Annotated in this window: 95 protein-coding genes, 1 tRNA gene, 3 pseudogenes and 1 riboswitch; of the genes and pseudogenes, 52 read left to right on the top strand and 47 right to left on the bottom strand. The window is 70.4% G+C overall.

The window, feature by feature from the left end:
- Positions 1–141: 141 nt before the first annotated feature.
- Positions 142–225, top strand: a tRNA-Leu gene (locus tag FCH28_RS22860).
- Between the two features lie 416 nt (positions 226–641).
- Here the strand turns inward: FCH28_RS22860 and FCH28_RS22855 are convergent.
- Positions 642–1,292, bottom strand: a complete 651-nt coding sequence (locus FCH28_RS22855) for an FMN-dependent NADH-azoreductase (RefSeq protein WP_136741978.1) — start codon at positions 1,290–1,292, stop codon at positions 642–644.
- A gap of 125 nt (positions 1,293–1,417) precedes the next feature.
- On the opposite strand from FCH28_RS22855, the gene FCH28_RS22850 reads away from it, so the two are divergent.
- A complete protein-coding gene (locus FCH28_RS22850; RefSeq protein WP_136741977.1) occupies positions 1,418–1,780 on the top strand; it encodes a winged helix-turn-helix transcriptional regulator in 363 nt (120 codons plus the stop codon).
- 72 nt (positions 1,781–1,852) lie between these two features.
- Here the strand turns inward: FCH28_RS22850 and FCH28_RS22845 are convergent, their stop codons facing one another.
- The gene (locus FCH28_RS22845) at positions 1,853–2,287 is read right to left on the bottom strand and encodes a MarR family winged helix-turn-helix transcriptional regulator (RefSeq protein ID WP_136742210.1); all 435 of its coding nucleotides are present in this window, start codon (positions 2,285–2,287) and stop codon (positions 1,853–1,855) included.
- A 404-nt stretch (positions 2,288–2,691) separates the two neighbouring features.
- Here FCH28_RS22845 and FCH28_RS22840 point away from each other — a divergent pair, with 404 nt between their 5' ends.
- The 4 genes from FCH28_RS22840 to FCH28_RS22825 all read left to right on the top strand — a co-directional run bounded on the left by FCH28_RS22840 (position 2,692) and on the right by FCH28_RS22825 (position 7,276).
- Positions 2,692–3,873: an ABC transporter permease gene (locus tag FCH28_RS22840; protein WP_187363899.1), complete on the top strand. Its 1,182-nt coding sequence runs from the start codon at positions 2,692–2,694 to the stop codon at positions 3,871–3,873.
- A gap of 300 nt (positions 3,874–4,173) precedes the next feature.
- Positions 4,174–5,616 (top strand): DUF2252 domain-containing protein, encoded by a 1,443-nt coding sequence (locus FCH28_RS22835; protein ID WP_136741976.1) that lies wholly within the window; start codon positions 4,174–4,176, stop codon positions 5,614–5,616.
- A gap of 234 nt (positions 5,617–5,850) precedes the next feature.
- Entirely contained in the window at positions 5,851–6,921 is a 1,071-nt protein-coding gene (locus FCH28_RS22830) for a J domain-containing protein (RefSeq protein WP_169314224.1), read from the top strand.
- Positions 6,922–6,931: 10 nt separating this feature from the next.
- Positions 6,932–7,276, top strand: coding sequence for a rhodanese-like domain-containing protein (locus tag FCH28_RS22825; protein WP_169314223.1), 345 nt, complete (start codon positions 6,932–6,934; stop codon positions 7,274–7,276).
- A gap of 111 nt (positions 7,277–7,387) precedes the next feature.
- Here FCH28_RS22825 and FCH28_RS22820 read toward each other — a convergent pair whose 3' ends face one another.
- From FCH28_RS22820 to paaA, 6 genes are all read right to left on the bottom strand, one after another.
- Positions 7,388–8,521 (bottom strand): acyl-CoA dehydrogenase family protein, encoded by a 1,134-nt coding sequence (locus FCH28_RS22820; protein WP_136741975.1) that lies wholly within the window; start codon positions 8,519–8,521, stop codon positions 7,388–7,390.
- A 136-nt stretch (positions 8,522–8,657) separates the two neighbouring features.
- Positions 8,658–9,707: a 1,2-phenylacetyl-CoA epoxidase subunit PaaE gene (gene paaE, locus FCH28_RS22815; RefSeq protein WP_136741974.1), complete on the bottom strand. Its 1,050-nt coding sequence runs from the start codon at positions 9,705–9,707 to the stop codon at positions 8,658–8,660.
- Positions 9,707–10,204 (bottom strand): 1,2-phenylacetyl-CoA epoxidase subunit PaaD, encoded by a 498-nt coding sequence (gene paaD, locus FCH28_RS22810; RefSeq protein WP_136741973.1) that lies wholly within the window; start codon positions 10,202–10,204, stop codon positions 9,707–9,709. The genes paaE and paaD overlap by 1 nt, the downstream gene beginning before the upstream one ends.
- Positions 10,198–10,911 (bottom strand): 1,2-phenylacetyl-CoA epoxidase subunit PaaC, encoded by a 714-nt coding sequence (paaC, locus tag FCH28_RS22805; protein WP_136741972.1) that lies wholly within the window; start codon positions 10,909–10,911, stop codon positions 10,198–10,200. The genes paaD and paaC overlap by 7 nt, the downstream gene beginning before the upstream one ends.
- Positions 10,911–11,276, bottom strand: a complete 366-nt coding sequence (paaB, locus tag FCH28_RS22800; protein WP_136741971.1) for a 1,2-phenylacetyl-CoA epoxidase subunit PaaB — start codon at positions 11,274–11,276, stop codon at positions 10,911–10,913. Before paaB ends, paaC begins: the two co-directional genes overlap by 1 nt.
- Positions 11,273–12,223, bottom strand: coding sequence for a 1,2-phenylacetyl-CoA epoxidase subunit PaaA (paaA, locus tag FCH28_RS22795; RefSeq protein WP_136741970.1), 951 nt, complete (start codon positions 12,221–12,223; stop codon positions 11,273–11,275). The genes paaB and paaA overlap by 4 nt, the downstream gene beginning before the upstream one ends.
- A gap of 167 nt (positions 12,224–12,390) precedes the next feature.
- Between paaA and FCH28_RS22790 the strand changes: the two genes are divergently transcribed.
- The 3 genes from FCH28_RS22790 to FCH28_RS22780 all read left to right on the top strand — a co-directional run bounded on the left by FCH28_RS22790 (position 12,391) and on the right by FCH28_RS22780 (position 15,199).
- Entirely contained in the window at positions 12,391–13,062 is a 672-nt protein-coding gene (locus FCH28_RS22790; protein WP_136741969.1) for a DUF5819 family protein, read from the top strand.
- Positions 13,059–14,450: an HTTM domain-containing protein gene (locus FCH28_RS22785; protein WP_136741968.1), complete on the top strand. Its 1,392-nt coding sequence runs from the start codon at positions 13,059–13,061 to the stop codon at positions 14,448–14,450. The genes FCH28_RS22790 and FCH28_RS22785 overlap by 4 nt, the downstream gene beginning before the upstream one ends.
- Positions 14,451–14,527: 77 nt before the next feature.
- Positions 14,528–15,199: a TrmH family RNA methyltransferase gene (locus tag FCH28_RS22780; protein ID WP_136742206.1), complete on the top strand. Its 672-nt coding sequence runs from the start codon at positions 14,528–14,530 to the stop codon at positions 15,197–15,199.
- A 68-nt stretch (positions 15,200–15,267) separates the two neighbouring features.
- Here the strand turns inward: FCH28_RS22780 and paaN are convergent, their stop codons facing one another.
- Positions 15,268–16,950, bottom strand: coding sequence for a phenylacetic acid degradation protein PaaN (paaN, locus tag FCH28_RS22775; RefSeq protein ID WP_136741967.1), 1,683 nt, complete (start codon positions 16,948–16,950; stop codon positions 15,268–15,270).
- Between the two features lie 201 nt (positions 16,951–17,151).
- Here paaN and FCH28_RS22770 point away from each other — a divergent pair, with 201 nt between their 5' ends.
- The gene (locus FCH28_RS22770) at positions 17,152–18,663 is read left to right on the top strand and encodes a 3-hydroxyacyl-CoA dehydrogenase (protein ID WP_136741966.1); all 1,512 of its coding nucleotides are present in this window, start codon (positions 17,152–17,154) and stop codon (positions 18,661–18,663) included.
- 11 nt (positions 18,664–18,674) lie between these two features.
- Complete coding sequence (locus FCH28_RS22765; RefSeq protein ID WP_136741965.1) at positions 18,675–19,265, top strand: TetR/AcrR family transcriptional regulator; 591 nt, start codon at positions 18,675–18,677, stop codon at positions 19,263–19,265.
- Between the two features lie 38 nt (positions 19,266–19,303).
- Here FCH28_RS22765 and FCH28_RS22760 read toward each other — a convergent pair whose 3' ends face one another.
- On the bottom strand, positions 19,304–19,822 hold the full coding sequence (locus tag FCH28_RS22760; protein WP_136741964.1) for an Lrp/AsnC family transcriptional regulator: 519 nt from the start codon (positions 19,820–19,822) through the stop codon (positions 19,304–19,306).
- 224 nt (positions 19,823–20,046) lie between these two features.
- On the opposite strand from FCH28_RS22760, the gene pdhA (FCH28_RS22755) reads away from it, so the two are divergent.
- The 9 genes from pdhA (FCH28_RS22755) (at position 20,047) to FCH28_RS22715 (ending at position 30,548) form a co-directional block, all read left to right on the top strand.
- Entirely contained in the window at positions 20,047–21,240 is a 1,194-nt protein-coding gene (gene pdhA, locus FCH28_RS22755) for a pyruvate dehydrogenase (acetyl-transferring) E1 component subunit alpha (protein WP_136741963.1), read from the top strand.
- Positions 21,237–22,271 carry an alpha-ketoacid dehydrogenase subunit beta gene (locus FCH28_RS22750; protein ID WP_136741962.1) on the top strand — a complete coding sequence of 345 codons (1,035 nt, stop codon included), beginning with the start codon at positions 21,237–21,239 and terminating at the stop codon, positions 22,269–22,271. Before pdhA (FCH28_RS22755) ends, FCH28_RS22750 begins: the two co-directional genes overlap by 4 nt.
- Positions 22,271–23,785 (top strand): dihydrolipoamide acetyltransferase family protein, encoded by a 1,515-nt coding sequence (locus FCH28_RS22745; RefSeq protein WP_136741961.1) that lies wholly within the window; start codon positions 22,271–22,273, stop codon positions 23,783–23,785. Before FCH28_RS22750 ends, FCH28_RS22745 begins: the two co-directional genes overlap by 1 nt.
- Positions 23,786–23,893: 108 nt before the next feature.
- On the top strand, positions 23,894–24,823 hold the full coding sequence (locus tag FCH28_RS22740) for an NTP transferase domain-containing protein (RefSeq protein ID WP_136741960.1): 930 nt from the start codon (positions 23,894–23,896) through the stop codon (positions 24,821–24,823).
- Positions 24,820–26,598 carry a molybdopterin-binding protein gene (locus tag FCH28_RS22735; RefSeq protein WP_246103093.1) on the top strand — a complete coding sequence of 593 codons (1,779 nt, stop codon included), beginning with the start codon at positions 24,820–24,822 and terminating at the stop codon, positions 26,596–26,598. The genes FCH28_RS22740 and FCH28_RS22735 overlap by 4 nt, the downstream gene beginning before the upstream one ends.
- Positions 26,595–27,731 carry a potassium channel family protein gene (locus FCH28_RS22730; RefSeq protein ID WP_136741959.1) on the top strand — a complete coding sequence of 379 codons (1,137 nt, stop codon included), beginning with the start codon at positions 26,595–26,597 and terminating at the stop codon, positions 27,729–27,731. The genes FCH28_RS22735 and FCH28_RS22730 overlap by 4 nt, the downstream gene beginning before the upstream one ends.
- A 129-nt stretch (positions 27,732–27,860) precedes the next feature.
- Positions 27,861–28,838 (top strand): NAD(P)H-quinone oxidoreductase, encoded by a 978-nt coding sequence (locus FCH28_RS22725; RefSeq protein ID WP_136741958.1) that lies wholly within the window; start codon positions 27,861–27,863, stop codon positions 28,836–28,838.
- 117 nt (positions 28,839–28,955) lie between these two features.
- Positions 28,956–29,816 carry a hypothetical protein gene (locus FCH28_RS22720; protein WP_136741957.1) on the top strand — a complete coding sequence of 287 codons (861 nt, stop codon included), beginning with the start codon at positions 28,956–28,958 and terminating at the stop codon, positions 29,814–29,816.
- A gap of 174 nt (positions 29,817–29,990) precedes the next feature.
- Positions 29,991–30,548, top strand: coding sequence for a bacterial proteasome activator family protein (locus FCH28_RS22715; RefSeq protein ID WP_187363898.1), 558 nt, complete (start codon positions 29,991–29,993; stop codon positions 30,546–30,548).
- A 140-nt stretch (positions 30,549–30,688) separates the two neighbouring features.
- On the opposite strand, the gene FCH28_RS22710 is transcribed toward FCH28_RS22715, so the two are convergent.
- Positions 30,689–32,326 (bottom strand): protein kinase domain-containing protein, encoded by a 1,638-nt coding sequence (locus tag FCH28_RS22710; RefSeq protein WP_136741956.1) that lies wholly within the window; start codon positions 32,324–32,326, stop codon positions 30,689–30,691.
- Positions 32,327–32,639: 313 nt separating this feature from the next.
- Here FCH28_RS22710 and FCH28_RS22705 point away from each other — a divergent pair, with 313 nt between their 5' ends.
- Positions 32,640–34,250: a protein kinase domain-containing protein gene (locus tag FCH28_RS22705; RefSeq protein WP_187363897.1), complete on the top strand. Its 1,611-nt coding sequence runs from the start codon at positions 32,640–32,642 to the stop codon at positions 34,248–34,250.
- 65 nt (positions 34,251–34,315) lie between these two features.
- On the opposite strand, the gene FCH28_RS22700 is transcribed toward FCH28_RS22705, so the two are convergent.
- The 3 genes from FCH28_RS22700 to FCH28_RS22690 all read right to left on the bottom strand — a co-directional run bounded on the left by FCH28_RS22700 (position 34,316) and on the right by FCH28_RS22690 (position 36,692).
- On the bottom strand, positions 34,316–35,371 hold the full coding sequence (locus FCH28_RS22700; RefSeq protein WP_136741955.1) for a phosphotransferase: 1,056 nt from the start codon (positions 35,369–35,371) through the stop codon (positions 34,316–34,318).
- Between the two features lie 92 nt (positions 35,372–35,463).
- A complete protein-coding gene (locus FCH28_RS22695; protein ID WP_136741954.1) occupies positions 35,464–35,880 on the bottom strand; it encodes a pyridoxamine 5'-phosphate oxidase family protein in 417 nt (138 codons plus the stop codon).
- 152 nt (positions 35,881–36,032) lie between these two features.
- Entirely contained in the window at positions 36,033–36,692 is a 660-nt protein-coding gene (locus FCH28_RS22690) for a response regulator (RefSeq protein WP_136741953.1), read from the bottom strand.
- A gap of 329 nt (positions 36,693–37,021) precedes the next feature.
- On the opposite strand from FCH28_RS22690, the gene pdhA (FCH28_RS22685) reads away from it, so the two are divergent.
- From pdhA (FCH28_RS22685) to FCH28_RS22675, 3 genes are read left to right on the top strand one after another with little or no spacing between them, the layout of a single operon-like run.
- A complete protein-coding gene (gene pdhA, locus FCH28_RS22685; protein ID WP_136741952.1) occupies positions 37,022–38,239 on the top strand; it encodes a pyruvate dehydrogenase (acetyl-transferring) E1 component subunit alpha in 1,218 nt (405 codons plus the stop codon).
- A gap of 2 nt (positions 38,240–38,241) precedes the next feature.
- A complete protein-coding gene (locus FCH28_RS22680; protein ID WP_136741951.1) occupies positions 38,242–39,225 on the top strand; it encodes an alpha-ketoacid dehydrogenase subunit beta in 984 nt (327 codons plus the stop codon).
- 22 nt (positions 39,226–39,247) lie between these two features.
- A complete protein-coding gene (locus FCH28_RS22675; protein ID WP_136741950.1) occupies positions 39,248–40,717 on the top strand; it encodes a dihydrolipoamide acetyltransferase family protein in 1,470 nt (489 codons plus the stop codon).
- Positions 40,718–40,792: 75 nt separating this feature from the next.
- On the opposite strand, the gene FCH28_RS38235 is transcribed toward FCH28_RS22675, so the two are convergent.
- A complete protein-coding gene (locus tag FCH28_RS38235) occupies positions 40,793–40,969 on the bottom strand; it encodes a hypothetical protein (protein WP_169314222.1) in 177 nt (58 codons plus the stop codon).
- A 215-nt stretch (positions 40,970–41,184) separates the two neighbouring features.
- Here FCH28_RS38235 and FCH28_RS39350 point away from each other — a divergent pair, with 215 nt between their 5' ends.
- From FCH28_RS39350 to FCH28_RS22660, 4 genes are all read left to right on the top strand, one after another.
- The gene (locus tag FCH28_RS39350; RefSeq protein ID WP_169314221.1) at positions 41,185–41,550 is read left to right on the top strand and encodes a GNAT family N-acetyltransferase; all 366 of its coding nucleotides are present in this window, start codon (positions 41,185–41,187) and stop codon (positions 41,548–41,550) included.
- Between the two features lie 49 nt (positions 41,551–41,599).
- The gene (locus FCH28_RS39345) at positions 41,600–42,046 is read left to right on the top strand and encodes an NUDIX hydrolase (protein ID WP_342781660.1); all 447 of its coding nucleotides are present in this window, start codon (positions 41,600–41,602) and stop codon (positions 42,044–42,046) included.
- A 103-nt stretch (positions 42,047–42,149) separates the two neighbouring features.
- Positions 42,150–42,824: a GntR family transcriptional regulator gene (locus FCH28_RS22665; protein WP_136741949.1), complete on the top strand. Its 675-nt coding sequence runs from the start codon at positions 42,150–42,152 to the stop codon at positions 42,822–42,824.
- A 71-nt stretch (positions 42,825–42,895) separates the two neighbouring features.
- On the top strand, positions 42,896–44,149 hold the full coding sequence (locus tag FCH28_RS22660) for an MFS transporter (protein WP_169314231.1): 1,254 nt from the start codon (positions 42,896–42,898) through the stop codon (positions 44,147–44,149).
- A gap of 260 nt (positions 44,150–44,409) precedes the next feature.
- Here FCH28_RS22660 and FCH28_RS22655 read toward each other — a convergent pair whose 3' ends face one another.
- A complete protein-coding gene (locus FCH28_RS22655) occupies positions 44,410–45,234 on the bottom strand; it encodes a maleylpyruvate isomerase family mycothiol-dependent enzyme (protein ID WP_136741947.1) in 825 nt (274 codons plus the stop codon).
- Positions 45,235–45,379: 145 nt separating this feature from the next.
- Here FCH28_RS22655 and FCH28_RS22650 point away from each other — a divergent pair, with 145 nt between their 5' ends.
- Together FCH28_RS22650 and FCH28_RS22645 are read left to right on the top strand one after the other, a co-directional pair.
- Positions 45,380–46,168 carry a carbon-nitrogen family hydrolase gene (locus FCH28_RS22650; RefSeq protein WP_136741946.1) on the top strand — a complete coding sequence of 263 codons (789 nt, stop codon included), beginning with the start codon at positions 45,380–45,382 and terminating at the stop codon, positions 46,166–46,168.
- A 165-nt stretch (positions 46,169–46,333) separates the two neighbouring features.
- A complete protein-coding gene (locus FCH28_RS22645; protein ID WP_136741945.1) occupies positions 46,334–48,142 on the top strand; it encodes an NHL domain-containing thioredoxin family protein in 1,809 nt (602 codons plus the stop codon).
- Between the two features lie 19 nt (positions 48,143–48,161).
- Here FCH28_RS22645 and FCH28_RS22640 read toward each other — a convergent pair whose 3' ends face one another.
- The 7 genes from FCH28_RS22640 to FCH28_RS22610 form a co-directional block, all read right to left on the bottom strand.
- Positions 48,162–48,830 carry a DUF4232 domain-containing protein gene (locus FCH28_RS22640; protein ID WP_136741944.1) on the bottom strand — a complete coding sequence of 223 codons (669 nt, stop codon included), beginning with the start codon at positions 48,828–48,830 and terminating at the stop codon, positions 48,162–48,164.
- A gap of 144 nt (positions 48,831–48,974) precedes the next feature.
- Positions 48,975–49,934, bottom strand: coding sequence for a helix-turn-helix domain-containing protein (locus FCH28_RS22635; protein WP_136741943.1), 960 nt, complete (start codon positions 49,932–49,934; stop codon positions 48,975–48,977).
- 154 nt (positions 49,935–50,088) lie between these two features.
- The gene (locus FCH28_RS22630) at positions 50,089–51,120 is read right to left on the bottom strand and encodes an NlpC/P60 family protein (protein ID WP_246103091.1); all 1,032 of its coding nucleotides are present in this window, start codon (positions 51,118–51,120) and stop codon (positions 50,089–50,091) included.
- Between the two features lie 352 nt (positions 51,121–51,472).
- On the bottom strand, positions 51,473–52,207 hold the full coding sequence (locus FCH28_RS22625; protein ID WP_136741942.1) for a DUF4232 domain-containing protein: 735 nt from the start codon (positions 52,205–52,207) through the stop codon (positions 51,473–51,475).
- A gap of 204 nt (positions 52,208–52,411) precedes the next feature.
- On the bottom strand, positions 52,412–54,457 hold the full coding sequence (locus tag FCH28_RS22620) for an AfsR/SARP family transcriptional regulator (RefSeq protein ID WP_136741941.1): 2,046 nt from the start codon (positions 54,455–54,457) through the stop codon (positions 52,412–52,414).
- Position 54,458: 1 nt separating this feature from the next.
- The gene (locus FCH28_RS22615; protein ID WP_136741940.1) at positions 54,459–55,754 is read right to left on the bottom strand and encodes a M18 family aminopeptidase; all 1,296 of its coding nucleotides are present in this window, start codon (positions 55,752–55,754) and stop codon (positions 54,459–54,461) included.
- A gap of 295 nt (positions 55,755–56,049) precedes the next feature.
- Positions 56,050–57,876: an acyl-CoA dehydrogenase gene (locus FCH28_RS22610; RefSeq protein WP_136741939.1), complete on the bottom strand. Its 1,827-nt coding sequence runs from the start codon at positions 57,874–57,876 to the stop codon at positions 56,050–56,052.
- A gap of 178 nt (positions 57,877–58,054) precedes the next feature.
- Between FCH28_RS22610 and FCH28_RS22605 the strand changes: the two genes are divergently transcribed.
- The 3 genes from FCH28_RS22605 (at position 58,055) to FCH28_RS22595 (ending at position 60,896) form a co-directional block, all read left to right on the top strand.
- Positions 58,055–58,528, top strand: a complete 474-nt coding sequence (locus FCH28_RS22605; protein WP_136741938.1) for an SseB family protein — start codon at positions 58,055–58,057, stop codon at positions 58,526–58,528.
- A gap of 122 nt (positions 58,529–58,650) precedes the next feature.
- Positions 58,651–59,607, top strand: a complete 957-nt coding sequence (locus tag FCH28_RS22600; RefSeq protein ID WP_136741937.1) for a pirin family protein — start codon at positions 58,651–58,653, stop codon at positions 59,605–59,607.
- 155 nt (positions 59,608–59,762) lie between these two features.
- Complete coding sequence (locus FCH28_RS22595) at positions 59,763–60,896, top strand: AI-2E family transporter (protein ID WP_136741936.1); 1,134 nt, start codon at positions 59,763–59,765, stop codon at positions 60,894–60,896.
- Here the strand turns inward: FCH28_RS22595 and FCH28_RS22590 are convergent.
- Positions 60,824–62,989, bottom strand: a complete 2,166-nt coding sequence (locus FCH28_RS22590; protein WP_136741935.1) for an ATP-binding SpoIIE family protein phosphatase — start codon at positions 62,987–62,989, stop codon at positions 60,824–60,826. The genes FCH28_RS22595 and FCH28_RS22590 overlap by 73 nt on opposite strands.
- A 333-nt stretch (positions 62,990–63,322) precedes the next feature.
- Between FCH28_RS22590 and aspS the strand changes: the two genes are divergently transcribed.
- A complete protein-coding gene (gene aspS, locus FCH28_RS22585; protein ID WP_136741934.1) occupies positions 63,323–65,110 on the top strand; it encodes an aspartate--tRNA ligase in 1,788 nt (595 codons plus the stop codon).
- 199 nt (positions 65,111–65,309) lie between these two features.
- Here the strand turns inward: aspS and FCH28_RS22580 are convergent, their stop codons facing one another.
- Positions 65,310–65,828, bottom strand: a complete 519-nt coding sequence (locus tag FCH28_RS22580) for a DinB family protein (protein ID WP_246103089.1) — start codon at positions 65,826–65,828, stop codon at positions 65,310–65,312.
- Between the two features lie 274 nt (positions 65,829–66,102).
- A complete protein-coding gene (gene metG, locus FCH28_RS22575; RefSeq protein WP_136741933.1) occupies positions 66,103–67,830 on the bottom strand; it encodes a methionine--tRNA ligase in 1,728 nt (575 codons plus the stop codon).
- Between the two features lie 251 nt (positions 67,831–68,081).
- Between metG and FCH28_RS22570 the strand changes: the two genes are divergently transcribed.
- On the top strand, positions 68,082–68,894 hold the full coding sequence (locus tag FCH28_RS22570) for a helix-turn-helix domain-containing protein (protein ID WP_136741932.1): 813 nt from the start codon (positions 68,082–68,084) through the stop codon (positions 68,892–68,894).
- Positions 68,891–69,139: a DUF397 domain-containing protein gene (locus FCH28_RS22565; RefSeq protein WP_136741931.1), complete on the top strand. Its 249-nt coding sequence runs from the start codon at positions 68,891–68,893 to the stop codon at positions 69,137–69,139. Before FCH28_RS22570 ends, FCH28_RS22565 begins: the two co-directional genes overlap by 4 nt.
- On the opposite strand, the gene FCH28_RS22560 is transcribed toward FCH28_RS22565, so the two are convergent.
- On the bottom strand, positions 69,117–70,592 hold the full coding sequence (locus FCH28_RS22560; protein WP_136741930.1) for an MFS transporter: 1,476 nt from the start codon (positions 70,590–70,592) through the stop codon (positions 69,117–69,119). The genes FCH28_RS22565 and FCH28_RS22560 overlap by 23 nt on opposite strands.
- A 633-nt stretch (positions 70,593–71,225) precedes the next feature.
- On the opposite strand from FCH28_RS22560, the gene FCH28_RS22555 reads away from it, so the two are divergent.
- Both FCH28_RS22555 and FCH28_RS22550 read left to right on the top strand, forming a co-directional pair.
- Positions 71,226–72,128, top strand: coding sequence for a MarR family transcriptional regulator (locus tag FCH28_RS22555; protein ID WP_136741929.1), 903 nt, complete (start codon positions 71,226–71,228; stop codon positions 72,126–72,128).
- Positions 72,129–72,299: 171 nt separating this feature from the next.
- Positions 72,300–72,806, top strand: a complete 507-nt coding sequence (locus FCH28_RS22550) for a hypothetical protein (protein WP_136741928.1) — start codon at positions 72,300–72,302, stop codon at positions 72,804–72,806.
- Between the two features lie 132 nt (positions 72,807–72,938).
- On the opposite strand, the gene FCH28_RS22545 is transcribed toward FCH28_RS22550, so the two are convergent.
- From FCH28_RS22545 to FCH28_RS39750, 7 genes are all read right to left on the bottom strand, one after another.
- The gene (locus FCH28_RS22545; protein WP_169314220.1) at positions 72,939–73,505 is read right to left on the bottom strand and encodes a hypothetical protein; all 567 of its coding nucleotides are present in this window, start codon (positions 73,503–73,505) and stop codon (positions 72,939–72,941) included.
- A 616-nt stretch (positions 73,506–74,121) separates the two neighbouring features.
- Positions 74,122–74,598 (bottom strand): barstar family protein, encoded by a 477-nt coding sequence (locus tag FCH28_RS22540; protein WP_136741926.1) that lies wholly within the window; start codon positions 74,596–74,598, stop codon positions 74,122–74,124.
- A gap of 191 nt (positions 74,599–74,789) precedes the next feature.
- Positions 74,790–75,140: a hypothetical protein gene (locus FCH28_RS22535; RefSeq protein ID WP_136741925.1), complete on the bottom strand. Its 351-nt coding sequence runs from the start codon at positions 75,138–75,140 to the stop codon at positions 74,790–74,792.
- Between the two features lie 36 nt (positions 75,141–75,176).
- Positions 75,177–79,907, bottom strand: coding sequence for a putative T7SS-secreted protein (locus FCH28_RS22530; RefSeq protein ID WP_136741924.1), 4,731 nt, complete (start codon positions 79,905–79,907; stop codon positions 75,177–75,179).
- A complete protein-coding gene (locus FCH28_RS22525) occupies positions 79,904–80,521 on the bottom strand; it encodes a hypothetical protein (RefSeq protein ID WP_136741923.1) in 618 nt (205 codons plus the stop codon). The genes FCH28_RS22530 and FCH28_RS22525 overlap by 4 nt, the downstream gene beginning before the upstream one ends.
- Complete coding sequence (locus FCH28_RS22520) at positions 80,522–80,923, bottom strand: SseB family protein (RefSeq protein ID WP_136741922.1); 402 nt, start codon at positions 80,921–80,923, stop codon at positions 80,522–80,524.
- 295 nt (positions 80,924–81,218) lie between these two features.
- Complete coding sequence (locus FCH28_RS39750) at positions 81,219–82,724, bottom strand: vWA domain-containing protein (protein ID WP_136741921.1); 1,506 nt, start codon at positions 82,722–82,724, stop codon at positions 81,219–81,221.
- Positions 82,725–83,300: 576 nt separating this feature from the next.
- Here FCH28_RS39750 and FCH28_RS22510 point away from each other — a divergent pair.
- Positions 83,301–84,599, top strand: a complete 1,299-nt coding sequence (locus FCH28_RS22510) for an alpha/beta hydrolase (RefSeq protein ID WP_136741920.1) — start codon at positions 83,301–83,303, stop codon at positions 84,597–84,599.
- 68 nt (positions 84,600–84,667) lie between these two features.
- On the opposite strand, the gene FCH28_RS22505 is transcribed toward FCH28_RS22510, so the two are convergent.
- From FCH28_RS22505 to FCH28_RS39745, 3 genes and pseudogenes are all read right to left on the bottom strand, one after another.
- Positions 84,668–85,531: a polysaccharide deacetylase family protein gene (locus tag FCH28_RS22505; RefSeq protein WP_136741919.1), complete on the bottom strand. Its 864-nt coding sequence runs from the start codon at positions 85,529–85,531 to the stop codon at positions 84,668–84,670.
- 79 nt (positions 85,532–85,610) lie between these two features.
- Positions 85,611–86,918: a sensor histidine kinase gene (locus FCH28_RS22500; protein WP_136741918.1), complete on the bottom strand. Its 1,308-nt coding sequence runs from the start codon at positions 86,916–86,918 to the stop codon at positions 85,611–85,613.
- A 152-nt stretch (positions 86,919–87,070) separates the two neighbouring features.
- Positions 87,071–87,742: pseudogene (locus FCH28_RS39745) on the bottom strand (response regulator transcription factor); the annotation flags it as partial.
- Positions 87,743–87,963: 221 nt separating this feature from the next.
- Here FCH28_RS39745 and FCH28_RS22490 point away from each other — a divergent pair.
- The 6 genes from FCH28_RS22490 (at position 87,964) to FCH28_RS22465 (ending at position 93,474) form a co-directional block, all read left to right on the top strand.
- Positions 87,964–88,500 carry a hypothetical protein gene (locus FCH28_RS22490; RefSeq protein WP_136741916.1) on the top strand — a complete coding sequence of 179 codons (537 nt, stop codon included), beginning with the start codon at positions 87,964–87,966 and terminating at the stop codon, positions 88,498–88,500.
- Positions 88,490–89,650 carry a peptidoglycan-binding protein gene (locus FCH28_RS22485; protein WP_136741915.1) on the top strand — a complete coding sequence of 387 codons (1,161 nt, stop codon included), beginning with the start codon at positions 88,490–88,492 and terminating at the stop codon, positions 89,648–89,650. The genes FCH28_RS22490 and FCH28_RS22485 overlap by 11 nt, the downstream gene beginning before the upstream one ends.
- Positions 89,647–90,432, top strand: coding sequence for an ABC transporter ATP-binding protein (locus FCH28_RS22480; protein WP_136741914.1), 786 nt, complete (start codon positions 89,647–89,649; stop codon positions 90,430–90,432). Before FCH28_RS22485 ends, FCH28_RS22480 begins: the two co-directional genes overlap by 4 nt.
- Positions 90,429–91,625: an ABC transporter permease gene (locus FCH28_RS22475; RefSeq protein WP_136741913.1), complete on the top strand. Its 1,197-nt coding sequence runs from the start codon at positions 90,429–90,431 to the stop codon at positions 91,623–91,625. Before FCH28_RS22480 ends, FCH28_RS22475 begins: the two co-directional genes overlap by 4 nt.
- Before the next feature lie 263 nt (positions 91,626–91,888).
- Entirely contained in the window at positions 91,889–92,830 is a 942-nt protein-coding gene (locus FCH28_RS22470; RefSeq protein WP_246103087.1) for an NADP-dependent oxidoreductase, read from the top strand.
- A 74-nt stretch (positions 92,831–92,904) separates the two neighbouring features.
- Complete coding sequence (locus FCH28_RS22465; RefSeq protein WP_136741912.1) at positions 92,905–93,474, top strand: DUF4291 domain-containing protein; 570 nt, start codon at positions 92,905–92,907, stop codon at positions 93,472–93,474.
- 14 nt (positions 93,475–93,488) lie between these two features.
- Here FCH28_RS22465 and FCH28_RS22460 read toward each other — a convergent pair whose 3' ends face one another.
- The 3 genes from FCH28_RS22460 to tsaD all read right to left on the bottom strand — a co-directional run bounded on the left by FCH28_RS22460 (position 93,489) and on the right by tsaD (position 96,951).
- Positions 93,489–94,475 carry a hypothetical protein gene (locus FCH28_RS22460; protein WP_136741911.1) on the bottom strand — a complete coding sequence of 329 codons (987 nt, stop codon included), beginning with the start codon at positions 94,473–94,475 and terminating at the stop codon, positions 93,489–93,491.
- Between the two features lie 139 nt (positions 94,476–94,614).
- A complete protein-coding gene (locus FCH28_RS22455) occupies positions 94,615–95,697 on the bottom strand; it encodes a cation diffusion facilitator family transporter (RefSeq protein WP_136741910.1) in 1,083 nt (360 codons plus the stop codon).
- Positions 95,698–95,892: 195 nt separating this feature from the next.
- Entirely contained in the window at positions 95,893–96,951 is a 1,059-nt protein-coding gene (tsaD, locus tag FCH28_RS22450) for a tRNA (adenosine(37)-N6)-threonylcarbamoyltransferase complex transferase subunit TsaD (protein WP_136741909.1), read from the bottom strand.
- Between the two features lie 208 nt (positions 96,952–97,159).
- Between tsaD and cbiE the strand changes: the two genes are divergently transcribed.
- Both cbiE and cobM read left to right on the top strand, forming a co-directional pair.
- Complete coding sequence (gene cbiE, locus FCH28_RS22445; RefSeq protein ID WP_136741908.1) at positions 97,160–98,530, top strand: precorrin-6y C5,15-methyltransferase (decarboxylating) subunit CbiE; 1,371 nt, start codon at positions 97,160–97,162, stop codon at positions 98,528–98,530.
- Complete coding sequence (gene cobM, locus FCH28_RS22440) at positions 98,527–99,318, top strand: precorrin-4 C(11)-methyltransferase (RefSeq protein ID WP_136741907.1); 792 nt, start codon at positions 98,527–98,529, stop codon at positions 99,316–99,318. The genes cbiE and cobM overlap by 4 nt, the downstream gene beginning before the upstream one ends.
- A gap of 201 nt (positions 99,319–99,519) precedes the next feature.
- On the opposite strand, the gene FCH28_RS22435 is transcribed toward cobM, so the two are convergent.
- Together FCH28_RS22435 and FCH28_RS22430 are read right to left on the bottom strand one after the other, a co-directional pair.
- A complete protein-coding gene (locus FCH28_RS22435) occupies positions 99,520–99,954 on the bottom strand; it encodes an ester cyclase (RefSeq protein WP_136741906.1) in 435 nt (144 codons plus the stop codon).
- A gap of 137 nt (positions 99,955–100,091) precedes the next feature.
- Positions 100,092–101,282, bottom strand: coding sequence for a cobalt-precorrin-5B (C(1))-methyltransferase (locus FCH28_RS22430; RefSeq protein WP_136741905.1), 1,191 nt, complete (start codon positions 101,280–101,282; stop codon positions 100,092–100,094).
- Between the two features lie 17 nt (positions 101,283–101,299).
- On the opposite strand from FCH28_RS22430, the gene FCH28_RS22425 reads away from it, so the two are divergent.
- Together FCH28_RS22425 and FCH28_RS22420 are read left to right on the top strand one after the other, a co-directional pair.
- Positions 101,300–102,091: a cobalt-precorrin-6A reductase gene (locus FCH28_RS22425; RefSeq protein ID WP_136741904.1), complete on the top strand. Its 792-nt coding sequence runs from the start codon at positions 101,300–101,302 to the stop codon at positions 102,089–102,091.
- Positions 102,092–102,196: 105 nt separating this feature from the next.
- On the top strand, positions 102,197–103,255 hold the full coding sequence (locus tag FCH28_RS22420; protein ID WP_136741903.1) for an aldo/keto reductase: 1,059 nt from the start codon (positions 102,197–102,199) through the stop codon (positions 103,253–103,255).
- 70 nt (positions 103,256–103,325) lie between these two features.
- Here FCH28_RS22420 and FCH28_RS22415 read toward each other — a convergent pair whose 3' ends face one another.
- The 3 genes from FCH28_RS22415 to FCH28_RS22405 form a co-directional block, all read right to left on the bottom strand.
- Positions 103,326–103,553: a hypothetical protein gene (locus FCH28_RS22415; RefSeq protein ID WP_136741902.1), complete on the bottom strand. Its 228-nt coding sequence runs from the start codon at positions 103,551–103,553 to the stop codon at positions 103,326–103,328.
- Positions 103,554–103,847: 294 nt separating this feature from the next.
- On the bottom strand, positions 103,848–105,362 hold the full coding sequence (locus tag FCH28_RS22410) for a precorrin-2 C(20)-methyltransferase (RefSeq protein WP_136741901.1): 1,515 nt from the start codon (positions 105,360–105,362) through the stop codon (positions 103,848–103,850).
- Positions 105,363–105,364: 2 nt separating this feature from the next.
- Positions 105,365–105,997 (bottom strand): precorrin-8X methylmutase, encoded by a 633-nt coding sequence (locus FCH28_RS22405; RefSeq protein ID WP_136741900.1) that lies wholly within the window; start codon positions 105,995–105,997, stop codon positions 105,365–105,367.
- A gap of 179 nt (positions 105,998–106,176) precedes the next feature.
- Here FCH28_RS22405 and FCH28_RS22400 point away from each other — a divergent pair, with 179 nt between their 5' ends.
- Positions 106,177–107,406, top strand: a complete 1,230-nt coding sequence (locus FCH28_RS22400; RefSeq protein ID WP_136741899.1) for an RNA-guided endonuclease InsQ/TnpB family protein — start codon at positions 106,177–106,179, stop codon at positions 107,404–107,406.
- Positions 107,407–107,468: 62 nt separating this feature from the next.
- Here FCH28_RS22400 and cobG read toward each other — a convergent pair whose 3' ends face one another.
- On the bottom strand, positions 107,469–108,854 hold the full coding sequence (cobG, locus tag FCH28_RS22395; protein WP_136742199.1) for a precorrin-3B synthase: 1,386 nt from the start codon (positions 108,852–108,854) through the stop codon (positions 107,469–107,471).
- Positions 108,855–109,056: 202 nt separating this feature from the next.
- Positions 109,057–109,129: riboswitch (cobalamin riboswitch) on the top strand.
- Positions 109,130–109,185: 56 nt separating this feature from the next.
- Between cobG and cobN the strand changes: the two genes are divergently transcribed.
- On the top strand, positions 109,186–112,800 hold the full coding sequence (gene cobN / locus FCH28_RS22390) for a cobaltochelatase subunit CobN (protein WP_136741898.1): 3,615 nt from the start codon (positions 109,186–109,188) through the stop codon (positions 112,798–112,800).
- A 513-nt stretch (positions 112,801–113,313) separates the two neighbouring features.
- Here cobN and FCH28_RS39320 read toward each other — a convergent pair.
- Positions 113,314–113,676, bottom strand: a pseudogene (locus FCH28_RS39320) (methyltransferase domain-containing protein); the annotation flags it as partial.
- Between the two features lie 494 nt (positions 113,677–114,170).
- Between FCH28_RS39320 and FCH28_RS22380 the strand changes: the two are divergent.
- Positions 114,171–114,762: pseudogene (locus FCH28_RS22380) on the top strand (IS200/IS605 family accessory protein TnpB-related protein); the annotation flags it as partial.

Below are 114,762 nucleotides of genomic sequence, written 5' to 3'. Positions count from 1 at the left end.
GGCCGCAGGGCGGGGACCGGGGGAAAGGCGTGTGAAGGCACCCTCGACACCGTGCTAATCTTCTGGATGTCGGCAGGCGCTCGCACAAGACCCGGACGGAACAGCCCGGATCCTGTGAGAGAATCCATCGGCAACACCCATGCGCGGGTGGCGGAATAGGCAGACGCGCTGGATTCAGGTTCCAGTGCCCGAAAGGGCGTGGGGGTTCAACTCCCCCCTCGCGCACTGAGAAGCACCCAGGTGCTTCTGAGTAACGAAGAAAAGGTCCTCACCGGATGACGGTGGGGACCTTTTCCTTTTGGCGTTCCGGCTTGGCGTTTCGGCTTGGTGATTCGGCGTGATCTGCTGGGGTTTCCGGCGATCTCCCCGGCTACGTCGGGAAGTTGGGGACGCGCTGCGCCCGGTCCGGCGGCGGATCTGCCTGCGGGGGGGTGAGGGCTACCTCACATCCGGGCCGTGCCCTCACATCCGGGCCGTGCCGTTACATCTGGGCTGTGCCCTTATATCCGGATATCCGGGCTGTGCCCGCGATCTCCGTCACGTGGGGCACCGGGTCGTGGATCGTGGCCGCGGTGCCCCTTGAGTGCGAACGGGCTGGTGCGGGTGATGCGGGCGTCGCCGGTGGTGCGGGTGATGTGGCGTCAGGCCGCGAGGCGCTCGGCGAGAGCCTTGGCCTTGGCCGTCGCGTCCTCGTGGGCCTTGTCGCGGGAGGCCTCAAACTTCGGGATGAGCTCGGACATCGCCGGGTTGGCGGGGGCCATGGTCAGCTCGGGGACGATGAAGTCGACATCGAAGCCGAAACCCTCGCCCAGGATGGCCTGAAGGTAGGTCTGGACGTACTCGAAGCCCTCGCGGGGAGTGCCCGGCGCGTACGAACCGCCGCGGCTGGCGACGACGGTGACCGGCGTGCCCTTGGCCGACGGCTCGGGGCCGATCGTGCGGCCCATGATGATCGCCTGGTCGAGCCACGCCTTGAGCGTGGAGGGGATCGTGAAGTTGTACATCGGGGCGCCTATGACGATCGCGTCGGCCTGCTCGACCTCCTCGGCGAGCTCGACCCGCAGCGCGAAGGCGGCCTGCTGCTCGGGGGTGTGCGTGGCGGGGTCGGAGAAGCCGGCGGAGGCGGCGACGCCGTCGAGGTGCGGCAGCGGGTCGGCGGCCAGGTCGCGGTAGATGACGGTGCCGTCGGGGTGCTGCTCCTCCCAGGCCTTGCGGAAGGCCGCGGTCACCGAGCGGGAGGCGGAGCCGCCCTCGGGGGAGACGGAGGAGTCGAGGTGCAGAAGCGTGGCCATGGGGATCGTCCTTCGGTTCGCGGCCGGAGGGCGCCCGGCAGCTGGTTGAAATCTGTACGTCACTATTAATAACACAGGTACTTACTTTTTTGCAGTCCCCAACGCGAGGGCGGTACTCTGGCTTCATGGCGGATCATGGCGAGGCGGTGTGCAGGCAGGTCGACGGCGGTATGACGCGCGTCTTCGAGCTGTTCGGAAAGCGCTGGACGGGCCTGATCGTCGCCACGCTGATGCCGGGGCCGGTGCACTTCGCCGATCTTCGGCGGGCGATCCCGGGGATCAGTGAGCGCATGCTGTCCGACCGCCTCGCCGAGCTGGCGGCGACCGGCCTGGTCGTACGCGAGGTGGACGCGGGACCGCCGCTGCGCGTCTCCTACCGCCTCTCGGAGGCGGGGCGGGCGATGGAGCCCTCGCTCAAGGAGCTGGGGCGCTGGGCCGAGACGTATCTCGCCGATGGCGGGCAGTGCCCGGAGCGGTTCCGGAAGTAGCCGGCCGGTGGGCGCCGGCTCGCCCCGGCGTGGTTGCGGACTCGGGGGCGCGGGCGTGCTGGGGGCGTCGCGTCAGTCGCGGCTCTCCTGGGTGGCGTTGTAGCGCGCCAGGTAGGAAGCGAAACGGTCGAGGTCGGCCTCGTCCCAGTCGGCCAGCCGCTCCTGGAAGGCCTGTCGGCGGCTCGCGGTGACATTGGCGAGCGTCTGGGCGCCCTTCTCGGTGGGGTGCAGCACCTGGACGCGGTGATCGTCCGGGTCGACGCGGCGCTCGACGAAGCCGAGCTTCTCCAGGGCGGCGATCTGCCGGCTCACCGTGGACTTGTCCAGGCAGTAGTGCGCCGCGAGGTCCGTTGCGCGGCATCCCTGCTGGTCATCGAGGTGTGCGAGCAGGGTGTAGGAGACCAGCGACAGCTCGGGATGCATACGGGCGGCGGTGGCGCGGGCGCGCCGGGCGAACGCGGTGAGCTCCTGGTGGATGGTCTCGACGGAGTCGTCGCGGTGGGGCACGGGGTTGCCTTTCGTCAAAGTAGTTGTATAGTACAACGCAGTTTGAGAGTTGTAATTGCCAACTGTGGGGAGGGGTGGGTGGCTGGGTGTGGGCGTCGTCGATGCACTGGATGCACTGGACGTCCTGGGCCCCGTCAGCACCGCCCATCACTCCCTGGCGACAGCCGAGCCGACCAGCTGAGAAGGACTGCCCCATGAGTCCGGTCCGTCCCGACCACCGAAGCGACCCCCGAAGAGACCACGCAGGAAACCCGGGAAGAGATCGTCGGTACGACGAGCGAAACGGGCCGAATGCTTCGCATCCCGGCGACCGCTTGGGCGCGCATCACGGCGCGCATCAGGGCACGCATCAGGGCACGCACTCGGCTGCGCACCGATCCGCCCGCTCCTCCGGGCTGGGCCACGTGCTGACGCACCTGATCACCCCGCTGCTGATGTGCGTCGGCATGGGCCTGGCCTACCTGGGAGCGTTCGCCCACCCCGCGCCGCACGACCTGCCCGTCGCGGTCGTCGGATCGGGCCAGAGCGCGCAGCTGCTCGCTCAGTCGATCAATGACAAGGCGGGCGGCGACCTGGAGGTACGGACCGTCGCCGACCGGTCCGAGGCGGTGGACCAGCTCAAACAGCAGAAGATCTTCGGTGCTTACGTCATGAACCCGGCGCAGGTGAAGGGCCCGGGCCACGGTGGGAACAGGGACGGTGAGACCAGGGGCGCGTCTCCGGATGCCGAGCCGAGTGCCCCGTCGGCGCCCGAACTGATCGTGGCGACCGCCGGGTCCGACACCAGCGCGTCCGTCGTGCAGAAGGTCTTCACACCGATCGCAGCGAAGCAGGGCTTCCCGCTGAAGGTCACCGATGCGGCGCCACCCGTCGAGGACGACCCGACCGGGCAGGGCATCTTCTTCCTGCTGGTCGCGATCAGCATCGGCTCGTACGCCTCGGTCGCGGTGATCGGCGGGGCCGGCGCCGTGCTGCCGCTCTGGTTGCGCGCGGTGCTCGCCACCGGCACCTCCTTCGTGGTCGGCATCATCGGGACGCTCTTCGCCGGGCCGGTCTTCCACCTTGTGGACAACGGGCTGTGGGGCCTGTGGGGCATGGCCTGGCTGTACTCCGCCGGCATCCTCCTGATCGGCACCGGCCTGCACACCTTCCTCAAGCGTTGGACCACGCTCGGCGTGATGGCGCTGTTCGTGATGCTCAACTTCACGTCCTCCGGGGGGATTTTCCGCCCCGAGCTGCAGAACGGCTTCTTCGCGGCGCTGCACTCCTTCTGGAACGGCGCGGGCTTTGTGGAAGGCACCCGCAGCCACGTCTACTTCGACGATTACGGCCTGGCCGGGCATGTCTGGACGCTGGCGTTGTGGCTGGTCGCGGGCCTGCTGATGGTCGGCGTCGCGGCGCTGGCCGAGCGGCGGCGACGTACCGCCGAAGCGAACGCGGCGGCCAACGCCGCGGCGGTGGCGGCGGCCGCGGTGGCGGCGACGGTGCCCGAGCCGGAGACGAAGCGGAAGCGGCGGTACGAAGCGTCGGAGGCGGAGGCGGAGCAGGCGGCGGAGCAGGAAATGGAGGAGGCGGTGGGGGTGTAGACGGGGGCGGTGGCGAGGAGGCGAGGTTGGCCGTGTGCGTGGCGTGCGAGTGGCGTGCGGGTGAGGAAGCCTGTGGACAGAGGGCCTCCTCCCCGCCACCCACCTCCCACTTCTTCCTTCTTCTCCCCCTCCTCTCCCCTCTCCTCGGCCCTTCCTCCATGCTCCTCCCGGTATCCCCCGCGGGGAGTTGTCCACAGGCTGTGACGGATGGCGGAGGCGGTCGGTAACGTCGTCGCAGTCGAGTCGAAGTCGGCCGACTGGCCGGACAAGTGCAGGTCGTGAAGGGGGAGGTGGCCCGCGATGTCGCGTGTGCCGTACGTACCGGGGTTCGCGCAAGCGGATGTGGAGGGGCCGTCGCCCAAGGGCGTGGGACGGGCGCTGCGGGAGCGGGTCTCCCGGAGCGAGCAGGCCGCGCTGGAGATCACGGCCGGGCGGCCGGACGCGGTCGCCGCGGTAGAGGAGTCCAACGCGGGCCGGCTGCCGGAGCTGACGCCGATACGGGTCGGACGGATGGCCGCCAGCCCCTTCGCCTTCCTCCGCGGATCCGCGGGCCTGATGGCGTACGACCTGGTGGCCAGCCCGGTGACCGGTATCGGCGCGCAGATCTGCGGAGACGCCCACGCCGCCAACTTCGGTCTTTACGGGGACGCACGCGGCGGCCTGGTCATAGATCTGAACGACTTCGACGAGACGCTGCACGGCCCGTGGGAGTGGGACGTGAAGCGACTGGTGACATCGCTGGTGCTGGCAGGCCGGGAGGCGGGCGTCGGTGAGGACCAGTGCCGCAATGCGGCGCAGGATGCAGCGGGGGCGTACCGGCGCACGATGCGGCTGCTGGCGAAGCTGCCGGTGACCGAGGCATGGAACGCGATCGCGGACGAGGAACTGGTCTCGCACACCGACGCCCGGGATCTGCTGGGGACGCTGGAGCGGGTCGCAGCCAAGGCGCGCAAGAACACCAGCGCCCGGTTCGCGGCCAAGGCGACCGAGCGGACTTCGGAGGGCGGCCGCCGGTTCGTGGACGCGCCGCCGGTGCTGCGGCAGGTGCCGGACGAGGAGGCGGCGGCCGTGGCTGCGTCACTCGCCGACTACCTGGACACGCTCCCGGAGGACCGGCTGCCCCTGCTGGCCAGGTACGCCGTGCACGATGTGGCCTTCCGGGTGGTCGGGACGGGCAGCGTGGGCCTGCGCTCGTACGTGGTGCTGCTGCTGGACCACCGGGGCGAGCCGCTGGTGCTGCAGGTGAAGGAGGCGCGGGGCTCGGTGCTGGCGCCGTTTGTGGAGAAGGCCGGCTTCGAGTTGCCGTCGGTGGCGCACGAGGGGCGCCGGGTGGTGCTGGGGCAGCGGCGGATGCAGGTTGTCAGCGACATGCTGCTGGGCTGGACAACCGTGCAGGACGTCGCGGCGCGCGGCGCGCGCGGCATAGGCGCGGCGAACGGCCGCCGGGAGGGGCTGCCGTTCCAGGTTCGCCAGTTCAGGAACCGCAAGGGCAGCGTGGACCCCACCGAGCTGTCCGGTGACCAGATGGACGACTACGCACGGATGACTGGTGCGCTCCTGGCGCGGGCACACGCACACAGCGCCGACCCGAGGATCGTGGCTGGCTACTGCGGCAAGGGGGAGGAGCTGGACGAGGCAATGGCCGAGTTCGCCGTCGCGTACGCGGACCGCACGGAAGCAGATCATGCGGTGCTGGTCGCAGCGGTGAAGAGCGGCCGGATAGCGGCGGAGATGGGGGTCTGACGGCGTCTGGCCGCCGGTCTGGCGGCGTCTGGCCGCCTGGGCTGGCCTGGCCGCCTGGCGCTGGCCTGGGCGGCTGTGGGGGCGCGGGCCGGGTGCGTGGGTGCGTGTGGGTGGGGGCGGGGTGTGGGCGTGAGTGGGTGTGGCGGGTGGTGGGGAGGGGGCGGGGGGGGGGAGGGCCCCCAGGGGCGGAGTGGTTGGCGAGAGCGGGGCCCGTATGGGTCGTACGCTGACCGGGTGACGAACTCGCGCGCGGAGAACCCGCAGGACGGCCAGGACCGACCGGACGCCCCGGGCACGCCGGACGCCCCGGTCGACCCGCAGGCACCGGACGCCAGCGGCGGCCAGGAGAGCCCGGTCGGCGGGCAGGAAGGCCCGCTCGGCGGCCAGGATCATCCGGGCGCCAGCCACGACGGCAGCCAAGAAGGCACCCAGGAGGGTCAGCCGCACGCTCAGGACGCATCGGCCGACCACGCTGCCGAGCCCACGGCGGACGACCACACTGCCGCCGGGGCGGGGGACCAGGCGGCGCAGGATGCGGCGACCCGTCGGCTGGCGACGGCCGTGCTCGCGGCCGAGCAGGCGCTGATCGAGTTTGAGATCGCGGTGGAGACCTTCCGGGTGGAGGTGGAGAACTTCTCCCGTCTGCACCACCAGCGGCTGGGCCCGATGTACGCGCGGCTGGATGAGCTGGACGCGCAGATCGCCGAGGCCGTCGCGGCGCGTACCGGGGAACCCGACGACATTCGTAAGGCCAAGGAGGCGCGGGCCTCGGTGCTCCCGATGCCGGATGTGGAGGAGCTGTTCCACGGCTGGATCGGGTCGGAGGGGCTGTTCCCGGAGGCGCAGGCCATGCTCACCGAGCAGCCGGTGCGCCCGCCGCAGAAGGTGCGGCCCAGTGAGGAGGCCCGCAAGGTCTACCGCGACCTGGTGCGCCAGGCCCACCCTGACCTGGCGCGGGACGACGCGGAGCGGGCGCGGCGCGACGCGTTCATCGCGCGGGTCAATATGGCCTACGCCCAGGGCGACGAGGCCGCGCTGCGGGAGCTGACCCGGGAGTGGGCGGCCGGTCCCGCGCCTGCCGAGGCGCGGCTCACGGAGAGCGAGGAGCTCTATGCCCGGCTGGAGTGGCTGGCCGAGCGCAAGGAGCTGCTGGCGGCGGTCGCGGCCGAGCTGGAGGGCAGCGCCATCGGCGCGATGATCAAGATGGCGCCGCAGGACCCGGACGGGCTTCTCGACGAGATCGCCGAGAAGCTGCTCGCGGATGTGGCGGAACGCGAGGCCTATCTCGCGCAGCTGGTCGGGTAGCGTCGGAGTCATGCAATTTGGTTCTGTGCCCACGGTCGGTGTCGACGCTCTGACGTCCGAGGACTTCCTCCTCGACGTGCGGGAGGACGACGAGTGGGAGGCGGGGCACGCCGAGGGTGCGCTGCACATCCCGATGAGCGAATTCGTCGCCCGTTACGGGGAGTTGACCGAGGCGGCGCCCGCTGACGGCAAGGTGTATGTGCTGTGCCGGGTCGGCGGCCGGTCGGCGCAGGTGGCGCAGTATCTGATCCAGCAGGGCGTCGACGCGGTGAACGTCGCCGGCGGTATGCAGGCGTGGGAGGCGGCCGGCCGTCCCGTGTCGGACGGCAAGGGCGGCTCGGGGACGGTCGTCTAGGTCGGCGGGTCAGCTGGATCCAGGACTCGCCAGCCCTCGCCCTCAGCCTCACCCCCACCCCCACCCTCGCCCTCAGCCCCGCGCCGGGGCCCGGATTCCAGCCCCGGCCGCTCACCCCAGTGGATGGGCCGCCAGCAGGTCCCCCAGGGCCTCTTCGTGTGCGGCGGCCGGGCCGAGGGAGAGTTCGAGTTGTTTGGCCCAGGCGTGGTAGCGGTGCAGGGGGTAGTCGGTGTCGGCGCCGAAGCCGCCGTGCAGGTGCTGGGCGGTCTGTACGACGCGGCGTACGCCCTCGGAGGCCCAGATCTTGGCGACCGCGATATCTCCCGCGGGCGGTAGCGGGCCGGCGGCGTCGGTGGTGATGCGCCAGGCGGCCTGCCAGAGCGTGGCTTCCATGGCGCGCAGGTCGATGAAGCGGTCGGCGGTCTGGACGGCGACGGCTTGGAAGGTGGCCACGGGGAAGCCGAACTGTTCGCGTTTGCTGGTGTAGTCGCTGGTCATGGCGAGGACGCGGTCGCCGAGGCCCAGGGCGAGTGCGCAGGTGCCCGTGGTGAGGAGGTTGCGCAGGAGCTCCCAGGCGCTGGGGGCGGTGATCGTTTCCCGGGCATTGAGGCGTACGGCGTCCAGCCTGACCTCGGCGTGGCGTTCTCCGCTGGTGGAGATCTGGTCGTCGAGTGTGATGCCGGGGTGGGTGCGGGGGACGAGGGCGAGGACGGCGTGGCCGTCGGGGGTGTGGGCGGGGAGCAGGATCCGGTCGGCGGTCTGGGCCCAGGGAACGGCGGTCTGGGTGCCGTCGAGGATCCAGTCGGTGCCTTGCTGTCGGGCGGTCACGGCGAGTTCGGCCGGGTCGTGTCCGGTGCGGCCGCAGGAGGCGACGGTCACGGTGAGGTCGCCGGTGGCGATGCTGGGCAGTACGTCGGCTCGTAGTGCGTTGGTCGCGTGGCGCTGGATGGTGAGTGCGGCGGCGCTGGTCTCCAGGAGTGGGATGCGCGCCAGTACCTTGGCGGATTCGCGCAGCACAAGGCAGAGTGCGATGGGGTCCAGGCCCGCGCCGCCGTGTTCGGGGGCGATCAACAGGCTCAGCAGGTCGGCGTCGGCGAGCTTGCGCCACAGGGGGCGGTCGAAGTCGTCGGCGACGGCTCCGGGGGTGAGCGCTGGGCTGGGCACGCTGTCGGGGGTGACGCCCGAGAAGACGGCTCGGGCTGCTTCGACGGCGGCCTGCTGCTCCTCGGTGAAGGTGAAGTCCACTGGTCTGTCCTCCCGCGCGGCGCGTCGATCTGACGAAGCGTCAAGGTAGAACAGGTTGCAGGAATTGGGAATGGGGGCGCCGGGGGAACCCGGTGAGCCCGGTGAGGCCGTGCGGGTGTCGCGCCCGGGTGCCGGGTCAGCGGTCGAAGTCCAGCTCGACCTTCTCGGTGAGCGGGTGCGACTGGCAGGCCAGCACATATCCGGTGTCGACCTCGTCGGCCTCCAGCGCGAAGTTGCGGTCCATGCGTATCTCGCCCGAGACCAGGAACGCCCGGCAGGTGCCGCAGACGCCGCCCTTGCAGGCGTACGGAGCGTCCGCGCGGTTGCGCAGCACGGCGTCCAGCAGCGATTCGCCGTCGTGGACGGGCGAGTTGCCGGAGCGTCCGTGGAGGGTCGCGGTCACGGTGCTGTGGGCGGGTGCGGAGGCGGCGGGGACCGGTGGCCCGGCGGCGCCGTTGTCGATGTGGAAGATCTCTTCGTGGATGCGGGAGCGCGGCACCTTAAGGGCGCGTAGTGCACGTTCGGCGCCCTGGACCAGGCCGAACGGGCCGCACAGGTACCAGCCGTCCACCGACTCGACCGTGAGCAGCGCGGGCAGCAGCGATCGCAGTCGTTCTTCGTCGAGCCGGCCGGATGGCAGGCCGGCCTGCTGTTCTTCGCGGGAGAGGGCGTGGAGGAGCTGGAAGCGCTGTGGATAGCGGTCTTTGAGGTCGGCGACTTCCTCGAGGAACATCGTCGAGGCGGTGGTGCGGTCGCTGCGTATGAGGCAGAAGCGGGCGTCCGGCTGCCGGGCGAGCAGGGTGGCGGCGATGGAGAGTACGGGGGTGATTCCGCTGCCGCCGACGATGCCGACGAAGTGGCCGGGGCGTGGTTCCAGGGTGAATCGTCCGGCCGGGGCCATGACGTCCACGGTGTGGCCGACCGCCAGTTCCTTGAGTGCGTACGTCGAGAATGCGCCGTCCTCGACCAGGCGGATGCCCACCTTCAGCACCGGCTCGTCGGTTGCCGGGGTGCAGATGGAGTAGGTCCGGCGGATCTCCTGGCCGTCGACCGTTCTGCGGAGTGCGATGTGCTGCCCGGGGGAGTAGCGGAAGGCCGCGCGCAGCTCGGGCGGCACGTCGAAGGTGACGGCCACCGCGTCGTCCGTGAGCCGTTCGACTTCGCGGACCTGGAGCGGGTGGAACATCACAACTCCTTGAAGTGGTCGAAGGGTTCGCGGCAGGACTCACAGCGGCGCAGTGCCTTGCATGCCGTGGAGGAGAACCGGCTCAGCAGGGTGGTGTCGGTCGATCCGCAGTTCGGGCAGCGGATCGCGAGGTCGACGGCCACGGGTCCGCTCGCCGGGCCTGTGGGGCGCGGTGGCGCTATCCCGAATTCGGCCAGCTTCCGGCGGCCCTCGGCGGTGATCGCGTCGGTGGTCCAGGGTGGGCTGAGGACCGTTTGGACCTCGACTTCGGCTATGCCGTGGTCGTGGAGTACGCGCTCGATGTCGGCGGACATGGCCTCGATGGCGGGGCAGCCGGTGTAGGTGGGGGTGAGCCGCACTTCCACGCGGTCGGGGGCGGTCACCCGCAGGTCGCGGAGTACGCCGAGCTCGGCGAGGGTGAGCACGGGCAGCTCGGGGTCGGGAACGGAGCCGGCCAGCGCGCGCAGTTCCTCTTCGAGGGCGGTGGTGGTCACCATGTCGCTCCCGGGTGGCTGCGGTGGAGGTGCTGCATTTCGGCGAGCATCCGCCCGAACGGTTCGGTGTGCAGTCCCTGGCGCCCTGCGCCCGCGGTCCATGCGCTGTGCTGGGGGCCTTCGGGGACGGTGAGGGTGGCGCGGTCCAGGATGGTGGTGATGCTCGCGGTCCAGTCGCTGCGCAGTGCGGACCAGGGCACGTCCAGCCCCGCCACCGGCTCGAACAGCTCGCCGGTGAAGCGCCACAGGGCGTCCAGTGCGCGCTGCATCCGGGCATGGCTCTCGTCGGTGCCGTCGCCCAGGCGCAGCGTCCACTGTTCGGCGTGGTCGCGGTGGTAGGCGACCTCCTTGACGGCTTTTGCGGCCAGTGGGGTCAACTCGCTCTCGTCTGCGGCGAGTTGGTTGAACAGCAGCTCCTGGTAGGTGGAGAAGTAGAGCTGGCGGGCGATGGTGTGCGCGAAGTCGCCGTTGGGCTGTTCCACGAGCTGGAGGTTGCGGAACTGCCGCTCCTCGCGCAGATAGGCCAGTTCGTCCTCGTCGCCGGCCATGGAGAGCAGGATGCGGGCCTGGCCGAGCAAATCCAGCGCGATGTTGGCGAGTGCGACCTCTTCCTCCAGGACGGGCGCATGCCCGGCCCACTCGCCCAGGCGGTGGGAGAGGATCAGGGCGTCGTCCCCGAGGGGCAGGGCCGGGGTGACCGTGGCGTTCATCAAAGGTGATGCACCCCGTCCGGGATTTCGTAGAAGGTCGGGTGGCGGTAGGGCTTGTCGCCGGCCGGCTCGAAGAAGGCGTCCTTCTCGTCCGGGGAGGAGGCGGTGATCTGGGCGGAGGGCACCACCCATATCGAGACGCCCTCGGAGCGGCGGGTGTACAGATCGCGGGCGTTGCGCAGCGCCATCTCGGCGTCCGGTGCGTGCAGGCTGCCGGCGTGGGAGTGCGACAGGCCGCGGCGGCTGCGGACGAACACCTCCCACAGCGGCCATTCGGTGGGCCGCGCGGTCGTCCCCGGGGTGGTCTCGGGGGTCGTCCCCGAGGTTGTCCCGGTGGTGTTCCCGGCCGGTCGTGAGGTGGTCATCGGGTCGCCTCCCGCTGCTTGGCCGCGTGTGCGGCGGCCGCTTCGCGCACCCAGGCGCCGTCTTCGTGAGCCCGCCGACGGCGGGTGATCCGCTCTTCGTTGCAGGGGCCGTTGCCCTTGAGCACTTCGCGGAACTCGGCCCAGTCGATCGGCCCGAAGTCCCAGTGGCCCCGCTCCTCGTTCCAGGTCAGATCGGGGTCGGGGAGCGTGAGGCCGAGCGCTTCGGCCTGGGGGACGCAGATGTCCACGAAGCGCTGCCGCAGTTCGTCGTTGGAGTGCCGCTTGATCTTCCAGGCCATGGACTGGGCGGAGTGCGCCGATTCGTCGTCGGGCGGGCCGAACATCATCAGCGACGGCCACCACCAGCGGTCCACCGCGTCCTGCGCCATGGCGTGCTGCGCTTCGGTGCCGCGGCTGAGCGTCAGCAGGAGTTCGTATCCCTGGCGCTGGTGGAAGGACTCCTCCTTGCAGACCCGGACCATGGCGCGGGCGTACGGGCCGTAGGAGCACCGGCACAGCGGGACCTGGTTGGTGATCGCCGCGCCGTCCACGAGCCAGCCGATGGCGCCGACGTCGGCCCAGGTCAGGGTCGGGTAGTTGAAGATCGACGAGTACTTCTGGCGGCCGGAGTGCAGCTTGTCGAGGAGTTCGTCGCGGCTGGTGCCGAGGGTTTCTGCGGCGCTGTAGAGGTACAGGCCGTGACCCGCCTCGTCCTGGACCTTGGCCATCAGGATCGCTTTGCGGCGCAGTGACGGCGCTCGGGTGATCCAGTTGGCTTCCGGCTGCATGCCGATGATCTCGGAGTGGGCGTGCTGCGCTATCTGCCGCACCAGCGAGGAGCGGTAGGCGTCCGGCATCCAGTCCCGCGGTTCGATGCGCTCGTCCGCGGCCACGGTGGCGTCGAAGACGGCTTCCAGAGCCGTGTCTTCCGGCGCGATCGTCGTCATGTGGTGCCCCCTCGCTCCCTACCGACCGATCGTTCGGTTCAATGGTGAGTGGGCGGACCTGCGGTGTCAACCCTGTGGATAACTCGGGGGAGGGTGTGCCGGGTGGTGCCGCATAGGTACCGTTCCGTGGCGGAGTCATCCGAGTGGATTCTGGGAACGGGGCGGGAATGCAGTCATACGGGGACGAAACGCGGCCTTTGGCCGCGCTGTCGCTACCCTCGCGGATCGTCATAGGCGTGGCGGCCTGCGCCGTCGCCGTAGTCGTCGCGATGCATCTGGCGATGATGTTTCTGCACGTCGCGCCGTCGAACACGCTCAGCAAGCAGCAGGGCAGCCTGATCAGCGACTACGTCTATCCCGAGTACGAGCAGAACTGGAAGCTGTTCGCGCCCAATCCCCTCCAGCAGAACATCGCGGTGCAGGCCCGCGCGCAGCTGCGTACCGAGGACGGCACCACCCGGACCACCGGCTGGACCGACGTGACCGCCCGCGACGGCCAGGACATCCGGCACAACCCGATGCCCAGCCACACCCAGCAGAACCAGCTGCGCCGCGGCTGGGAGTTCCTCGTCAACTCCCACAACGCGCAGAACCAGGCCACGGGGCTGCGCGGCGAGCTGTCCGAGCGCTACATCAAGCGCATCATGATGCTCCGGCTGGACGGTGAGTGGACCGCGGACGGCGGCCGGGTCGAGCGGATCCAGGTCCGCTCGATGACGACGCCCGTCAGCCCGCCGCCGTGGAGCTCCGAGAAGATCAGCGTCAAGCCCGTGTACCGCGTGCTGCCCTGGTGGCAGGTCACCGCAGACGACCTGCCCAAGGGGGCGACCAACCAGTGACTTCACCGACGCCGCAGCAGCCGGCGGAAGCGTCCCAGCAGACGCAGCCGTCCCAGGCATCCTCTCAGTCGCCTTCCGAGGCACCCTCGTCCGGCCGGCCGGACGAGAACCGTCATGCCCCGTACGAAGAGACCCGCATCGAGCGGGCCATAGGCCGCGGCTTCGCGCGGGTCACCGGCCGGGCGATGGCTCCGTACCAGACCGCCGTCATACGGATCGGCTTCGCCACGACCTGGCTGCTGTTCCTGGTGCGGGAATGGCCCAACCGCCATGTCCTCTACGGGCCGGACAGCCCGTGGAGCCTGGACATGGCCCGCCAGCTCCTCGACGCCAACCACGCCTTCTCCGTGCTGCCCTGGGCGAACAGCAGCGGCTGGTTCGAGCTCGTCTACCTGCTGGCCATCGTGTCCAGCGCGCTGCTGATGCTCGGCTGGCGCACCCGCACCATGTCGGTGCTCTTCATGATCGGCGTGCTCTCGCTGCAGAACCGCAGCGTCTTCATCGGGGACGGCGGTGACAACGTCATCCACCTGATGGCGCTGTATCTCGTGCTGACCCGGTGCGGGCAGGTCTGGTCACTGGACGCGCGCCGCGCGAAGCGGGCGGCCTCCGGTGCCACGGACGAGGCGCCGGCCCTCGGCCGGGACCTGGTCGGCATCGTCCTGTGGAGCGTGCTGGGCCTGGCCCTGGCCGTGGCCCAGCTGCTCGGCCCCTACGGTCTCACCTGGTTCGAGCACGGCCCGTTCCCGCACATCGGCTGGAGCCTGGTGTTCTGGGGCCTGTGGGCGACGCACGGCCTGTGGTGGGCGGTGCAGCGGTACGCACCGGGGGAGCCGCGGATCGTCCTGGACACGCTCGCCAAGCTGGCCCACAACGGCGCCCTGCTGGTGATCATGGTCGAGGTCTGCCTGATCTACGCCACCGCCGGCTGGTACAAGATCCAGGGGTCGCGCTGGCAGGACGGCACCGCCGTCTTCTACCCGATGCACCTGGACTACTTCTCCCCCTGGCCGGCGCTGTCCGAGGCGCTGGGCAGCAACGGGCTGATGGTCATGCTGATCACCTACGGGACGGTGATCGTGCAGGTGGCCTTCCCTTTCACCCTATTCAACCGGCGCCTGAAGAACGTGCTGCTGGTCGTGATGATCTGCGAGCACCTCTCGATCGCGTTCCTGCTGGGGCTGCCGTTCTTCTCGCTCGCGATGATCGCGGCGGACGCGGTCTTCCTGCCGACGAACTTCCTGACCTGGCTCTCCGCACGGATTTCCGGCCTCCGCAAGCGGCTGGTCGGCGGCGCCGGCGACCCCGGCCCGGCGGGCCCTCCCGAGGGCGGCGAGCCGGAGGCCCGTACGCAAACCGGCGGCGGTGGCCATACGCTCGTGGGGTGAGCAGCGAGAAGACCGCCCTGGGCGGCGAGAGGACCGCCCCGGGCGGCGAGCAGACCGTGCCCGGCGGCGCCGCCTTTGTGGTCGAGCAGCGGGCGGCCGCCGAGCCGGCCCAGTACGACGAGGGCTACGGCCCCAAGATCGGCGTCGGTCCGCATCCGGAGCCGTGGCCGCAGGACGACCGCTACGACCCCGAGCTGCTCGCGCACGGCGACCGGCGCAATGTCGTCGACGCCTACCGCTACTGGACGCGCGAGGCGATCGTCGCCGACCTCGACACCCGGCGCCATGACTTCCATGTGGCCGTCGAGAACTGGGGCCATGACTTCAACATCGGCTCGGTCGTACGGACCGCCAACGCGTTCCTGGCCAAAGAGGTCCATATCGTCGGGCAGCGCCGCTGGAACCGCCGCGGCGCGATGGTGACCGACCGCTACCAGCATCTGCGCCACCACCCCGACACCGCCGACCTCACCGCCTGGGCCGCCGCCGAGGAGCTGCCGATCATCGGGATCGACAATCTCCCCGGCGCCGTGCCCCTGGAGACGACCGAGCTGCCGCGCCGCTGTGTGCTGCTCTTCGGCCAGGAGGGGCCGGGGCTCACCGAGGAGGCCCGCCGGCACGCCTCCCTGGTCTGCTCGATCGCGCAGTTCGGCTCGACCCGGTCCATCAACGCGGGCGCCGCGGCCGCCATCGCCATGCACTCCTGGATCGCCCGCCACGCCCGGATCGAGGCGCCGGGCGCGCCCTGAGGGGCACCAAGGCCGAACGGGCGCTACGGGGGCTCGCGGGTCCGTGAGAGCCCGTGAGCCCCACCGCGTCACACCTCCCGGCGCACCTCGACCGTGCGGAAGCGGTTGGCCACGAACGCGCCGTCGCACAGCACCGCATTGGCCGCCGGGTTGCCTCCGGAGCCGTGGAAATCGGAGAACGCCGCGGTCTGGTTCACATAGACCCCGCCGGTCAGGTTCAGCGACAGCTGGGCGCACTCCTCCAGGCACGCCTCCTCGACCAGCTGCTCCACCTCGGCGGAGGTGGTGTACGCGCCGACCGTCATGGCGCCCTTCTCGCGGACCGTGCGCCGCAGCAGGTCCACCGCGTCGGCCGCGGAGTCGACAGCCACCGCGAAGGACACCGGACCGAAGCACTCCGACAGATACGCCGCCTCGGAGTCCGGCTTGGCGCCGTCCACCTTGACGATCACCGGTGTACGGACCGTGGCCCCGGGGAACTCGGGGTTGGCGACCTCACGGGAGGCCAGCGCCACCTCACCGAGCCCCGAAGCGGCCTCGATCCGCTCCTTGACCTGCGGGTTCACGATGGCGCCGAGCAGTGCGTTGGCCCGCGCGTCATCGCCCAGCAGCCCGCTCACCGCGCCCGCGAGATCGGCGACCACCTCGTCGTACGACTTCGGTCCGGCGTCGGTGCGGATGCCGTCGCGCGGGATCACCAGATTCTGCGGGGTGGTGCACATCTGGCCGCTGTACAGCGACAGCGAGAAGGCGAGGTTGCTGAGCATCCCCTTGTAGTTGTCCGTCGATTCGATGACGACGGTGTTGACGCCGGCCTTCTCCGTGAAGACCTGGGCCTGCCGGGCGTGTGTCTCCAGCCAGTCGCCGAAGGCGGTCGAGCCGGTGTAGTCGATGATGCGGACCTCGGGACGGACGGCCAGCGTCTTGGCGAGGCCCTCGCCCGGCTTGTCCACCGCCAGGCACACCAGATCGGCGGGGAAGCCGGCCTCCTCCAGCACCTCGCGCGCCACCCGGACGGTCAGCGCCAGCGGGAGCACGGCCCGCGGATGCGGCTTGACCAGCACCGGATTGCCGGTGGCCAGGGAGGCGAACAGGCCGGGATAGCCGTTCCACGTCGGGAAGGTGTTGCAGCCGATCAGCAGGGCGATGCCGCGCGGCACGGCCGTGAAGGACTTGGTCAGCTCCAGCGGGTCGCGCTTGCCCTGCGGCTTGGACCACGGCGCCTGCTCGGGGGTGCGGACCTGCTCGGCGTACGCGTACGCCACCGCCTCCAGGCCGCGGTCCTGGGCGTGCGGCCCGCCCGCCTGGAACGCCATCATGAAGGCCTGCCCACTGGTGTGCATCACGGCCTGGGCGAACTCGTGGGTGCGCGCGCTGATCCTCGTGAGGATCTCCAGGCACACCGCGGCGCGCGCCTCCGGGCCCGCGTCCCGCCATACGGGGATCGCGGCGCGCATCGCGGGCAGCAGCACCGCCACGTCCGGGTGCGGATAGCTGATGCCCAACTCGGGGCCGTACGGCGAGACTTCCTCGCCCGCCCAGTCGTCCGTGCCGGGCTGGTCGATCTCGAAGCGCTTGCCGCGCAGCGCCTCGAAGGCGGCCACGCCGTCCGCCGCGGCGTTCTCGCCGTACGCCTTCGGATGCTCCGGATGCGGGGACCAGTACGCGCGGGTGCGGATCGTCTCCAGCGCCTGGTCGAGGGTGGGACGGTGCTTCTCGATCAACTGCGCTGCGGTCATTTCGGCGGCCATCGATGACCAACTCCTCGTCGAGCCGGGCGGAAAGCGGATGGGGCGGTGCGGATGAGACGGAGCGGATGGGAGGGGGAACGGATGAGATGGACCGGGGGCTGGGAGCGGACAGGGCAACGGAGTTAGAGTAACCGAACGATCGGTCGGGGCAAGAGGGTCCGGCGGGCCTGTGGACAACTCGGTCTGGGAGGATCAGTCGGCATGACGGCAATCGAGACCAGCGGGAACGTGGCCGTGGTGGGCACCGGCACCATGGGACAGGGAATCGCGCAGGTGGCGCTGGTCGCCGGCCACCCCGTAAGCCTCTACGACGCCGCGCCGGGGCGTGCCGAGCAGGCCGCCGCAGCCATCGTCCGGCGGTTGGATCGGCTGGTCGAAAAAGGCCGGATTCAGGCGTCCGAGCGAGACGCCGCCCGCGGCCGGCTCTCGCCCGCCACCGCCCTCGCCGATCTGGCCGACGCCCGTCTCGTCATCGAGGCGATCCTGGAAGAACTCCCCGCCAAACAGGAGCTTTTCACCGCTCTGGAAGAGGTTGTGGCGGCGGACTGCCTCCTGGCCACCAATACCTCCTCCCTCTCCGTGACCGCCGTGGCGGGCCGGCTGCGCCACCCCGGCCGCTGCGTGGGCCTGCACTTCTTCAACCCCGCGCCGCTGCTTCCGCTGGTCGAGGTGATCAGCGGCTTCGCCACCGACGAGGCGGCCGCCACCAGCGCGTACGAGACCGTCGCGGCCTGGGGCAAGACGCCGGTGCGCTGCGCCGACACCCCCGGCTTCATCGTCAACCGGATCGCCCGCCCCTTCTATGCCGAGGCGCTGCGTGTCTACGAGGAGCGGGTCGCCGACCCCGCCACCATCGATGCCGTGCTGCGCGACGGCGCCGGCTTCAAGATGGGCCCCTTCGAGCTGACCGACCTCATCGGCCAGGACGTGAACGAGGCGGTCACCCACTCCGTGTGGACGTCGTTCTTCCAGGACCCGAAGTTCACGCCCTCGCTGGCGCAGCGGCGGCTGGTGGAGTCCGGGCTGCACGGCCGCAAGTCCGGCCGCGGCTGGTTCGACTACGCCGAAGGGGCGCGGCGTCCGGAGCCGCAGACCGCCGCGCCGTGCCCGGCCCCCGAGGCCGTCGGCATACATGCCGAGCTCGACGGGCCCTCCGAGGTGCTGCGCGAGCTGATCACGGAAGCCGGCATCAAGATCACCCGCGACCGCACGCCAGGGGAGTCCGAGGGCTTCATCAGGCTGCCCGGCGGTGCCTGTCTCGCCCTGACCAACGGATATCCGGCGACGAGCGTCGTCTATGGCAGGTACATCCGCTTCGACCTCTCGCTCGACTACCGGGCCGCGACCCGGATCGCGCTCGCCCGCTCGGAGGCCGCGTCCGAGGCGGACCTGGCGGAGGCCGTCGGGCTGTTCCAGGCGCTCGGCAAACAGGTCAGCGTGATCAACGACGTCCCCGGGATGATCGTCGCCCGTACGGTCGCGATGATCGTGGACTTCGCCCTGGACGCCGCGGCGCGCGGGGTCGCCACCCCGGAGGACATCGATACGGCGATGCGGCTGGGTGTGAACTACCCCGGCGGCCCCCTGGAGTGGGCCGAACGGCTCGGCGCCCAGTGGGTGTGGGATCTGCTGGACTCCATGCACCACCAGTACGCCAACGGACGCTATGCGCCCTCCTGGGCGCTGCGGCGCCGCGCGGACCTCCAGGGATAGGTGGTGTAATCATGACCATGACCAAGCGTGACACCTATACGCCCGATTCGCTGCTCGCGGTCGCGGTCGAGGTGTTCATCGAGCGGGGCTACGACGGCACCTCCATGGAGCATCTCTCCAAGGCGGCCGGCATCTCCAAGTCCTCGATCTACCACCATGTGCGCAGCAAGGAAGAACTGCTCCGCCGGGCGATAAGCCGCGCCCTGGACGGGCTGTTCGGCGTGCTGGAGGAGCCGGGTGCCACCGAGGGCCGGGCGATCGAGCGGCTGGAGTACGTCACCCGGCGCGAGGCCGAGGTCCTGATGGACGAACTGCCCTACGTGACGCTGTTGTTGCGGGTGCGCGGAAACACGGACACCGAGCGCTGGGCCATGGAGCGCCGTCGCGAGTTCGACCACGAGGTCGCGGACCTGCTCAAGCAGGCGGCCGCGGACGGCGACCTCCGGGCCGACGTCGACATCCGGCTGGCCACCCGGCTGCTCTTCGGCATGATCAACTCGATCGTGGAGTGGTACCGGCCGGGGCGCGGTGGCGCGGCCAGCCGGGACGAGGTCGCCGAAGCCGTCGTGCGGACGGCGTTCGCGGGCCTGCGCAGGCACTGAGGCGCCCGTAGGCCGTCACCCGCCTGCAGGGCAGAGACTCATCCCTGCTCCGGCCCGAGGTCGGTCTCCTCGAAGACCAGCAGGGTGCGGGTGCTGAGCACTTCCGGGATCGACTGGATACGGGTGAGGACCAGTTCGCGAAGCTCCCGGTTGTCCTTGGTGTGGACGAGCAGCAGCACATCGAAATCGCCGCTGACCAGCGCGATATGGGTGGCCCCCGGAAGGGCCGTGAGCTGCTCGCGCACCGTTCGCCAGGAGTTCTGCACGATCTTCAACGTGACGTATGCGGATGCGCCCTGGCCTGCGCGTTCCTGATCGACGCGGGCGCCGAAGCCGCGTATCACACCATCGTCGATCAGCCGGTTGATCCGGGCGTAGGCATTCGCGCGCGAGACATGGACCCGCTCGGCGACGGAGCGTATCGAGGCCCGGCCGTCGGTCTGGAGCATGCGCAGGATCGAGCGGTCGATGGTGTCCAGAGGCCGCGCGGCAGGCGCCGGCGCGGCGGACGCCGCCGGTGGCTGTCCACCGGGATTGGCCATCTGTTCGTCCGGCATACGGTCCCGCCTCCCCTTGGTGGACGCACTGTCTTCATCTCAAGCTGTGGAGAACCGTTTGTCCACAGGCTTGGGCCGCCTGTAGCCAAAATGCATTGTCAACCGAACAATCGGTAGGGAAGGGCTCACCCGCCCCGACCCGTTGCATCCTGCCCACCCGTCGCCCGCCCACCACCCCTATGAGGCGCTTCGCGCCACCCCTTCGATTCGAGGAGGTGCTCGTCATGACGGTCCTTGAGCAGCCCGGCAGCAGCAGGAACAAGAGCGACCTGCCCGGCCCGCCGCCCGCCTGGCGGCCGCGCGTCGATCCGGCGCCCCTCCTGCCCGACGCCGAGCCGTACCGCCTGCTGGGAACGGACGCCGCGCCCCGGCTCGACCCCGGCCTGCTGAAGCGCCTGTACGCCCAGCTGGTGCGCGGCCGCCGCTACAACGCCCAGGCCACGGCGCTGACCCGGCAGGGCCGGCTGGCGGTCTATCCGTCCTCCACCGGGCAGGAGGCCTGCCAGGTCGCCGCCGCGCTGGCCCTCGAGGACCGCGACTGGCTCTTCCCCAGCTACCGCGACACCCTCGCCGCGGTGGCCCGCGGCCTCGATCCCGTACAGGCGCTGACCCTCCTGAGGGGCGACTGGCACACCGGGTACGACCCGCACGAGCACCGCATCGCCCCCCTGTGCACCCCGCTGGCCACCCAACTCCCGCATGCCGTCGGCCTGGCGCACGCCGCCCGCCTCAAGGGCGACGACGTGGTGGCGCTGGCGATGGTCGGCGACGGCGGCACCAGCGAGGGCGACTTCCACGAGGCGCTGAACTTCGCCGCCGTCTGGCAGGCGCCGGTCGTCTTCCTCGTCCAGAACAACGGCTTCGCCATCTCCGTGCCGCTCGCCAAGCAGACCGCCGCCCCGTCCCTCGCCCACAAGGCGGTCGGATACGGCATGCCGGGCCGCCTGGTCGACGGCAACGACGCACCCGCGATGCACAAGGTCCTCACCGAGGCGGTGGAGCGGGCCCGCAGCGGCGGCGGCCCCACCCTCGTCGAGGCCGTCACGTACCGCATCGAGGCGCACACCAACGCCGACGACGCCACCCGCTACCGCACCGATTCCGAGGTCGAGACCTGGCGGGCACACGACCCGATAGCCCTTCTGGAGCGCGAGTTGGCCGACCGCGATCTGCTGACCGACGAGTTCGTCCACGCCACCCGGGACGGCGCCGAGGAGCTGGCGGCCGCCCTGCGGGACCGGATGAACGCCGACCCGCAGCTGGACCCGATGGACCTCTTCACCCACGTGTTCGCCGAGCAGACCAGCCAACTTCGTGAGCAGGCCGCCCAGTTGCGCGCCGAGTTGGACGCCGAAGCCGCCGGACACCCCGAGAACGCGACAGGCGCCGACCGGTCCGCCCAGGAGGCCAGGCCATGACGACCACCGCCCCGGAGACCGCCCGCAAACCCGCCACCATGGCGCAGGCGCTGACCCGCGCCCTGCACGACGCCATGGCGGCCGACCCGACCGTCCACGTCATGGGCGAGGACGTCGGCACCCTGGGCGGCGTCTTCCGGGTCACCGACGGCCTCACCGAGAAATTCGGCGAGGACCGCTGCAGCGACACCCCGCTCGCCGAGGCCGGCATCCTCGGCACGGCCGTCGGCATGGCGATGTACGGGCTGCGGCCGGTCGTCGAGATGCAGTTCGACGCCTTCGCCTACCCGGCGTTCGAGCAGCTCATCAGCCATGTCGCCCGGATGCGCAACCGCACCCGCGGCGCCCTGCAGATGCCCCTGACCATCCGCGTCCCGTACGGCGGCGGGATCGGCGGGGTCGAGCACCACAGCGACTCCTCCGAGGCGTACTACCTCGCCACCCCCGGCATCCAGGTCGTCACCCCGGCGACCGTCGCGGACGCCTACGGGCTGCTGCGCGCCGCCATCGCCTCCGACGACCCGGTCGTCTTCCTCGAACCCAAGCGGCTGTACTGGTCCAAGGACGACTGGTCGCCCGACGCGCCGACCGAGGTCGCCCCCATAGGCCGCGCCGAGGTCAGGCGCCGCGGCACCAGCGCCACACTGATCACCTACGGTCCGTCGCTGCCGGTCTGTATGGAGGCCGCCGAGGCCGCCCGTGCGGAGGGCTGGGACCTCGAAGTCGTCGATCTGCGCTCGCTGATGCCCTTCGACGACGACACCGTCTGCGCGTCGGTGCGGCGTACGGGGCGAGCCGTGGTCGTCCACGAGTCCAACGGGTTCGGCGGCCCCGGCGGCGAGATCGCCGCCCGGATCACCGAGCGCTGCTTCCACCACCTGGAGGCGCCGGTGCTGCGCGTCGCCGGCTTCGACATCCCCTATCCGCCGCCGATGCTGGAGCGGCACCACCTGCCCGGCGTGGACCGGATCCTGGACACCGTGGCCCGCCTCCAGTGGGAGTCGGACTGGACCGAAGGGCGTGGTGCGTGATGGCCGTGGTCCGCGAATTCACCCTGCCCGACCTGGGGGAAGGGCTCACCGAAGCGACGATCGTGCACTGGCTCGTCGAGGTCGGCGAGGTGGTGGCGATCGACCAGCCGGTGGTGGAGGTCGAGACGGCCAAGGCGATGGTGGAGGTGCCCTGCCCCTACGGAGGCGTGGTGACCTCTCGTTTCGGCGAGGAGGGGGCCGAGGTCCCCGTGGGCGCGCCGCTGGTGACGGTCGCGGTGGGGGCGGCGCCGGACGATTTCGCGGTGGGCCGGGGGGAGCCGGGCGGCGGAGCCGATGAGGCGGGTGGTGTCGCCGCGCCCGCCCCAGGGCGCGCGGCCTCGTCTCCGGCCCCGAAGGGGGCCGCGGACTCCGGGTCGGGGAATGTGCTCGTCGGATACGGAACGAGCGCGTCCGCGGCGCGGCGGCGAAGGATCCGGCCGGGCAGCGGCGCGGGTCCCGCGGCGGAGGTGCCTCAGGCGCCCGAGCCCGCGGCTGCCGGAGCTGCCCAGGACGCCGGTCCGGGAGGGGCGGTCGCGCCGGTCGGGGCCACGGCGGCGACCGGCTCGGCGGCGCCGGCCGCCGACACCCGTACGGTGGCCGTCATCTCACCCCTGGTGCGCCGCATGGCGCGCGAACACGACGTGGATCTCCGGGAGGTGACGGGTTCCGGGCGGGAGGGACTGATTCTCCGCACGGACGTCGAGCGGGCGATCCGGGTACGGGAGACGGCGGGGGCTGTGGGGGCCACGCCGACCACCGGGCCCATGCCGACCACCGGGCCCACGCCCGTCACGGGTGCCGCGCCCGCCACCCGGGCCGTGCCGGAGGGTGAGCGCATTCCGCTCCGGGGGATGCGCGGTGCCGCGGCCGAGAAGTTCAGCCGCAGCCGCCGGGAGATTCCGGACGCGACCTGCTGGGTGGACGCCGACGCCACCGAACTCCTCGCCGCCCGTAGGTCGATGAACGTGCCCGGCGCCCCCAAGGTGTCGCTGCTCGCGCTGTTCGCCCGGATCTGCACGGCCGCGCTCGCGCGGTTCCCCGAGCTCAATGCCACCGTCGACACCGCGACCCAGGAGATCGTCCGGCTGCCCGCCGTCCATCTGGGCTTCGCGGCGCAGACCGACCGCGGCCTGATGGTGCCCGTGGTGCGGGACGCGCACGTCCGTACCGTCGAGGAGCTGTCCGCCGAGATCGCTCGGCTCACCGAGACGGCCAGGGCCGGCGGGTTGTCCCTCGCCGAGCTGACCCACGGCACCTTCACCCTCAACAACTACGGCGTCTTCGGGGTCGACGGCTCCACACCGATCATCAACCACCCCGAAGCCGGGATGCTCGGTGTCGGCCGAATAACCGCCAAACCCTGGGTGCACAACGGCGAGTTGGCCGTCCGGCAGGTCGTCCAGCTCTCGTTCACCTTCGATCACCGGGTGTGCGACGGCGCCACCGCAGGCGGTTTCCTGCGGTTCGTGGCCGACTGCGTGGAACAGCCCGCGCTGCTGCTGCGCACCCTGTGACCGGTCGTGACTCCGCGAAGGCCGTGACGCCGTAACAACGGTGTCGCTGTGAACGCCGTGACACCGCGATGGCTGTGTGATCGCGGTGTTCGCGGTGATACTCATGGGGTGAGCGACCACACCGACTACGACGCCATCGTGCTGGCCGGCGGCGCTGCCCGCCGGCTCGGCGGGGCGGACAAACCCGCCCTGTCCGTCGGCGGCCGTCCGCTCCTGGACCGGGTGCTCGCCGCCTGCGCAGACGCGGCGGTCACCGTCGTCGTCGGCCCCCGGCGCCCATCCGTCCGGCCCGTAGTGCGCGCCCTTGAGGACCCGCCGGGCGGCGGCCCGCTCGCCGCACTCGACGCCGGCCTGCGGCACACCACCGCCCCGACCGTCCTCGTGCTCTCCGCCGACCTGCCGTTCCTGACCAACGCCACCGTGCGGAGTCTCCTGGAGGCGGCGGCCCGACCGGCTGACGGTGCCGCGTCCGGCGGCGGTTCCGCGCCACTCGACGGGGCGCTGCTGTGCGACGGCCAGGGGCGCGACCAGCCGCTGGTGGCCGCCTACCGGGCCGAGTCGCTGCGCCGCGAGCTGGCCCTGCTGCGCACCGAACACGGCACTCTGGCCGGGCTGCCGCTGCGCGCGCTGACGTCCGAGCTGGTGCTGGCACGCGTCCCCGACGCCACCTCGACGGCGTCCTTCGACTGCGACACCTGGCAGGACATCGGCGCGGCCCGCGCACGTATCAGGGAGCATGGCAACGTGTTGGACGAATGGATCACCGCAGTCAAGGCCGAGCTGGGCATCGAGATCGATGTCGACACGGCGGTACTTCTCGACCTCGCGCGGGACGCGGCGCACGGTGTGGCCCGCCCGGCCGCGCCGCTGACCACGTTCCTGATCGGTTACGCGGCGGGCCGGCAGGGCGGGGATGTGACGGAGCTGTCCCGCAGGGCCGCCGCACTGGCCAACCGGTGGGCCGCCGAGGACGCGGACGGGGAGCGGGGCGGTGCGGCCGGCGCCGGCGCCGGCGGCGAAACGAAGCCCGCGGAATGACCGAGGGGGAGTTCGACGCCGCGCTGGACGACGCACTGGCGCTGGCCAATGGCGGGGCGGGCGGCCCGGGCAGCCGCCCGGAGGACCGTACCGAGCCGCACCTGCGCGGTCACTGGGAGCGGACGCGGGGCACGGACCCGCTCGCGACATCCGCCGCGGCAGGCGCGCCGGTACCCGGCGATCGTCCGGGCACCCGGCCCGGCGATCAGCCAGGCATCCGACCCGGCGACCCCTCCGGCACCGGACCCGGTGATCCGCCCGGCACCGGACCCGGCCCTGGTGACTCGCCTGGCTCCACCCCCGGTGCGCCTCAGCCCCGCCCCTCCCCGTCCGCTGTTCCGCGCTCCTCCGCCCCCTGGCCGACGGCCCGCGAGATCGCCGCCCGCGCGGTGCCCGGCCCGCCCGCGCCCACGACGGCGACGCTGGCCGACGCGCTCGGCCGTACGCTCGCCGAGCCCCTCGCCGCCCTCACCGACCTGCCGTCCTTCGACACCTCGGCGATGGACGGCTGGGCGGTTTCCGGCCCCGGGCCCTGGGACATCGACCGGCCGGGCGAGGCGGCAGCCGAGAAGCCTCAGGACACCGCCGACAAAAAGGCCGCAGAGGCCGCAGTAGCCGCAGCAGCCGAACAAGGCGCTGAGGCCGAAGAACCCGCAGCAGGCCAGGAAGCCGCCGGGAAAGCCACTCGCGACACCGCCCACCACGCCGGCATCCTCGCCGGCCACGCCCCCACCCAGCCGCTCCCCGACGGTCACGCGATCCGCATCGCCACCGGCGCGCGCGTCCCGGCCGGCGCCACCGCCGTACTGCGCAGCGAGCACGGCGAGGTCCGCGACCTGGCCGACGGCCGGGCGCGGCTGTACGCGCCACGGCCCGCGCCGCCGGGCCAGGACATCCGCCCGCGCGGCCAGGAGTGCCGCCGCGGTGACCAACTGCTGCCCGCCGGCACCCTGGTGACGCCCGCCGTCCTCGGCCTGGCCGCGGCCGCCGGCTATGACGAGCTGACCGCGTACCCTCGTCCGCGCGTCGAATTCCTCGTCCTGGGCGATGAGTTGCTGCACCACGGACTTCCCCAGGAGGGCCGGATCCGCGATGCGCTCGGCCCGATGCTCGCCCCCTGGCTGCGCGCCCTGGGCGCCGACGCGGCTCCGGCACGCCATCTCGCGGACGAAGCCGACACGCTGTACGCCGCGATCGCCACCTCCACCGCCGATGTGCTGATCACCACCGGGGGCACGGCCTCGGGCCCCGTCGACCATGTGCACCCGACGCTGCGCCGCCTGGGCGCGGAGGTGCTGGTGGACGGCGTGCAGGTACGTCCCGGCCATCCGATGCTGCTCGCCCGCCTCGGCCCGCGCCGCCATCTCGTCGGCCTCCCCGGCAACCCGCTCGCCGCGGTCTCCGGCCTGCTCACCCTCGCCGAGCCGCTGCTCCGTACGCTCACCGGCCGCCGCCCGGCCGCCGTACGCCGGGCGCCGCTGTTCGGCTCCGTCCACGGCCATCCGCGGGACACCCGGCTCGTCCCGGTCGCCTACCGGGACGACGCCCGGTACGGAGTGACCGCCGAGCCGCTGCACTTCCACGGCCCGGCCATGCTGCGCGGGATCGCCGCCGCCGCCGCGCTGGCCGTCGTACCGCCCGGTGGCGCGGACCGCGGCACCGAGGTCGAACTGCTGGAACTGCCCTGGTCGGCAAGCGGATCGGCGGACTGGCCCGCTCCCGGAGCCTGGTACGACCCGGTGCCCCCCGCCCCTCCCGTCGGTGGCGCCGGGTGAAGCTCCCTTCCCAGGACGCGGCGGCACACGAGGTGCCGGAGGACCGTTCCCACCGGGTGATGCTGCCGCGCCGCGCCCCGTTGGCGCCGCTGCGGCAGGTCGGCCGTCGGCTGCTGATGGCTCTGCTCGTGCTGCTCGCGACGGTCCTGATCGTCTGGCTGGACCGCGAGGGGTATCACGACAACGCTGATGGCACCGTCGATCTGCTCGACTGCTTCTACTACGCGACCGTCACGCTCTCCACCACCGGTTACGGCGACATCGTCCCGTACGGGGACGGCGCGCGGCTGCTGAACATCCTGCTCATCACGCCCCTGCGGGTGCTGTTCCTGATCATCCTGGTCGGCACCACGCTGGAGGTGCTGACCGAGCGCACCCGCAAGCAATGGCAATTGAGACGCTGGAGAAACGCCTTGCGTGACCACACCGTCATCGTCGGCTTCGGCACCAAGGGCCGCTCCGCCGTCCAGACCCTGTGCGCAACGGGGCTGTCCCGCGACCGCATCGTCATCGTCGACCCGAGCCCCAAGGTGGTCGAGTCGGCGGTGGTCGACGGGTTCGCGGGCGTGGTCGGCGATGCGACCCGCAGCGATGTGCTGGTACGGGCCGAGATCCAGCGCGCCCGGCAGGTCGTCATCGCCACCCAGCGCGATGACACCGCCGTGCTGGTCTCGTTGACCGCCCGTCAGCTCAACAAGCATGCCCATATCGTCGCGGCGGTGCGGGAGGAGGAGAACGCCCCGCTGCTGCGGCAGTCCGGTGCCGACGCCGTGATCACCTCGGCCAGCGCGGCCGGACGGCTGCTGGGGCTCTCCGTGCACAGCCCCAGCGCGGGCATCGTCATGGAGGACCTGATCCAGCAGGGCAGCGGGCTCGACCTCGTGGAACGGCCGGTGGTGAAGGCCGAGGTCGGCAAATCCGTCCGGGAGACTGACGACCTGGTCGTGGCCGTGCTGCGCGGCCACCGGCTGCTCGGTTACGACGACCCGGCGGCCGGCCCGCTGCAGGCCACGGACCGTGTGATCACGATCGTCCGCGCCTCCGCGCGGGACGAGGCGGACGCCGCCGGCCGCTCCGGGAAGCCGACGCTTCCGGGCACCGGTGTCTCCCCGATGCGCCGGGTGGAGCGGTGACCGGGATCCGGGCGGTCACCCGAGTCCGCCCGCGGGGGGTCCCGTCCTGCTTGTTCCGGTTGCTCCGCTCCGGAGCCGTCGGGCCCCGCACCGTCGCCTCCCGCCCGGGCGGCGAGTAGCCTCGCGCTCATGCGAGCGATCACTATCCCCGAGCCCGGTGGCCCCGAAGCACTTGTCTGGGCGGACGTTCCCGATCCGGAGCCCGCCGAGGGCGAGGTGCTGATCGAGGTCGTGGCCAGCGCCGTGAACAGAGCCGATCTGCTGCAGCGTCAGGGCTTCTACGACCCGCCGCCCGGCTCCTCCCCGTACCCGGGTCTTGAGTGCTCCGGCCGGATCGCCGCGCTCGGCCCCGGGGTGCACGGCTGGGCCGTCGGCGACGAGGTGTGCGCGCTGCTGGCGGGCGGCGGTTACGCGGAGAAGGTCGCCGTCCCGGCCGGCCAGGTGCTCCCGCTGCCGACCGGGCTCGACCTGGTCTCGGCCGCCGCCTTGCCCGAGGTGGCCTGCACGGTCTGGTCGAACGTCTTCATGATCGCGCACCTGCGGCCCGGTGAGACGCTGCTGGTGCACGGCGGCTCCAGCGGCATCGGCACGATGGCGATCCAGCTCGCCAAGGCGGTCGGCGCCCGGGTCGCGGTCACCGCGGGCGGCCCCGAGAAGCTGGCCCGCTGCGCGGAGTTGGGCGCGGATGTCCTCATCGACTACCGCGAGCAGGACTTCGTCCAGGAGATCCGCAAGGCCACCGACGGCAAGGGCGCGGACGTCATCCTCGACATCATCGGCGCCAAGTACCTCCAGCGGAACGTCAAGACGCTGGGGGTCAGCGGACGGCTCGCGATCATCGGGCTGCAGGGCGGCGTGAAGGCGGAGCTCAATCTCGCCGCACTGCTGAACAAGCGTGCCGCGATCACCGCCACCAGCCTGCGCGCCCGCCCGCTGAACGAGAAGGCGGCCATTGTCGCGGCCGTACGGGAACATGTCTGGCCGCTGATCGGCAACGGCCAGGTCCGGCCGATCGTGGACCGTACGCTGCCGATGGCGGATGCCGCCGAGGCGCATCGCGTGGTGGACGCGAGCGTGCATGTCGGCAAGGTCGTGCTGACGGTCTGAGCGCCGCCCCTCCCCTCCCGGTCGTCACCCGATCGCCATGTCCGGAATGCCCGGAGAGTGGCCACATGTGACTCTGAGTACGTCACTCGACGGCTCGGCACGGGAGGGGCAACGGCTGTGGCTCCACGACTCCGTACGCGCATCACCACCGGCCTGCTGGCGGCCGCCGCCGTTCTGCCCGTCCCGCTGGCAGCCACCGCCGCGACCGCCTCGGGCGGGTGGGCCACACCGATCGACCGCCCCCCGGACCTCATCCGGCAGCAGGCTTCCCGCCCGCAGGCGCCGCCCGGCAGCTACGCGGCGGACCCCGCGCTGGCCGGCAGCCTCGCGGGAGCGGGCCGCGGTCACCCCGGCCGTCCGGAGTCGATGACGCAGGCGCAGCAGAACGCGGGCTCGGGTGCTCTCGCGCGGCCGGACTCCGCCCCTCGCCCGCCGGAGAACCCCGAGGCGTTCTCGGACCGGCCGCCACGCGCCCCGAACGAGCCACCCGGGCGCCCGCCGCGGGCCCAGCACCCGCGGGCCCCCTCAGGGCCGGAGGCCACCGCGCCGGCCCCGTCGGCCTCCGCTCCGGAACCCGGCGGTGCCGCCACCGATTTCCCGGACTCCCCCGACCTGTCGGCCCCGCCCGACGCGGACGGCGCCGAGACCCCGGCGAGTCCGTCCGGCCCCACCCCTCCGGCCTCCGACGAGGCCGCGTCCTCTCCGGCGCAGCCGCCGTCCGAGGGGGACCGTGATCTCGCGGGCCGACTGGCCCGGCGCCCGTACGAGCCGCTGCCCCCGATGCAGTCGCCCAGCACGCCCGAGCGGCAGCCCGGCTCCGAGCTCGGAACCACCGACAACGGCCCGGCCACCCCTGCGAGCCCGTACGCGATGGACGCCCCGGTCTCCCGGGTCGAAAGAGTCCTGCCGCTGGGCGCCGGCCTCGCCTTCACCGGCCTTGGCCTTGCCTTCTTCGGCCTCCGGCTGCGGCGCCGCTGAATCCCGCCCGTTTCACGTGAAACGGTGCCGGGGTTTCACGTGAAACGCCGCGTCGGTGGCCGGCGCCTCGGTTTCACGTGAAACGCCGCCGCGAAACCGTCTCGAATCCGGGCCTCTGTGCTCCTCTTCCAGGGGCACCACCGCTCTTGAGTGCCGGTACGAGAGAATGGCGGCATGGATATGCCGATGAACGAACGGTCGCAGGAGAACCCGCACGTCCTGGTTGTCGGCCCGGACGGCATGGCGCTCGGCAGCGCCGGTTCCGGTGGTGGGGACGACGGCGAGGAGTCCCGCGAGATTCCGGTGACGGAGATGGTCGAACAGCCTGCCAAGGTCATGCGCATCGGCAGCATGATCAAGCAGCTGCTGGAAGAGGTGAAGGCCGCTCCGCTCGACGAGGCGAGCCGGGTCCGGCTCAAGGAGATCCACTCCAGCTCGGTCAAGGAGCTGGAGGACGGGCTGGCGCCCGAGCTGGTGGAGGAGCTGGAGCGGCTCTCCCTGCCGTTCACCGATGAGTCGGTGCCGACGGAGGCGGAACTGCGTATCGCCCAGGCCCAGTTGGTGGGCTGGCTGGAGGGCCTCTTCCACGGCATCCAGACCGCGCTGTTCGCCCAGCAGATGGCGGCCCGCGCCCAGCTGGAGTCGATGCGCCGCGCACTGCCCCCTGGCGCCCCGACGGACGGCGAGGAGCACCTCGGCCATGGCGGCGCCCGCTCGGGCCCGTACCTCTAGATCTCGACGCCGTACCTCTGGGACTCGGGCCGGTACGTCTGAGACTCGAGCCTTTCAGCGACCCGCGGTAAGAGCGGTAAGAGCAGCCGGGGCCGGCACGCTGTGTGCGTGCCGGCCCCTCTTTCCTGCCTGTGCCCGAGTCAGTTGTGCCCGGACGCGACGGTCAGTCGGATCGTCTCGCCGCTCTTCGGGTCCCACCTGCTGACGGACGTCGGTGACTGGTCGACGACCTGGTTCTTGGGCGTGTACGGCCGGTCCTCTTCCGTGACCGTGTACTTCCAGTGCGCCGCGTCGAGACACGCCTTCACCGAGTCCAGGTTCTTGTAGGTGAAGGACGGGAAGAAGATCTTCTCCGGTTCGCTGGAGAGGTAGTCCGGGTCGGTGCACTCGGACAACGCGATCGTCTTCGTCTTGTCCTCGGGAGTGACGCTCTCGCTGGGCGACGACGAGTAGGAATACGTCGGGTCGTCGGTCGGCTCCTCGCTGCCACCGGCGCTGAGGCCGATGCCGATGGCTATCGCGGTGACCACGACCACGCCCACGATCGCCGAGACGACGATCACCGGTGCGTTGCTCTTCCGCGGCCCGGGGCCGCCCGCGGCCGGCATCACGGGCGTCGTGGGCGGCGGGGTGTACGGCGCCGGGGCCTGGAAGCCGCCGGCGTTGAACGGCGTGGGGGTCGGCGCGGGCGCCGGCGTCGGGTAGGGGTTGTTCACCGGCGGGGGCGTCGAGGGGCCGAAGGCCGCCGCCTGCGTCGGCTGGTACGGCTGCTGTACGTTCGGCGGCGCCGGGGTGTGCGGATTGCCGCCGGTCGTCGGGAACACCGCGGAGGAGACCGACGAGCCGCTGGTGCGCGCCTTCGGACCCTCGCCGATGATCAGCGGCGTCGCCCCCGACTGCGCGGACCCGGCGATCCGCAGGCACTCGTCCTGCATCGCCTCGGCGGTCGGGAACCGTTCGTTGGGGTTCTTCTTCAGCGCGCGGGCCACCAGGGCGTCCACGGCGGGCGGCACCGAGCGGTTGATGCTCGACGGAACCGGCGGCTCTTCCTGGACGTGGGCGTAGGCGATGGCGAGCGGGGAGTCCGCGTCGAACGGCAGCTGGCCGGTCAGCAGCTCGAAGAGCATGATGCCGACGGAGTAGAGGTCGGAGCGGGCGTCCACACCGCGACCCAGCGCCTGCTCGGGCGACAGATACTGCGGGGTGCCGACGACCATGCCGGTCTGGGTCATGGACGTCACACCGGACTGCATGGCGCGGGCGATGCCGAAGTCCATGACCTTCACGACATTGCGCTTGGTCATCATGACGTTGCCCGGCTTGATGTCCCGGTGGACCAGGCCCATCTCGTGGCTCGCCTCGAGGGCGGCGAGCACATCGGCGGTGATCTTCAGCGCCTTTTCCGTCGGCATCGCGCCATGCTGGGCGATGTCGGCGTCGAGCTCCGAGCGCAGCGGCTTCCCGGAGACGTACTCCATGATGATGTACGGCACCATGCCGCCGTCGAGCTGGTCCTCGCCCGAGTCGAAGACCGAGACGATGTTGGTGTGCGTGAGCTTCGCCACGGACTGCGCCTCGCGGCGGAAGCGCTCACGGAACGCCTGCTCGCGGCCGAGCTCGGTGTGCAGTGTCTTGATCGCGACCTCGCGGTCGAGCACGGTGTCGTACGCGAGGTGCACGGACGCCATTCCGCCGGCCCCGAGAAGATCACGAAGCTGGTAACGTCCTCCGCCGACCGAACGGCCCTCGTATTGGCCTTGAGCGCCGTCCTGGCTCATGGTTCCGCATCCCCCTAGGCGCACTGCCCGTACGTATAGCGATCAAAATCTGGAATTCCGCAGCCAAGTCTGCCGTAGGCCCTGGACACGTCAAGCCGTGTGCCCGTTCCGTGACCAGATGTGCAAGATCCGGTCACGGTGATGAGACGTTTTGTGGCTTCGATTACCCCTGGTGAACTTGCCACTCCTGGCATGCAGAGGGTTTGCTGTTCGGTCCACGACGGACCGGTGGGTGTCGCGGAGCCTGTAGCGTGCTCTAGCGAAGACCGAGACCTTACCGCTTACATGCGGATCGATTCGACGGCGAGGACCGATGGCACCGACGCAGAGCCCACAGGGCCCGTCCGACCCTGAGGCCACCGGCTCCAATATCCCCGATTCACCGGAGATGTGGGGCAACGGCGGGCTGGTCGGAGACGGCCGCTACCGGCTCACGCGCCGGCTCGGCCGGGGCGGCATGGCGGAGGTTTTCGCCGCCGAGGACGTACGCCTGGGCCGTACCGTCGCCGTGAAGCTGCTGCGCGCCGATCTTGCCGAGGACCCGGTGTCCAAGGCCCGCTTCACGCGCGAGGCACAGTCCGTGGCCGGGCTGAACCACCATGCGGTGGTCGCGGTCTACGACTCCGGCGAGGACTTCGTCGGCGGCAACACCGTGCCGTACATCGTGATGGAGCTGGTCGAGGGCCACACCATCCGCGATCTGCTGCTCAATGCCGACGCCCCGCCGCCGGACCAGGCGCTGATCATCGTCTCCGGTGTGCTGGAGGCGCTGGCGTACAGCCATCAGCACGGCATCGTGCACCGTGACATCAAGCCCGCGAACGTGATCATCACGCACAGCGGCGCGGTCAAGGTCATGGACTTCGGCATCGCCCGTGCCCTGCACGGCGCGCAGTCCACGATGACCCAGACCGGCATGGTCATGGGCACGCCCCAGTACCTCTCCCCGGAGCAGGCGCTCGGCAAGACCGTCGACACCCGCTCCGACCTCTACGCCACCGGCTGTCTGCTGTACGAACTGCTGGCACTGCGGCCGCCGTTCACCGGTGAGACTCCGCTTTCGGTCGTCTACCAGCATGTTCAGGACATGCCGGTGCCGCCGTCCGAGGTCGCCGAGGCGGTCCCGCCGGAGCTGGACGGCCTGGTCATGCGGTCGCTCGCCAAGGACCCCGACGACCGTTTCCAGACCGCGGAGGAGATGCGCGGCCTGGTCCAGTACTCGCTGCAGATGCTGAACGAGCTGGGCGGCCACACCGGCACCTGGAACACCGGCCCCGTCGCCACCCACGAGGGCGGCAGCACCCCGGCCATGGGCACCGCCGCGACCACCGCGCTCCCGCACCCGGAGGCCGGGGCCACCAAGGCGAGCCCGATCCTGCCGCCCGGTATGCGGGCGGACGACGGCGGCTTCGAGGGCGGGCAGCGTCCTGCCAAGCGGGGCCGCGGCAAGGTCTGGCTGATCGCGGCGCTCGCGATGATCGCCATCGCGATGGGTGTGGCGTTCGCGGTGCAGAACACCAAGGGCACCGACCACAAGAAGGATCCGGGCACCTCGCAGTCGCCGTCGCCCTCGAAGGAGGACGAGACCACCGAGCCGCCGACGGAGGAGCCGACCACGCCGGAGACACAGCCCGGCGACGCGAGCGGCGGTGACACGTACACCGAGGAGCCGACCGAGGCGCCGACCACGCCGGAGACCTCCGAGCCGACCACCGAGGAGCCGACGCCGAGCGACGAGCCCACGACTCCGGAACCCAGCGACAGCACCGACGGCGGGACCACCGACGGCGGTACGGACACCGGGACCACCGACGGTGGCACCATCGCCGGGACGGACAGCGGCGGGACCACCGACGGCGGCACGGACACCGGGACCACCGACGGCGGCGCGGACACGGGCACGACCGGCAGCACCACCGGCTGACCCGGACGCCGAATCTCACCACGGCGGGCCGGCCCAGGAATCCCTGGGCCGGCCCGCCGTTGCGTTCACCGTGGCCGGCGGCCGGTGAACGCGTCACGCACCGCCGCGTACTCGCGGGTCCACCACACCGCCAGTGCGGCCGCCGCGGGGAACTGCGGATCGGTGCGCCGATCGCCCAGGCGGTAGCGCCAGGTGAGCATCCAGAAGTCGTTCAGCCGCTCCCACCACACCCGGTGCACGGCCGCCGCCAGCTCGTCGGCGCCGGCCCCGCAGACGCCGCGGTAGGCGCCCGCGTACGCCGCCACCTTGGCCAGGTCGAGGGTGCCGCAGGGGCGTACGAAGAAGATCGCGGCGGCCCGTACCGCCTCCTCGGCCCGCGGCTGGACACCAAGCCGGTCCCAGTCGACGATCGCGGCCGGCTCCGCGCCCCGGTAGAGCACGTTCAGTGGATGGAAATCGCCGTGCACCCAGCCCGCCGCGGGCTCGGCGCCGGCCGCGGGGCGCCGGTGGGCCTGCCGTGCGAGCAGCGCCCTGCGCTCCAGCAGCCGGTGCTCGGCGAGCTCGTCGAAGCTGGTGCGGGGACGGGCGCCGCGGGCCAGCGCCAGCAGCTCGTCGATCATTTCGAAGGTCCGCGCGGGGTCGGCGGCGGCGTCCGCGTACGGCGGCTTGGGCGGGTGCGGGGCGTCCGCCATGACCTGCTCCAGGGCGGTGTGCACCAGCCCGAGGAGGGCGCCGAGCCGGCGGGACTGGCCGTGGGTCAGCGCGGCGCCGCCGAGGTGGCGGCCCGCGACCCAGGGGTGCAGCGCATAGCAGCGGCCCTCCAGGACGGTGACCGTACGGCCGTCCGCGTCGGCGACCGGCGGCGCGACCGGGAGTCCGAGGGCGGCGAGCCGCAGGGTGGCGCGGTGCTGGCGGGTGATGGCGGTGCGGTCGCCGTCGAGATGGTGCTTGAGGAAGTAGCGGCCGCGTGTGGTGGCGAGGAAATAGCCGTGGTTGAGCAGGCCCTCGGCGACCGGTTCGCACGACAGCGGCTCCCCGGCGCCGTCATAGCGGCGCAGCAGGGATCCGAGAGCGTGCCTGTCGGGCGTCGCCGCCGTCCGGACTACAGATGAGCGCAGCACGCGCCAGATGTTAGATCAACTGCGCCAGTCGGAGGAGGTGTGGAACAGAGCTTCACGCAGCGTGGCCGTGGCGGCAGCCGTCGCGCGGACCCTCACACGGGCTCCGCGCACCGGAAAACCGGCACGTCGGTGAGGCGGTGCAGGGTCACGAACTCGGGCGCGATGCGGAGGAAGACCGGCTCGAAGGGGACGCCGTCCGCGAGACGGGGGGTGCGGCCGAAGAGCGCGCGCTCGGCGGGGGTGGGGGTGACGACGCGGGCGGTGCCGGTGAACTGCACGGACCAGGTGTCGCTCGCGCCGCTGTTGATGTTGTCCGCCTCGTACGCGACGACGCTGCCGTCCAGTGCCCGGTGGTAGCCGTAGCCGCGGTGCAGCCGCAGGATCAGCTCGCCGTCCAGGACGAGATGCCGGGTGACGGTGGTGAAGGGCAGCGCCCGCCGGCTGGCCGACACCCGCCCGTAGGGGGTGCGGCTCAGCAGCTCGATGGCGCGGAAGTCGTCCGAGGGCATGGTGCTCAGAGTGCCGGGAGGGCACGCCCGTAAGTAGGGACCGGGGCCCCGAGAAGGCGGGACGTTGGTCCCGAATACCGCGGGCCGAACCCGCCGTCACCGCGGCTGCGGCAGATGCTGAAAGACCTGGTCAGCGGGTGTTGAACGTTCGCTCAGCGCTTTTCCGCCTGCATTCGCGCGACATACGCGGCGGCCTGGGAGCGGCGTTCCATACCGAGCTTGGAGAGCAGGCTGGAGACATAATTTTTGATCGTTTTCTCGGCGAGATGGAGGCGCTCGCCAATGGCCCGGTTGGTGAGTCCCTCGCCGATCAGATCGAGGATTCTGCGTTCCTGATCGGTGAGGTTGGCGAGCCGGTCGTCGCCCTTCGCGGTGTTGCCGTCGCGCAGCCGTTCCAGTACGCGGGCGGTGGCCACGGGGTCGAGCAGCGATTTCCCGGCGGCGACGTCGCGCACCGCGGAGAGCAGCTCACTGCCGCGAATGGCCTTGAGGACGTAGCCCGCCGCGCCGGCCATGATCGCGTCGAAAAGGGCCTCGTCATCCGCGAACGAGGTGAGCATCAGGCAATTGATTTCGGGGTTCTGGGAGCGGATCTCGCGGCAGACCTCGACGCCGCTGCCGTCCGGTAGCCGGACATCGAGTACCGCTACGTCGGGACGGGTCGCGGGGATCCTGACCAGGGCATCCGCGGCGGTGCCGGCCTCGCCGACCACCTCGATGTCCGCCTCGACCGACAGCATCTCGTGGACGCCGCGCCGGACGACTTCGTGGTCATCGAGCAGGAATACCGTGATTTTTCCGTCTTCGCGCACCGACCCAGTCTCACACACGAAAGTCTTCCCGTGCTCCAGGTCACCGATATAACGTGCCGTTGTCCCGGCGGCCTGCAACGCTGTGACCAGGAGTTGTTCCCAGCCCTCGCGATTTACTTGGAAATCCAAGCAAAATCGCAGGTCAGGGCCGTTTCCACTTAGGCTTTGACAATGGGTAACGTGCAATGAGCAGGCCACTGTCCGGGACGCTTTGTTCCACCCGGATCCGGCCGCGTTCGCACACACCCCGTGCGCCGTATCGGATACCGGGTGAGCCGCAATACGGCCACCGGCGGACCCCGGGGGCCGGACAGACGGAGGAGCAGCACGTGACCGTGGAAGGCACTGCGCAGCGGAAAAACGCCCGCGGCAGCAGCAAGCGCACCACCGCCAAAAAGACGACGCCGGCAAAGAAGGCGTCCCCGGCCAAGGCCCGCACCACCGGCCAGACCGAACAGGCGGAGCAGGATCAGCTCGTACAACTGCTGACCCCGGAAGGGAAGCGGGTCGAGCACCCGGAATACGCGATCGACCTTTCCCCCGAAGAGCTGCGCGGTCTCTACCGCGACATGGTGCTGACGCGGAAATTCGACGCCGAGGCGACCACCCTCCAGCGCCAGGGCGAACTGGGCCTGTGGGCCTCGCTGCTGGGCCAGGAGGCCGCCCAGATCGGCTCGGGCCGCGCCCTGCGCGACGACGACTATGTCTTCCCGACCTACCGCGAGCACGGCGTGGCCTGGTGCCGCGGCGTCGACCCGACGAACCTGCTGGGTATGTTCCGCGGTGTCAACCACGGCGGCTGGGACCCGAACAGCAACAACTTCCACCTCTACACCATCGTGATCGGCTCGCAGACGCTGCACGCGACCGGTTACGCGATGGGCGTGCAGAAGGACGGCGCGGATTCCGCGGTCATCGCGTACTTCGGTGACGGCGCCTCCAGCCAGGGCGATGTCGCCGAGGCGTTCACCTTCTCCGCCGTCTACAACGCCCCGGTCGTCTTCTTCTGCCAGAACAACCAGTGGGCGATCTCCGAGCCCACCGAGCGGCAGACCCGGGTCCCGCTCTACCAGCGCGCCCGCGGCTTCGGCTTCCCCGGCGTACGGGTCGACGGCAATGACGTCCTCGCCTGCCTCGCGGTGACGAAGGCGGCGCTGGAGCGGGCGCGTACCGGCGAGGGCCCGATGCTCATCGAGGCGTTCACCTACCGCATGGGCGCGCACACCACCTCCGACGACCCGACGAAGTACCGGGCCGACGAGGAGCGGCTGGCCTGGGAGGCCAAGGACCCGATCCAGCGGCTGCGGGCGTACCTGGAGGCCGAGGGCATCGTCGACGACGCGTATCTCGCCTCGATCGACGAGGAGAGCGAGGCCCTGGGCAAGCGGGTCCGCGAGGTCGTACGGGCGATGCCGGACCCGGACATGTTGGCGATCTTCGAGAACGTCTATGCCGACGGGCACGCGCTCGTCGATGAGGAGCGCGCGCAGTTCGCCGCGTACCAGGCGTCGTTCGCCGACGCCGATGCCGTCGCGGAGGGGAACTGACCATGGCAGTCTTCGAGAAGATCACCATCGCCAAGGCGATCAACGAATCGCTGCGGACCTCCATGGAGGCCGACCCCAAGGTCCTCGTCATGGGCGAGGACGTCGGCAAGCTCGGCGGCGTCTTCCGCATCACCGACGGCCTCCAGAAGGACTTCGGCGAGGACCGGGTGATCGACACCCCGCTCGCCGAGTCCGGCATCATCGGCACCGCGATCGGCCTCGCCCTGCGCGGCTACCGCCCGGTCGCCGAGATCCAGTTCGACGGCTTCGTCTTCCCCGCGTACGACCAGATCGTCACCCAGCTCGCGAAGATGCACGCGCGGGCGCTGGGCAAGGTCAAGGTGCCGGTCGTCATCCGCATCCCGTACGCGGGCGGCATCGGCGCGGTCGAGCACCACTCCGAGTCCCCCGAGGCGCTGTTCGCACACGTCGCGGGCCTCAAGATCGTCTCCCCCTCGAACTCCTCGGACGCCTACTGGATGCTCCAGCAGGCCATCGCGGGCGACGACCCGGTCATCTTCTTCGAGCCCAAGCGCCGCTACCACGACAAGTCGCGCCTGGACACCGAGTCGATCCCGGACCCGCTGCACAAGGCCCGGGTCGCACAGGCCGGTACGGACCTCACGCTCGCCGCCTACGGGCCGATGGTGAAGGTCTGTACGGACGTCGCCAAGGTCGCGGCGGAGGAGGGCAAGTCGGTCGAGGTACTCGACCTGCGCTCGATCTCCCCCATCGACTTCGACACGATCCAGTCCTCGGTCGAGAAGACCGGCCGCCTGGTCGTGGTCCACGAGGCCCCGGTCTTCTTCGGCGCCGGCGCGGAGATCGCCGCCCGGATCACGGAGCGCTGCTTCTACCACCTGGAGGCTCCGGTCCTGCGGGTGGGCGGCTTCCACGCCCCGTATCCGCCGTCCCGTCTGGAGGACGAGTACCTGCCGGGACTGGACCGGGTGCTCGATGCCGTCGACCGCGCGTTGGCGTACTGAGGGTTAGAGGAGAGTCGTGACCATGACTGCAGGGACCGCCGGCCCCCAGAAGACACAGCGCTTCCGCGAGTTCAAGATGCCCGACGTGGGCGAGGGCCTCACCGAGGGCGAGATCCTCAAGTGGTACGTCCAGCCGGGCGACACCGTCACCGACGGCCAGGTCGTGTGTGAGGTCGAGACGGCCAAGGCAGCCGTCGAACTGCCCATTCCGTACGACGGGGTGGTGCACGAGGTGCGGTTCGGCGAAGGCGAGACCGTCGACGTCGGCACCGTGATCATCTCGGTGGACACCGACCCCGGCGCCGGGCCGGCCACGGAGCAGCCGGTGGCCGCCCAGCCGCAGGCCGAGACCGAACCCACCGCACCCCCGGAGGAGGAAGCGGAGCCGCAGGGCCGCCAGGCCGTGCTCGTCGGATACGGCGCCGCCCCCTCGTCGACCAAGCGCCGGGCGCGCAAGCCGCAGCCGGGCGTGCCGACGCAGCCGGAGCCGGTACGCGGCGGGCTCCAGGCGGAGCTCAACGGGCATGCACCCGCTCCGGCCGCCGCTCCGGCGGCTCCCGCGCCGCTGGCCGCCCCGTCCGCTGGCCGGCCGCTGGCCAAGCCGCCGGTGCGCAAGCTCGCCAAGGACCTCGGCATCGATCTGGCGTCGGTCGTCCCGACCGGGCCGGACGGCATCATCACCCGCGATGATGTGCACGCCGCCGCGGCACCGGCTCCGGCGCCTTCGGTGGCCGCGCCGGTCGCCGAGGCGGCTGCCCCGGTCGAGGTGCCGGGTGTCGTGGTGCCGGGCGAGCGCGAGCGCCGGGTGCCGGTCAAGGGCGTACGGAAGGCCACCGCGCAGGCGATGGTCTCCAGCGCCTTCACCGCGCCGCATGTCACGGAGTTCATCACCGTCGATGTGACGCGGACGATGAAGCTGGTCCAGGAGCTGAAGCAGGACCCGGACATGGCCGGCCTGCGCGTCAATCCGCTCCTGCTCGTCGCCAAGGCGTTCCTGGTGGCCCTCAAGCGGCACCCGGAGGTCAACGCGGCCTGGGACGAGGCGAACCAGGAGATCGTCTACAAGGACTATGTGAACCTGGGGATCGCGGCGGCCACGCCGCGCGGTCTGATCGTCCCGAACATCAAGGACGCGGGCGTCAAGACGCTTCCCCAGCTCGCTGCCGAACTGGGTGAGCTGGTGTCCACCGCCCGTGAGGGCAAGACCTCTCCGGCGGCGATGTCCGGCGGCACGGTCACCATCACCAACGTGGGCGTCTTCGGCGTCGACACCGGTACCCCGATCCTCAACCCGGGGGAGTCGGCGATCCTGGCCTTCGGCGCGGTCAAGCTTCAGCCGTGGGTCCACAAGGGCAAGGTCAAGGCGCGGCAGGTCACCACGCTGGCGCTGTCCTTCGATCACCGCCTGATCGACGGCGAGTTGGGTTCCAAGGTCCTCGCGGACATCGCGGCGGTGCTGGAACGCCCGAAGCGGCTGATCACCTGGAGCTGAGCCGACAGGGCTGAGAGCAGCGGCAGGGGCGGTGTTTCACGTGAAACACCGCCCCTGCCGCTGTCCGCGGGCTTATCAGCTCCGGATGAGCTCCACCGCGCGGCTGAAGTGCGATACCGGGCCGGTCGGGCCAGACGGATCGGCGTGCGCGGCGCCGCGGGTCAGCGTGGCGCCGGCCCACAGTGCGGCGACGATCAGTGCCACCACGACGGCGTTCCGGGTGCGACGGCCGGCGTTCGTCCTGGGCTGCATGGTCAACTCCCCTTGAGTGGCGGAGCCTCCCGGCCCCGTGCCTCTATTCACCCATGGATTCCGGACCGATCCGTACGCGTCAGGTACGGAGTCACGTCAGACTTGAGTCTGACCCGTCGTCCCCCTTTCGACAGACATGGCGTGCTCCCGGTCCCTCCGGAGCGGGGGCCGGAAAGGGTTTGCCGCCATCGGCACCGCTGTTTAGCGTCGGCGCCATGAACGACATGATCATCCGCGACGGCACCATCATCCGGCGCTATCGGGCGGCCGACGCCGATGCCGTGAGCGACCTGTGCTCCCGGGCCTCCCAGCAGGCGCGCTCTTTCGTCGAACACGCTCACCCGTCCGTCGAAGGTCAGGGCGCCGGCGAACGCGGTGCCGAGAACTGGGTCGCCGAGGGGAACGGCGCCGTCATCGCGGTGCTCCGTCTGCTGCCGGGGCGGAGCGAGGACGAGGCCGAGATCGGCGGGCTGTTTGTGGCGCCCGAGGCCCAAGGGGGCGACGCCGGGCGGCAATTGGTGGAGCATGCGGCGTCGCTGCGGGGTGCGCTGATGCTGGAGATCCCCGAGGGGGACGGTTAGCGCCCGCCGTTTCTATGAGCGCCTCGGCTTCACGGAGCGTGCGCGACGGGTGGACGACAGGACCGGCCGCCTACTGATCGCGCTGGAACGCCGCGCGCCCCTGAAGTCCGTCGGATGGCTGCATATACGCGAGGGCCGCCTGCTCAGCGTACGGACCCGGGGCAATGACACGTTCTACCTCCCCGGCGGCAAATACGAACCGGGCGAGACCGCCGTCCAGGCGCTTTCCCGCGAACTCTCCGAAGAGCTGGGCCTGTTGGTCCCGGCAGAGCAGCTGTCGGAAGCCTTCGTCATCCACGACGTCGCCCATGGCAAGGGCGGGCGCCGCCTGCACATGACCTGCTTCACCGGCGGCCCCCAGGACATCGCCCCCGTCCCCGGCCGGGAGATCGCCGAGTACGCCTGGTTCGACCGGCGGCAAGCGCGCGAACGCTGCGCCCCCGCCCACTCGCAGGTGGTGGACCGCCTGATCGCCGAGGGCCGGATGGCGGGCTGAGGAAGGGGCCGGCCCAGGGCGCGCCAGGGGCCTGACCGCCGCCTCCCGTCCGCATCGCGGAATGCGCAGGCGCACGCATACGTGTTGTATCTATGCTGTGCACATGTCGCCCGCACCCGCTCCCGCACACACCGCCCCCGCCAAGCAGCCCCCCGCCGCCGAGCGGGTCTATGCGCATGTCAAGGACGCCGTCCTGGACCGTCGCTACGAGGGCGGAATGCTGCTCACCGAGGGTGAGCTCGCGGAGGCCGTGGGCGTATCGCGGACGCCGGTGCGCGAGGCGCTGCTGCGGCTGGAGGTCGAGGGGCTGATCAAGCTCTACCCGAAGAAGGGCGCGCTGGTGCTGCCGGTCTCCGCGCAGGAGATCGCCGACGTCGTCGAGACCCGGCTGCTGGTGGAGAAGCATGCGGCGGCCAAGGCGGTACCGGCGACCGAGGCGCTGCTCGGCGAGCTCGCCGAGCTGCTCGAGACCATGCGCGAGCAGGCCGCGGCCGGCGACCTGGCCGCCGTCTCCGTCACCGACCGGGCCTTCCACGCCGCCATCGTCCGCAGCACCGGCAATCAGATCCTCGACCGGCTCTACGAGCAGCTGCGGGACCGCCAGCTGCGGATGGGCGTCGCGGTCATGCACGCACACCCCGACCGGATCGCCAAGAACATCGCCGAGCACGCGGAGATCCTTCAGGCGCTGCGGGCCGGCGACCCGGACGCGGCGACCGAGGCCGTGCACCGGCACGTCAGCTGGGTCCGCAACCTCGCCCAGGGCGAGGTGCGATGAACGGGAGCGAAGGAACAGCGGGCGGGTCCACCCGGCCGCTGCTCTCGGATCCGCCCGGCGGCCGCAAGGCCATGGCGGTCTGGGGCATCGGCGTTGCGGTCTACTTCGTCGCGATCACCTACCGCACCAGCCTGGGCGTGGCCGGTCTGGACGCCGCCGAGCGGTTCCACATCAACGCCTCGGCGCTGTCCACCTTCTCGATCCTGCAGCTGCTGGTGTACGCGGGCATGCAGATACCCGTCGGCCTGCTGGTCGACCGGCTCGGCCCCAAGAGGGTGCTGACGCTCGGGGTCGTGCTCTACACCCTCGGCCAGTTCGGCTTCGCGCTCTCCGAGTCGTACGCCATGGCGCTCGGTTCCCGCGCGCTCCTCGGCTGCGGTGACGCGCTGACGTTCATCAGCGTGCTGCGGCTGGGCTCACGGTGGTTCCCCGCCCGCCGCGGCCCGATGATTGCCCAGATCGCCGCGCTCGTCGGGATGGCGGGCAACCTGATCTCCACCCTCGTCCTCGCCCGGCTGCTGCACACCTTCGGCTGGACCCCGACCTTCGCCGGCAGCGCAGCCGGCGGCATCGTCGTCCTGGCCCTGCTGCTGGTCTTCCTCAAGGACCACCCCGAAGGCTTCGAACCGCCGCCCGCGCCCGTCGAGCACTCCGGCACCGCGTTCATTCGCCGCCAGATCGCGGACGCCTGGCGTGAGCCCGGCACCCGGCTCGGCATGTGGGTGCACTTCACCACCCAGTTCCCCGCGATGGTCTTCCTGCTGCTGTGGGGCCTGCCGTTCCTCGTCGAGGCGCAGGGCCTGTCCCGTGGCACGGCCGGTGAACTGCTCACCCTCGTGGTGCTCTCCAACATGGCCGTCGGCCTGGTCTACGGCCAGGTCATCGCCCGCCACCACGCGGCCCGTACGCCGCTGGCCCTCGGCACCGTCGCGGCCACCGCTCTGATGTGGGGGCTCACCCTGGCCTGGCCGGCCGATCACGCACCCATCGGGCTGCTGATCGCACTGTGTGCGGTCCTGGGCGCCTGCGGCCCCGCCTCGATGATCGGCTTCGACTTCGCCCGCCCCGCGAACCCGCCGGAGCGCCAGGGCACCGCCTCCGGCATCGTCAACATGGGCGGCTTCACCGCGTCGATGACGACCCTGCTCGCCGTCGGCGTGCTGCTGGACGCGACCGGCGACAACTACCGGATCGCGTTCGCCTCGGTCTTCGTGCTGGAGGCGCTCGGCGTCTCACAGATCCTGCGGCTGCGCCGCCGCGCGGCACGGCGCGAGCGGGAACGGCTGGTGGTGAGCAGGGTCGAGGCGGTCCACGTACCCGTGTGATGCCTACCGCGGACGGTTCACGGAGCGGTTGAAGGCGCTTACCGGCCCGCCGCGCGCGGGCGCCACCGCGGCAGGCACGGCCGTCCCGCCGGAGCTCCCAGCGCCCGGGAGCACCATCCGGTGGTGCTCCAAGGCGCGTAACCCTGCGGCCAGTTGGCCGAGGGGATGGTCGGAGGCGTTGGTTTCACGTGAAACGGTCCACGAACGTGGAAACGCCACGAACGTGACGACCCACGAAGCGGCGCGCTCCACGCCGCCGGCTACGGCGTGACCGCGAAGTGGTTCAGGATCGTCTCGGCCAGCTCACGGTCACCATCGATCTTGACCTGGTCGGCGACGGCCGCCGGGCGGACCCGGCCGCAGGCCAGCCGGACGAAGGTGTCCCAGTCCAGAGACAGTGTCACGGTCGGGCCGAGCGAGACGCTGCCGTTGATCGTGCCATTGCCCTCGGCGTCCACCCGGACCGTGCGCATGAACTCCACAGGGCCGCTGACATCGAAGACCACCACGGAGTCGGCGGGCGCCTGTGCCCGCTTGGCGACGACGCCGGGCAGCACCTTCAACAGCAGATCGCGCGTCACATACGCACCGGGGGAGTCGAGATTGCCGGGCTTGCCGAGCGCCCGGCGCAGGTCCTGCTCGTGCACCCAGACATCGAACGCCCGCTGCTGGAGCACGAACTCCAGCGTCCGGTCCTCGTCGAGCGGACTGCGCACCACGGCGTCCGGCTGGCGGGACTCGTTGCGCAGCTGCCGGGAGCGGCGGATAACGGTGTATTCGAGTTCGCTGAGCATCTCCGGCGCGGTGTGGTGCCGGCGGACGTCGACCTGCACCTCCATACGGCGGGCGGACTCGGTGCGCACGTGGTAGAGGTCGCGCGGCAGCGTATGGATCGGACGTGGGTCGCCGAGCATCTCGCATTCCAGGCCGATGATGTGCGAGACGACATCGCGCACGGACCACCCTGGGAGGTCCGTCGCCCTGCTCCACTCACCTTCGACGAGCGGCGTCACCAGCTCGGCTATCGCTTCTATGGAGTGCGTCCAGGCATCGATGGAGGACTGAAGGCTGGGATGGACGGTCACGGGACCCCTCGGACGGTTCGTACGCGGGCTGCTGTCTGTGCAGTTAAGTTACGCTGCGCACGGGCACCCCGGCAGTGCTTTCGGGGGACCATCGTAGGTGGATGTTTGACTGACGGCCCGGTTCGAAAGCTTAGGCGGTGGTACTGTGCGCGCCTCGTTGATCCAGATGTGTGTGGATCCGGCGGAATCGGTCAATTCCCGGCGGACACGGGCGGCTTCGCTCGTCCGTGCGCAGGCGGACAGCGATCTGGTCGTGCTTCCCGAGCTGTGGACGGTCGGTGCGTTCGCGGCCGATCTCTTCGCCACGGAGGCGGAGGCGCTGACGGGTCCGACGCATGAGGCGATGGCCGCGGCCGCACGGGACGCCGGGGTCTGGCTGCACGCCGGATCCATCGTCGAGCGGGCCGCGGACGGCACTCTCTACAACACTTCGCTGGTCTTCTCCCCCGACGGCCAACTCGCCGCGTCCTACCGCAAGATCCACCGCTTCGGATTCGACCAGGGCGAGGCCGTTCTGCTGGGCGCCGGTGACCGGGCGGTCACGGTCGGCCTGCCGCAGACCACACTGGGCCTGGCCACCTGCTACGACCTCCGCTTCCCTGAACTCTTCCGGCAGTTGGTGGCGGACGGCGCGCAGATGCTGGTCGTGCCCGCCGGCTGGCCGGCCCGCCGCCGCGCGCACTGGTCGCTGCTGGCCCGCGCCCGCGCCGTGGAGAACCAGACCTATGTGCTGGCGTGTGGCACCGCCGGCACCCACGCCGATGTCGAACAGGCCGGCCACAGCGTCGTCGTCGATCCCTGGGGCGAGGTGCTCGCCGAGGCCGGCCCGGACGAAGAGGTGCTGACCGTGGACCTCGATCCGGCCAAGGTCGCCAAGACCCGCGCCGACTTCCCCGTCCTCCGCGACCGCGTCCTGGGGCTCGACGTCCCTTAGGGGATGGTCGAACAGATCCCCTAGGGGATGCGAGGGCCCCCTGCGGGTCCACAACGCGGAGACGCGGGGCGGTATTCCGGTCCTCGGTCGGGATCCGATCGTCGGGTGGGCATCCGACCGTCCCCCTGGGAATGCGCACGCGCCCGCGTGGCGTTGAATGTCCACATGGCTTCACGTGCGCGCGTCCGGGCCCCCGAGCTGATCGGCAAGGGCGGCTGGCTGAACACCGGCAACAAGGATCTGACCCTCTCCGACCTGCGAGGACGCATTGTCATCCTCGATTTCTGGACCTTCTGCTGTGTGAATTGTCTGCATGTTCTGGACGAGTTGCGTGAGCTGGAGGAGCGGCACCGCGACACCGTCGTGATCATCGGGGTGCACTCGCCGAAGTTCGTCCACGAGGCCGAGCACCAGGCCGTGGTGGACGCCGTGGAGCGGTACGGCGTCGAGCACCCGGTGCTGGACGATCCGGAGCTCGCCACCTGGAAGCAGTACGCGGTGCGGGCCTGGCCGACGCTCGTGGTGATCGACCCCGAGGGGTATGTCGTCGCCCAGCACGCCGGCGAGGGCCATGCGCACGCCATCGAGAAACTCGTCGAGGAGTTGGCGGCCGAGCACGAGCAGAAGGGCACGCTGCGGCGCGGCGACGGCCCGTACGTACCGCCGGAGCCGGTCGCCACCGACCTGCGCTTCCCCGGCAAGGCACTGCGGCTGCCGGGTGGCACGTTCCTCGTCTCCGACACCACCCGGCACCAGCTCGTGGAGCTGGCGGCGGACGGCGAGCAGGTGCTGCGCCGGATCGGCAGCGGCGAGCGCGGGTTCACCCCGGACGCCTTCAACGAGCCTCAGGGCCTGGCGCTGCTGCCGGACGGCAAGGTCGCCGTCGCGGACACCGTCAACCACGCCATCCGCGTCTTCGACCCGGGAACCGGCACCGTGGAGACGGTGGCCGGCACCGGCAGGCAGTGGTGGCAGGGCTCGCCGACCTCGGGCCCGGCCCGTGCGGTGGACCTCTCCTCGCCGTGGGACATCGCCTGGTGGCAGGACCGGCTGTGGATCGCGATGGCCGGTGTGCACCAGCTGTGGACGTACGACCCGGCCGCCGGCACGGTCGAGGTCGCGGCCGGTACGACCAACGAGGGGCTGGTGGACGGCCCGGCCGCCGAGGCGTGGTTCGCGCAGCCCTCGGGGCTGGCGGCGGCCGGTGACCGGCTGTGGATCGCCGACTCGGAGACCAGCGCGGTCCGCTGGGTGGAGCCCGCCGAAGACGGTGACGGGTATGTCGTCCGTACCGCCGTCGGCACCGGGCTGTTCGACTTCGGCCACCGCGACGGCGCCGCCGACCAGGCGCTGCTGCAGCACCCGCTGGGTGTGACGGCGCTGCCCGACGGCTCGGTCGCCATCTCGGACACGTACAACCACGCACTGCGCCGCTTCGACCCGGCGAGCGGCGAGGTGACGACGCTGGCGACGGATCTGCGGGAGCCCTCGGCGGCGGTGCTCGCGGACGACGACATCGTGGTGGTGGAGTCCGCCCGGCACCGGCTGACCCGGCTGCGGCTCCCCGAGGAGGCGGTGCGCGTCGAGTCGGTGGCGCACCGCACCCAGCGCGCGGCCACCGAGGTCGCCCCTGGCAGGCTCCGGCTGGACGTGGTCTTCCAGGCCCCCGCGGGCCAGAAGCTCGACACCCGCTACGGCCCGTCCACCCGGCTGCTGGTCAGCGCGACACCGCCCGAGCTGCTCGCCGACGGCGCGGGCGCGGGCAGCGACCTGACGCGGGATCTGGTGCTCGCGGACGGCGTGACCGAGGGCGTGCTGCATGTCTCGGCGATGGCCGCGTCCTGCGACGACGCCCCTGACATCGAATATCCGGCGTGCCATGTGCACCAGCAGGACTGGGGCGTCCCGGTCCGGGTCGTCGACGGCGGGGTGGCCCGGCTCGGGCTCGTGCTGGCGGGGCTGGACGCCGGGTAGCCGAGCCGGACCGGCCGGACTACTTGTAGTGCTCCGCGACCACCTTGGCGCCCTTGAGGTTCAGGACCCAGGTGGTGACCTTGGTGTTGCCGACGGAGATGTCGTAGCCGTGGTGGCTGCTCGAGTTCTGGGTGAAGTCGAGGTGGAGGTCTCCGATGGGGCGGGAGTCCTCCGAAATGCCCATGAAGGAGATGTCCACCGTCTTCTTCTTGGTGCCCTTGGCAGCGGCGGTGTTGGTCGGGATGACGGCGTAGGCCTTGCCCCGGGCCGGCACGTCGATCTTGCTGTACTCCAGCTCCCCAGGCACACCGCTCATCGAGGGCAGCGGCTTCGCCGCGTTGTCGAAGCGCACCAGGGGGGCGTGGAAGAGCCGGCAGGGGCTGCTGCTGGGGTTGGTGAAGGTGAGGATCACCATGTCCGGATTCGACGCCTGGGTGATCGTGGTGCCCGAGCCGGGGCGGCACTTGACGATCCTGTTCGCCGCCGCGCCGGCACCCGCGCCCGCCGCTGCACCGCCGCCGATGATCTTGTGCTTCTTCTTCTTGTACGACGACGAGGAGGAGGACGACGAGGTCTTCTTCGACTTCTTGGATTTGCTGTTGCAGCCCGTCAGTGCGAGCGAGCCGCACAGTGCTAGGGCCAGCGCGGCGTACGCGGCAGAGCGGCGGCGGGAGCGGCTTGCGGTCATGGGTGGATTCCCCCAGTGGGTCACTGCGATCAGCGAGGCGTGTCTGTCATGGCACCGCCACGATATCGATTGCCTCCCGATGCGCCAGGGTGGGTTCGTAGCCGAGAAGTCGTCGCAGGTCAGAAGGGGCGGCCCCGATCAAGATCAGTCCGGGCAGCTGGGCAGCGAGGTGTTCTCCAGCTGTTCCGGCCGGATCCGGATGCCCGGCACCCACGCCCGCTCGACGCTGTCGTCGACCCGGAACCATATGCTGCTGTGCCCGCCCACCTCGTCGGTGACCGTGATGCCGTTGGCGACCCGGCAGACGGCGTGCAGCACATCGCCGTGCCAGACATGGCCGGCGACGTTGGAGCGGCGGTACGGCATGAACGGGTCGCGGGCCAGGCCGAGCGCGCAGTCCCTGGTGTGCTGGTGCTGGCAGGCCTTTTCGACGTTGTGGACGGTGATCCGGGCGGAGCCGGTGCCTGCCCCGGAGGTCTGTGCGCCCTGCGCGTCCTGGGTCTGGCCGCCGCCGGCCGATCCGTCCGTCGAGCGGTTCGGTGGTCCGTCCGGGCCGGTCAGCGCGGGCACGGCGAACGCGGCGGCGGCGAGAACGGCGGCGGTGCCGAGCCCGGCGAGTACCAGGTTCAGCCGGCGCCGGACGGGCGGCAGGTCCGCCGCGTGCTCAGCGTCCACCGCCCCCGCGTCAGCCGACGCAGTGACTGTCGTATCTCCGGCCGTCGACGCAGTGGCCGTCGTTTCCCCGTCCGTCGACTCCGTCTCCGGCCCGCCGCCCCGCTCTCCCGCGTCCGCCGCCTCGTTGGCACGGTGCAGCAGCTCGACGAGGGCGGGCAGCCGGTCCTCGCCCGTGAAGGAGAGCTTGCACCACTGCACCAGTAAGCGTTCGTCGGGCAGGCTCTGGCCGCGCAGATAGCGCGAGAGGGAGGAGCGGCTGGCGGGCAGCCGGCCTTCCAACTCCTTGAGGCTGTAACCCAGTTCGCCGTGCATACGACGCAGGGCGGCGACGAAGTCCCTGGTGGGTCCGGAGAGTTCGTCGGGGAGCGGGGCCAGTGGCTTACGGCGGGCGTTCGCGGCGTGGTGTGGGTTGCCGGGCACGTCTCGCATTCCAGCACAGCGGACATGCGCGCGCGAGGGGCACTTCCGCTCCCCTGTGACGGAAGTGCCCCTCGTTACACGATCCGGATCGGACCCGGATCAGTTCGTGAAATTTCTGCCCTTGATCACGTGGTGGTGCAGCTCGTGATCACGTTCGGCGGACTCAGTCGCCGAACTTCACCGGACGGTACGGCTTGAACTCCGCGTCGCCGCCCGGCAGTCCGTAGGTCAGCGTCCGGTGGTCGGTGCCGTGCCCGCCGCGCTGCTCGTAGGCGGTGTACGAGGAGTGCGCGTCGTTGTTCCACTTCTCGAAGATCACGACATGCCGGGTGTTGTTGTCGCCCGCCGCGTCGATGAGCAGGTCACCGGGGGCCAGCTCGCCCACCGATATGGGCCGGGTGAGGGCGCGGTTGGTGGCGAGGCCCACGGTGTTGGTGCCAGGCGTCGGCAGGCCCAGGGCCATCGACACATAGCCCGAGCAGTCCTGGCGGTAGCCGTCCTTCCAGACCTCGGCCTGGCTGTACGGGACCTGGGCGCCGTTGTTGGCGGTGAGCCAGGTGGCGGCGCGGTTGAGCATCTCCTGCCGGGAGCCGCCGGGCTGCGGGGGCTGCGGGCCGCCCTTGACCGGTATGCCCGGCAGCCGGTCCTCGGGTATGTCCACCGCGACGACGCTGAGGAAGCCGGTGACCGGGCCGGTGATATGCGCCATGAACGTCGAGCAGGCGCTGCCCTCGCACACCTTGTGACCGGTGTCGACCTGATAGTCCGCGGTGATCCGGTCCTGGCCGGGCGCGGATTTGTTGATCATCCCCACCGAGGGCGAGTTGATGTCCGCGGTGGCGTGCACCACCCAACGGGTGCCCCAGGTGGGGAAGTCGGCGGCCGCGGCCTCGCGTAGCGATCCGGTGCCGGCGGCGCGGGTGGTGACGGTGGCGGTGGAGTCTCGGGAGAGCGTCGTCCTCGCTGCCGCATGCCCGCCGCCGGCCGTCGCGTCGGACGCCTCGCCACCGTGCGCCAACCCCGCGAATCCGGCGACGCCTATGCCGGCCGCGGCGACCGCGGGGAGCACCTTGCGGAGCATGGTCCTGCGGAACGGGGAGCGCGCCCTGTGAGCTCCGCCTCCGCCACCCGTGACCTCCAGGGTGTCCGTGGAACGTGTGGTGTCTGTTGTGTGCGTGGTCCTGTTCTCGCGCATGCCGATTCCCCTCCGCGGCTGGCTGGTTGGTGCCGCCCGGTCGCCGGTGACGTTTCACGTGAAACGTCGCCGGATGGTCTGCTCGCGGCGACGGGAACCATCGTGTGGCGGGGTGCGGCAGCCGGCCCGAGATTCCTTGTCCCGTGGGACGTCCCGCCCCTGCGCGCCGCTGTGACCTGCGAAGACGTAAGGAAAGCGGGGCAAGTGCGGGACATCGGAACCGGGTTGGTGGGACATGACGGGACGGCCCCGCCGCAGGGCGGAGCCGTCCGGGAACGAGGAAGGGCGCCCGCTAGGGGGAACGGGCGCCCTGGTTCATGGGGTTGCCGGTAGCCGATCTACCGCGGGTGGCCTACCAGTTGGCGGCGTCGCTCGGGTTCGTCTGCCAGTACGTCACCCATGCGCTGTCGTCGACATACGTCGAATCTCCCGCCAGGGCCACGGCCGCCGAGCCGCCGATGCTGCCCTTGCCGTCGCGGCCGCGGAGGCTGACCGTCAGCGATGTCGTCGTGCGGCCGTTGGCGCCGGAGCCGTCGGCGGCGGAGGTCATCACCGCGGCGTAACCGGACTCGCCGGGGGCGAGGGTCACCACGGCCTGCGGCCTGCTCTCCGCAAGGTCCGCGAGCGGCGACTGCGAGTCGTCGACGCGGAGGTACGGGTAGCCGTAGAGGTCGCAGGTGGCGCCGGTGGTGTTGGTGGCCTCCAGCAGCACATGGTTGACCGGCCGGTTCAGCGGTTTGGCCGCGATGCGGACCTTGGCGGCGTCGCATGCCGGGTGCCGGACGGAGGCGACCCTCCGGCCGCGGTTCTCCCCGCCGTCGCCGGCCGCGGCGAACCCGTCCGCCCTGGTGGTGATCACGTCGTGGCCCGCCGCCGTCAGCTCCGCCTCGGCCGCGATCTGGGGCGCCGGGTGGAACGGCTTGGCGGGTGCCGTCTTGAGCGCGTCGTCCTCGCTGCTGCACGCGGTGAGGGTGAGCGCGGCGACGGCGGTCAGTCCGGCCGCGGCGATCCGCAGCGTACGGCGGCGGGTGCTCCGGCCGGTGGGCGCCGTACGAACGGTGCTGGCGGTGGCATCGATGCGCGGCATTCCGGTCTCCCCTGTACGCGGTACGTCCTGCGGCCTGTCACGAGCTCTGCTCGGGTCCGGCCCTGCGTGATGTCCACAAGGCTGCCGCCCGCCGCTGCCGTATCGCTAACGCTCGCCTAACGTCCCCCGAGGACGCTCGCCCCACGTCCGCGAGCGTCGGCCGCCGAGACCGCCGAACCGTGGCGGTTACTCGGCCACAGCGCCCTACTCGGCCACACCGCCCCCGTGGCCCTCGGCCCGATCACCGTGCTCGCCGCGCTCGTCCCGCGCGAACAGCTGGGTGAGCGTGCTGATCGTGTAGACATCGGTGGCTTCCTCGTCCACCAGGTGCATCTCCGCGAGCCGGTCCAGACCGTCCTGCGTGCGCTCCGGGTCGTAGCCGGCGAGCGCCGCCGCGACGGACGCGTTGAGGTGTCCGTCCGCGCTGGTCGCCAGCGCGCTGAGCAGCCGTGCGTCGTCCGCCGACAGCCGGGCGACGGACATCCGCAGCGCCGCCGCGATGCCGGTGTCCTCCGCCGACAGCAGCGCCAGCCGGCGCCGTTCGTCGCGCAGCGCGGCGGCGAGCCGGGCCAGCCGCCAGCGCGGCCGGGCGGTCAGCTGGGCCGCGGCGGCCCGCAGAGCCAAGGGCAGACCGTCGCACAGGTCGACGAGTTCCCGCGCGGCGGCCGGGTCCTCGGCGACGCGTTCGGGGCCGAGCATCGCGCCCAGCAGCGCCGCGCCCTCCTCGTGGCCGAGCACCTGGAGGCCGACCGGCCGGGCGCAGTCGGTGGCCACCAGGCCGTCCAGCCGGCTGCGGCTGGTGACGACCGTGGCGCAGTGCGGGCCGCCCGGCAGCAGCGGCCTGACCTGCGCCGAGTGACGGGCGTTGTCCAGGACGACCAGCAGCCGGCGGTCCGCGACCAGCGACCTGAACAGCGCCGAGGCGGCCTGCGCGGAGGTGGGCACCCGCTCCGGCGGGGTACCGAGCGCGAGCAGGAAGTCGCGCAGGATCTCGGCCGGCGGTGCCTCGTCGCCCTCCCCGAAGCCCCGCAGATCGGCGAAGAGCTGGCCGTCAGGGAAGGCCCCGGCGTACAGATGGGCCCACTGCACCGCGCAGGCGGTCTTGCCCACGCCGGCCGGACCCGCCACCACCGCGAGCGGGCTCTCACCGGTACCGCGGTCGGTCAGCGCGTCGGTCAGCGCGGCGAGCCGGTCCTCCCGGCCCAGGAACCGGGCCGGCGGCCTGGGCAGCAGCCGCGGCGCCGCTCCGGCAGGCGTGGCCCCGCCGCGCGCACCGGTCGTCGTGCCCTCCGCGGCAACAGAGCCACCCGTCCCACGAGAGCCGCCCATGGCGGGCGAGACGCCCACCCCGGCGCCGCTGCCCTGCACAGGCATCCGCTCACCGGCTGCCGAACCCGCCGCACCGGCCCCGGAACCGGCCCCCGACGCCCCGCTGGCCGCCGTACCCGCTCCACCGGCCGCCGCGGATCGCCCGCCGTGAGCCGCGGCCCCCGACTTCCGGCCGCGTGCCGCCTCGGCCCGCAGGATCTCCTCGTACGCGCCGCTCAGCCGCTCGCCCGGGTCGACGCCGAGTTCCTCGTTGAGCAGCCGGCGGGTGCGGTGGAACCACTCCAGCGCGTCGGACTGCCGTCCGGTACGGAACAGCGCCCGCATCAGCGCCGCGATCAGCCCTTCCCGCAAGGGGTGGTTGACCGCGGCGGAGTAGAGGATGGCCGCCGCCTGCTCATGCTCGCCGAGTGCGCCGTGCGCCCGCCCCAGCGCCTCGACCGCCGTCAGCCGGCGCTCCTCCAGCGCATGCGCGGCGGCCGCGAACGGCGGGCTGGTGACCGTGCCGGTCAGTGCCGGGCCGCGCCACAGCCCCAGCGCCTCGCGCAGCAGCGGTACCGCATCGGCCGGCGCCGCCTCGGGCCGTGCCAGGGCCACCAGCTCCCCGAACCGGTGGGCGTCGATCAGCTCCTCGGGCAACCGCAGCAGATACGCGGATCCATGCGTGGTGAGCTCGATGCCGTACCCGTCGGCGCCGCCCTCGGCGAGCGTCGCGCGCAGCCGTGAGACATGCCCCTGCACGACCGTACGGGCATGCTCGGGCGGCTCGTCCTCCCACAGGGAGTCGATCAACTGCTCCAGTGGAACGGTGGTGTTGGGCTGCAACAGCAGCAGCGCCAGCACACTGCGCCGCTTGGCCGGCCCGAGCGACAGCTCCCCGGAGCCGGTCGTCACGGCGATCGGGCCCAGCAGTGAGAATTCCAACTCAGCACTCCAGGAAGGCCGTCAGGGCGTTCGCCAGCAGGTACGGGTCCTCGGCGCCGCACAGCTCGCGCGCCGAGTGCATGGAGAGGATCGCGACGCCGATGTCGACGGTCGCGATGCCGTGCCGGGCGGCGGTGATCGGCCCGATCGTCGTCCCGCAGGGCATCGCGTTGTTGGACACGAAGGACTGCCAGGGCACGCCTGCCCGCTCACAGGCCCCCGCGAACACCGCCCGTCCGCTGCCGTCCGTCGCATAGCGCTGGTTGACGTTCACCTTGAGGATCGGGCCGCCGTTCGGCATCGGGTGGTGGCCCGGCTCGTGCCGCTCGCTGTAGTTGGGGTGCACCGCGTGGCCGGTGTCGGACGACAGGCACACGGTGCCGGCGAACGCCCGCGCCCGGTCTTCGTACGAGCCGCCGCGCGCGTAGACAGAACGTTCCAGCACCGTGCCGAGCAGCGGCCCGTCCGCGCCGGTGTCCGACTGGCTGCCGCTCTCCTCGTGGTCGAAGGCGGCGAGCACCGGGATGCTGGTCGGCTCGCTGTCGGCGGCGGCGACAGCGGCGAGCGCGGCGGTGCCGGCGTGCACGGACAGCAGGTTGTCCATCCGCGGCCCGGCGACGAGTTCGTGGTCCCGCCCCAGATAGGCGGGCGGCTCGACGCTGTGCACCATCAGGTCCCAGCCCTGTACCTCCCCGGCCGCGACACCGATCTCCTCCTCGACGAACGCGATCAGCTCACCCTCGCCGACCTCGCCCAGACCCCAGATCGGCGTCATATGCCGCTGCTTGTCCAGTTTCAGCCCGTCGGTGTTCACCGACCGGTCGAGGTGTACGGCCAGCTGTGGCACCCGCAGCAGCGCCCGGTCGACGTTCACCAGCCGGTCGCTGCCGTCCCGCAGCGTCACCCGGCCGCTGAGCCCGAGGTCGCGGTCGAGCCAGGTGTTGAGCAGCGGGCCGCCGTAGACCTCGACGGCGATCTGCCGCCAGCCGCGCGCACCGGTGTCAGGAATCGGCTTGACCCGCAGATTGGGAGAGTCGGTATGAGCCCCGACAATTCGGTATGGAGTGGTCGCGGTGGCGCCCTCCGGTACGTACCAGGCGACGATCGCGCCGCCCCGCAGCACGTACTTCCCGCCGCTCTCCCCGTCCCATGCGTCGGTCTCCGCGACCTGCCGGAAACCGGCCTTTTCCAGTCGCTCCGCCGCGTTCGCCACCGCGTGGTACGGCGACGGGCTGGCCGCGAGAAAGGACATCAGGTCGTCGGTGTGACCGCGATCGAAGCGGGAGGAGTGGCTCATGTCTTCAGCATAAGGAGCCGGACCCCGCATTCCCCGTGCCTGTGCACCGTGACGCCGCTACCTTCCGGCCACGATTTTCGCCGCCGGCACCGGAGCCCCGGCGGAACGATTGATTCCGGCCGCGCGCACCGGCGGCGGCGCCCATAACGAGGCGGCTCCCACGACGAAGCCCGCTCGCACGACGAAGCCCGCCTCCCCGGGGGAAGGGAGGCGGGCACCGTCATTCTGGACGCCGATTCTGAGAGACCCCTAAGAACAAGAACGCCTCAGGGAACCGGGTCCGTGCTGGAAGGGCTTAGAACGCGGCCTCGTCCAGCTCCATCAGCGACTGGTCGACGGACTCGGCGAGCGAGCGCTGGACCGCGACGCCCGGCAGGACGTTGTGCGCGAAGAACTTCGCGGCCGCGATCTTGCCCTCGTAGAACGCCTTGTCCTTGGAGGAGGCGTTCGCCAGCTTCTCCTGGGCCACCGCGGCGCCCTTGAGGAGCAGGTAGCCGATGACCACGTCACCCGAAGCCATCAGCAGACGCGTGGTGTTGAGGCCCACCTTGTAGATGGACTTGACGTCCTTCTCGGTCGCCGCGAGGTCGGTCAGCATCGCGCCGACGATCGCCTCCAGGTCGGCGGCGGCCTTGGCGAGCTCGCCGCGGGCGCCCTCCAGGCCCTCCCCGCCGACACCGTCGGCCAGGAACTTCTTGATGCTCTCGGAGAGCTGCGTCAGCGCCGCGCCCTGGTTGCGGACGATCTTCCGGAAGAAGAAGTCCTGGCCCTGGATCGCGGTGGTGCCCTCGTAGAGGGTGTCGATCTTGGAGTCCCGGATGTACTGCTCGATCGGGTACTCCTGGAGGTAGCCGGAGCCACCGAAGGTCTGGAGCGACTGGGCCAGCTGCTCGTAGGACTTCTCGGAGCCGTAGCCCTTGACGATCGGGAGCAGCAGGTCGTTCAGCGCGTGCTCGGCGGACGCGTCCTCGCCGGCCGCCTCCTTGATGAGGATCTCGTCCTGCACCGTGGCGGTGTGGAGCACCAGCGCGCGCATGCCCTCGGCGTACGCCTTCTGCGTCATCAGCGAGCGGCGCACGTCGGGGTGGTGCGTGATGGTGACCTTCGGCGCCGACTTGTCGGTGAAGGCGGCCAGGTCCGGGCCCTGCACGCGCTCCTTGGCGTACTCCAGCGCGTTCAGGTAGCCCGTCGACAGGGTCGCGATGGCCTTCGTGCCGACCATCATGCGGGCGAACTCGATGATCATGAACATCTGGCGGATGCCGTCGTGCTTCTCGCCGATGAGCCAGCCCTTGGCGGGGTGCTTGTCGCCGAAGGTCATCTCGCAGGTGTTGGAGGCCTTGAGGCCCATCTTGTGCTCGACGTTGGTCGCGTAGGCGCCGTTGCGGGCGCCCAGCTCGCCGGTCTCGAAGTCGAACTCGTACTTCGGGACGAGGAAGAGTGACAGGCCCTTGGTGCCGGGGCCGTGGCCCTCGGGGCGGGCGAGGACGTAGTGAAGGATGTTGTCCGACATGTCGTGCTCGCCGGAGGTGATGAAGCGCTTCACGCCCTCGATGTGCCAGGAGCCGTCCTCCTGCTTGACGGCCTTGGTGCGGCCGGCGCCGACGTCCGAGCCGGCGTCGGGCTCGGTCAGCACCATCGTGGAGCCCCAGCCCTTGTCGACCGCGATCTTGGCCCACTTCTTCTGCTCGTCGGTGCCCTCCTCGAAGAGCACGCCGGCGAAGGCCGGGCCGGAGGCGTACATCCACACGGCCGGGTTGGAGCCCAGGATCGTCTCGGCGAAGGCCCACAGCAGGGAGCGCGGCGCGGTGGTGCCGCCGATCTCCTCCGGGATGCCCAGACGCCACCACTCGGCGTCCATGTACGCCTGGTAGCTCTTCTTGAAGGAGTCCGGGATCGGCGCGGTGTTGGTCTCCGGGTCGAAGACCGGGGGGTTCCGGTCGGCGTCGGCGAACGAATCGGCCAGCTCGTTCTCGGACAGCCGGGCGATCTCGGACAGCACGCTCTTGGCGGTGTCGACGTCCATCTCCGCGAACGGTCCGGTGCCGTACACGCTGTCACGGCCGAGCACCTCGAAGAGGTTGAACTCGATGTCGCGGAGATTCGACTTGTAGTGCCCCATGGGTACGGCTCCGTAAGGGTTCGGGAGGAAGGCACCTCGAAACGAGGCGGTGACCTCAATACGCAATACCAGCAAGTAGCTAAGATGATGCTACCCACCGGTAATAAGAAGCAACCCCTAACCACCCATCTGTGACGAGCATCCCCCGTCTGCCCCTGGAATCAGTACGCTGTGCGGCATGTACGGCTACGACCAGAACGCGGGTGCCGGGCAGCAGCAATACGGTGCGCCGCCCCCGCCGCAGCAACCGGCCCCCGGGGGCTACGGCGAGCAGCCGCTGTATCCCGAGCCGTCGCCGCCCTCCCTCGCCGACGCGGTGCGAGCCTTCACCACCGGCTCGATGTCGGCCGAGGACTTCCAGGGCATCTTCTCGACCTCCAAGATCTACTGCCCGCGTGGCGAGAACCCGGGCTTCCTGGCGCTGCACAACACCCAGCAGCCGGTGATCCCGATGTTCACCTCCCTCAAGGAGCTGCGGCGGTACGCGGGCAAGGAGTCCAAGTACTTCGTGATCACCGGTGCCGAGGTGCTCGACCTGCTGCCGACGGGTTACGGCTTCGTCCTCGACATGGAGGGCGACCATCGGATGGTCTTCGATGCGAAGGCCGTCGAGGAGATGGTGGACTTCGCGATGCGCCGGATGTACGGCTAGTCGCCCGCCCCTCCCTCTTCGGTACCCCTCTTGGCCTGCGTAAACACATCGGGAATGCCGCACGCCTTGCGGTTTGTTAAGGATTCAACTAAGTTGAATGGTGAACGACCGAGGAGGCCGTCATGCCCGCTGTGACCGTAGAGAATCCGCTGACGTTGCCGCGTGTGGCGGCGCCCGCGGCGGCGCGCCCCCGTCCCGTGCTGGCCGTGGCCACCGCGCCCAGCGGCTTCGAGGGCGAGGGCTTCCCGGTGCGCCGGGCCTTCGCCGGTATCGACTACCAGCACCTCGACCCGTTCATCATGATGGACCAGATGGGCGAGGTGGATTACGCGCCCGGCGAGGCCAAGGGCACGCCCTGGCACCCGCACCGCGGCTTCGAGACCGTCACGTATCTGATCGACGGGACGTTCGTGCACCGCGACTCGCACGGTGGCGGCGGTGTCATCAACGACGGTGACACCCAGTGGATGACGGCGGGCTCCGGTCTGCTGCACATCGAGACGCCGCCGGAGTCGCTCGTCATGTCCGGCGGCCTCTTCCACGGCCTCCAGCTCTGGGTGAACCTGCCGAAGAGCGACAAGATGATGGCCCCCCGCTACCAGGACATCGGCGGCGGCAAGGTGAAGCTGCTGACCTCCGCCGACGGCGGGGCGCTGCTGCGCCTGATCGCCGGTGAGATCGACGGTCACCGGGGACCGGGCGTCACGCACACCCCGATCACCATGACGCATGTGACGCTGAACCCGGGCGCCGAGCTGACGCTGCCCTGGCGCGCGGACTTCAACGCGCTGGCGTACAGCCTGGCCGGGCGCGGTACCGCCGGTGCGGAAGGACGCCCGTTCCGGATGGGCCAGTCGGTCGTCTTCGGCAGCGGGGGAGACTCGCTCACGATCCGCGCGCACGAGAGCCAGGACTCGCGCAGCCCGAACTTCGAGGTGGTGCTGATCGGCGGGCTGCCGATCCGCGAGCCGATGATGCATTACGGCCCGTTCGTGATGAACACCCACGCCGAACTGGCCCAGGCCTTCGAGGACTTCCAGGCCGGCCGCCTCGGCACGATCCCCGCCGACGAACACTGAGCCTGCGTCAGCAGCGGGAGCGAGCAGACCTCTGAGCGGGCCGGGGCGGTGTTTCACGTGAAACACCGCCCCGGCCCGTCTGTTGCCCCCGACCGGAGCACCCCGTACGCGACCAATACCGGTCGCCCGCCGCCGCACCGTGGTGGACTGTCCGAGTGCGAAACGACTCGGATCAAGACCGGCGCGGACCTCGGCGCGAGCAGCCGCTGCTCCCGATCGAGGCACGGCGGGCGGCCGCCTGGTGCGCGGTGGTGCTGCTGGTCGCGGCCGTTCTGGCCCTCGGCATCTGGCTCTGCGTCTGGCTGAGCGCGGCGGTGGTGCCGGTGCTGCTGGCGCTGCTGGGCAGCGGGCTGCTCGGGCCGCTGTACCGACGGCTGGTGGCGATGCGGCTCAACCGGTCCGTCGCCGCCGGACTGACCTGTGCCGTGCTGGTGGTCGTGGTCGGCGGCGCCGGCTACATCGTCGTCAGCGCGCTGGTCGACACCGGTGACCAGATCATCGCCTCGCTCAAGGACGCCGCCCAGGGCCTCTCCCAGCACTTCGGCACGGCCGGCACCTCACTCGACGACATCGCCTCCAACGCCAAGGACCTGGTCGGCAAGTTCGGCAGCACCGCGGCCTCCGGGCTGCTGGCCGGCGTCAGCGTCGTCGGCCAGGCCATCGCCGCGGCGGTGCTGGCCCTGCTGCTGACGTTCTTCTTTCTGCGCGACTCGGACAAGGCGGTACGCGCGCTGCGCGACTGGGCCCCCGGCGACTCGGCACCCCAGTTGGAGCGGATGGCCCGCCGCGGCTTCCAGTCCATCGAGGGCTTTATGCGCGGCACCACGTTCATCGCGCTGATCGACGCCATCTGCATCACCGTCGGCCTGCTGATCCTGAAGGTGCCGGGCGCGCTCGGCCTGGGCGCGCTGGTCTTCGTCGGCGCCTACATCCCGTACCTCGGCGCCGTCATCTCGGGCGCGGTGGCGATCCTGGTGGCGTTCGCGGACCGCGGCTTCGTGATCGCGCTGTGGGCGCTGGGCGTCGTCCTCGCGGTGCAGGTGCTCGAGGGCCATGTCCTCCAGCCGATGATCCAGAGCCGTACGGTCCAGATGCATCCGGCGACGGTGATGCTGGCGATCACGGCGGGCGCGAGCCTCGCCGGGATCCTCGGCATGCTGCTGTCCGTACCGCTGACCGCGGCCTTCTCCGGCGTGCTCCACGAGCTGCGCCTGCACTACGCGGCGGGCTCGGGCAGCGACAACGGCTCGGCGGCATCGTCGTCCCCGCCGCCGCCCCCGTCCTCGTAGATCTCGAACCACGTCGACTTGCCGTCCCCGCGCGGATTCACGCCCCACGCGCCGGCCAGCAGTTCCAGCAGCATCAGACCGCGCCCCGACGACGCCAGTTCGCCGGGGCTGCGGCGGTGCGGCAGCTCATCGCTGCTGTCGGCGACGTCCACGCGGATACGCCGGGTGCCCCGCTCACCGGAGATCTCCGCGACCAGCAGCGCGTCCCCGTCCGTGTGCAGCAGGACGTTGGTGACCATCTCGGAGACCATCAGCACGGCGGAGTCGACCTGGTCCGGATCGGCCCAGTCGTGCAGCACATCCCGGACCTGCCGGCGCGCCTCCGCTATCCGCTCCGGTTCGGCCTGCGCGACGGTCAGCACGGTGCGGCGTACGGGCTGCTGCGGCCGCGGTCCACCGGTGCCCACCGCGCAGCTGGCGCCCTCGCGGAGCAGCAGCAACATCGCGATGTCGTCCTCGCGGCGGTCGATCAGCGGCCCGGTGGTGTGGTGCGAGGACGGTCCGAGCACGGCCTCGACCAGGGCGTCGGCGAGGCTTTCCAGGCCCTCCGGGTCCTCCCCGCCGGCATACGCCTCGATGATGTCGCGCAGTCGCGCCCAGCCGGTCTCCAGATCGTGGCCGCCGGTCTCGATCATCCCGTCGGTGCACACCATCATGGTTTCGCCGGGCTCCAGGACGAACCGGGTGGTGGGGTAGTCGGAGTCCGGGTCGATGCCCAGCGGCAGCCCGCCTGCGGTGGGGCGGACCAGCATCGTGCCGTCGCTCATCCGGATCGCCGGGTCGGGGTGGCCGGCCCGTGCGATGTCCAGCAGCCCGGTCGTCGGGTCCACCTCGATGTAGAGGCAGGTCGCGAAGCGCGGGTCCCCGTCCTGTCCGCGGGCCTCGGTCTCGTTGATCCCGGCCAGGAAACGGGACGCGCGGGAGAGCACCGCGTCGGGGTGGTGGCCCTCGGCGGCGTAGGCGCGCAGCGCGATCCGCAGTTGTCCCATCAGCCCCGCGGCCCGTACGTCATGCCCCTGGACGTCCCCGATGACCAGCGCGGTCCGGCCGGACGGCAGCGGGATCATGTCGTACCAGTCGCCGCCGACCTCCAGGCCGCCGCCGGTCGGGACGTAGCGGGCCGCGACCGTCATCCCCGGGATGTCCGGCTGCACCGTCGGCATCATGCTGCGCTGCAGCCCGACCGCGAGTTCGTGCTGGGACTCCTGCACACCGGCCCTGGCCAGCGCCTGGGCCAGCATCCGGGCGACGGTGGTCAGCACCGAGCGCTCATCGGGCGTGAAGGTGACCGGCTGGCCGAACCCCGCCATCCAGGCGCCGATCGTCCGGCCCGCGTTGACCAGCGGCAGGAACGCCCACGAGGCGCGGTGGAAGCGGGTCGCCAGCGGCCAGGTGGTGGGGTAGCGGCGGCGGTAGTCCTCGGGTGTGGGCAGATAGATCGCCCGGCCGGTCCTGATGACCTCGGCCGCCGGATAGTCGGTCTCCAGCGGCATGTCGAGAAAGGGGCGCTCGTCGCCGGGCTCGTGGCCGTGGTGGCCGATGACCGAGATCCGGTCGCCCTTCATGCCGAAGACCGCCAGGCCCTCCGGCATGAAGCCGGGCATGGACAGCCCGGCCGCGACCCGCAGTACCTCCGCGGTGGACCGGGCCTCGGCCAGCGCCCGGCCCGCGTCCAGCAGGAACGCCTCGCGGGAGCGCCGCCAGTCGCCGGTGATCGGGGTGCGCGCGGCGGAGGTGCCCTGCTGCGGCTCGGGAACCTCCTGGAGGGTGCCGACCAGCTCGAAGTCACCGTCGACGACCCGGGGGCGGGAGCGGGAGCGAACGGTCCGCAGCACCTGGCCGCGCTCGTCGACGATGCGCAGCCGGGCCTCGGCGACCGTTTCCTCGGTGACGGCGAGCTGCACCACGCCGTTGATCTCGGCGAAGTCGACGGGATGAAAACGGGAGCGCACGGCCGCCTCACTGAGCTCCACCGGTGACGGGGGCAGCCCGAGCAGCCGGGCCGCTTCGGCGTCGAGGGCGACCCGTCCCGTTGCGTTGTCCCAGTGCCACAGGCCGGTCGCGATGGCGGCCAAGAGGTCCTCGGTGCGCATTGCCTCACTTTAGGGGGATTTCCGGGGGGCCGACCAGCGACCCGGGCGGGACCATCCTCGCAGCGCCGGAGCTCCGGTTCACCCGGGGACCCTCGCCCGGTCCGCCCCGGGACGGCCGTGACGGGTATATGTCAGCGAGGGGTGGGGTCCGGGACGGTAACCTGGAGCGGTTATGTCAATCCTGGGGTGGCCTTTCCGGTGATCCGGGTGCTCCGGGTGACCCATCGGACGGTCGATCGAATGTTCGAGCGTGCGCGGTGTCTCCCGCCTCTCCCGTATCCCCCGGCAACTTCTCAACTCCCCCACCTCGACTCGCGACGACTTGGATGAGCGATGCATCGGTACCGGTCCCATAACTGCGGCGAGCTCCGGGCCGCGGACGTCGACACGGACGTCCGCCTCAGCGGCTGGCTGCACAATCGACGTGACCTGGGCGGCATCCTCTTCATCGATCTGCGCGACCACTACGGTCTCGTGCAGCTCGTCGCCCGCCCCGGCACCCCCGCGTACGAGGCCCTGGACAAGCTCAACAAGGAGTCGGTCGTCCGCGTCGACGGCCGGGTCATCTCGCGCGGCGCCGAGAACATCAACCCCGAGCTGCCCACCGGCGAGATCGAGGTCGAGGTCTCCGAGGTGGAGCTGCTGGGCGGCGCGCAGCAGCTGCCGTTCCAGATCAACACCGATGACGGGGTGGGCGAGGAGCGGCGTCTCGAGTACCGCTTCCTGGACCTGCGCCGCGAGCGCATGCACCGCAACATCATGCTGCGCACGGCGGTGATCTCCGCCATCCGCCACAAGATGACCGCCCTCGGCTTCAACGAGATGGCGACCCCGATCCTGACCGCGACTTCCCCCGAGGGCGCGCGCGACTTCGTGGTGCCGTCCCGGCTGAACCCCGGCAAGTTCTATGCGCTGCCGCAGGCCCCGCAGCAGTTCAAGCAGCTGTTCATGATCTCGGGCTTCGACCGCTACTTCCAGATCGCGCCCTGTTTCCGCGACGAGGACGCCCGTGCCGACCGTTCGCCGGGCGAGTTCTACCAGCTCGACATCGAGATGTCCTTCGTCGAGCAGGAGGACATCTTCCAGCCCGTCGAGAAGCTGATGACCGAGCTCTTCGAGGAGTTCGGCAACGGCCGCCACGTCACCTCGCCGTTCCCGCGGATCCCGTTCCGCGAGGCCATGCTGAAGTACGGCTCCGACAAGCCGGACCTGCGCGCCCAGCTGGAGCTCGTCGACATCACGGACGTCTTCGAGGGCTCGGAGTTCAAGGCGTTCGCCGGCAAGCACGTCCGCGCGCTGCCGGTGCCGGACACCGCGGGCCAGACGCGCAAGTTCTTCGACGGCCTCGGCGACTTCGCCGTCGAGCAGGGCGCGAAGGGCCTGGCCTGGGTGCGGGTCGGCGAGGACGGCTCGCTGACCGGCCCGATCGCCAAGTTCCTCACCGAGGAGAACGTCAAGGTCCTCACCGAGCGTCTGTCGCTCGCGCCGGGCCACGCGGTGTTCTTCGGCGCCGGTGACTTCGACGAGGTCTCGAAGATCATGGGCGCGGTCCGTGTCGAGGCCGCCAAGCGCGCCGGCCGCTTCGAAGAGGGCGTCTTCCGCTTCTGCTGGATCGTCGACTTCCCGATGTACGAGCGGGACGCGGACACCGGCAAGATCGACTTCTCGCACAACCCCTTCTCCATGCCGCAGGGCGGCCTGGAGGCCCTGGAGACCCAGGACCCGCTGGACATCCTGGGCTGGCAGTACGACATCGTCTGCAACGGTGTCGAGCTGTCCTCCGGCGCGATCCGGAACCACGAGCCCGAGATCATGTTCAAGGCGTTCGAGATCGCGGGCTACTCCAAGGAGACCGTCGAGCACGAGTTCTCCGGCATGCTCCGCGCCTTCCAGTACGGCGCCCCGCCGCACGGCGGCATCGCCCCGGGCGTCGACCGCATCGTGATGCTGCTGGCCGACGAGCCGAACATCCGCGAGACGATCGCCTTCCCGCTCAACGGCAACGCGCAGGACCTGATGATGGGCGCGCCGACGGAGCTGGAGGACGCCCGCCTCAAGGAGCTCCACCTGAGCATCTACAAGGGCCCGGCGAAGCCGACGCCGTACAAGCCGACGAAGTGACGCGGAGGTGGTGCCGTAGCCGGCACCGTCTGACGTGAACGCGGGGCCCGGGACCGGGAACGGTTCCGGGCCTTCGTCGTGCCCACGCTGCCGGTCGGGCCTCGTACCTCCTCCTGTGCCCGATCTCGTATGGCCTCCCGCCGGGTCTCGTATGGCCTCCCGCCGGGTCTCGTACGGCGGACCTCCCGCCGGCGTGGCCTCACACCCCGGTCGCCCCGTCCACCCGCTCCCGTATCAGATCCGCGTGCCCGTTGTGCCGCGCGTACTCCTCGATCATGTGGACGTAGATCCAGCGCAGCGACACCGGAGTGCCCTGGAATTCCCCCGTCGCGTCGAGGCCCACTCCCGCGCAGGCCTCGCGCGCCGTGCGTATCTCCTCCTGCCAGACGGCCAGGGCCCCGGCGAGCGTGGCGCCCTCCGACACCTCGAAGCCCCCATCCGGCACCGTCGGATCAAAAGGCCCGCCCAGCGCGGTCGTCGGCAGCTCGGCGCCCAGCAGCACCCGCCGGAACCATCGCCGCTCCACCTCCGCCAGATGCTGGACCAGCCCGATCAGCGTGATCGGCGACGGCTCGGCGGACGCCTGCCGGGCGGCCTCGTCGTCCAGGCCCGCGCACTTCGCGGCCAGGGTGCTGCGGTGGAAGTCGAGCCAGGATTCGAGGGTGGTGCGCTCGTCGGCGGTCATGGGCGGGACGGGGCGACGCTCAGCGATGGTCACCCCGCCAGGGTCGCACCCACCACTGACAATCGGCCGCGGGCGCGGATGCCCCCGTACGGGAAACGGGCCTACCCGGTTCGGGAAGCCGACCCACCACACCGGCCACACCCGCCCCCCGACCGGCCCACCCGGTACGGGAAACCGCCCCACCACACCCGCCCACCCCCCGAAGGGGGGTGGGCGGCGGGGAAAAAACTAAGGGGGTGGGTGGGCGGCGGGTAGTAGGCGGCGGGGAAAAAGGAGAGGCGGAACGCCCCTCCCTCAGGAGCGACCCCTACGCGTCCGCGTCCTCGCTGCCGCCGAACCGCTCCCGGTAAGCCGCCAGGTCATCCTCGGTGATCTTCGCGAAGAGCACCGGCGGCACCGTGAACGGCGTCCCGGCGGGCACCGACGCCAGCGCCTTCGCGTCCTCCTGGGTCACCCACACCGCCGTGTCGTTCTCCAGCGCGAACGCGCTCCGCATCGCCTTCGCCGAGGTGGGGATGAACGGCTCGGAGACGACCGCGTACAGGTGGATCAGGTTCATCGCCGTACGCAGCGTCAGCGCCGCCGCGTCCTTGTCCGTCTTGATCTCCAGCCACGGGGCCTTCTCCTCAAGGTAGGAGTTGCCCGCGCTCCACAGGGCGCGCAGCGAGGCCGCCGCCTTACGGAACTGCAGGGCCTCCATGTGGCCCTCGTACTCCGCCAGCAGCCCGGCGATCTCCTCGCCCAGCTTCTGCTCGACGGCACCGGCCGCCGCGCCCGCCGGCACATCGTCCCCGAACCGCTTACGGGAGAACGACAGCACCCGGTTGACGAAGTTGCCGAGCGTGTCCGCGAGGTCCTTGTTGACCGACGACGAGAACAGCTCCCAGGTGAAGGACGTGTCGTCCGATTCCGGGGCATTGGCCATCAGGAAGTAGCGCCAGTAGTCGGCCGGCAGCAGTTCCAGCGCCGCGTCCGTGAAGATTCCGCGCTTCTGCGACGTAGAGAATTTCCCGCCGTAGTAATTCAGCCAGTTGAAGGCCTTCAGGAAGTCGACCTTCTTCCACGGCTCGCGGGTGCCGAGCTGGGTGGCGGGGAACATCACCGAGTGGAACGGGACATTGTCCTTCGCCATGAATTCCGTGTACCGGACGGTGTCATCCGCCTCGTACCACCACGACTTCCAGTCGCGGTTCTCCGGGTCGACGTCCGCCCATTCCTTGGTGGACCCGATGTACTCGATCGGTGCGTCGAACCAGACGTAGAAGACCTTGCCCTCGGCCGCCAGATCCGGCCACACATCGGCCGGCACCGGAACGCCCCAGTCCAGGTCACGGGTGATGGCCCGGTCCTGGAGGCCCTCCGTCAGCCACTTGTGCGCGATGGAGGAAGCCAGCGTCGGCCATTCCTTGCTGCCATTTCCGTCCAGCCAGCCCTCGACCTCGTGCTGGAGTTTCGACTGGAGCAGGAAGAGGTGCTTGGTCTCGCGCACCTCCAGGTCATCGCTGCCGCTGATCGCCGACCGCGCGCCGATCAGATCGGTCGGGTCGAGCACCCGGGTGCAGTTCTCGCACTGGTCACCGCGCGCCTTGTCGTAACCGCAATGCGGGCACGTACCGACGATGTAGCGGTCCGGCAGAAAGCGCTCGTCGGCATTCGAGTAGACCTGCCGAATGGCACGCTCCTCGATAAAGCCGTTCTCGTGCAGCTTCCGCGCGAAATGCTGGGTCAGCTCCACATTCTCCTGCGACGAGCTCCGGCCGAAGTAGTCAAACTCCAGCGCGAAGCCCTCGTAGATCGCCTTCTGCTTGTCGTGCTGCTCCGCGCAGAACGCGTCGACGGACTGACCCGCGTCCTTCGCCGCCAGCTCGGCGGGGGTGCCGTGCTCGTCCGTCGCGCAGATGTAGAGCACGTCGTGCCCGCGCTGCCGCATATACCGGGCATAAACATCGGCCGGGAGCATGGACCCCACCATGTTGCCCAGGTGCTTGATCCCGTTGATATACGGAAGGGCGCTGGTGATGAGGTGTCGAGCCATTGCCGGCTGCTCCCAAGTCGCTACGGTGAGTGAGGATTTGCTTTACGGAACGTCAATATCGTACTGGACGGGGTGGGGGTGGCGGTGCGGGCGGCGATGCGCCAGCGATGCGAACCCGTACTGGCTCGCTGTACGGGACGGAGCGGGAGGAATTTCCCTGTTCATACGGTGTACGGCACCTCCGGCCGAAATAGCCTGCCCGTGACGAGGCGAGTACGCACCGTGCGTACGACGCCGGGGAGGCGGATCTCATGGCCGATGAACCTCAACTTCCTGACCCGTACCGGTACTTCGGTAACCAGTTCCAGCTGTGGCGCAAGGACGCGGGAGTCAGCCGCCAGGAGGTGGGCCGGGCGGCCCGCTACTCGGTGGCCACGGTGGAGTCCGTGGAGTGCGGGCGGCGGCCGGTGCCGCCGAAGCTGGCGGAGGTGGCGGATGAACTCTTCGGGGCGAGGGGGAAGTTGGTCGCCGGGCTGACGTATCTGAAGAAGGGGAAGTTTCCGGAGCGGTCGCGGGATTACTTCGAGTTCGAAGAGGACGCGATCAGTGTGTGGTCGTACCAGCCTCTGCTCATCCCAGGGATGTTGCAGACGGAGGAGTACGTACGTGCCTTGATCGGCGACCACTATCCTCCGCTGGACGACGAGACTGCTGAACGACGAATTCGGGCGCGGCTGGAGCGACAACAGCTGCTCACTCGTACCCCGCCGGTCGACTTCAACTTCGTGCTCTACGAAGCTGCCCTGTATTGCCCGATCGGCGGCGCTGGAGTGCGTAGGCGACAGTTGCTCCGCTTGCTGGAGGCCGGGCAACTCCGGAACGTCTCTCTGCAGGTCCTGCCGTTCGACCGCGTCGCTCCTGCGGCGCTCAATGGTCCGATGGTGCTGCTGGAAACCCCAGATCACGCGCACTTTGCCCTGACGGAGGGGCAATCGACGAGCAACTTCACATCGGATCCGGCCGAACTCAGTTTGCTGACTGCTCGACATGGCATGATCCGCACTCAGGCGCTTAGCGTTGAGGAGTCTGCAAGTTTCCTCGAACGGATGGTAGAGAAGCTATGAGCGGCGAACTGTCCTGGTTCAAGTCCAGCTACAGCGACTCCGAGGGCAGCGAGTGCGTCGAAGTTGCCCTCTCCTGGCGCAAGGCCACGTACAGCGACTCCGAGGGCAGCGCCTGCGTCGAGGCGGCCACCTGCCCGGCCGCCGATGCCATCCACGTCCGGGACTCCAAGAACGTGACCGGTCCCGCGCTCACCTTCCCCGCCCCCGCCTGGCGCGACTTCCTCATACTCGCCGCTGGTCGCTGACCGCCGGCGGCGCTTCCTCCGCCACCGGCCCCTGCTTGGCCGTACGGGTCGTGATCATCAGGCCGGCCACCACGGCGGCGAGCAGCATGATCAGCGAGCCGACGCCGATCGCCACGTTGAAGCCGTGCACCACGCCGTCCTTCACGATGCCGTCCCGCATGGCGGGCGTAATACGGCCCGCATTCTGGCGCGCGGCGTCCGCGAGATGGGACGCGACATACGTGGCGCTCGTCGACGTCGCGATGGTGTTGAGCAGCGCCGTTCCGACGGAACCTCCTACCTGCTGTGCGGTGTTGACGGTCGCGGACGTGACGCCGGCATCGTGCAGTGCGACGCCGGACGTGGCCGTGGCGATCACCGGCATGAAGATCAGGCCCATGCCGGCGCCGACGAGGAGTTCGGCGGGCAGGACGTGCGCGGCGTACGCGGAGCGCGCGGTCACGAACGTCAGCGTGTACAGGCCCGCGGCGGCGAGGAGCGCGCCGGGGACCATCAGCATCCGGGGCGCGATGCGGTGCAGCAGGCGGGCCGAGATCTGCGTGGAGCCGATGACGATCGCCGCGACCATCGGCAGGAACGCCAGACCGGCCTTGACCGGCGAGTATCCGAGGACGACCTGGAAGTAGTAGGTCATGAACAGGAACATGCCGAACATCGCGATGAAGGCCAGGCCCATGGTCAGGAAGGCGCCGCCGCGATTGCGGTCGCGAACGATGTGCAGCGGCAGCAGCGGGTGGCGGGCCCGGGTCTGCCACCAGGCGAAGACGGCGAGCAGCGCCACACCGCCCACCAGCAGCGCGATCACCCGGGAGTCGCTCCAGCCGCGCGGTTGCGCCTCGCTGCACCCGTAGACGATCGCGACGAGACCGGCGCAACCCAGCGCCACACCACGTACGTCCAGGTGGGCGGCGGCGCGCTCGGGCTTGTCATGCAGGAACACGGCCGCGCCGGCGAAGGCGAGGGCGGCGATGGGGATGTTCACGTACAGGCACCAGCGCCAGTTCAGGTACTCGGTCAGCAGGCCGCCGGCGATCAACCCGATGGCTGCCCCGCCGCCCGCGATCGCGCCGTAGATCCCGAACGCCTTGCTGCGCTCCTTCCCGATGGTGAAGGTCGTGGTGAGCAGCGACAGTGCGGATGGGGCGAGCAGCGCGGCGAAGGCGCCTTGTAGGGCGCGTGCCCCGAAGAGCAGTCCGGGCCCCTGGGCGGCTCCGCCCAGTCCGGACGCGACGGCGAACCCGACCAGCCCGATCATGAACGTCCGCTTCCGGCCCATCAGGTCCGCGATCCGGCCGCCGAGGAGGAGCAGGCCGCCGAAGGCGAGGGTGTACGCGGTGATCACCCACTGCCGGTTCGCATCCGACATGCCGAGGTCATGCTGTGCCGACGGCAGCGCGATGTTCACGATCGTGGCATCCAGCACCACCATCAACTGGGCGATCGCGATCACCACGAGCCCCCACCAGCGGCGTGGATCGGGGGCGGGCTGCGTGGCCCAACTGGGTGTCTCGGGGGTGGGAGGCGGCGATGGGCCTCCCTCATGGCTGGCATCACTCATCAGGACCCGCCTCCGCCGATCGCCGGGAACCGGGACAACCAGGGTGACCTGGGCAGCCGGGGTGACCGGGGCTGCCAGGTGATTCACCCTTCACCCAATCAGCGTAGGCAGGCGGGCGCGGGCTCGCCTGTTGTGAGAAGGGAGGTGCTGGGGACTCCCGTCTCCCGGGTCTCGGGTCCCATTCCTCGGGATCCCAGATCCCAGATCCGAGCCCCGAGCTCTGTTGGTTTGGTTGTCTGGGTTGTTTGGTTTTGGGATTGGTAACCCACCAACCAAACCCGCGCGCACGGCCCCGCACGCGGGCCTCAACTACCGCCCCTACCACCGCAGATCACTTTTCGTGACCGCCTTGCGACACGCCGTCCCGATCCTCTAGCGTTCGCCGCAACTCTTCACAGCAACTAAAACGACCCCGGCCGGTGCGCCAACACCAGTGCCGAGGTCTAACCACCAAGATCCTGGAGCGATCTCGTGGCTGATGCGCAGCCTATCGCCGCCCTGCCTGTCCCCACATCGCCATCCCACCCAATGGCCCGACCGGGCTACGGGAAACGCACGGTCACTGACACGGCCAGCACCGGGGACTGCGTCGACGTCTTCTTCTCCCACCTCCCGGCCCGCGAGGCGTACCTCGCCGGTGTCATCGACGCGCTCCCCGAAGGCGCCGCGATGAGCATCAAAACCCTCGCCGACGCGCAGCCGTACTACGGCCAACAAGCCGTCGCCACCGCCCTGCGCACCCTCTCCACCACCGGCCACTTACGCCGCGTACGCAGCGCCCCGGCCGACGGCAACAAACTCGTCACCCACACGTTCTTCTCCCGCACCCCCCGCCCCGACGCTTGGTGGTCCACCTACCTCAACCAGGCGCCGACGCCGGCAAATCCCCCCACCGAACCCCCAACTCTCCCCACCCCACCGCCAGCCAGGCCACCCAAGCCACCCAGGTCACCCAGTCAGCCCCGCCCCCACTCTCGCCCCCACTCCCACTCCCGCGCCTACGCCACCCTCGCCGCACTCGGCCAGGTCGACGACCGCGTAACCCTCTCGGCAGCCGAATGCGCGGCCTTGGAGCCGCTGGCATCCCAATGGCTCGCCCGAGGTGCCACCGCGGACCACCTCACCCGCTCCCTGACCGCCGGCCTCCCAAGCGAGGTCGCCAGCCCGGGCGCCTTCATCCGCACCCGCCTGACCAGCAAACTCCCCCCAGAACCCAGCCACGCCCCGAAGACCGAGCGGAAGCCCACGCCCGTCCGGCGCTGGCTGGTCGAATGCACCAACTGTGGCGTCCCGGGCCGCCCCGAAGCCTTGCCCGCCGGCCTCTGCACCCCGTGCCGAGGCGAGACGCCACCCCAGCGGACGGGCCCCCTCACTCCGACCGAGGTCCACGCCCGCGCAACCCACCTCCGCACCGCCGCCGGGCTCTCCTGACAGGCCCAGGCTGACGAGTTTGGCCGCCGATCCGCCCATCTGGGTGCTCCGCTGTTGCGGTTTCACCACGGCGCGTCACTGACTGCGTTCGCGGATGTTCCTATTAACCTCTCGTAACTGTACGAAGTCGATCAACTACTGATCGCTTCCGCTCATTACACCGGAGATGAAATGCGCAAGCTTCGTAAGGCAGCCGTCGTCGTCGCCATCCTCGGCAGTGTCAGCCTCATCGGCGCCGGCACCGCCTACGCCGACGCCGAGGCGGATGGCAGCGACTACAGCCGCCAGTCGTCCAGCGACTACGACCGCCAGCAGCAGGCGGACCGTGACTACGGCCAGCAGCAGCAGTCGGACCGCGGTTACGAACAGCAGCAGCAGTCGGACCGTGGCTACGACCAGCAGCAGGCGAACCTCGAAGAAGAGGACCAGAAGAAGTCGAAGGGTCGTCACCACGGCCACAAGAAGCCGAGCAGCGTCTGGCGAGGCGACCAGAGCACCACGTGCACGGCAAACGACAAGAACATCGACAAGAACGGCCAGGTCGGCTACGGGAACGGCGTGGGTGGCAACGCGGACGGCGGCACGGGGGACCCGGGGGGCCAGACCACCACGCTCGGCTCGTCGATGAACTGCAGCATCACCGTCGACAACAGCAGCTACAAGGACAGCGACGACTGACGCGCAATGGGCCCCGGCGTCCGCTCGGCAGGAGCGGCGCCGGGGCCCGTTCACGACCTTCGTGTGCGGCGGGCAGGCTGTCGCCGCAGCAGGGAGACCGGCTGTTACGCCGAACGTCGGGGAACTCGACCATCAGCCGCCGAGTGGAACCTGAACCTCGGCCCGTATCTTGCTCGCCTTATCGGCAAAATCCTGAAGATCGATCGACTTCGGATCCTTCCGCAAATCCGCAGCATCGGTCTCGACGACACTGACGGTCGTACTGGAAGTCCCCCAGACACAGAAGGCCAGGGGAATCTTCTGCCCCGCCTGATTCTTCACCTCCACCCCACAGGTCAGCGGATCGCCACCACCAGTGGGCGTGAACTCCTTCTCAGGCACGGCGACTTCGACGCTCGGCGAACTGGTCAGCCCATCGACCATGCGGTCGACGCCCTCATCAGGATCATCGACCGTGCCGTAGAGCCCGAGCATTACCAATGACTTCATGCCACCGGTGTACTGACCGCCCGCCGGATGCACGTCGTGAGAATTCACCCCGTCAGTCGGTATCTGGGAACCGGCCTGCTGGGATATGTCCTGATCAAGCTTGTACTCCCCACCGACAAGCGACTGCGGCACCGTGATCTTGTACTTGGGCCCGCCAGCACGACCGTTCCCGCCCCCGCTGCCACCCGAAGAAAGCACGACCGACGCCACACTCCCAATCACCAACACCCCAACAACCGCCCCGATAATGCCCCATACCTTCCCGGCATTACTCTTCGGCGGAGGCGGCGGCATCATCCCGGGCCCGCCGTATCCGTAGGGAGATTGAGACGGCCCGCCATAAGGCGCTTGCGGCGGCGGTGCGTACGGAGCCTGCTGCCCGTACAGGCCTGGTCCAGACGGCACCTGTCCGACCGGTCCCTGCTGGGGATACCCCATCGGCTGCTGCGGTGTGCTCACTCAATCCCTCACTCAGTGATTTCATAGAACAGGACGTGCGCAGTCTGCGGGTGGCGACTTCGCCCCACTCAGAACTCGTGTGTCACGATCCAGTAGTCGTCATCTTCGACCAAAATTGCACAGAGATGTCGGCCGTCCAAGGATAGAGCCAAGAATTCTGGGGATCCCTTGGCTTCGGTCAAGCGAGAAGCGATTTCTCCGACCATCAATGGATCCTGCACCCGGAGCCATCCGCTGTCTGCAGAGCAGACAGCGGGAGAGCAGGCAAGGATTTCACCGCTCTGGGAGTATAGGTGGACTCTTTCGAGCTAGAGAATACCTATGGGTGTCACTCCGGCTACTCGCTCTCCAGCGTTGGCAGACAGTGTTAATCCTGCAGGATTTCCGTCATGTTTGAGAGTCTTTCCTTGCTGCATCCAAGGATGATTTGAAATCTAGCCTCCTCAGTACCTTCGGGATGCTTTACGTATGACCATTTCGCTCCGACCCGTGACAGGATGTCGAAAAATTCACGCATCTCCTCAGGGTGTTCGTGGAGAACGGCGTGCGCTTCCTCAATGAAAAGGAAATATTGATTCGCTGGAATCCAGCTTAGGTCGCGAAGGCAGTCGTTCAGTGCAGGGAAGTTCCACCCAAAATAGTCGGGCAACTTGAAACCGTCCCAAAATTGCTGAAATACGCCGTCTGTATCTCTCATCTCGCTGCCAATTAGCCATGCTGTAAATGTCAATCCCGGCTGGGCTAGCAGGGATTTGGTCGGCATCTGGGCATCTGGGCCAACTACGTGAAGCCAGGGCTTGATTGGGATCCAAGACTCTTTTGTGGTCACCACTTCGGACTCCATACGGCAAAGATGGCCCAGTGGTCGCCCATGCCTACGATCGTCCGCGGAATTAGCTCGGCCATGCCGGCCACCCTCCCCACACCTTCCTGGGCGTTACGGTGGCCCCCGTAAGGCCGCCTCGCAGGGACCCTATTGCTCATGCGGCCCTTTCGCTACTGTGTAGATCGAGTAATTGTGAGGTGATTGCCAACCTAGTGAAACAGCATCTTGTCGGTGATTCTGATTCGTGGGAAGATCTGGATGGTAAGCATTCCGCTAGTCACCCCATCGTTGAAGTCAATAAGGACGGATGAGTGCTCTTGGTTCGATTCGATGCGCAGTCGAGTAGCGCCTTCTCGGAAGATGTCCAATACCGTTTCTTGAGCGTCGCGGAGTTGTACCCGTACTGACGCACCGGTCGGACTGTAGGAGAAAGTGAGATCCTCCCCGGTTGCGTCATTAAAGTCGACGACGCATACATCCTCGTCGGCATCGCTGGTGGCCGTGGCGCCGAATTCTTCTACGAATCTATCGATGTCTGTTGCTTCGAATTCGTGATTCATATGCTATCTGCCTGATCCCTTGTTCGTTCGGAGCTTTTATCCGTGGTAGCTGGCGTGACCGCCGCCACCTGAGGGTATTACCGTTGAAAGCCTCAAGCTCCCATCATCCATTATTTGCCAAGTACTCTGAAGGCCGCGTATTCCGTGTGGTCCATAGATTACGGAATTTATCTTTCCAAAATCCCCCCATTTATTGGTGAAAGTTTCTGAGAAAAATCCGCTTTGGGTGGCTTCCTTGAGGTGTTGTGTAACGTAAGCGCGCGAAGCTGGAGTGTCGTGAAAACCTATGCTGCGAAATTGTTCTGCATTTTGTTTGGCTCTCGGCGAGTTGTGTGAATCTGGTTTTATGTCTTTGTTGAATAGGTAGTCAAGTTTTCTTGGGTGTACTTCTGAGCAGGGGGAAAGTCCTAGCGGGTCGGACCAAGTGGTCGGGTTTTCAACGTAGGCAGAAGGATTGTCTGCGGGCGCCAGGCCTAGAGGGTCAACTGATAGATATCGGCCTGTTTCCGGGTCGTAGTGTCGATTGTAGTTATAGTGCAGGCCAGTCTCAGGGTCGAAGACTTGCCCCGGAAAGCGCAGCGGTGTGTAGGCCGTGGCTGCGCTGTTCCAAGTTGTCGTGCCCCAGAGCGTGGCACGGGTGCGCCAGGCGAGGGCACCGTTCTCCGACACTAGTTCCGTGGGTGTGCCGACCAGGTCAGTGACGATGGCGAAGAATCGTTGGTCGACAACCTGTTGGGACACGTTGGTCATCGAGACGGTTTTGCGCTCTGTTTGTGCTAGGGGGCTTAGGCCCCGATGGTCCCAGGTGAGCGTGATGGCCTCTCGGCTGACTGGGGCCTGGGTGGTTTGTTCGGTAAGGGTGGAGCCATCCCAGGTGAAATGTGTCTCTTCGGTGATTGTTTGGTTGTCGGCGCCGAGTTGTTGTTTGGCTATTCGGCGGCCGAAAGGGTCGTACAGATAGCGCCAGGTGGTGCCATCCGGTGTGATCACGGAGGTTAGGCGGTCTTCGACGTTCCAGGTGTAGTGCCACGTGTCTGGTTTGCGGGAGAGGCGGGTCTTCTGGCGGAGGGTTACTCGGCCCAGGACATCGTGTTCGTAGCGGATGGAGCCGGCTCGGGTGATGCGGGTGCCGGCGTAGGACCGTGCGCCGATTGCTGAGGAGTTGGGGTGGGTATCGGGCCAGCTGGCGTGGGTCTGGTTGCCGGCTTCGTCGTAGGCGTAGGTCTCGGTCCAGTTGGTGGCATGGACGGCGGACACGCGTCCGGCGGGGTCCAGGTCAAAGGTGCGGCGGCCAGCGAGGGAGTCGTCGATGGCCGTGAGGTTCCCGTCCGGGCGGTAGGTGTAGGCCCGATGATGCAGAGGAGCGCTTGGCGCGTCGTCTGTTGGGGATTGGACCGTGCCGGTGCCCGCGGCGGTGAGGGACTGGGAGGTCAGGCGGCCGGTCGGGTCCCAGGTGTGAGTGAGGGCGAGGGTGTCGCCGATGGTTCGGGAGAGTTCTTGGCCTGCGGCGTCGTGCTCGAAGGTGAGGGTGTGGCCGGAGGCGGTAAGGGCGGTGCGGTTACCGGCGGCGTCGTATGTGTAGGTGGTGGTGTGGCCGGTGGGGGTGGTGCGGGAGGTTCGGCGGCCGAGGGCGTCGTAGGCGAACGTCATGGTGCAGCCGTTGACTGACTCTGCGGTTACGCGGCCCAGGACGTCATGGTTGTAGGTGACGGTGGCGTCGAGGTTGGCCGCCTGGTGCAGATTTCCGGCTGCGTCGTGGATGTAGGTGGTGACGAGACCTGCGGCATTCTTCTCGGTGATGCGCCCGAGAACGTCCCGGGTGTAGGTCGTCACTTCGCCCAAGGCGTTAGTGCGGGTGGCGAGCTGGTCGGCGGCGTCGTGGGTGTAAATGAGGACGCGATCGTCGAAGTCGGTTTCCGAGACCAGGCGGCCAGCGCCGTCGTAGACGTAGTTCCAGGTCAGGCCCTGGGGGTTGGTGACCTGGGTGAGGCGGAGTTCGGTGTCGTGGCTGAACTCGTGGCGGACGCCATCCGGGTCGGTGCGAGCCGTCAGCAGGTCGAAGTGGCCGTATTCGAAACGGGTGATCTGGTCGATGGCGTCGGTGTGGGTGGTTTGGTTGCCCTCGCCGTCGTAGGTCCATTCCTCGGTCGCGCCGGTGGGGTCTATTCGGGCGGCCAGTTTTCCCTCGACGGTCCACAGCATGTGGGTGGTTTCGCCCAGGGGGTCGGTGATGGACGTAACGCGGCCGAAAGCGTCGCGGCGGTAGTGGGTCGTCGCACCGAGGGGGTCGGTGACGGTGAGGGGGAGGCCGGCCTCGTTGCAGTAGAAGCGGGTGGTGTTGCCGAGGGCGTCGGTTGCGGAGGCTGTGTGCCCCCGGTGGTCGTGGGTGTAGCTGGTGGTGGCGCCGGTGGGGTCGGTGGACGAGGTGCGGTTGCCGGTCGCGTCGTAGGTGTGGGTCCAGGTTGCGCCGTCGGGGCCTGTGATGGAGATGGGGTGGCCGTCGGCGTTGTAGGTGGTGGTGGAAGTTGAGCCGTCGGGGAGGGTTACGACGGTGGGTCGGCCCTCGTCGTCGTAGGTGAAGTGGGTGGTGCGGTCCAGGGGGTCGGTGGTCGAGGCGATGCGGTGCTTGGTGTCGCGGACGGTTCGGGTGGTGGCGCCGGTGGGGTCGGTTTCCGCGACGATTTGATGGTGGTCGTTGACCTCGTAGCGGGTGACTCCGCCCTGGGAGTTGTGGAACAGGTTCGTGCGCAGGCCCGTCGTGGGGTCGGGGTCGCCCCAGGTGAAGTGGGCGCGGAGGTGGCCTTCGATGCCGCCTTGCGAGGTGCAGCGGTCCTGGTCGTCGTAGACGTAGCTGTAGCTGCTGTTGTTGGTGTCCGTCCAGGACGTGATGCGGCCGTGCTCGTCGTAGGTGAAGCGGAGGGGCAGGCCGGAGGAGTTGGTGGTGGTGATGAGGTTGCCGGCTTCGTCGTAGCCGTAGGTCATCAGGAGCTGGTCGGTGCCGTCGGGGGCGGCGCCGGCCAGGTGGAGGGCGGTGATGCGGCCGTTGTCGGTGGTCAGCAGGAGGCGGTAGCCGGCGCTGTGGGTGATCGCGGTGGGGGTGCCGTCTTCGGTGTAGTCGAAAGTGTGGTGGTTGCCGCGGCGGTCGGATATCTCGTCGAGGACGGCGAGGTCTTCGGTGTAGGTGGTGAAGTAGCGGCGGGTGCCGGTGGTGGGGTCGGTGAGGAGGTAGTCGCCGTCGGGGGTGCGTTCGAGAGGGTGCCCGTCGCCCTCGATGGGGAGGGTGGGGACGCCCACCGCAGGGTGCGGGTAGAGGTGGAAATCGCCTTCTTCGCCGATGAGGATGACGCCCTCGGCGTCGATCTCCAGGCGCTGGTCGACGGTGCTCATCCACGTCGGTCCGAACCAGCGGCCGGTGCGGTAGGACGATTCGAAGGTGCGGGAGAAGGCGAGGGGAAGGCTGCCGGGGAGGGTGATGTCGGTCTGCGGCAGGATCATCCGGCCCGTGGCCATGTCGATGGGGTCGTTGCCGAAGGTCTTGCACCAGGCCTTGCGGAGACGGTCCTTGACGGTGGTCTTGCCACCTTCCTTTGCGGCAGCTCGTGCCGCCCCCTTCAAGCCCGCTCTGGCCGCCCCCTTCCCCAGCGCGCCCACGCCCTTGCCGCCGATGACGTTGAAGATGAGGGCGCCGGCGGCGTCCGCCGGGTCGCTGCCCCAGCCGTTGCCGAGCATTCCTTGCGCCAGCTGCTTCGGGTGGGTGGCGGCGCTTGTCAGGCCGGCGAGGGTGGTGGTGACGTTGGACGCGTACTGGAAGGGGTGGCTGAGGTTGTAGGGGTCGGTCGGGTTCATGGTGCGGGCGAATTTGACGGTTTCGGCTGCCGCCTTCACGGCGCCGCCGGCGAGGTGCATGTTCTCGACGACGAAACCCGTGCCGAAGTCCTTGAGGCCGGCGCCCGCGAGTTCGGTGAATGTCGGTTTCGCCGGGGCGTGGGACAAGGACTTCTGGACCCCGTTACGGGCCCGTTCCGCAGCCTCGTTGCGCTGGCTTCGGGCGTTCTTGAGGATGTCCTGGGCTGCCTCGCGCCCGTCGGCACCGGGGTCGACGAACTCGGCCGGGCGCTGTGGCTCTGGGCCCGCGTCGCCACCTAGTTCCACGAGAGCTTGGTAGCCGCTGAACTTCGACTTGTAGTTTTCCTCCGCGGCCTCGTGAGCGTCCACCGCCTTTTTGGTGGCCTGCTGCGCATGGCGGTACTTCTCTATGGCGTCGACGGCCTTGGACTGTGCCCAGGAGACCGTTTCCGCATAGGCCTTCAGGGCCTTCGAGGCGTCGTCGCAGGCGTCCGCAGCGCGCATCCACTCCTTGGGATGCAGATCGAATTTCTCACGGAAGGCGTCCGCGGCCTTGCCGCTCCAGTGATTCTGGGAGCCGATCTTGCGCATGCCGTCGGCGACCCGGTCGAAGGCGGCGGAGAAGTCCTTCAGGTGAGACGCCGATTCGTGGATTTTCTCCACGTTGCCGTGGATGAGTTCCTTGGGGTCCTCGGTCTCGCCCAGCTGAAGCTCGTCGACATGTGCACCCAGGGCGCCCGCGGCATCGGCGCCGGCGGTGCGTACGGCGTGTGCCGCATCGTCCGCGCCGACCATCTCCAGCCCGTCGCCGACCAGCTTGGAACCCTGCTCGACGGCTTGACCCGCACCGCGCTCGATGGCGTCGGTGAACTTGCTCGCACCGTCGCCTATTGCATCGATCCCATCTCCGAGCCAGCTCACTTGTCGTCACCCCCGTGAGCCCGCGAGGGCTTCACCTCGCCCAGCGTGGATTTCGTATCGGCGTCGTCGCCGTTTTTTATGCGGTCGGGGATGGATGTGACGTCGTCCTTGGCCTGGGAGACCGCCTCGTAGGCCTCCTGATGCGCCTGCAACGACTCCGGGGAGGTCGGGTCCCAGTCCGCGTCCCGTATTTGGGTAAACGGGTTGTCGGCGCCGATCTGGCCCCAGGACTTCTTCTTGATCTCCTCGGGGGCGAGGGAAGGATCGCCCATCGCGGCGTTCACACCGATCTTGAGCGTGGTGGAGACGTACTGCTCCTCTTCGTGGTACATGCCGGCGGTGAGGCCCAGCTTCTTGGAGAATTCGTTGGCGTCCTGCATGAGCTTGCGGACGCCCCAGCCCCAGCGTTCGCAGAATGAGTCGAGGGTGGCGGCGAGTTCGTCATCGCCGCATTCCACGCTGTCGAGGGAGAGTTTGTCGAAGCCGCGACCCAGCTCGGCTTCTATGTCGAAGCCCAGTTCTTTGAGTTCCGCTGTGGCGGCGTTGATGCCTTTGGTGAGTTGCTCAAAGGCCTCCGGGTCGAACCGATATGCGTCTCCGCTGAACAGGCCCATTTACTCGTTCCCCCCGTGCGGTGCGTTCGATATGTCTACGGCGGCGCTGTCGGGCACGATTCCGGCCACCGGCGGGAAGACCGCGCCCTGTTCGCTGCCCGCGTCCAGCGCGACGCCCGTGGGGCCGTCCATGGCGGGAATCAGCACGTCAAGGAGGCGGGCGCCGGCGGCGGTGACGTACTGCCACTCGGTGCCGGGCTCGCTGCCGCGGGCGGCGGCGAAGCGGGAGAGGGCGTCCTCGTCAGTGAAGGCGTAGATCCAGCGGATGCCGTCCAACTCGGCTGACATGAGGGAGTCGTTGACGAGGGGGACCAATACCGATGTGCGCCGGAATTCACCGATGAGCGCTGCTGGATTTGGTTGTCCTTCGTGAACTGCTGCTACCTCGTCGGCCAATGGCATGGCGGACCCCTCCCCCGATTTGCCCTGAAGCTTTGACTCCACCATGACACATGGCACTGACAATGCGGATGAGGGGTGGGATGGGTGAGTCGGGTGGATCGGGCGAGTTAGGTCGAATTGGGGTCGTGGGGTGGGCGAGGCGCGTGTGGATAACCGGCGTGGGGGAATGTTATTTGGAATTCAAATAGGTGGGTGAGTCGGTGGGTGGGTGAGGTGGGACGGGAAATGACGCCGGCCGCGGTGGGCCTGTTGGGGCCCGGCCGCGGCCGGTGGGGGAAGTGGGGTCAGCAGTCGGTCAGTTGTCCTTGAGGACGCCTGCGCTGCGGGCCTCGGTGAGCCATTCGGGGAATTCGACCATCAGCTGCTGGTAGAGCTCGTCGGCGGAGAGGCTGCGGGGGTCGCGGCCGGCGTGGAAGAAACCGGCGTTGTCGACGCGGCGCTTTTCCGGGACGGCCAGGTCGTCCAGCTTGCGGAGGAAGTCGAAGCCCTTGGCCTCCGGGTCGCCGAAGCCGATGAACTGCCAGAAGATGGGGAGTTCGGCGGCTTCGCACAGGGCCTTTTCGGCGGCCGGCTTGGAGGTCGGGGCGCCGTCGGTCTGGAAGATGACGAAGGCGGGGGCCGTGGAGCCGGACTTCTTGTAGTGCTCGACCACGGCGTTGATGGCCCAGTGGTAGTTCGTACGGCCCATGTGGCCGAGGCCGGAGTGGAGTTCCTCGATGCGGCCTTCGTAGTTGGTCAGGTCGATGTCGGCGGTGCCGTCGACGTCGGTGGAGAAGAAGACGACCGGGACGGTGCCGTCGTCGTCGAGGTTGGCGGAGAGGCCGAGGGCCTGTTCGGCGAGGTGCTGGACCGTGCCGTCCTTGTAGTAGTTGCGCATCGAGCCGGAGCGGTCGAGAACCAGGTAGACGGCGGCGCGCTGGGTGGCGAGGCCGTGCTTCTGGAGGGTGGCGGCCGCGGACTTGTAGAGGCTGACGAGTCCGGGTGCGGTGGATTCGACCTTGGTGAGGGAGGGAGAAGAGGAGGGGGAGGGGGAGGGGGTGGCATCTGCCTTTGCCTCCGGCTCCACGGCTGGCTCCGCTTCCGTGACGGCAGTCGGCTCCGTGACCGGCTCCGCCTCCGTCTCCGCCGCGGGCTCGACCTCGACCTCGGCCGCAACCTCAACCTCGGCCTCGATCTTGGCCTCAACCTCGGCCTCAACCTCGGCCTCGACTTCAGCCTCCGCCTCCGCCTCCGTCTTCGCCGGCTCCTCCGCCAGTTCCTTCGCCTGCTCCGGTACGACCACCGATGCCGGCTTGTCGAAGGCCTGGCTCACCAGGTCGGCGACGGGCTCGGGGGCGTCTGCCTCGGCCGTCGCTACGGGCTCCACAGGCTCGGCGGCTTCGGTGACCTCGGCGACGTCAGTGGCCTCGGTGGCCTCGGCGACCTCGGCCGTCGCCTTCGCGTCGTCGGACTCCTTCGCGTTGTCGGACGCCTTCGAGTTGTTGGACTCCTTGGACTCCGTCGACTCCTTGGGCGCCTTGGGCTCCTCCGCCACGGCGTCCACCGGGCTGCCCTGCGCCGGCAGGGTCGGGGTCGCCGGGGTCGGCTCCGGTTCCGGGGAGGGCGTGTCGGCGGGGGCGGTGCGGGCGGCGGGGACCTCGGCTTCCGGGGTCGGGGTGGCGGATGCCGGGGTGGACTCCTCGCGGGCCTCCGGGATCGTCGCCGACTCCGGCGTATCAGCGCCGCTCGGTGCCGCGCCGGTTTCTTCGCGGGTCGCCTTCGAGCGACCGAAAGCGTTGCGCAGCAGACTCCGAATGCCCATCGGCGAACCTCTCTTGCGTGTGGTGGGTGCGGCGAATGTCCGTGAAGCACAGACATGTCCCTGACCAGGACGGATACGTAAGGGTAGCGGCCTGCACCGGCCTCATCGTGGGACCCCGCGCCTTGTGTGGTGGGCCATCCGGGGGGCTGACGGCGGGATGTGGTTTCGGCCATGGGCCGTTCGTCGCGGTGATCTTCCGAGCCGGGGACGTCGTGCCTGATCAGAGGTGCGGGAGAGGACGAGTCGGGCGGTGCTGGGGTGTCTCAAGGGGCGGACGGGGCGGGGGTGTTGGTTCGGCCATCGGGTTGTCGGGCCGCCCGGACCATCCGGCCATTTGGGGTGCGGGTGTCGCGGGACGGCGGCCCCGGCCCTCCTTTTGCGTATGTCTGCCCCACCCCACATCACGCCGCGGAAACAGAATGGCAAGAGGTCGGTAAGGAATACGGCGTGCAGGTATCCGAGTGGCGGGTGCGCCCCTCTTCCCCGGTGACCATTGTCCGGAGCCGCCCGTTGTGCCACTAGGCGGCCGGTATGAAGGCAAGAACCCTTTCTGGGGTGACGGGAGATGTGGGACGCATGGGGCTGACCAGTCAGTCACTCGAATACACGGTGATCGCGGTGGCATTGGCCTGCGTCGCCGCCACGGTGTGGCTCTGGCCCCGGCTGTCCCGGCAGGGCGTGCGGCCCATCCTGGGCAGGCTCGGGGCCATCATGGCCACCCAGATTTCCATCGTGTGCGCGCTCGCTCTCGCGGTGAATTCCAGCTTCGAGTTCTACGGCACGTGGGACGAACTGCTGGGCAATAACGAAGAGGCCCCGGCGTCCGTCAGCCAGGGCGGCGGGGCGTACGCCGCCGTCGGCAACATGAAGGGCGGCTTGGTCCAACCGGCTGGTCCGCAGGGTCTCGATCGGGTGACCGGGCTGCCGAAGGGCGCCCCGGACAAGGTCGGCAAGGTCGAGTCCGTACGGATCATCGGCCGTCGGTCGCGGGCCATCAACCCGGGATTCGTCTATCTTCCGCCGCAGTATTTCCAGCAGCAGTTCCGCCGCCAGCGGTTCCCCGTCATGGTCGTCATCAGCGGTTATCCCGGCGGGATCATGAATCTCGCGCAGCATCTCCAGGTGCCGCAGAACGCCGGCAAATTGATCGCGCAGGGCAAGATGCAGCCGACCGTGATTGTGATGGTGCGGCCGACGATCGCGCCGCCGCGGGACACCGAGTGTGTGGATGTGCCGGGCGGGCCGCAGGCCGAGACGTTCTTCACCAAGGACCTGCCGGACGCCATGAAGTCGGCTTATCGGGTGGGCCGCGATCCCAGTGCGTGGGGCGCGTTCGGTTATTCGTCCGGTGGTACGTGCGCGCTTCAGCTGGCGATGCGTAACCCCAGGGTCTACACGTCCGCGGTTTCGCTCTCCGGCGACTACGCGATCAAGGACGACCTCACCACGGGCAGCCTTTTCGGTGCCGGCCCGGCGGGCGCGCAGCGGGAGCGTGAGCACGATCTGCTGTGGCGGATGAAGAACCTGCCCGCGCCGCAGGTCTCCGCGCTGGTCGCCAGCAGCCGCAAGGGCGAGCAGAATTACGGCGACACGATGAAGTTCATCCGTGCGGCGAAGGCGCCGATGACGGTCGACTCGATCATCCTGCCGCAGGGCAGCCACCAGTTCACGACCTGGCGGCGGGAGGTCGTCCCGGCGCTGGAGTGGCAGAGCCAGCAGCTGACGTTCCCTCAGGACACGGAGGCCTTTCCGCCGCGTAAGCCGCAGCCGCAGCCGAAGCCGAGCGGCTCGCCGCAGCCCGGGGACTCCAAGGCGCCGTCCGCGACGCCGAGCGCGGCCACGCGCAACGAGGCGGAGCAGCCGGCGAGGCAGTGAGCCCGCCCGGCCCTGCCTTAGGAGGCCGCCCCAGCCCTCGGGCCGGGGCGGCCTCTCGCCTTCCGGCCTCACGGCCGGTAGACCATCCCCGGCTCCGGCTTCGCCGGTGACAGCAGCTGGGACACCGTGACGATCGTGAAGCCGCGCTTCTTGAGCTCCTTGAGGATGCCCGGGACGGCCGGCACGGTGCCCTGGTAGATGTCGTGCAGCAGGATGATGCCGTCGCGTTCGGTCTGCTCCAGCACCCGCTTGGTGATCAGCGCGGAGTCGTTGGTCTGGTAGTCCTTCGCGGTCACGCTCCACAGGACCTGCGCCAGCCCCAGCTCGCGGCTGATCTTGGAGACCTCTTCGTCGGTCTTGCCCTGCGGCGGGCGCATCAGCGTGGGCGTCTTGCCGGTGATCTTCCGGACCGCGTCCTGGGCGCGGGACAGCTCCCGCTTGGCTTCGGCCGGTTCGATTTCCGTCAGGATCTGGTGCGACCAGGTGTGGTTGGCCAGTTCGTGGCCTTCGGCGTCTATTCGCTTCACATCGGCCGGGCGCTCGGCGATGTGGTTCTTGCCGAGCATGAAGAAGGTCGCCTGCACCTTCTCCTTCTTCAGGATGTCCAGGAGCCGGGGCGTGTGCTCGCTGGGGCCCGCGTCGAAGGTGAGCGCGACGCACTTGGCCTTGCGGCAGTCGACGCCGGTGCCGCCTTTGTTGTCCGTGTTGGCGGCGGCCAGAGCGCCGTCGGCCGTCGCCTCCTCCCGGGCGTCGGCGGGCGCGGTGACGTCGTAGGTGGCGCAGCTGCTGAGGGCCAGGACCAGGGAGGCGGCCGTCAGCAGCCCGGCTATGGACCTGGTGCGGACAGCGGACTTTGCCGGCTTCTTCGTCTTCTGCTTCGTCTTCTGCTTCGTCTTCGGTTGTGTCTTCGGATTCGTCGTCCTCTTCGGCATGCGAGGGACTATACATAGACAGTATACGTTCGATGTATACGTGTGGTGTCTACTGCCTGGCGAGGTGTGCGACACGGCCTCAGCCGGGCAGCCGCTCCGGAAAGACGACGCGTACGGTCAGGCCGCCGCCCGGGTTCGGGTGCGCGGTGGCGGAGGCGTCGTGTGCGCGGGCGATGGAGGCGACGATCGACAGGCCCAGACCGGCGCCCTCCCCCGGCCCGTGCCGCCGTTCCTCCAGCCGGCGAAACGGCTCGAAGAGATACGGAATGGACTTCTGGGGGATGGTGGGGCCGGTGTTGCTGACCTCCAGCGTGCGGTCATGGACGCTGAGGGTGATCCGGCCGTCGGGGCGGTTGTGGCGTACCGCGTTGGCGACCAGGTTGCGTACGAGATGGGCGAGCAGGACCGGGTCCGCGTCGACGGTCGGCGGCTCTGCGGCGGTGCCGGCGGTCGGCGACGGGGGTGCCGCCTGGTCCTTGGGAGTTCGGGGGAGGGTGTCGGCGGCGATCGTCAGGCCGCGCCGCCATGCGTCGTCGGCGTACTCGGCGGCGACGGACTGGGCGAGTTCGCCGAGCGCCACCGGCTCACGGTGCTGAAGGCCCTGGTCCGAGACGGACAGCAGCAACAGCCCCTCGATCAGCCGCTCGCTGTCGTCGGCGACCTCGATCAGCTTGCCGCGGATGCGCCGTACGTTGCCCGGGTCCGGGTCGGCGAGACCGATCTCCGCGGCGGCGCGCTGCACGGCGAGCGGGGTGCGGAGTTCGTGTGCGGCGTTGGCGGCGAACCGTTGTTGCGCGGAGACCAGATGCTCGATGCGGTCGAGCATGCCGTCGAAGGTGTCGGCGAGCTGCTTGAGTTCGCCGGGCGGCGCGTCGAGGGCGATGCGTTCATGCAGGTTGGCGGCCGACAGCCGGCGGGCGGTGCTGGTGATCACCGAGACCGGGCGCAGCACCCGGCCCGCCATCCACCAGGCCAGTGCCACCGAGATCACCGCGAAGACCAGCAGCGCGACCAGGGAGACCGTCAGCAGCCGGCCGAGCGCGGCGGCTTCGGTGGCGTCGGTGATGTTCTTGGTGATGCGGTAGACGCTGCCGTCGCCGAACGGCAGGCGGGCGCCGGGGGCGGGGGAGGCGGGCGCCATGGTGCGTGCGGGGACGGGTATGCCGGTGGTGGCGCCGGACGGGGGGAAGGCGCCGGACCGGACGGGGGCGGCGGTGGTGACGGCGGTGCTCAGGGTGGAGTAGAGGCCCTGCTGTACGAGGAAGTTGACCAGGCCGATGAGCATCGCGCCGGCCAGCACCAGCAGCCCTCCGTAGAGGGCGGTGAGGCGGACGCGTTCGCTGCCGGGGAGCCAGCGGCGGCCGGCGGCAGCGGGAATCGAGCTCATCCCCTGCCGTCCGTCTGGAGCCGGTCGTCCGTCCGGAGCGCGTCGTCCGTCTGGAGCGTGCTGTCTGTCCGGAGCGCGTCGTCCGTCCGGAGCGTGTTGTCCCTCTGCGGCGCGTCGTCCGTCCGGAGACCGTCGCCCGCCCGGAGTCGGGCGCCCGCCCGCGACCCGTCGCCCATCCGGTAGCCCGCGCCCGGCACGGTTTCGATCACCGGGGGATCGCCGAGCTTGGCGCGCAGTTTGCTGAGCGTGACGCGGACCGCGTTGGTGCGGTAGCTGGTGTGCTCCTCCCAGACCTCCTCGATCAGGTCATCGCCGCTGACCACCGCCCCCTGGGCGCGCAGCAGCACCTCCAGGACGCCGAACTCCTTGCGGGAGAGGGCCAGCTGCCGGCCGTCGCGGACGGCGAGCCGGCGCGCGGTGTCGACGGTGACACCGGCCCGCTCGATGACCGGCGGCAGCGCGGGCCGGGCGCGCCGGCCGAGCGCCAGGACCCGGGCGAGCAGCTCCTCGTACGCGAAGGGCTTGGTCAGGTAGTCGTCGGCGCCCAGGCCCAGGCCGTCCACCCGGTCGCTGACCGTGCCGGACGCGGTGAGCATCAACACCCTTGTCAGCAGCCGCTGTTGTACGACATGGCGGCAGACCTCGTCGCCGTGCAGACCGGGCAGATCGCGGTCCAGGACGAGCACGTCGTACGCGCCGAGCCGGAGCTTGACCAGCGCCTCGCGGCCGTCGTGGGCGACATCGGCCGCGATCGCGTCGCGGCGCAGCCCCTCGGCAATCATTTCGGCGAGGAATTCCTCGTCCTCCACCACTAGAACGCGCATGGCGTCATGTGTACCCGAGGAGCACCTTTCCTTGATGTAAACACCATTCGCCGTGAGGCCGCGACCAGGGAATTCACCGGGGTGGAGCCGATCCGCCGGGGGCGGGCGCCGACGGTTAGAGAAACGAAATGCGGCCGGCTGCCAGCCTCTGCCGCGTCGGACACATCCGTATGCGGAGGATCACCATGAAGCAGCGCATGACACGACTTACGACACAGCGCATGACGCGTCGTACGGCACAGCGCGTGGCGTCACCCGGGAAGCGCACCATGTCGCTCGCCGCGGCGTCCCTGGTGGCCGGTCTCGCCGTATTCGCCACCGCCTGCTCCGGCGGCGTCGAGCCCGCCGGCGGCAAGGGCGGCGGCTCGGACGCGAACGGCAAGGGCAAGGAGGCGGACGCGGCGTTCAAGCACCGCGAGTGCCTGCGGGACCACGGCGTGCAGGTCCAGGAACCCAAGCCGGGCGAGGACCCCCGCAGCATGGTCGTCGGCGGCGATGCCAAGACCGATCCCGAGACGATGAAAAAGGCTTTCAAGGCGTGCCAGGACAGTGGCCCCAATGCCGGTAAAAACGGGCCGAGCCAGGCCGACAAGGACAAGGCGCTGAAGTACGCCCGGTGTATGCGGGAGAACGGCTTCAACATGCCCGACCCGAAGTTCGACGACGGAATGCAGAAGGCGATGCCCATTCCGCAGGGCGCGGCGAAGAAGAAGTTCGACAAGGCCAACAAGACGTGCGGCGGCCAGAATGCCGGCTGAGCCGAAGACTGAGCCGAAGACTGAGCCGAAGGCGGCGCGCGGCCCCGAGGACGCCGCGCCGCACGCCCGCCGCGGCCGCCGCAAGAAGTACCTGCTCTCCGCGCTGGTCGTCGTCGCGCTGCTGGCCGGCGGCGGTGTCGCGGTCGGCAAGGTCACCGCACGGCCGGACGGCGGACCGCAGCGCGCCGGCGCCCGTGGCGCCCTGCCGCCGGCCACCGACACCGTCCGACGCCAGGACCTCAGCAGCAGCACCCAGGTCGACGGCACCCTCGGCTACGCCAAGGAACACAAGGTCAACGGTGGTGCGGCCGGCACCCTGACCTGGCTTCCTGGCACCGGCTCCACGATCGCCAGGGACGGCGCGCTCTACGAGGTCGACGGGCACAAGGTCCGGCTGATGTACGGCGAGAAGCCGATGTACCGGACCCTGAAGGAGGGCGACGAGGGCGATGACGTCCGGCAGCTGAAGGAGAATCTGCGCGCGCTGGGATACGGGGACGCGCTGGCCGTGGACGACGAGTTCACGGCCGGCACCACCGACGCCGTCAAGCGCTGGCAGAGGGCGCACGACCTCAGGCAGACCGGCACCACCGGACCGGACCAGATCTCCTTCCAGCCCGGCTCGGTGCGGATCAACAAGAAGGACATGGCCGTCGGCGACCAGACCGCGCCCGGGCGGCCGGTGCTGACCACCACCGGGTCCGCGCGGGAGGTCCTGGTCAAGCTCGATGTCGAGCAGGCGGACCTGGCGAAGCCCGGCACCAAGGTCACCGTGAACCTGCCCGGCGGCGGCACCGCCCGCGGCAAGGTCGCCTCCGTCGACCGGACCGTCACCGAGGAGGGCAGCGACCCGGCGAGCAAGACCCCCAAGATCACCGCCCGGATCACCTTTGCCGACCCCGGAGAGGTCACCTCCTTCGACCGGTCGCCGGTCACCGTCGACATCGTCGGCGAGGTCCGCGAGGACGTACTGACGGTGCCGGTCGACGCACTGCTCGCGCTCCCCGGCGGCGGCTTCGGCGTCGAGGTCGTCGAGGGCGGCAGAGCACGCGAGGTACGGGTGAAGCTGGGCATGTTCGGTCAGGGCCGGGTCGAGATCTCCGGCGGCGGACTCGAGGAGGGCATGAAGGTCGGGGTGCCGAAGGCATGAACGCCACCACGGACCTCACGCCCGGAACCCCGGGCCCAACCACCGCCGCCGACCCCACGGACCCCACCGATCCCGCCGCCGACCCCACCGATCCCACCGATCCCGTCGTCGAGCTCGCCGGGGTCACCAAGGCGTACCCCGGCGGGGTCGCCGCGCTGCGCGGAGTGGACCTGCGGGTGGCGCGCGCCGAACTGCTGGCCATCGTCGGCCCGTCGGGATCCGGCAAATCCACCCTGCTGCACATCGTCGGCACCCTGGACCGCCCCACCGCCGGCGCGGTCACCCTCGCCGGCCATGACATCGCCACGCTGTCCGACCGCAGGCTCTCCGCGCTCCGCGCCCAGCACATCGGCTTCGTCTTCCAGTCCTTCCACCTGGTGCCCGGCATCAGCGCACGGGACAACGTCGCCGAGGGGCTGCTCTACTCCGGGCTGCCGCGCGCCGAGCGCCGGCGCCGGGCGGCGGACGCGCTGGACCGGGTGGGCCTCGCGGACCGGATGTCGCACCGCCCGCACGAGCTGTCGGGCGGTCAGAAGCAGCGCGTCGCCATCGCACGGGCGGTGGTCGGCGAACCCGACCTCCTCCTGGCCGACGAACCGACCGGCGCGCTGGACTCCGCCTCCGGTGCGGCGGTCATGGAGCTGCTGCACGACCTCAACAAGGAGGGCGCCACCATCGCCGTGATCACCCATGACAGCGAGATCGCCGCACAGCTGCCCCGGCAGGTGCGGATCCGCGACGGCCAAGTGGTCGCGGACGTACGGGCGGCGGCGAAGCGATGAGACGCACCCGGCTCTCCCCGGCGTCCCTCGGCCCGCGCGACGTCCTGCACGTCGGCTCCGCGGGGCTGCGTACCCGCCCGATGCGGGTGGTGCTGTCCGCCCTGGGGATCGCCATCGGTATCGCCACGATGATCGCGGTGGTCGGCATCTCCGCCTCCAGCAAGGCCCAACTCCTCCAGAAACTGGACGCGTTGGGCACGAACATGCTGGTCGCCTCGCCCGGCCAGGGGCTGTTCGGCGAGCAGGTGAAGCTGCCGAAGGAGTCGCCCGGCATGGTGGGGCGGATCGACGGGGTCCGCCAGGTCGGCGCCACCGGCGATCTGAGCCAGTCGGTACGGCGCAGCGAGAAGATCCCGGAGGAGGAGACCGGCGGCATCACGCTCAAGGCCGCCGACGAGGGCCTGCTGCGCACTCTGCGCGGCTCGATGGCGTCCGGCACCTGGCTCAACGCCGCCAACGGGCGCTACCCCTCGGTCGTCCTCGGCCATGTCAGCGCGCAGCGGCTCGGCATCACCCGGTCGGGCCAGCAGGTCTACATCGGCGGCCGGTACTTCACCGTCGTCGGCATCCTCGACCCGCTGCCGCTCGCCCCGGAGATCGAGCGGTCCGCCCTCGTCGGCTGGCCGGCCGCGACCGAAGCGCTCGGCTTCGACGGCCACCCCACCTCGATCTACGAGCGGTCCACGGACGCCTCCGTGCAGGCCGTACGGGACCTCATCCCGCACACCGTGGATCCCGAGAACCCGCGCAACGTCCAGGTCACCGACCCGTCCTCGGCGCTCCAGGCGAAGGCGGCCACCGAGGGCGCGTTCACGAACCTGCTGCTCGGGCTGGGCGGGGTGGCGCTGCTGGTCGGCGGTGTCGGCGTCGCCAACACCATGATCATCTCGGTGCTGGAACGCCGTCACGAGATCGGGCTGCGCCGCTCCATGGGCGCCACCCGCGGCCAGATCCGGCTGCAGTTCGTGACCGAGTCACTGCTGCTGTCGGGCCTGGGCGGGCTGGCCGGCATCGTCCTCGGATCCGCCGCCACATACGTCTTCGCGGCGTCGGGCGGTATTCCGTGGGTGGTGCCCCTCTGGGCGGTCGGCGGCGGCTTCGGCGCGACGCTGGTGATCGGCACCATCGCCGGCCTCTACCCGGCCGTACGCGCCGCCCGGCTCTCGCCGACGCTCGCGCTGCAGGCCGCGTAGGCCGCCGGCCGCGTAGGGGAGCGGAGCGAGTCCTGGCCGGGCGTGGGGGCTCGGCCGGGACTCGCTTCGTTCCGCGCGGACGGGCGGCCTCCGTCCCGCCGGGAGGAGCCGCCTCCGCGCCGTCGTGGGTCGGATCGGCCCACGACGGGGGGCCGTAAGAGTTGCTTCCGGGGCACCGCCTCCCGTCCTGCCGCATCCGGCCCCACCGGCGTGCTTACGATCCACACCGGCCACCGGTCGGAAGGGTGGAAGGGAACGCCACGATGAGAGCCGTAGCAGTCAGCGCATTCGGTGAACAGCCGCAGCTCATGGATCTGCCGCAGCCCGAACCAGGGCCGGGGGAGGTCCTGGTGCGGCTGGCCGCCGCCGGACTCAACCCCAGCGACTGGAAGATCGCCGACGGCATGTTCGCGGATTCCATCCCGACCGGCTTCCCCCTGGTGCTGGGCACGGACGGCGCGGGCGAGGTGCTCGCGACCGGCACCGGCGTACGGCGCTTCACGGTCGGCGACGCGGTCTTCGGCCAGTTCCAGCGGCCGGAGCAGGGCGGCGGTTCGTACTGCGAACTGGCCGTCGCCGACGAGAACGCCATCGCCCCGGCCGCCCGCAGCGTCACCTACGCCACCTCCGCAGCACTGCCGACGGCCGGCATGGCCGCCTACAACCTCGTCGAGGAGACCCGGATCAGCGAGGGCAGAAGGGTGCTGATCGTCGGTGCGACGGGCGGCGTCGGCACCCTCGCCACCCAGCTCGCGGCCGGCCGCGGCGCCGAGGTCATCGCCACCGCCCGCCCCGCCAAGGCCGAACTGATGCGGACGCTGGGCGCCGCCGAAACCGTCGACCACACCGCGGACGCGGTCGCCGACCAGGTCCTCGCCGCGTATCCGGACGGTGTCGATGTCCTCATCGACCTGACCAGCGGGCCCGAGGAGTTCGACGTGATGACCCGGACCGTACGGGACGGCGGTACGGCCGTCTCCACCATCGGCTCGGCCGACGCGGACGCCCTGACCGAGAAGAACCTGCGCGGCTTCAACTTCCTCAACCGCCCGTCCCACCAGCTCCTGGACATCCTCGCCGGCCAGGTCGACGCCGGCCGGCTGACGGTCCTCGTGGGCCGCGAGGTCCCCTTGGAAGAGGCCGCCGACGTGCTCGCGGCCAGCCGCAGCGGACGGGCACAGGGCAAGACGGTACTGGCGATCTGAGACACCGTCGGGGCGCCCGCGGCAACCCCGAAAACCGCTGGTGCCCCGGCCCGTCGAGCGGGCAGTCTGCGGCCATGACGACGCCCCAGTGCCAGATTCGCGCCGACCACGACGCTGGCACCGTGGTCGTCTACCAGGCGTACGCACCGGCCGTCGCCGATCCGGCCCTCAGGGCGGGGCGGTTCGTGGCGCCGTTCTCGCTCCGGCGCATGACCTGGATCAAGCCGTCGTTCCGATGGCTGATGCATCGCAGCAACTGGGGCCGGAAGCCGGGGCAGCAGCGTGTCCTGGCCGTACGGATCACCCGTGCGGGCTGGGAGGAGGCCCTTTCCCGGGGCGTGTTGACGACCTCGGACGCGGCGGCCGTCGCGCGAGCCGCGGTGCATGTGCAGTGGGACCCCGAACGCTCGCTACGGGGCGCGGCGCTCGACCACTACAGCATTCAGGTCGGCATCGGCCGGGACCTGATCCGGACGTTCGCCGAGGAGTGGGTGGTGGACCTCACCGACCTCACCCCACGGGTGCGGAAGATCGCCGCGCTGGTGCAGACCGGCCAGGCCGCGAAGGCGCGGCGACTGCTGCCACCGGAGCGGCTCTATCCGGTGCCCCGGGCCGTCGCGGCCCGACTGGGCATCGACGGATGACCGGCCGCCGCGGCTCACTCCGCGCGCGGTCGGACCAGCGACCGCACCGCCCGGACCGTCGGCGGGATCACGGCGGCCGCCGTGGCCGTCAGCAGGGCGGCGGTGATGACGGTCCAGATGCCGGTGCGCAGGGAGCCGGTGAGGGCGTCGGCGTATGCGTGGGCGGCCGGGCGGGAGACCACGGCGGGCAGGGCGTCCACGGTGTGGGTGCGGAGCAGCGCCAGTGCCGCGGCCAGCAGGGCGGCGGCCGTGGCGCAGCCGGTCGCGGCGCAGATCAGGGCCCGCCGGCGGCGCCGGGCCAGCAGCAGTCCGGCCAGCAGACAGAGCGCCGCGGTGGGCGGCAGGAGCAGTGCGCCGGTGCGTACGGCCTGGTAGGCGGTCCGTACGCGGGGGACTTCCGGGGGCTTCAGCAGCACGATGCGGGTGCCGGTGTGCGGCACCCGGCGGGCGATGTCGATGCCCAGGCCGTTGCCGGACAGCTGGTGTTTGACGCGGGCGATGACCGGGGTGAAGTCGAGCGTCACCGCGGCGTTGCCGGAGGCGGTCAGGGTGCCCTCCAACGCCTGGTGGGCGGTGCGGTGCACACCGTTCCAGACGCTCGGGAAGGCGCGGCCCGTGACGATCTGGCGGACCTGCTTGTCGACGAACTCGCGGATGCCGCGGGTGAAGCGCAGGCGCTGCGCGGGCCGTTCGGCGCGCGGGATGACCTTCAGCAGCCCGTCGATCCTGACGTGCTGCATCACCCCGTTCGTCACCTGGTCGACGATGGCGTTCTGCACGGCCCGGTTCGCGGCGAGCGGGGCGACCGTCTCCACATAGCGCTCGGTGTCGGTGAGTTCGGCGCGGGCCCACACGGCGGTCAGACTCAGCGGCAGCAGCAGCACCCCGACCAGCAGCAGCGTGCACCCGCCCAGCGCGCGGCCGCGCCGCCGGGGCCGTGCCGGCAGGTGTTCCGCCTCCACCGCCCGGCCGCCGACGCGTACGGGTGCGCTCGCTGACATCGCGTCCTGGTCCTCCTGCCCGGCGGACTACGTACGGCCTCGTCTCAGGCAAGCCCGCACGGCCCGCGCCCGCCACCGGGGCCGGTGCCAATGGGTGACGGGAGGGGAGGGGGACGGAGGGGAGGAGGGAGGGGACGGGCTAGTGGCGGTGTGGTCCGGGGCGGTGGATCGGGCCGTGGGTGTCCTCGCAGTGATTGGTGGGCTGCGGCTCGGGGCCGGTGCCCAAGGTGAGGACCTCGTCGGGGGACGCCTGCTCGCCGACGTGGTCGACCTGGAGCGTGGCGTGGGTGATGCCGTACTGCGCGCTCAGCAGCCCCTGGAGATTGCGGCGGACCTTGTGGCAGTCGCCGCCGGGCGCCACCAGGATGTGCGCGGACAGCGCGGGCTGTCCGGAGGTGATCTGCCAGATGTGCAGGTCGTGGATCTCCACGACCTGGTCGGCGGAGACGAGGTGGTCGCCCAGTGCGTCCGGGTCGACGCCGGCCGGTGCGGCCTCCATGAAGATCCGGCCGGACTCCCGTACCAGGCCCGTACCGGCCTTGAGCATCAGCGCGACGACCACCAGCGTGGCGATCGCGTCGGCCCGTGCGAAGCCGGTGGTCAGCACGATCAGGCCGGAGATCGCGGTGGCGATGAAGCCGAACAGGTCGGTGAGGATGTGCTGGTAGGCGCCCTCGATGTTGAGGCTGGAGCGGTTGGCACGGGACAGCAGCCAGACGCAGACGAGGTTCACGACGATGCCGGACAGCGCGGTGATCACCACCAGGCCGCCGGTGACCGAGGGCGGCGAGATCAGCCGGTCGACCGCCTCGTACGCCAGCCAGGCGGACAGCAGCAGCAGGGTGATGCCGTTGGCCTGCGCGGAGAGGATCTCGGCGCGCTTGAGGCCGTAGGTGTAGCCGCCGCGCGCGGGCCGCGCGGACAGCCGCATCGCGACCAGCGCCAGCACGATCGAGACCGCGTCGGTGAGCATGTGGGCGGCGTCCGAGATCAGCGCCAGGGACTGGGCCACGACGCCGATGACGACCTCGACCGCCATGTAGGCGGTGAGCAGGATGAGCGCGGCGCGCAGCCAGCGCCGGTCGGCGTCCGGGGCGACGGCGTGTGAGTGTCCGTGCGCGTGGCCGTGGGAATGGCCGTGGGAGTGGCCCTGTGACTGGTGGTCCGTGTGGTTCCCCGTGGGGGCCTCGGCCCCGTCGTGCCCCTGGGCGTGCTCGGTCATGGCGCGCTCCTTCCTGGGTCGTCGCTGCGAAGCAAACCGCACTTCCGCGAAAGATCCAAAGGCTGCACCGGTGACCGTTGTCATTACCGTCGAACGGCTTATCGTGCCTGGTCACAGCTGTCCGGTGGGCGTGGCTCGGGCCGACGCCGACGGCGACGCCGACGACGACGAGGCGACGACGGCGACCGAGTCGGCTCAAGCCGAGTGCGGCGGATGCAGCGCCGCATACTCCAGCGGCGCCGACGGATCGATCGACACGTCCAGCGGGGCGGGCTCCGCGCCGGCGCGGACCAGGAGGTCGCCGACCGCGGCGATCATCGCGCCGTTGTCGGTGCACAGCCGCAGCGGCGGTACGCGCAGCGTGATGCCCGCCGCGGCGCAGCGCTCCTCGGCCAGCGAACGCACCCGCGAGTTGGCCGCCACACCGCCGACCACGACCAGGGTCCGTACGCCGTGCTCGGTGCAGGCGGCCACCGCCTTGCGGGTGAGGACATCGGCGACGGCCTCCTGGAGCGACGCCGCACCGTCCGCGACCGGGAGGGGCAGGCCCGCGGCCCGGTGGGCCTCCGCCCAGCGGGCTCCCGCCGTCTTCAGACCCGAGAAGGAGAAGGTGAAGCGGTTTCCCGGCGGGCCCGTGGTGAGCGGGCGGGGAAAGGGGACAGCGCGCGGATCCCCCTCGCGCGCTGTCCGGTCGATGGCCGGGCCGCCGGGATACGGCAGCCCGAAGACCCGCGCGACCTTGTCGAAACACTCCCCTGCGGCGTCGTCCAGGGTGTCGCCGAGGTGGGTGATCGGGTCGCGGGCCAGGTCGCGTACGAGCAGCAGCGAGGTGTGGCCGCCGGAGACGATCAGCACCACGCACGGGTCGGGCAGCGGACCGTGTTCGAGGGTGTCGGCGGCGATATGACCGGCCAGGTGGTGGACGCCGTACAGCGGCACGCCCAGCGCATAGGCCAGCCCCTTCGCGCCGGCCAGCCCCACCTGGAGCGCGCCGGACAGCCCCGGCCCGGTCGTCACCGCGACCGCGCCGATGTCCGACGCCCGCAGCCCCGCGTCGGCCAGCGCGCCGCGTACGACGGGGGTCAGCGCGTGCACATGCGCTCGGGCGGCGATCTCCGGCACCACGCCGCCGAACCGGGCGTGCTCGTCCATGCTCGACGCGAGGGCCTGGCCGAGCAGCCGCCCGTCCCGCACCAGGCCGGCGCCCGTCTCGTCGCAGGACGATTCGATGCCCAGCACTACCGGTGAGCCCACAGCGGACCGCTCCTTCTTGACCCTTGACGCTTATTGCAATCTATATGCAATAAGAGGGTCGTCTCCTCACGAGGGGGTGCGGGGCCCCAGGACGGTGTGCGGGCGGGGAGCCCGGCCCCCGCGATGCCGCCAACCGCCCAGTAGAGTGCGGCTGCCGTCCACGGTCCCCGCCCCGCCCGTCCCCTCCCGACCTCTGAGGTACTCGGCAGTGAGCCCCGCACCACCGCTTCCGCCCCCGCTCACCGTCGTCGGCATCGGGGCCGACGGCTGGCACGGACTGCCCGCCGCCTCCCGGCACGCACTGCGCGAGGCCGAGGTACTGATCGGCGGGCCGCGCCAGCTCGCGCTGCTCCCCGACGAATGCGCCGGCGAGCGGGTCGCCTGGCCCTCGCCGCTGCGCCCCGCCGTCCCCGGGCTGCTCACCACCCACGCCGGGCGCCGGATCTGCGTGCTGGCCAGCGGCGATCCGATGTTCTACGGGATCGGGCGGACGCTGGTGGAGACGATGGCGAACGAGGCAGATGAGCCTCTGATGAACGCGCCCCGGGTGAACGCGCCCCAGGCCCCCGCCCTCCTCCGCATCCTCCCCCACCCCTCCTCCGTCTCCTACGCCTGCGCCCGGCTCGGCTGGCCCGTCGAGGACACCGAGGTCGTCACGCTCGTCGGACGGCCCGCCGAGAACCTGGTCGCGGCGCTGCACGACGGCCGTCGGCTGCTGGTGCTGTCCGCCGGCGCCGGCACCCCCGCCGAGGTCGCCGCGCTGCTGCGTGCGCACGGCTTCGGCCCGACCCGGATGCGGGTCCTCGAACAGCTCGGCGGCGACCGGGAGTCGACGGCCGAGGGCACCGCGGCCGACTGGGCGCACCCGCCCGCCGACCCGCTGAACGTCATCGCCCTCGACTGCGTCCGCGAGCCCGGCGCGCTACGGCTGTCCGCCGTCCCCGGCCTGCCCGACGCGGCCTACGAGCACGACGGCCAGCTCACCAAGCGCCATGTCCGCGCCGCCACGCTCGCCGCACTCGCGCCCGCGCCCGGCGAACTGCTGTGGGACATCGGCGGCGGCTCCGGCTCCATCGCCATCGAATGGCTGCGCGCGCACCGCAGCTGCCGGGCCGTCAGCGTCGAGCGCGATCCCGTACGGGCCGAGCGGATCGGCCGCAACGCACGCACGCTCGGCGTGCCGTCGCTGCGCGTCGTCCAGGGCCCCGCGCCCGCATCGCTGGACGGCCTGCCGACGCCGGACGCGGTCTTCATCGGCGGCGGCCTGACGGCGCACGGGCTGCTCGCGAAGTGCTGGGAGGCGCTGCCGCCGGGCGGCCGCATCGTCGCCAACACGGTGACGCTGGAGTCCGAGGCGCTGCTCGCCGACTGGTACCGGCGGCACGGCGGCGAACTGGTTCGGCTGGCGGTCGCGCACGCGGTGCCGGTCGGCGGCTTCACCGGCTGGCGGCAGGCGATGCCGGTCACCCAATGGGCCGCGGTCAAGCCCCCGTCGTCCCTGTCGTCCCCGTCATCCCCGTCGTCTCCGTCGTCCTCTCCCACGGAGAACCCCGTCCCCCAGGAGACCGAAGCACCATGACCGTCTACTTCATCGGCGCGGGCCCCGGCGCCGCCGACCTGATCACCGTGCGCGGCGCCCGTACCCTCGCCGCCTGCGGGGTCTGCCTGTACGCCGGCAGCCTCGTGCCGCGCGAACTGCTCGCCGAGTGCCCGCCCGGCGCCCGGCTGATCGACACCGCGCAGCTCGACCTCGACACCATCACCGCCGAGCTGGTCCGCGCCCACCAGGAGGGCCACGACGTCGCCCGGCTGCACTCCGGCGACCCGTCCGTCTTCAGCGCGGTCGCCGAACAGATGCGGCGCCTGGACGCGGCCGGTGTGCCGTACGAAGTCGTGCCGGGCGTCCCCGCGTTCGCCGCGGCGGCGGCCGCCCTCAAGCGCGAGCTCACCGTCCCCACCGTCGGCCAGACCGTCATCCTCACCCGCGTCGCCCAGCGCGCCACCCCGATGCCGGAGGGCGAGGACCTCGCCACCCTCGGCCGCAGCGGCGCGCTGCTCGTACTGCACCTGGCCGCGATGTACGTCGACCGCGTCGTCGACGAACTCCTCCCGCACTACGGCGCCGACTGCCCGGCCGCCGTCGTCGCGATGGCCTCCCGCCCGGACGAAATCGTGCTGCGCGGCACCCTCGCCGACATCGCGGACCAGGTGAAGGCCGCCGGCGTCGTCCGCACGGCGGTCATCATGGTCGGCCGCACCCTGGCCGCCGAGCAGTTCCGCGACAGCCACCTCTACTCCACGGACCGCGAACGACCCCACGCACCGTGCGACGCCCCGGCGGAGGGAACGGGGACGGGGAGGGCCTGACGGGGGCTGGGCCCGACGCCTGACGGAACGCCGCCCAGCCTGAGGGCGCACCCGCCCCAGCCTGACGGAATACCGCAGCGCGGCGCTGACGGAATACCGCCGCGCGCCCCCGCGTTGTGGACCCGCAGGGGGCCCTCGCATCCCCTAGGGGATCTGTTCGAACCTCCCCTAGGGGACGGTTCCCCCGCCGCTACCCCACCGCTACCCCGCCGCCTCCCCCATCGCCGGGACCACGCCCAGCTGCTGCATCAGGCCGAGCAGATCCCGGTCCGACCACTTCTCGGCGAGCTTGCCGTCCTCGATGCGATGGATCACCGTCCCGGTCATGGTGACGTGCTTGCCGGTGGCCGGGATGCCGGGCAGGTCCTTCTCGTGCACCCCACGGGCCGTCAGCCGGGTCACGACCTTGTCGCCCTCCGCGATCTGGTCCTCGATGTCATGGCTGCCGGGAGTGGCCTCCCAGAACAGCCGGATCGCCTGCTTGACGCCCTCGCGACCGTGCGCGAACCCCGGAAACGGCGGCGGCGTGTGGTCCTTGTAGTCGTCGGCCACGAGCTCGTCCATGGCGTCGACGTTGCCCTCGTCGATCTCCTGGTAGAAGCGGCGGACCAGCCGCTTGTTCTCCTCGGTGGTCACGGCAACTCCTCGGTGCGGGTGTGGGTGCGGGTGCGACCCGCATCGTTACGCGTCGGGTCCCCGGCCCTGCCCCCGGCGCGCGCCCCGCCGCGGACGTTCACTCGGACGAACGCCGCCCAGGCTGCGTGCGTGCCCCTTCACGCCCCCGGCCCCCGCGGCTCCGCCTGCCCCACCACCAGCCCTGCCCGGTCGATGCAGATGACGTCGACCGCGACCGGCGCGCCGCGCAGCACCGCGAGCGCCTCGTCGCGGGCCGTGGCGGCCACCAGATCGCCGAGCGGAACGCCGGCCGCCGTGCACATCTGGAGCGCGGCGAGGCCGGTGTTGGCCTCGGCCACCGCCGTCGCCAGTGCCTCGTCCGCGCCGCCGCGCCGGGCCAGTTCGGCGAGGAACTCCTTGTTCACCTGGGACCGCGCGGAGTGCAGATCGAGATGCCCGGCCGCCAGTTTGGACAGCTTGGCGAACCCGCCGCAGACGGTGAGCCGTTCGACGGGATGACGGCGGATGTACTTGAGCACCGCGCCCGCGAAGTCCCCCATGTCCAGCAGCGCGTCGTCGGGGAGCTTGTGCACGGCGACGGCGACCTTTTCCGATGTGGAACCCGTACAGCCGGCCACATGACGCCGTCCTGCCGCACGCGCCACATCGACACCGCGCCGGATGGAGTCGATCCACGCCGAGCAGGAGTACGGCACGACGATCCCCGTGGTCCCCAGGATCGACAGCCCGCCCAGGATGCCCAGTCGCGGATTCCACGTACTGCGGGCGATCTCCTCGCCGTGATCGACCGAGATCTCGACCTCGACGTCACCGCTCCCGCCGTACCGGGCCGCGACCTGCGCGAGGTGCTCGCGGATCAGCTGGCGCGGCACGGGGTTGATCGCCGGCTCGCCGACGTCCAGCGGCAGGCCGGGCCGGGTGACGGTGCCGACCCCCGGGCCCGCCTTGAAGACGACTCCGGAGCCGGCCGGCAGCACCCGCACCGTCGAGCGGATCAGCGCACCATGCGTCACATCCGGGTCGTCGCCCGCGTCCTTCACCACACCCGCCATCGCGCGGGTACGCGCCGGCGCCAGCTCCTCCACCGCGAGCGCGAACGACGGCGTCTGTCCCTTGGGCAGAGTGATCGTCACCGGATCGGGGAAGTCGCCGCTCAGGAGGGCGGTGTACGCGGCCGTGCTCGCGGCCGTCGCACAGGCGCCGGTCGTCCAGCCGTGCCGCAGCCCGGTGTGCGCGAGCTGCGCGCTGCGGCCGCCCGCGCCTCCGGAGGCAGCCCTATCTTCGGCGCCTCCCGCACCTCCCGTACCCTTCGGTTGCGCTTCAGCCATGGAAGGACCCGCAGCCGATGACCGACGACGCCCGCCCGGCGGGAGACGCCGAGGGCCGTGCCCATGTGCTGATCCTCGGGGGCACGACCGAGGCCCGCCGCCTGGCCGCCGAGCTGACGGAGCCGCCGGTGGCCGCGCGGGTGCGCGTCACGACCTCCCTCGCCGGCCGGGTCGCCGCGCCGCGACTACCCACCGGGGAGGTGCGCATCGGAGGGTTCGGCGGCCCCGAGGGCCTCGCCCGCTGGCTGCGCGAGCACGCGGTGGACGCGCTCATCGACGCCACCCATCCTTTCGCCGGCACGATCAGTTTCCACGCGGCGCAGGCCGCCGCCACCGCCCATGTTCCCCTGCTGGCCCTCCGCCGTCCCGGCTGGGTACCGGGCCCGGACGACCGCTGGCACCCGGTCGCCTCACTGGACGAGGCCGCGGCCGCCCTCCCGGCCCTCGGCACCCGCGTCTTCCTCACCACCGGTCGCATGGGTCTGTCCCACTTCGCCCACCTCACCGACCTCTGGTTCCTCGTACGCTCCGTGGACGCCCCCGAGCCCCCGCACCCGCCCCGTATGACGATCCTCCTGGACCGCGGCCCGTTCACCCTGGAGGGCGAGCGGGAACTCCTCCGCCGCCACCGCATCGACGTGCTGGTCACCAAGGACAGCGGGGCCGCCGCGACCGCCGCGAAGCTGACGGCGGCGCGTGAGGCCGGCCTCCCGGTCGTGGTCGTACGCCGCCCACCGGTCCCGGAGGGCGTACCGGTCGCGGCGGACCCGGACGAGGCGTTGAACTGGCTGCGCACGCTGCTGAACTGACCCGGCCCCTGCCTTCCTGCTTCCCTCCGTCCTTGCCCTGGAGCGCACTCCACCGCCTAGCGTCTGACGCACGACGACCCGACCGAAGGGAAACAGGGACACCTCGTGCGTTACACACTGTTCGGCAAGACCGGCCTGCGGGTGAGCGAGCTGAGCCTCGGTGCGATGACCATGGGCGGCGACGAGGACTGGGGCGCCTCCAAGGAGACCAGCGGCCGGATCCTCGACATGTACGCGGAGGCGGGCGGCAACTTCGTCGACACCGCCAACAACTACACCGGCGGCAGCTCCGAGACGATCCTCGGCGAGCTGCTCGAAGGCCGCCGGGACCGCTTCGTACTGGGCAGCAAATACACCTGCGCGACCCGCAAGGGCGATGTGAATTCGGGCGGCAACCACCGCAAGAACCTGGTCCAGTCGGTGGAGGCCAGCCTCGCCCGGCTGCGTACCGACCGCCTCGACGTCCTGTGGGTGCACGCCCGGGACAACTTCACCCCGGTCGAGGAGGTCATGCGGGCGCTGGACGACCTCGTACGCACCGGAAAGGTGCTCTACATCGGGGTGTCCGACTGGCCCGCCTGGGAGATCGCGCAGGCGAACACGCTCGCCGAGCTCCGCGGCTGGACCTCCTTCGCGGGCTCGCAGCTGCGCTACAACCTGCTGGAGCGCACCCCCGAGCGCGAACTGCTCCCCCAGGCCCGCGCCTTCGACCTCGCGGTGCTGGCCTGGGCCCCGCTCGCGGCCGGCAAGCTCACCGGCAAGTACCGGCGCGGCGAGACGGGCCGGCTGGACCCGGAGACCGTCAACGGGCAGGCGGATGACCGGGAGGACGCGGTCATCAGCGCGGTGCTGGAGATCGCCGAGCAGGGCGGCTGGAGCCCGGCGCAGGTGGCGCTGGCCTGGCTACGGGGGCGGCCCGGCAACATCGTCCCGATCACCGCCGCCACGAAGGAGAGCCAGCTCGCGGACAATCTCGCCAGTGTCGAGATCACACTCGACGCCGATGCGGTCACCAGGCTCGACGAGGTGAGCGCGGTGCCGCTGGGATTCCCGCACGACTTCCTCGCCGATTCCGGAGTCCAGGACAACGTCTACGGCGACCGCCGGCAGGACATCGAGGACCGCCGCTCGACGTACCGCCGCACGACGACCGAGATCCGCTAGGCCGGACCTTCGCCGCCCGGGTGAACAACACCGCGCAACGTTTCTGCGCTGCGTACGCTGCCCCTCCCGCTCACTGCGGGCACTCCCGCAGCACTTCCGCGAGCCGGCGGGCGACGTCGGGTGCGCAGCGGCCCAGTTCCACCAGCGGCCGGGGAGAGTCGCCGGCCAGCGAGACCGGGTCGAGGGACAAGGACGGCAGGGTGATTCCCACCCCTTTCAAGGCAGCAAGAAGTTCGTCACGGGCCTCCTGGGCTTCCCTGATCTCTCCGGTGGCCGGACGGCGTTCCGCCATTTCCATGCCTGATGCTCCGTTCTTGTCCCGACGCGCGTGGGGCGTGGCGTTGTCACCGCACATGCCGACAAAGGGAGTTGGGGAAGCCGAACAAAAATACGAGGCCGAGGCTTGAGCCCGTGCGTTGCCGGCCCGCCAACTCCATCGGCTGGCTGCGACAAGTGTCAGGGAGATAACTGACGCAATTGGCCGAGGACACGAGCTATGCCCGCCCCATCTGTGCGGATTCGCCGGGCCCTGAGAGTCGGAAGAGGGAAGCGGCCCCTGCCTAGACCTGGCAGGGGCCGCCGTACTCGTTCCTCACCCCTCCGGATACCTCCGCGGCGTCCACACGACCTCCGTGCCGTCGTCCCGCCGTACCGCCTGTGTCTGGGACGAGCCGATCAGCAGGATCGTGCGCATGTCGACCTGGGTGGGGTCGAGGTCGGTGAGGCGGACGGTGCGTACGGATTCCTCGGGGCCGCCGATGTCGCGGCCGAGGATGACCGGGGTGTCGGGTGCGCGGTGTTCCAGGAGGAGTTCGCGGGCTTTGCCGACCTGCCAGGTGCGGCTGCGGGAGCCGGGGTTGTAGAGCGCCAGGACGAGGTCGGCGGCGACCGCGGCGTGCAGGCGTTCGGCGATGACCTCCCAGGGCTTGAGGCGGTCGGAGAGGGAGATGACCGCGTAGTCGTGGCCGAGCGGGGCGCCGGCGCGGGCCGCGGCGGCGTTGGCGGCGGTGACCCCGGGGAGGACCCGGACGGGGACGGAGCGGTAGGGGTCCTGGGAGGCGACCTCCAGGACGGCGGTGGCCATGGCGAAGATTCCGGGGTCGCCGCCGGAGACGACGGCCACCCGCCGCCCGCGCCGGGCCAGGTCGAGGGCGAGTTCCGCGCGCTCGGACTCGACCTTGTTGTCGGAGGCGTGGCGCAGCTGCCCGTGGCGTACGGGGACGCGGTCGAGGTAGGTCGTGTAACCGACGAGGTCTTCGGCGGCGGCGAGTGCGCCGCGTGACTCGGGGGTCAGCCAGAGCGGGCCGGCAGGGCCGGTGCCGACGACCACCACCTCTCCCCTGGGGGCGTCCTCCCGGGGCTCCGGAGCCGGGTTCGCGATGCGGCTCGGGACGACGGCGAGAGAGAAGTAGGGGACCGAATCCGGGTCGACGGAGTCGAGTGGGGCGGTGCGTTCGCCCTCCATCGTGGCGCGCTCGACGTACCGGGCCTCGTCCAGCCGCCCGGAGCGCTCCAGCGCCCGCCGCACGGTGGGGAAGGTCCGGCCGAGCTTCATCACCACGGCGGAGTCGGTGGCGGCCAGGCGCGCGGTCAGCTCCTCCTCGGGCAGCGTGCCCGGCAGGATCGTGAGTATCTCCTCGGCCTCGACCAGCGGCGTACCGAGGCGGGCCGCGGCGGCGCTCACCGACGTCACACCGGGGATCACCTCGGTGTCGTAGCGGTCCGCGAGCCGCTGGTGCATGTGCTGGTACGAGCCGTAGAAGAGCGGGTCGCCCTCGGCCAGAACCGCCACCGTGCGCCCGGCGTCCAGGTGCGCGGCGAGCCGGGCCGCGGCCTTCTCGTAGAACTCGTCGAGCGCGCCCCGGTAGCCGCCGGGATGGTCGGTGGTCTCGGTGGTGATCGGGTAGACCAGCGGCTCTTCGATGTGGTCGGGGCGGATGTGGCGGGCCGCGATGGAGCGGGCGATCGAGCGTCCGTGCCGGGCGCTGTGGTACGCGACGACATCGGCCTCGGCGATGACTTCGGCGGCCCGGATCGTCATGAGGGACGGGTCGCCGGGGCCGAGGCCCACGCCGTAGAGGCGACCGGTCAGCTGCTGCTCGCTCACGCTTACTCTTCCTCGCTTGCCAGGGCGTTGATCGCGGCCGCGGCCATGGCGCTGCCGCCACGCCGCCCGCGCACCACGATGTGATCCAACTTCGACGGATGGGCTATCAGCGCGTCCTTGGACTCGGCGGCGCCGATGAAGCCGACGGGGATGCCGAGGACGGCGGCGGGCCGCGGCGCGCCCTCGTCGATCATCTCCAGGAGGCGGAAGAGGGCGGTGGGCGCGTTGCCGACCGCGATCACCGCGCCCTCCATACGGTCCCGCCACAGCTCCAGCGCGGCGGCGCTCCGGGTGGTCCCCATACGGGCGGCCAGGTCCGGTACCGCCGGGTCGGCGAGGGTGCAGAGCACCTCGTTGTCGGCCGGCAGCCGCTTGCGGGTGACGCCGCTGGCGACCATGTTGGCGTCGCACAGGATCGGCGCGCCGGCCCGCAGCGCCTTGCGGGCGTTCTTCACCACCTCGGGGGTGAAGGCGAGATCGCGTACGAGGTCGACCATGCCGCAGGCGTGGATCATCCGGACCGCGACCTTGCTGACGTCGGCGGGCAGGCCCGCGAGGTCCGCCTCGGCGCGGATGGTGGCGAAGGACTGGCGGTAGATGGACGCCCCGTCCTTCTCGTAGTCGAACGCGGTCACCGGTTACCTCCGAGGATGCCCCGTCCCTCAGGGCGGGGAGGAATCGGACTCCTGCGGAGCGGGGCAGGGAAAGCCGGATCGCCGCCAGGGCGATCCGGCGTGCTTCCCGAATGGTGGTGAGGCAGCCCGCAACGATCAAGAGCTCTCAACTGTCAGTCCTCCCAGATAGGTTGATGTGTATGACGACAGCAGCGACAGCGGAGGACACCGGGAATGCCCGGTGGACGTTCCGGCTTCGCGTGTCGTCCACGGCCCGCGCCGCCCTGGTGAGCGAGTGGGGCCGGTGCCGGTGGATTTGGAACGAGTGCTGCGCAAAGTCGAAGCAGACATACCTGTGGAACAAGCGCCGGCCCGAAGGTGCGTCCAAGCGGACGTGCGGGCCTGCGCAGCTCGACAAGATGCTGACCGAGGCCCGCAAGAGGAACGGATGGCTGCGTGAGGGGTCCAGCGTTCCGCAGCAGCAGTTGATTCGCGACTTCGGGAAGTCCCGCGCCAAGGCGCAGAAGGACATCGAGGAACGGTTGCCGATGCGGCAGCGGTCCGGGATGCCTCGCTGGAAGAAGAAGCGTGAGGCGCGGCCGTCGCTGAACTACACCCGGCGTGGCTTCCGCCTCAAAGACGGTCGTCTGCACCTGGCGGGCGGGATCGTGCTGACGGTCGTGTGGTCGCGGGAGCTCCCGGCCGCCCCGTCCAGCGTGCGGGTCTATCAGGACAGTGTCGGACACTGGTACGCGAGTTTCGTCGCGCCTGCCGAGATTGAACCGCTGCCCGAAACCGGCGCCGTGATCGGCGTCGACTGGGGTGTGAAGGTGACCGCGACCACCAGCAGCGACACCCACGACCTTCCCCACGCGGAGCACGGGAAGAAGGCCGCCCAGCGCCTCGCGCACTATCAGCGGATGATGGCCCGGCGGAAGCCGAAGCGCGGGCAGCCGGCCTCGAAGGGCTACCGCGAAGCGAAGCAGCTGACGGCGAAGCTGCACAAGAAGGTGGCCCGGCAACGCCAGGACACCGGCCGCAAGTGGGCCAAGTCCGTGGTCCGTGACCATGACGCCATCGCCGTCGAAGACTTCCGTCCGAAGTTCCTGGCCAAGTCCACCATGGCGCGGAAGGCCGCCGACGCGGCGATCAGCGCGACGAAGACGGCACTCATCGAGATGGGCCGCAAGCACGGGCGGGATGTCCGTCTGGTGCACCCCGCGCACACCACGATGGACTGTGCGCAGTGCGGAGCGAGAACCAAGCACGCACTACCTCTTTCCGAACGAACCTATGCCTGCACCGTGTGCGGATCCGTATCCCCCAGGGATAAGAACTCCGCTCGCGTGATGCTGGTCCGGGCTGGTCTCAACCCGGCTAGTGCTGATCGTGGAAGTCCAGACGGGGCGCTGCCCCGTCTGGCAGCGTGAGCTAGAAATCCCCACATCAGCCCCGGAGGGTGAGGAATCCCCTCCTTTCGGGAGGGGAGGATTCAATGTGGCCTCGTTTCTTGTGGTGCCGGTGGTGCATCCGGCCGTACGACGGAGACGCGGTAGCCCTCGGGCGTTGCCAGGACGTCGATCCAGGTGCCGTGCGGATGGCCGCAGCGTCGTTCGCAGCCGGACCAGTAGAGGGGGAGTTGCGGTACGGGGAGGTCGGCTGCGGAGTCGGGGAGGGCGCCGGCCGGCAGGGGGGTGCCCGCGGTCACCGCGGCCGCGGCGTCGGCGCGGACGTCCGAGCGGGACTTGGCGCAGCCGGGGCGGCCGGTGCAGGCGCCGATGCGGTGCCAGGGGGAGGCGGGGTCGGTGATCAGCCCGGCGGCGGTGAGTTCACGCAGCCGGGGTTCGGCGGTGGCGGCCGAAAGACCGGGGACGACCACTCCGCGCCAAGGGGTGAGCCGCAGTTCGCCGCACCCGTCCTCGTCGGCCACGGCGGTCAGCAGCCGCCACTGCGCGACGGTCAGCCGGCCCAGCGGCGCGAGGACGGAGAGCGCCCGGCGGCCGTCGCGGCCTTCGACGATGCCGGGGGCGGGAGCGCACTCCGTCGAGCTGTACTCCGTATCCACGGCCTCCGTATCCACGGCCTCCGTACCGACGTACTCCGCCGCAATCCCCGCCTCCCGCAACGCATCCGACACATCGCGCATGTTCAGTGCATATCCGGCGGGGAGTTCGCGTACGCGCCATGCGCCCGTGCCGCTCGCGTCGGCGGCGGCGAGGAACGACTCGGCGGCGGTGAGCGCCGCGCGCGGTGCGTCCGGGCCGGCGATCCGCAGCGCCGCCGGATTGTCGCCGATGCGCAGGAGCGCCCCGCTTCCTGAGGCACCTCCCGCCGCATCGTCGCCCGCTCCGTCTGCGACCAAGGTCACATCCCCGCCGAGCGCCGCCACATCGCCCCGGCCGTCGTCCAGGACGAACAGAAAACGGCCGGAGAGGGCGGTCGCGGAGTCGCTCGCGCAGAGCAGGGCGTCCAGTTGCCGGGCCCACAACTGCACGTCAGAGGGGGTGTGATGGTCGAGACAGGCCAGGGGGGAGGCCAGGATGTTGCGGATGCGTTCATGGCGCGCGGAGGGCAGCAGACCGGCTTCGCTCAGCAGATCGGCCAGTTCACCGGCGCAGTCCTCCGCGAGGCCGCGGAGCTCGGCATTGCCGCGCGAGGTGAGGGAGAGATGACCGTCGCCGAGACGCTCCGCGGCGTCGGCCAGCGCAGCTGCCTGACGTGACGTCAAATAACCGGCGGGTAGCCGTACTCGCGACAGCCCGCCGTCGGCGGCGGAGTGCAGCCGCAGCGCTCCCGGGCAGGCGTCACCGCGATCCCGTACGGGCGGTTCGGCCCCATGGGGACGGAGCGAGGGGGAGGGCGGCATGGCGGCGAGCATACCGACGTCGGGCAACGGCGGATCCGGGAGCGGAGAGCGCCCGCGCCCACCGGCACGGCGCCCCGGGAGCCGCGATCCCGCGCGCGGGACAACGACCACCCGGGCGCCCTCCCCTGCCCCGCCGCCAGCCCTTACTATGCAGGTCGGTGGGTCAGCTGGCCCGCCGGACGCCAGCGACGGCGCCGGGCCCTGCGGCCCGAGGGAGGAAGCCCGGTGAGAATCCGGCGCGGTCCCGCCACTGTGAACCCGGCCACCACCGGGTGAGCCAGGAACTCCCGCCGTCCACACGACCACCCGGGGCGCGGACACCCCGAGGAAGGCCTGCGCTCGCATGCTTCTGCTGCTGTCGACCTCCGACACCGACCTGCTCAGCGCCCGCGCTGCCACCGGTCCCGTGCCCTACCGGCTCGCCAACCCCGCCCGCCTCGACATCGACGAGCTGCCCGCGCTGCTGGACGGCGCCGATCTCGTCGTCGTACGCCTCCTGGGCGGCATCCGCGCCTGGCAGGAGGGCCTCGACCTGCTGCTCGCCGAGGACCAGCACCGGCCGGTCATCGTCCTCACGGGTGAACAGGCCCCCGACGCGCAGCTCATGGAGGCGTCCACGGTCCCGGTCGGCATCGCGGCCGAGGCGCACGCCTACCTCGCACACGGCGGCCCCGCCAACCTCGACCAGCTCGCCCGCTTCCTCTCCGACACGGTGCTGCTGACCGGCCACGGCTTCGAACCGCCGGCCCCCGCCCCCACCTGGGGCGAGCTGGAGCGCTCGGCGGACCCGAAGGCCACAGGCCCGCTGATCGCCGTGCTCTACTACCGCGCCCACCACATGAGCGGCAACACCGGCTTCGTGGACGCCCTGTGCGGTCAGATCGAGCGGGCCGGCGGCCGCCCCCTGCCGCTCTTCGTCGCCTCGCTGCGCGCGCCCGAGCCGGAACTGATCGAAGCGCTGCGGCCGGCCGACGCCATCGTCACCACCGTCCTCGCCGCCGGCGGCACCAAGCCCGCCGAGGCCTCGGCCGGCGGCGACGACGAGTCCTGGGACGCGGGCGCGCTCGCCGCCCTGGACGTGCCGATCCTCCAGGCGCTGTGCCTGACCGGATCGCGCGCCGCCTGGGAGGAGAACGACGAGGGCCTGTCCCCGCTGGACGCCGCCTCGCAGATCGCCGTCCCCGAGTTCGACGGCCGCCTGATCACCGTCCCGTTCTCCTTCAAGGAGGTCGACGAGGACGGCCTCCCGGTGTACGTCGCCGACCCCGAGCGCGCCGCCCGGGTCGCCGGTATCGCCGTACGCCACGCCCGGCTGCGGCACATCCCGGCCGCCGAAAAGCGCCTGGCGCTGGTCCTCTCCGCATACCCCACCAAGCACTCCCGTATCGGCAACGCGGTCGGCCTGGACACCCCGGCCTCCGCCGTCGCCCTCCTGCGCCGTCTGAGGGCGGAGGGCTACGACTTCGGCGACGAGTCCGCCGAGCCGGTCCCGGGCCTGGCCTCCGGCGACGGCGACGAGCTGATCTACGCCCTCATCGAGGCCGGCGGCCACGACCAGGAGTGGCTCACCGAGGAACAGCTCGCCCGTAACCCGGTCCGCATCCCGGCCGCCGACTACAAGCGCTGGTACGCCACGCTGCCGCAGGAGCTCCGGGAGTCCGTCGAGCAGCACTGGGGCCCGCCGCCCGGCGAGATGTTCGTCGACCGCAGCGCCAACCCCGACGGGGACATCGTGCTCGCCGCCCTCCGCCGCGGCAATCTCCTCATCATCATCCAGCCGCCGCGCGGCTTCGGTGAGAACCCGATCGCGATCTACCACGACCCCGATCTGCCGCCCTCGCACCACTACTTGGCGGCCTACCGCTGGATCGCCGCCGCGCAGCAGGACGGCGGTTTCGGCGCGGACGCCATGGTGCACCTCGGCAAGCACGGCAACCTGGAGTGGCTGCCCGGCAAGAACGCGGGCCTGTCCGCGGCGTGCGGCCCGGACGCCGCGCTCGGCGATCTCCCGCTCGTCTACCCGTTCCTGGTCAACGACCCGGGCGAGGGCACCCAGGCCAAGCGCCGGGTGCACGCCACGCTCGTCGACCACCTCGTGCCGCCCATGGCGCGCGCGGAGTCGTACGGCGACATCGCCCGCCTGGAACAGCTCCTGGACGAGTACGCCGCGATCTCCTCCATGGACCCGGCCAAACTCCCCGCCATCCGCGCGCAGATCTGGACCCTGATCCAGGCCGCCAAGCTCGACCACGACCTGGGGCTGGAGGAACGCCCCGACGACGACGGCTTCGACGACTTCCTGCTGCACGTCGACGGCTGGCTGTGCGAGGTCAAGGACGCCCAGATCCGCGACGGTCTGCATGTCCTCGGGGGCGCGCCGGCCGGCGAGGCACGCGTCAACCTCGTCCTCGCCATCCTCCGCGCCCGCCAGATCTGGGGCGGTACGTCCTCGCTGCCCGGTCTGCGCGAGGCGCTCGGCCTGGACGAGTCGGCCGCGACCCGGACGACCGCCGACGAGGCGGAGGACAAGGCCCGCGCCCTGGTCCAGGCCATGGAGGACGCCGACTGGGACCCCGCCGCGGTCGCCTCCGTGGCCGGCGGCCACGGCCAACAGGTCGCCGACATCCTCGACTTCGCCGCCCGCCAGGTCGTCCCCCGGCTCGCCGCCACCACCGACGAGATCGACCACGCCGTGCACGCGCTCAACGGCGGGTTCGTCCCCGCCGGGCCGTCGGGCTCGCCGCTCCGCGGCCTGGTCAACGTCCTCCCGACCGGCCGCAACTTCTACTCCGTCGACCCCAAGGCGGTGCCGTCCCGCCTCGCCTGGGAAACCGGCCAGGCGCTGGCCGACTCGCTGCTGGAGCGCTACCGCACGGACAACGGCGACTGGCCGGAGTCGGTCGGCCTCTCCCTCTGGGGCACCAGCGCGATGCGTACCAGTGGCGACGACGTGGCCGAAGCGCTGGCCCTGCTGGGTATCCGCCCCGTCTGGGACGACGCCTCCCGCCGCGTGACCGGCCTGGAGCCGATCCCGCTCGCCGAGCTGAACCGCCCCCGCATCGACGTCACGCTCCGCATCTCCGGTTTCTTCCGCGACGCGTTCCCGCACGTCATCGGCCTCCTCGACGACGCCGTACGGCTCGCCGCGTCCCTCGACGAGCCCGCCGGCGACAACTTCGTCCGCGCGCACACCCAGGCCGACCTCGCCTCGCACGGCGACGAACGCCGCGCCACCACCCGTATCTTCGGCTCCCGTCCTGGCACCTACGGCGCCGGCCTGCTCCAACTCATCGACAGCCGCGACTGGCGCACCGACGCCGACCTCGCCGAGGTCTACTCCGTCTGGGGCGGCTACGCCTACGGCCGCGGCCTGGAGGGCTGCCCGGCGCGCGAGGAGATGGAGACGGCCTACAAGCGCATCGCCGTCGCCGCCAAGAACACCGACACCCGCGAGCACGACATCGCGGACTCCGACGACTACTTCCAGTACCACGGCGGCATGGTCGCCACGGTCCGCGCCCTGCGCGGCAAGGCCCCCGAGGCGTACATCGGCGACTCCACCCGCCCCGAAACGGTGCGCACCCGCACCCTGGTGGAGGAGACCTCCCGCGTCTTCCGGGCGCGTGTGGTCAACCCCCGCTGGATCGAGGCCATGCGCCGCCACGGCTACAAGGGCGCCTTCGAGCTCGCCGCGACCGTCGACTACCTCTTCGGCTACGACGCGACCACCGGCGTCGTCGCCGACTGGATGTACGACAAGCTCGCGCAGACCTACGTACTGGACCCGGAGAACCGGGCCTTCCTCCAGGACGCCAACCCCTGGGCCCTGCACGGCATCGCCGAACGCCTCCTGGAAGCCGAATCCCGCGGCATGTGGGAAAAGCCGGACGCGGAGACACTGGCCGCCCTGCGCCAGGCGTTCCTGGAGACGGAGGGCGACCTGGAGGGCGAGGACTGACCGACCGAGGGCGCTCCGGGGGACGGCGGCATCGCCTCCCCCGGGCGCGCTGAGTCGGCGGAGGCCGCTACTCGACGGGACGGATGACCTCGGTGGGCTTCGCACCCAAACGTGTTCGCCGGTCTTGGCGACCGTCAGTCCCATCTCGGTGTCGGCTGGACGATCCAACTTGTCCCACTCGCGCCAGACCGCCTCCACGTCATCCCACAAGCCGCGGTCCCCGAACTCGGTGACGGTGCCGTCGGCATCCGCGATGGCACCCGAGCCCCGACCGTCCTGCACCCACACGCGTGGGTCTGTGCCCTCTCGCCCTTCGGTGAGCGTGACTCCGGGGAGGCGGGCGCCCGCGTACAGCGCGAATCCGAGCGCCAGCGTCTCCTGAGGGAGGATGTCGGTGGACCGCGAGCGGGGCGAGGATGTGTCGGGGGCGCTGCCGGTGGTGCCACGGTGAGAGCGCATCGGCATGTAGGCGGCGCTCCCGGCGAACGGGCCCGACGCCGTGCCATCCGCATCGGCAGTGAGGCGGACCAGAGCGCCGCACCAGAAGTCATTCATTTTGGGCGCCACCAGCACACCACCCGGACGTAGTTGCCTGATCAGGGCGTACGGAACATGACGCAGGGCGCAGGTCGCCACGATCCGGTCGTACGGCGCGCCTGCCGGCCAGCCGTGCTCCCCGTCGGTGACGACCAGCTGCGGCCGGTGTCCGGCGGCCGTCAGATACCGCTCCGCCTGTGCCGACAGGGAGGCGTCGATCTCGACGCTGGTGACGCGGTGGTCGCCGAGCCGAGCCAACAGCAGCCCGGCGACGTGCCCGGTGGCGGTGCCGATCTCCAAAACCCTTTGTCCATCGCGCACATCGAGCAGGCTCAGCATTCTCGCCACCATCGACGGCATGCTGTTGGACGAGGTGGCGACCCCGGGGCCGTCCGCCGCTCCGTCGTCGACCTGCGTGACGACGGGTTCATCGGAGGCCACCAGGGCACTGCGCCCTTCGGCGGTCGTGACCGAGCGGCATCGGTCGGGGTCTTGCCGCCAGACCTGCTCGGGCAGATACGCCTGACGCGGGGTGCGTTCCCATACGGCACGCCACTCGGGGGTCAACAGACCTCGCTCGTCCAGAGACCGGACGAGCGCGGCGTGCCCCTCTTGGGGCTCGGAAACTGCTCGGGATTGATTGGTCATAAGTGTCCTTGAGCTCGTATGAGTGAGTCCGGCTGCCCCGTCGGACTGTGTTGATATCTGGTCGAATGCCCTGGCCTGCGGGTTTTTCGGTAGAATGTTTCAAGTTCCCTTACGGAAAGGGGGTGTTGGTGTTGGCTGCGTCGAAGAAGAAGCAGCTTCGTCCGATCGGTGATCCGTTCGTGGCGATGGGCCCGTCGGGTGTTGCTGTGCGCGATCGGCTCAAGCACCTCACCCCGCAGGACGAGAAGGTGCTGCGCCTGGTCGGCGAGTATCTGGGTCATCTCGCATCGCGTGATCTGGCCGCCCGCTGCCGGGATGGACTGGAGCACTCCACGGACACATGGGCGGCGCGTAAGCGGGAGCTGACGGCCGAGTCGTCCTCTCGCTGGGCCGGGAGCATCACCAAGGCCACTCACGATCAGTGGGCGCTGTCCAGGCGGTGCCAGCTTGCGCACATCCAGGGCCTTGAGGCCGGTGTGCGGACGCTGACGCACCGGCTGTCCCAGCCCATCGGGGAGAGGGGAGCCAAGCGGGCTCCGGGCGGGTACCGTTCGAAGGGCGAGTGGTTCCACAAGTCCCGCCGTCTTGCGACGCTGGAGCAGCGACTCGATGAGGCCCGTGCTGACCGTGAAAGCGGTGTCGTTCATGTGGTGCGCGGCGGCCGGCGGCTGCTGAAGAACCGGCACAACCTCGCTGCCGCGAAGCTCACCGAGACCGAGTGGCGGCAGCGGTGGGAGGTGGAGCGCTGGTTCCTCCAGGCGGACGGCGAGTCCGGCA

This window comes from Streptomyces piniterrae, assembly GCF_005048155.1.
GTDB classification, from domain to species: Bacteria; Actinomycetota; Actinomycetes; order Streptomycetales; family Streptomycetaceae; genus Streptomyces; species Streptomyces piniterrae.
This window is presented reverse-complemented; position numbering and strand designations above follow the sequence as displayed.

What these genes read in the sequence shown, in the direction of transcription:
- FCH28_RS22855 (WP_136741978.1), bottom strand. Translation starts at nt 1,292, where the DNA reads ATGGCCACGCTTCTGCACCTCGACTCCTCCGTCTCCCCCGAGGGCGGC.
- FCH28_RS22850 (WP_136741977.1), top strand. Translation starts at nt 1,418, where the DNA reads ATGGCGGATCATGGCGAGGCGGTGTGCAGGCAGGTCGACGGCGGTATG.
- FCH28_RS22835 (WP_136741976.1), top strand. Translation starts at nt 4,174, where the DNA reads ATGTCGCGTGTGCCGTACGTACCGGGGTTCGCGCAAGCGGATGTGGAG.
- FCH28_RS22825 (WP_169314223.1), top strand. Translation starts at nt 6,932, where the DNA reads ATGCAATTTGGTTCTGTGCCCACGGTCGGTGTCGACGCTCTGACGTCC.
- paaE (WP_136741974.1), bottom strand. Translation starts at nt 9,707, where the DNA reads ATGTTCCACCCGCTCCAGGTCCGCGAAGTCGAACGGCTCACGGACGAC.
- paaD (WP_136741973.1), bottom strand. Translation starts at nt 10,204, where the DNA reads ATGGTGACCACCACCGCCCTCGAAGAGGAACTGCGCGCGCTGGCCGGC.
- paaC (WP_136741972.1), bottom strand. Translation starts at nt 10,911, where the DNA reads ATGAACGCCACGGTCACCCCGGCCCTGCCCCTCGGGGACGACGCCCTG.
- paaB (WP_136741971.1), bottom strand. Translation starts at nt 11,276, where the DNA reads ATGACCACCTCACGACCGGCCGGGAACACCACCGGGACAACCTCGGGG.
- paaA (WP_136741970.1), bottom strand. Translation starts at nt 12,223, where the DNA reads ATGACGACGATCGCGCCGGAAGACACGGCTCTGGAAGCCGTCTTCGAC.
- FCH28_RS22790 (WP_136741969.1), top strand. Translation starts at nt 12,391, where the DNA reads ATGCAGTCATACGGGGACGAAACGCGGCCTTTGGCCGCGCTGTCGCTA.
- paaN (WP_136741967.1), bottom strand. Translation starts at nt 16,950, where the DNA reads ATGGCCGCCGAAATGACCGCAGCGCAGTTGATCGAGAAGCACCGTCCC.
- FCH28_RS22770 (WP_136741966.1), top strand. Translation starts at nt 17,152, where the DNA reads ATGACGGCAATCGAGACCAGCGGGAACGTGGCCGTGGTGGGCACCGGC.
- FCH28_RS22765 (WP_136741965.1), top strand. Translation starts at nt 18,675, where the DNA reads ATGACCATGACCAAGCGTGACACCTATACGCCCGATTCGCTGCTCGCG.
- FCH28_RS22760 (WP_136741964.1), bottom strand. Translation starts at nt 19,822, where the DNA reads ATGCCGGACGAACAGATGGCCAATCCCGGTGGACAGCCACCGGCGGCG.
- pdhA (WP_136741963.1), top strand. Translation starts at nt 20,047, where the DNA reads ATGACGGTCCTTGAGCAGCCCGGCAGCAGCAGGAACAAGAGCGACCTG.
- FCH28_RS22750 (WP_136741962.1), top strand. Translation starts at nt 21,237, where the DNA reads ATGACGACCACCGCCCCGGAGACCGCCCGCAAACCCGCCACCATGGCG.
- FCH28_RS22745 (WP_136741961.1), top strand. Translation starts at nt 22,271, where the DNA reads ATGGCCGTGGTCCGCGAATTCACCCTGCCCGACCTGGGGGAAGGGCTC.
- FCH28_RS22735 (WP_246103093.1), top strand. Translation starts at nt 24,820, where the DNA reads ATGACCGAGGGGGAGTTCGACGCCGCGCTGGACGACGCACTGGCGCTG.
- FCH28_RS22725 (WP_136741958.1), top strand. Translation starts at nt 27,861, where the DNA reads ATGCGAGCGATCACTATCCCCGAGCCCGGTGGCCCCGAAGCACTTGTC.
- FCH28_RS22715 (WP_187363898.1), top strand. Translation starts at nt 29,991, where the DNA reads ATGGATATGCCGATGAACGAACGGTCGCAGGAGAACCCGCACGTCCTG.
- FCH28_RS22710 (WP_136741956.1), bottom strand. Translation starts at nt 32,326, where the DNA reads ATGAGCCAGGACGGCGCTCAAGGCCAATACGAGGGCCGTTCGGTCGGC.
- FCH28_RS22705 (WP_187363897.1), top strand. Translation starts at nt 32,640, where the DNA reads ATGGCACCGACGCAGAGCCCACAGGGCCCGTCCGACCCTGAGGCCACC.
- FCH28_RS22695 (WP_136741954.1), bottom strand. Translation starts at nt 35,880, where the DNA reads ATGCCCTCGGACGACTTCCGCGCCATCGAGCTGCTGAGCCGCACCCCC.
- FCH28_RS22680 (WP_136741951.1), top strand. Translation starts at nt 38,242, where the DNA reads ATGGCAGTCTTCGAGAAGATCACCATCGCCAAGGCGATCAACGAATCG.
- FCH28_RS22675 (WP_136741950.1), top strand. Translation starts at nt 39,248, where the DNA reads ATGACTGCAGGGACCGCCGGCCCCCAGAAGACACAGCGCTTCCGCGAG.
- FCH28_RS38235 (WP_169314222.1), bottom strand. Translation starts at nt 40,969, where the DNA reads ATGCAGCCCAGGACGAACGCCGGCCGTCGCACCCGGAACGCCGTCGTG.
- FCH28_RS39350 (WP_169314221.1), top strand. Translation starts at nt 41,185, where the DNA reads ATGAACGACATGATCATCCGCGACGGCACCATCATCCGGCGCTATCGG.
- FCH28_RS22665 (WP_136741949.1), top strand. Translation starts at nt 42,150, where the DNA reads ATGTCGCCCGCACCCGCTCCCGCACACACCGCCCCCGCCAAGCAGCCC.
- FCH28_RS22660 (WP_169314231.1), top strand. Translation starts at nt 42,896, where the DNA reads ATGGCGGTCTGGGGCATCGGCGTTGCGGTCTACTTCGTCGCGATCACC.
- FCH28_RS22645 (WP_136741945.1), top strand. Translation starts at nt 46,334, where the DNA reads ATGGCTTCACGTGCGCGCGTCCGGGCCCCCGAGCTGATCGGCAAGGGC.
- FCH28_RS22640 (WP_136741944.1), bottom strand. Translation starts at nt 48,830, where the DNA reads ATGACCGCAAGCCGCTCCCGCCGCCGCTCTGCCGCGTACGCCGCGCTG.
- FCH28_RS22635 (WP_136741943.1), bottom strand. Translation starts at nt 49,934, where the DNA reads ATGCGAGACGTGCCCGGCAACCCACACCACGCCGCGAACGCCCGCCGT.
- FCH28_RS22630 (WP_246103091.1), bottom strand. Translation starts at nt 51,120, where the DNA reads ATGCGCGAGAACAGGACCACGCACACAACAGACACCACACGTTCCACG.
- FCH28_RS22625 (WP_136741942.1), bottom strand. Translation starts at nt 52,207, where the DNA reads ATGCCGCGCATCGATGCCACCGCCAGCACCGTTCGTACGGCGCCCACC.
- FCH28_RS22615 (WP_136741940.1), bottom strand. Translation starts at nt 55,754, where the DNA reads ATGAGCCACTCCTCCCGCTTCGATCGCGGTCACACCGACGACCTGATG.
- FCH28_RS22610 (WP_136741939.1), bottom strand. Translation starts at nt 57,876, where the DNA reads ATGGGGCACTACAAGTCGAATCTCCGCGACATCGAGTTCAACCTCTTC.
- FCH28_RS22605 (WP_136741938.1), top strand. Translation starts at nt 58,055, where the DNA reads ATGTACGGCTACGACCAGAACGCGGGTGCCGGGCAGCAGCAATACGGT.
- FCH28_RS22600 (WP_136741937.1), top strand. Translation starts at nt 58,651, where the DNA reads ATGCCCGCTGTGACCGTAGAGAATCCGCTGACGTTGCCGCGTGTGGCG.
- FCH28_RS22590 (WP_136741935.1), bottom strand. Translation starts at nt 62,989, where the DNA reads ATGCGCACCGAGGACCTCTTGGCCGCCATCGCGACCGGCCTGTGGCAC.
- aspS (WP_136741934.1), top strand. Translation starts at nt 63,323, where the DNA reads ATGCATCGGTACCGGTCCCATAACTGCGGCGAGCTCCGGGCCGCGGAC.
- metG (WP_136741933.1), bottom strand. Translation starts at nt 67,830, where the DNA reads ATGGCTCGACACCTCATCACCAGCGCCCTTCCGTATATCAACGGGATC.
- FCH28_RS22570 (WP_136741932.1), top strand. Translation starts at nt 68,082, where the DNA reads ATGGCCGATGAACCTCAACTTCCTGACCCGTACCGGTACTTCGGTAAC.
- FCH28_RS22565 (WP_136741931.1), top strand. Translation starts at nt 68,891, where the DNA reads ATGAGCGGCGAACTGTCCTGGTTCAAGTCCAGCTACAGCGACTCCGAG.
- FCH28_RS22555 (WP_136741929.1), top strand. Translation starts at nt 71,226, where the DNA reads ATGGCCCGACCGGGCTACGGGAAACGCACGGTCACTGACACGGCCAGC.
- FCH28_RS22550 (WP_136741928.1), top strand. Translation starts at nt 72,300, where the DNA reads ATGCGCAAGCTTCGTAAGGCAGCCGTCGTCGTCGCCATCCTCGGCAGT.
- FCH28_RS22540 (WP_136741926.1), bottom strand. Translation starts at nt 74,598, where the DNA reads ATGGAGTCCGAAGTGGTGACCACAAAAGAGTCTTGGATCCCAATCAAG.
- FCH28_RS22535 (WP_136741925.1), bottom strand. Translation starts at nt 75,140, where the DNA reads ATGAATCACGAATTCGAAGCAACAGACATCGATAGATTCGTAGAAGAA.
- FCH28_RS22525 (WP_136741923.1), bottom strand. Translation starts at nt 80,521, where the DNA reads ATGGGCCTGTTCAGCGGAGACGCATATCGGTTCGACCCGGAGGCCTTT.
- FCH28_RS22520 (WP_136741922.1), bottom strand. Translation starts at nt 80,923, where the DNA reads ATGCCATTGGCCGACGAGGTAGCAGCAGTTCACGAAGGACAACCAAAT.
- FCH28_RS39750 (WP_136741921.1), bottom strand. Translation starts at nt 82,724, where the DNA reads ATGGGCATTCGGAGTCTGCTGCGCAACGCTTTCGGTCGCTCGAAGGCG.
- FCH28_RS22510 (WP_136741920.1), top strand. Translation starts at nt 83,301, where the DNA reads ATGGGGCTGACCAGTCAGTCACTCGAATACACGGTGATCGCGGTGGCA.
- FCH28_RS22505 (WP_136741919.1), bottom strand. Translation starts at nt 85,531, where the DNA reads ATGCCGAAGAGGACGACGAATCCGAAGACACAACCGAAGACGAAGCAG.
- FCH28_RS22500 (WP_136741918.1), bottom strand. Translation starts at nt 86,918, where the DNA reads ATGAGCTCGATTCCCGCTGCCGCCGGCCGCCGCTGGCTCCCCGGCAGC.
- FCH28_RS22490 (WP_136741916.1), top strand. Translation starts at nt 87,964, where the DNA reads ATGACGCGTCGTACGGCACAGCGCGTGGCGTCACCCGGGAAGCGCACC.
- FCH28_RS22485 (WP_136741915.1), top strand. Translation starts at nt 88,490, where the DNA reads ATGCCGGCTGAGCCGAAGACTGAGCCGAAGACTGAGCCGAAGGCGGCG.
- FCH28_RS22480 (WP_136741914.1), top strand. Translation starts at nt 89,647, where the DNA reads ATGAACGCCACCACGGACCTCACGCCCGGAACCCCGGGCCCAACCACC.
- FCH28_RS22475 (WP_136741913.1), top strand. Translation starts at nt 90,429, where the DNA reads ATGAGACGCACCCGGCTCTCCCCGGCGTCCCTCGGCCCGCGCGACGTC.
- FCH28_RS22470 (WP_246103087.1), top strand. Translation starts at nt 91,889, where the DNA reads ATGAGAGCCGTAGCAGTCAGCGCATTCGGTGAACAGCCGCAGCTCATG.
- FCH28_RS22465 (WP_136741912.1), top strand. Translation starts at nt 92,905, where the DNA reads ATGACGACGCCCCAGTGCCAGATTCGCGCCGACCACGACGCTGGCACC.
- FCH28_RS22460 (WP_136741911.1), bottom strand. Translation starts at nt 94,475, where the DNA reads ATGTCAGCGAGCGCACCCGTACGCGTCGGCGGCCGGGCGGTGGAGGCG.
- FCH28_RS22455 (WP_136741910.1), bottom strand. Translation starts at nt 95,697, where the DNA reads ATGACCGAGCACGCCCAGGGGCACGACGGGGCCGAGGCCCCCACGGGG.
- cobM (WP_136741907.1), top strand. Translation starts at nt 98,527, where the DNA reads ATGACCGTCTACTTCATCGGCGCGGGCCCCGGCGCCGCCGACCTGATC.
- FCH28_RS22430 (WP_136741905.1), bottom strand. Translation starts at nt 101,282, where the DNA reads ATGGCTGAAGCGCAACCGAAGGGTACGGGAGGTGCGGGAGGCGCCGAA.
- FCH28_RS22425 (WP_136741904.1), top strand. Translation starts at nt 101,300, where the DNA reads ATGACCGACGACGCCCGCCCGGCGGGAGACGCCGAGGGCCGTGCCCAT.
- FCH28_RS22415 (WP_136741902.1), bottom strand. Translation starts at nt 103,553, where the DNA reads ATGGAAATGGCGGAACGCCGTCCGGCCACCGGAGAGATCAGGGAAGCC.
- FCH28_RS22400 (WP_136741899.1), top strand. Translation starts at nt 106,177, where the DNA reads ATGACGACAGCAGCGACAGCGGAGGACACCGGGAATGCCCGGTGGACG.
- cobG (WP_136742199.1), bottom strand. Translation starts at nt 108,854, where the DNA reads ATGCTCGCCGCCATGCCGCCCTCCCCCTCGCTCCGTCCCCATGGGGCC.
- cobN (WP_136741898.1), top strand. Translation starts at nt 109,186, where the DNA reads ATGCTTCTGCTGCTGTCGACCTCCGACACCGACCTGCTCAGCGCCCGC.